The sequence below is a fragment of the Chryseobacterium sp. Y16C genome (assembly GCF_022488405.1).
GTDB lineage: Bacteria > Bacteroidota > Bacteroidia > Flavobacteriales > Weeksellaceae > Chryseobacterium > Chryseobacterium geocarposphaerae.
This window is the reverse complement of record NZ_CP092711.1, coordinates 4324277-4439619: the sequence shown is the minus strand read 5'-3', so window position 1 is coordinate 4439619 and position 115343 is coordinate 4324277. Positions and strand designations below refer to the sequence as shown.

Sequence of the window (115343 nt, the reverse complement as noted above, 5' to 3'; positions counted from 1 at the left end):
ACTTTTATGCTGTATATAATGTTCTATGAGAAGCGGCATTTTCAAAAGCTGATATAGTTCGGTTGTAGAAACCAAATAAAGGGATAACAACAATATGGAAATCAGCTTTTTCACTGTATCAAAATTATGAAATATTTCATTAAGAATAATTTTAAATAAGCCAAATCATTGTTTTCCATTATTATATTTTCTTATCTAATACCCTCCTTTCTAATTAGCAAATTAATACAGTCTCTGACGATTTATTTCATACCTCTAAAGTCAATGAATAAGAATTGCGTTTGAAAAACGTTAGCAATTCTCAAATATATGGGATACTCCAAGTCTATTACTACCCAAGAATTTTTACAATATGGTCTTCAGAATCTATTCTTTCACCCCTAACTTTTACAGTTTCACCGGTTTATTGTATTGTTAGTTTCAATATTTTACTTTCTTTGTAAAAATGATTAAGAACGAGAGAAAAATATATTTTTACAGTGCCTTTCTGATCACACTAATGGTCAATTCTGCAAAGTTGATGGCCCTAAACAGTGATGGGATTATCGCCCGTTACTGGCAGTTCAATATTGGGGAATATGGCTACCAGTTTTTGTATAATATGGCATTCTGCCTTTTGTTACTATATCTTAACCTGTCCCAGGGTAAGTTTCTGAGTATTTTTAGAGAAAATAAACAATATTGGAGACTCTATACATTCAATATCTTGGTGTTGGTGGCAGCTATTATACTGGGAAGTATGGTCCATTCTTTACTTTTTGGAACTCCCCAACTTACGGGAGGAAGAATCAGAGGATATTTTGCCCGGTTTTTGCTCAGCAGTATCATGATTGCTGTCGTTATCCGACTTATTCTTTTGATGCGTGAAAGTAGAAATAAGGACCTTATCAACGAGCAGCTCAATTCCGCTTATCTAAAAGCACAACTGCAATTGCTTCAGGAGCAGCTTAACCCGCATTTTCTATTTAATACATTGAGCAGCCTTTCTGCTATAGTAAGGGAAAATCCAAATCTGGCCCAAAACTATATTCTCCATCTTTCCAAAATCTTCAGATATACGCTGGCTCGTTCAGGTAACAATATGGTAAGTCTCGAAAAAGAGCTTGAGCACCTGAAATCTTATATCCAACTGGTAAAAATGAGGCTGGAAAATGCTTTTCAGATTCATATCAATATCAGCGAAGATTGTATAAACAAACAAATTCTTCATTTATCACTGCAACCTTTGGTGGAAAATGCTGTTAAACACAACAAAGCTACCCTTTCAAATCCTTTAACTGTAGAGATTTATGAAGAAGACAAATGGCTTATTATCCGAAATAATCTCCAGCCCTCCATCAGTGAGGCAGAAGGCACCGGGCTTGGTCTTACCAACCTGAATGAGAGATACAAACTTCAATTCCATAAAGAAATAGAGATTTTCCAGACGAAAGAATATTTCATCGTAAAGCTTCCCTTATTATGAAAAAAAATTTACATATCGTCATTATCGAAGATGAAGCTGCAACCGCAAGAAATCTTGAGTATATTCTGAAAGAAATCAGCCCGGAAATCCAAATTGTGAAGACGTTACCAAGTATAGCAGAAGCAATGGATTGGTTTACATTGAACGATAGTGATTATGATCTGATATTTTCGGATATCAGACTTTCTGACGGATTATCATTTGAAATCTTTAAACAGATCAATATAGGAAAGCCCGTTATTTTTGTTACGGCATATAATGATTATGCGATCGAGGCATTCCGTAACAACGGTATTGATTATGTTTTAAAGCCTTTTGACACAGAAGAAATACAGCGGACTTTACTTAAATATAATACTCTTATTGCTGATAATTCAAAAAATGGACAGGACAAAACGGAATCTCTGCTACATGAACTACAGTATACAACAAAGCAATATAAAAAATCCTTCCTTATTCATTACTGCGGCAGGCTTATTCCTGTTGACGCGGCTAAAATCAATTGGTTCCATACCGCAAATGAAATAGTATACGCACATATGGCCGATGGCAGACAATATGTAGTGGAATTCACCCTGGAACAGCTGGAACATGAGCTCGATCCTACTCTCTTTTTCAGGGCTAACCGCCAATTCATTATCAACAAGAATGCTGTAGATACTGTAGAATATTTCTTTAATGGCAGACTGCTGGTCAAAATACATTCGCTACCTCAGGAACAGATCCTTGTCAGTAAAGCAAAAGCAATGCATTTCAGAAAGTGGCTGGATCAGTGATGACTTCACCCCTAGATTTAGACGGTTCACCTTTTTTTATATTAAAGTAAACATTGGGTATTGCTACATTTGTTTCATTAAAAATTAAAATTTTCCAAGATGCTTTTAAAACAAAAACTTTTACCAATTCTTATAACAGCATTTCTATGTATGACATTTACAAATGTATTGGCACAGACAAAAAAATTAAAGGATACTACTCCTGAACAGCGTGCAAAGATGCAAACGGAATGGATGACAAGTAAATTAGCATTAAATACAAAGCAGGTTGAGCAGGTCTCTGCGCTTAACCTTCAGTATGCCCAAAAGAATGATCCGATTCTGCAAAGTAATGAAGGTAAACTCGCTAAATTCAAAAAACTGAAAGCTTTACAGAAAGAAAAGTCCAATGCCCTGAGCCAAATTCTGGATGCAGGACAATACAAAAAATATGAGGAAATTAAAGATCAGATGGTTCAACATATTAAAGACAAAAGAAAATGAAAAAGCTATTCTATCCATGGGTAATGATTTTGTTCATTACCACTTCTGCATGCTCTCAAAGCACTAACGACACTGACGAAACTACTCCTATTCAGCCAAATCTGGTCAACAATCTTCAGGGACCTATACAAAAACCGGCATCAGGATATGGGGCAGATGGCAACTATGAAGTAGCTGAAATTGATTTTAATAATCCACAATATGCAGGAACACAGGTTTCTATTTTCTATCCTAAAGGAATTACTTCTCCCAGACCTACTATATTCTTTTCACATCCGTTTGGCGGTGAAGACAAGGATTATAATATAGAGCTGTATAACTTTATTGCCAAGAAAGGTTATGTGGTAGTATTTGTGCCTTATCGCACCATTGATATCAGTGTTGATCACCGTTACCAAACCCTTTGGGAAGGCTTCGTAAAAGCTGCCACAGATTATCCTAATATTATTGATACTCAGAAAGTAGGATTTATGGGACATTCTTTCGGCGGTGGGGCAACTATTGATCTTGCCTATAAAGCATTTACGGAAAAAGGTTGGGGACAAAACGGACGTTTTCTTTTCACCATGGCTCCATGGTATTCTTTTAACTGGAACAGTACATTAACCACCCAACAGCAATTACAGAGCTTCCCTTCTAATACCAAAATGATTACGCAAGTCTATGACGAGGATGATGTCAACGATCACAGAATGGCAATCGATATCTTTAAAAACATCAATATTTCTAATGCTGAAAAAGATTTCGTTTATATTAAATCCTCCACTGTTAACGGATACAATTATGTAACAGACCACGCAATGCCAAGTTCCCGAAAAGTATTTGATGCATTGGACTATTATGGTGTGTACCGGCTTTTGGACGCTATGATGGATTACAGCTTTAATGGTAATGCCATTGCCAAAAATGTGGCTTTAGGTAATGGTTCTACAGCTCAGGTTACCATGCCTTCTTATAACGGACAATCGATGACTCCGCTTGAAGTTACAGATAATCCCACACCAAAATATCCACAAGGAAAATATCAGTTTCAATGCGGAGACAGCACTAATCCTCGAATTTCTTACTGCAACTAATATGAAAAACAGTCTTTCTTGAATAAAAACACATTAAAATAATAAATAAAAAGACTTTCCCACTATGTGGAAGGTCTTTTTAATGATGAAAAACTATTTACTTTAGCGGATCGAAAAATATGATCAATTAATAGTATATTGTATTCAAAAACAATTAACAATGTCTGTCAAACATCAGGTCGAAAATCAAACAAAAAAATTCAAAAAATTCTTCGGTCTTTTAGGTCCCGGACTGACAACGGGAGCTGCTGATGATGATCCTTCAGGCATTGCTACCTATTCTCAGACAGGAGCTCAGTTTGGCTATGGTCAATTATGGACAGCCCTCTATATGCTTCCGTTTATGACTGCCGTGCAGGAAGCCTGTGCAAGAATAGGAATGGTTACCGGTAAAGGACTTACCGGAGTTATTAAAGAGCATTACAGTAAAAAAATCCTATACAGTTCGGTAGGATTGGTTGTCATTGCCAATACGATCAATATCGGAGCTGATATTGGGGCCATGGCAGCTGCCGCACAATTAATTATTCCTGCTGATATTGTTATACTAATGCTGTTTTTTACAGTTAGTATACTTACATTAGAGGTCTTCACCAGTTATCGGGTATATTCAAAAGTTCTTAAATGGCTGGCATTATCACTTCTTGCCTACCCACTTACAGCTTTTATTATTGATCAGCCGTGGAAAGAAATACTAAAAGCATCTATTGTTCCTCATTTTGAATTTTCTTTCAATTTTCTTTTTATAATCACCGGAGTATTTGGGACAACGATTACACCTTATATGTTCTTTTGGCAGGCTTCCCAGGAAGTAGAAGAAGAAAATGAGAGAGGTCTGATTCAAGATGGAAAGCCCAACATCGGATGGCGCCATATTCATGCAATGAGAAAAGATAATAGTATAGGAATGGTCATCTCTGAATTTACAACATGGTGTATTATATTAGTCGGAGGAACGGTTCTGCATAGCGCTCATATAACAGATATTAATACTGCGGCTGATGCAGCAAAAGCTTTAGAACCCCTGGTGCAATCATTTCCAAATTCGGGGTTGATCTCAAAAATCATATTTGCTACAGGAATCATTGGGTTGGGATTACTTGCCGTACCCGTTCTTTCAGGATCGGCATCATATGCGGTTTCCGAAGCTCTCAACTGGAATGCTAGTTTAAACCTGAAATTTGCAAGAGCAAAAGGATTTTATATGGTTATTATTATCTCTACACTTATTGGTCTGTGCATGAATTTTATTGGGATTAATCCTGTGAAGGCTCTTGTTTACACAGCTGTTCTCAATGGCGTAGCTGCTGTGCCTCTCTTGTTTCTTATCATCAGAATATCTGCAAGTGAAAGTATTATGGGAGAATTCAAAAGCAGGTGGCTTTCAAAAAGTTTATTATGGGTAACTTTTATATTTATGGCTACAGCGTCAATTGCAATGTTTTTTACAATCTAAAATAAATCCGAAAATAATACAGACTGTGTCGTATATGTTAATATTGCCGCTTTCAGGATTATCAAAAAACAAAACATCTGCAATATTACTCTAATGAATATTTGGAACTTTTGTAAGAATATTTTAAAATTACATTAATGTTTAAGTACGTATCTTCCTTTTGCCTTTCCTGTGAGAATCTCATCTAGTTTGTCAGGCAATTCCTCTAATCCGATTTCTGTAATAATATTTTCTAAATTTGAAAGTTTCCATTCATTAGACAATTTTCCCCAAATTAAGTTTCTTACTGATAAAGATGCTTCAACAGAATCAATTCCTGCCAAATGAACCCCTCTTAAAATAAATGGAAATATAGACGTATTCACTTCTGTAGATCCTGTCATTCCACAACAAGTAACAATACCTCCATACTGAGTAGATTTTACCATCCCCGAAAGAATCGCTCCGCCAACGGTATCAATTCCTGCAACAAATGTAGGTTTAGCAAGTGGTTTGCTATCATACATTTCAATGAAATCATTTCTGTTGATCACTTCTTTCGCTCCTAAAGAGTTGATTAAATACTCATTTTCTTTTTTTCCCGAAACTGCAAGTACGTCAAACCCTATTTTCGCCAAGATAGACACCGCAATACTTCCAACTCCTCCAGTAGCTCCGCTCACAACAACTTTTCCATTTTCTGAATTAACAGTGCTCGACTGCAATATTTGACAAACGGATAATCCTGCTGTCAAACCTGCTGTTCCATAACTCATTGCCTCTTTCTCTGTTAGTTCGGCAGGTAAATGAACTGCCCATTTTTCGGGAATACTGATATATTCACCAAATCCACCCCAGGTGTTCATCCCTAAATCAAAACCTGTAACCAAAACCTTACTTCCAATTGGAAATTTTTTTGAATTAGATTCAGCAACAGTTCCCACAGCATCAATACCCGGAATATGCGGAAACTTACGAGTTACTCCTTTATTACCTGAAGCTGACAATGCGTCTTTAAAGTTAATCGATGAATAACTCACTTTTATCAAAAGGTCATTTTTAGGAAGCTCTGACAAGTTTTTTTCCTTAATTTCTTTTGTAAACCCAATTGTACTTTCATTTATAACTAATGCTTTAAACGTATTATCCATTACTTTTTTGAGTAAATTTATTTAACTTTACATTGTAAAACAAGTACTTACATTCAATTCAGCTACTGAAACAAAGTACAGTTTTACTGACTATCAGAAGAAAAAATGTATGGAATTGCAAAAAATTGAAATAGACGAAATCGGAGAAACAGAAAATAAATGTCCATCCGATGTATTTTTACAAATAATAAAAGGTAAATGCAAAACAACCTTAATTGTTCTCATAAAAAAAGGCAGAAACAGGTTCGGAGAATTAAAGCGAACTCTTCCCACAATCAGTGAAAGAATGCTGGCTCGGCAATTAGAAGAATTAGTAAAAGACGGAATTCTTACACGAAAATCATTTGGAGAGGTTCCTCCAAGAGTGGAATATTATTTAACCGATTATGGCGAAACCATTTATCCAATTATCAAAGAGATGAGGAAATGGGGATATAAACACATAGAGGGATCAATCAATCTTTAAATTGATGTGGATTACATATTATTATATTTAAAGCATGATCTAATTCAAATAAGACAAGCTCTTAGACTCCTTATTTTCAGTGAGAGAAATTCCCCAAAAATAAATCCTCAATATAGCATTTGTATATTTATCCCTTTGAGCTTTATTAATACTCTTCCTTCCTAATCGCTTTATATGAGTTCGTAGATCAAGGAACTTCCGCTCAATATGATTGGTCTCTCTTCGTTTTGTGCTGTGAAGATGCTTAGGAATTAATTTAGGATAGATATTCAAACGATCACTATATATCTTTTTTGGATTTGCATAAAGTAAAGTATCTATAATACATTGTAGCGTCTTGGTCGTTCTTCTCCCAAGTTTATAGTCAATTACTTTCTTTGTCTCTCTACAATACGCTGCAACTACCCACCGCTCATTGGTTTTACTTTGAGTGTATGTTTTTAATTCATCAATTTCGATTGTAATATTCTGAGGGATTGGTGGCTTAACAACTTTAGAAGCGATTTTTAAAATCTTTTTTAGTACAGTCGTCTTACTGACATTAAGTAATCTGCTAATACCTCTAATACCAACTCCTTCTTTTATCAGCTGTTGAATATTATGATTAGTACTTTTCTATTATGCACGATAAGAATATTTCCCAATGAACTTCTTTTTGCATTTTTTGCACTGATAGCGCTGCTTATTTTGTGATGTTATTCCTGCCTTGATACAGTAGCTGTAATTACAGTGAATACATCGATTTCGCCGTTTATTCATAATGATTTAAAGTAAATTAGTAACTCCACATCTGAACCATCAGCTTTTGGACTTATGCATTCCGGAGTCGCTATTTTGCTTTTTAGTCGGCAAAAATAAAAAACGATGAACTATAGTACATCGTTTTTTTTATTATATCTTTATATGGTATTGATAATCAATGAAGTTAATTAAAAACTCCACATCTGTACCATTACCCTTTTTTAAACAAGATTAAGATTGTTTGTTTTTACTGGTGCAAATATATGTCTTTTTTTGTCTCTCACAAATATTAAGTAGCTTAAATGAACCTAATAAATTGTATTTATCTTAATATCAGAGAGAAAAAAAATAAAAAAAAATCCTCCTATCTAAATCAACTAATAAAAATTGGTCATTGTCTAATAATTTGCCACAACTTTAATCTCATCTTTTTTCACTTTAAAAGAAGAAATTAAACCTTGATTACTAAGATTATTTACAAACTCATTATTGTAATCATTTAAAGGTATTGTTGGCCTTTTTCTACTAATAGCAATTTCAGAATATGGATAAGGTAAGATTTTAACCAAATTGCTAATGTCCTCTACAGATAGCTTTTCAAATTGAATATTAAATAATTTTATTCTATTTTCTATTGAAGTTGCGTTTCTAAATACTCCTTCTAAAACTTGATACTCCAAAGGAATGTAGGCAGAGTTTGAAAGTATAGTACAAACAATTATAGAAATATCTTTATTATTGATAATCACATCAGAATCAATCTTCTTAATTATTTCAATTTTAGTTTGATGTGTTATTTTACTCAAATCACCTAACAACAAGATAATATCTTTTTCGTCCAAAGAATATTTTTCAAAATCTTCTATTAATTTGCCTTGATGATTTGCTATAAGATCAATATGATGATCTGGAAATTTTTCCTTGAATAAGTTATAATTTGTTTCTGAAAGCAACAGAATTTTCTCAACAAGATATTTTACCTTTTCAGCGCTCATATTTTCAAAACCAAGCTCAGCTCTAGTGTAGATACTGTTTTCTAGCAATTTTTTATAATTCTCATCTGATAATTCATTGCATAACAATATTTTTCCTCTAAACTCAGCATAATCAAAATCTCCTTCCTTATCCATTTTCTCTTTCGACAGTTCGATATAGTTTTCTTCATTATTCAGAAAGTCTATCAACGGTTTTTCTATAGAGGAATCACAGTCAATGTAGTAATCTATAACATTATTCCAATTAGAAATAACTTTATTAGTTTTAATAAGCATTGTTTTAATTTCCAATTCTTCAATATCTGATAAGTCTGAAATTTTAAAGTCATACTTATACATTACTTCCAATTTTAAATTTTTGTTTAAAAAAGTATCATTTGAAAGTAAAACAAATGACTCTTCGGGTTCTTCTGTATTATCTTCCAATTTCAGAAAAACTTTTTTAACATAACTATTTATGTCACCTTTTAAATAACTAATAAGATCTTCACAATTTGAATTAAGGATTGAATTGTAATGAGCTTTTCTCAAATCATTCACTTCTATTTCAGAACTATATTCAAGAATCATAGCTTCAATATTTTCGGCATTTATCTGATAGTTATCATTTTTATAAACGTAATCGAATAACTTTTTGGTATCTTCTGTAGCAGGGTTTAAATCCGAGAATTTTACATTCAGTTTTTTGAACAACGAAGAGATTTTATCAAAATAATCATTCTCACCAGTATTTTTTATCATCGATAAGAAATATGGTTTTTCCTCAATCAAATCTTTTAGCAAATCATTATTTTGGAATTTCACCATATCTTCGACAGGAACAAACTTTATCAAAAGTTCCAAATAATAGTTTTCTTTTTCTTCTGTATAATTGCTTTCATTGTATAGATAATCAATTAAGCCAGTCCAAGATTTACAAATAGATTGCATAAAAATCTCTATTGGGATATTTTCTCTATGAATATAAGAATCAATGAACTCAATAGAATTTCCCTTTCCATTACTTAAGACATTTATGATACTGTCAAACAATGTTTTATATTTACTATAATTGTTACCGAGAAAATTTAATAAATCAAAATTCAATATATTATCTCTTCTGAAATATTTTTCAGGTATTTTACCTAGTAAAGTTTCAATATTTGTCAATTTATAATCAAATGCTAGCAGTTCCCCACTCTTTACTTTCTTCTCGAAGAGGAAATCATCCCTTGTCAAACTTACCTCGTGGAACAAAGAAATGTAATCATTATAATTCTCATTCAGATAACCATTGATTAGCAAATTACGCATTAAAGGGCTATCAGAAAAATCATTCAAATAAGCAGTGATATCAATGTGTTCAAAAATTTGTTTTACATCCCAAGATTTAACTTCCTGTTTTCCGTTTTTAAGTTTTTCAATCTCAGATTTAAGATTATGAATTCTATCATTGGTCTTGTCTAAAATCAACTGTTCTCTTTCAGAATAAGTAAAGTCAGGATTGACTTCCTTCCCAATATCTGCAAAAGAGAAACTAGTGTTATTTGCGCCTAATCTATATTCACTACCATAATTATGTCTATAGAAATAATAATTTATTTTGTCTTTTTCAATTAACAATTCAAAATTATCGTCTTCTATCAGTTGGAAAAACTTTTTATCTCCATCCAGGTTTAGTGATGTTGCGTCCGGAATTTTTTCTTGAATTGCATTAATATAAATTGCCCGTAATTCTTTTACAGAGCTAATAAATTCGTCTTCAATATCTTCTATACTTGTCTCTTTTTTATCAATTTCCTTATCAATTTCCTCTACTATGCCAGTAATATATTGATTTTTGTTATTTATAAATTGGTAAAGCATTCCTTCTCTTCTATGCAACTTCATAAAATCATTAGGAAAAAGATTTTTGTAAGTAATAATTGCAAAAAGTTCCTCAGGTTTGGTTACAAATTCAGAGTTAAGAGCGTCACGGTACAGAACAAACTCGTGAAAAATATTAATAAGCAAACGCATATCTATATCATCAATAAAAGTGATGACATCACTAATAAATTCTTTGGATAAAACCGTTTGTAGTTTCGCTTCCTTAATGAGTTTTGATAACTGCTCGTCAGCATTAGAAGGATTGATAAATGGTATTATTGGAATAATATAGTCAAAGAACTTCACCCTTTCGTTTTTATCCTTAAACATATCATCCTTAATGGCATAGAAAAAGTTTATTTTTTCGTTCGCTCTCTTATCTTGTATAGATTTCGAATTATTAAGTAAAATATTTATTTCTCTAAGCTTTGTGAAGATATCGGTATTTTCAAATCTATCTAAATCTTCAATTACAATTACATTATATTCTGTTCTTTCGAAAAAATAAAGAATCTCTTCAAGATGTTCGTTGAAAACAGACTTGTCAATATTATCTCCTAGCTCAACTTCACCTTGTATATTTAGTTTATTGATTTTAGAATTACTGAACAACCTTACTACGGTTTTAGAAAACATTCCGATTCCAAAAAAGAATATGATAAATACTAACCACGCTATTAAATCAATATTTTTCAATCCCCAAATCCAATTACTTGGATTGATTTTATTGATATAGTCAAACTTGAAAAGAAGGAAAATGCTGGAAATCCACATAACTAATCCAATCGCAATCGACCAATTTTGCCAGTTGCGTTATTAATAATACGTTTAAATCTAGAATCAGGAATTTCAGTTGGCTTTACGTGATAAAATATCTGTTGTAAAATACTTACCTCAAGTAACCTTTCTAAATCTTCAGCCTCATTAGAATCATTGAATGACGCCAACGAAATATTCAGATATTTATAATCAGGATTTAAATGCTGAAATGTTTTAATAATAGTGCTTTTACCGGAACCATATGCACCTGTGATAGCAATATTGGTGATGTTTGGTTCATCAATCGCATTTTTAATTGCGGTAAGATAAGGCTGAACTCTTGCAACTTCTTTCTCATCCGTTAAGATTTTGGGGGCTAAAGAACTTATACTCTTTCTGACAAGAGTTTCTGGTTCTTTTTGTAATCCGATTTTTTGAAGTAAAGATTTCAGCATTAAGTAAACTTTTTATCTGAAACTCAAAAAATACTCCTTCACCAATATATAGAACTAATTGTCAGAAAGTGATACTAATTAAACATTCATTAGTAGGTCATTTTGACCGATTTTTAAATAATCTTAATTTTGGCAAAAATTTAATAATCATCTCCAAAGTTTAACCACCGCTCTCCCCTGCATTTTCCCGTTATAAATTCTATCAATATATTCGGGTATTTCTTCAAGACTTATTATTTTTGCCAAATCCTTTAGCTGTTGAGGTTTCCAATGTGTTCCCAAATTTTCCCATACAGGAATTCTTTTTTCCAAGGGAATTTCCACACTGTCAATTCCGATGAGTTGAATTCCTTTAAGAATAAAAGGAAAAACGGTTGTATTAAGTTCTCCGCCGCCTACCATTCCGCAGGTTGTCACCACGCCTTCATAATGGAGACTTTTGATTAAAGTTGCCAAAATATTGCCTCCCACTGTATCGATAGCCGCCGAAAAACGGGGTTTAAGCAACGCCTTACCGCTATTATCTTCAAAATCCTGTCTTGAAATGATCTCAGCTGCACCCAATGATTTCAAAAAAGGAATTGCTTCTTCTTTTGAGCTGATTGCAGCCACCTGAAATCCTAATTTTGCTAAAATTGCAACCGCCACCGAACCGACTCCTCCGGTAGATCCACTAACTGCAACAGTCCCTTTTTCAGGCGTGATTCCATTGCGGAGTAATGCCTGTACTGAAAGACCTGCGGTAAAACCAGCAGTACCATAAATCATCGCTTCTTTAGCTGTAAGACCTTCCGGTAGTTTAATAATCCAGCTTTCAGGGACAACAATGTACTGCCCAAATCCTCCGTTGGTATTCATTCCCAGATCAAAACCTGTTACCAACACCTGATCTCCACTTTTCCAGAGTGACGAAGAGGAGACTTCAACCGATCCCGCTGCATCAATTCCCGGAGTGTGGGGATAGTTTCTTGTCACCCCTTTGTTTCCTTTGGCAGATAATGCATCTTTGTAATTCAGAGAACTGTATTCGACTCTTATCAATACTTTCCCATCAGGAATATCCTCAATTTGCTTTTCTACAATTGTTGAGCTGTACGTGCCATCTTCCTGCTCTGCAGTTTCTAACGCCTGATATGTTTTTGCCATAATAATTATTTTATATAAAGTTAGTAAATAGCAGAAGATTCTTTACCTTGAAACTTCAACTGACGGAAGCGACTGTTTTCACTTAGTAATTCGATATCATAACCGCTTTTTTCATTAAGATAAATTTTAATTTCTGCGTTTACAAGATTTCCGGACATCAGATGCCCCGCAAATTTTCTATCATCCGAAATAAAATGAAAATGAAACGGAGAAAGATCAACGTTACTTAATAATGATGGCGTAAAATAACCCACCATTGTTCCTTTCATATTTTTTGCCTTGTACTGAGGCCTCACTTTCATTAATGTTGCAAGCTCAGTCGTATCTTCCGGAGAAACAGGATCTGCACCTCCTACAGTGATCTCTGACCAAGTTCCCTCAATTTTGATCGCATATGGTAGATTTTGAGTGGTTAATAACGACTGAACTTTATCTTGTAATTCCTCAAAACTTCCTGTAAAAGATAAGGTTTTCACATCATCTGCATTAAAAAATGTGAGTGAAGTAAATGGAGATTTAAGATTTTCTGAGGCTACTTCTACTTTTCCGGAGGGTGGAATCCTGTAAATAATTCCATCCAGGGCAACAAGTTCTCCGTTGAGATGATTAAATGTTCCCAGCCCGAAATCTCCGTGTGCTTTTAATTCTTTCACCGTATGAGCGCCTTCGTAAATTCCTCTGCGCATAGCATCAATCATCGAATAATGCCAGATTCGATCATCCTTAGATTTTTTCTTGATTTTATCAGGATGCTGTTGTGCATTAGCAGAAAAGGAAAAGAACAAAGCCAAAAGAGACAAATTAAAAATTGTTTTTTTCATAATATTTAGGAATGATGTTATCTAAAATGTTTGATAAAACCTATTTCTTTTCATAATAATTATCCTTTCCCTCAATCCAGTCTTTTCTTGCCGGGCTGAAAAAATCGATGTCAATCGTATCGTCCTCCAACGCCGTAAAACTATGAGGAACATTCAGTGGAATGATGATTCCGTCTCCGGCTTTTACGATATATTCTTTATCCAGAATTTTCACTTTTACACTCCCTTTTGTAATCAGAGAATACTGTTCGTTCGAGTGCTGATGGGTTGGAACCACCGCTCCTTTTTTATACGTAAAATATCCGATAGTTCCCTGTTCACCGGAAATCATTCCTCTCGTAAGAAGTTCGTTAACAGGTTTTGTTGGTAATTTTTTTAAGGTAAATGTCTGAACATTTTGTGCAGAAACTGATACTGCAAAAAATAAGCTTAAGTAAAATAATATAGTTTTCATTTTATTGATTTTTAATTAAAATTGTTCTTGCTGAATCTGATGCAATTATCAATCCTCCCGCAAGCATAATAATATCTTTTATGACCAACCTTCCTGCTCCCGACAGATAGGGAAATCCGTGTTCGGAACCTCCCAAATCAGGCACATAGGCTTCAGGAGTAGTAACCAGAAAGGAAAGTGTAACCAGAGACATCCCGAAAGTGAGTAAACCGCCCAGCAAACCTATTTTTGGAAACCAGATTCCCAGCAGTGTCAGTAAACCGATGGCAACAATTGCTGTTCCCAATCCGTAAGCAAAAGTGTAAGTTCCGTTTTCAGTATTCCATTTAATATTGTCAGGGACAACTTCACCTTCTTTATTTTTATGTAAATTGTATTCACCTGGATGATTGTAAAGAAAGTTCATCACCGGACTGTTTGCCACAAAAGGAACAATACCGTCAGCTTCGTATTGGAAAGCTTTCAAACCTCCAATCCAGGCCATTACCACAAAAATCGAGATCCTTAAAAAGTTGATAAAATACTTTTGGCTGTCAGCGATTATTTGAATGATGTTTTTCATTTCATTAATTTTAAATCTTAATTTTAAAGACTTTAAAAGGCTTTTTAAACTGCGCCGCCCCATCGTGAAACCAAGGCATCAGCTGAATCTGAGAATTGGAAATGTATAAATATCCATCGTCAGAAATACTGTAGCTGTCGGGCCAGATCAGCTTTTCATCGTCTTTTATAATCGTCTGCATTTTCAGATCCGGAGTAATTTTCACGATTGAATTTTTCTCCAAATCTCCCAAATACAGGTTTCCTTTTTTATCGAAAATCATCCCGTCTGTGGTGATGAATTTCCCCAAATCTTCTACGCTTTTGTTTAAAACAGTTTCATCGGTTTTAAAATCTCTCAACAAATCGGTTTTAATTCTGTACAAACGGTTATCTGTAAGCGGTTTGTAGTATAGATATTGCTTATCCGGAGTGAGCGCAATACCGTCAGAATTCACTTTCAGCAAAGAACCGTCGCCTTTTTTAAGTTCTGTTCCCAAAGGTGAAAAATGATAGTTCGGGTCAGATTTCACGGATGGAGAATTGGCTAAAACCAATCTTGAATCTCCTGTATGAATATTCAAAATCACGATTCCTCCTGTATTTGAATTGCTTAAATACGCAAAACCATTTTCATTATCCACGCGGATATCATTGATGTAGACATCTTCGCTCACCACATTTTCAGGAAATCTGTAGATTTTCTCAATTTTGTTGTTGGCTAAATTAATTTTGACCACTTTACTGCTGTGTTGATACACTTTTCCCAATCCGATTCCGGCAGCATCTACTACCCAAAGAAATCCTTTGTCATCGGTAACTACAGACTGTACAGTTACGAATTTATTCTGTCCGTCTTCGCCTTTTTTGAAACTGTTCCATTCCGCATCAGGATACGGAGCCGGTTTCCCATCTTTCACCTCAACCACGGAATAAGAATGGGTGTCCAGCCAATAAGGATAATTCACAAAAACCCGGTTATCTTTTGCAACGGCAACACCCGTTAACTGATACGTGCTGTCTGAGAAAACCTCTTCTAACTGTGCATTTTCTTCGGTCGAAACTTCGCTATTTGGCACTTGTTTCGGCTGTTTGGAAGACTCCTTGCAGGCTGCCAATGAAACCAATGCCATTGCCAGTACTGCTATATTTTTTAAGTTCATTTTGATAATTTTAAATGATAGATTTTACAAAGTCACCACGATTTTACCAACTGTTCTGCCCGTTTCCTGTTCCAGATGTGCTTCTCTCATTTGTTCGAAAGGAAATATTTTTGAAACGTGAGGTTTTACAGCACCGCTTTCCAATAAAGAAGCAATCTGTTTCATATCTTCACCGCTGGACTGTACTAGAATGAAATAGCCTTTTACGCCTTTGGATTCTGCTTTTGATGTCACCTGCTCATTCAAACCTGTCGGAATACTGATGATGGAACCGCCTTCTTTCGTCACTTCAAGAGAATGGTCGATATTGTCTCCGCCAATGGTATCCAACACAAAATCAAAAGTTCTGCCTGCTGATTTCCAGTCGAAACCGTGATAATCAATATGTGAATCTGCGCCTAAACTCAGGACAAAATCTTTGTTTTTTGCGGAAGAAGTTCCCGTCACTTTCGCCCCCAAATGTTTAGCAATTTGTACCGCAATATGTCCCACCCCACCCGAAGCAGCGTGAACCAAAACATTTTGCCCTTCCTGAATATTCGCATGGTGAACCAAAGCCTGATACGCCGTAAGCGCAACCAAAGTGGAAGCTGCAGCGTCTTCAAAAGAGATGTTTTTAGGTTTTAAAGCCAGTTGATTGGCCGGAGCTGCTACATATTCGGCATAAGCTTTTCCGTGTCCGGGGAAGTTGACCATTCCGAAAACCTCATCGCCCACTTTAAAAGCTGAACTTTTAGTTTCTTCAACAATTCCGGAAATATCCCAACCCAAAATGAGTGGATTTTCTGTTTTGATTCTTCCGTAAACTCCTTTTCCGGCACGGCTTTTCACATCTACCGGATTAATACTGATGGCTTTTATTTTTATTAATACTTCGCCTTCGTTTATGGTTGGTTTTGCCAATTCTACGTATTCTAAATTTTCTACGCTTCCGGCTTCTTTTAATACAATTGATTTCATAATGTTGGTATTTTTTAATGTTATTTATTTGAATTACTTTAATTTAAATCTTGAACTGAATTTAATTTCTTAATGGTTTCGCATTGATTTTCAGCTTGTAAATCACGACCGGAAATTTCACTTTGCTTTTTCCGTTCTGAAATGCTGCCAAACGGTTCAACTGACCTGTCGGAATCACAGATAACCATTGTCATCAATCCATAAAGCGTCTGCCCAAAGCAATTTTTTGTCTTTAATAACCAGGCTTTCTTTTCCGTCCGGTGATATTTTGATGATTTCACTTGTATTGACGTCGCTCACATAGATATTTCCGTCTGCATCGATGGCTGTGCCTCCTGTTGATTGGGTTTCATAGAATAATTCTACTTTTGAAGCCAAATCTTTTTCGGATATATTTTCATCATTCAGGTATTGCGTTTCCACTCTCCAAAGCGGACCGCTTGCTGGCTGGAAATACAGCCATTTTCCATCGGGAGAAATCTCCAATTGGTCTGCGTGGATTCTCACTTCATTTCCTTTTTCATCTTTCATAATTTTTCCTTCTGCTTTTATGGGTAAATTATCGGTGGTTGAAGGTTGATTTTCCAAAACCCTTCTACCTTTTCCTGTTGTTTTATCCAAAATAATTAAAGCCGGTTCGCCTGCATCCGTCAGATAAATTGTGTTTCCTAAAATTCTTAAATCATCAATAAAAGTTGATGGTTTTGCCATTCCAGAAAGTGGAATGATCTGTTGAACGGTATTGGTTTTAATATCAATCGAAACCAATTTTAATGCATTTCCTGATAATGGATTTTGACCCATTGAAGGTGTTCCCGTGTCTACAATATAAAGCAAACCGTCCGGTCCTATTCTCAGTGAATTGGTTCTTACGAATTTCTCATTCACATCGGCTCCCGATTGCCAATTGTTCCAGTCTTCATTTGGATAAGGAATGATTTTCCCGTTTTTCAGAACTTCTCCGATTCTCATTCCTTTATCTCCTTCGATTCTTGGAAAATTAACAAAGATTCTTCCGTCCGAACTTGTGGTAACGCCGTTCCAGACAATATCTGATGTTGCTGCTTTTTCTAATTGTGCGTTCGCAATTCCGAAGAAAAGAAATAAGGTAAGAAGATTGAATTTAGTTTTCATTTTAGTTTGATTTTCAATGATTTTGATAAGTCAAAGGTAGAAGCATTACGGCTGAATAAATAGTCCATTTTGGGGAAAGAATAGCACAGATTTACAGAAAATGAAAAACCCTCCGCGATGGGAGGATTTAATTCTAAACCGTATAAAAAGCTTTCGGAACAAAGCGGTAACCTTTTCCATTTTTTTCAATAAAACCCAAACCGGGAAAAGGCAAATGGTCTCCAAAAAAAAGTTGTTTTGTCGATGATAATTTTTCGAGAACTTCTTTACGGGTTTTTACAGCCAGTTCAAAATCAGAATCAATTTGATTTCCCCATTCCGGATGTTCAATCAACATAATATGCTGAAAAGTATCTGCAATGTGCACCAATTCTTCTCCTTCCGATGAGATGGTAATTACAGTATGACCCGGTGTGTGTCCTGGAGCGTGTTCCAATTTAAGAAAGCCAAAAATATCAGCTTCATCTAAATAAAAATTAAGTTTTGTTCCGATGGGCTTGAAATGGTCTCTCGCAAACTGAATTTCAAAATCTGAAAACTGATTTTTTGTACCTTTTGAAAAATCAGGTTCATCAGACATCCAAAAGTTATATTCTGTTTCTGAAATATAATAATCGGCATTCACAAAAACCAATTTTCCGTCTTTATCAACAACACCTCCAATATGATCAGGATGAGCGTGTGTAAAGAAAATATCCGTGATATCCTGAGGGCTGATTCCTAAATTCTTAAGGTTTTCAATTAATTTTCCGGTGGAAGGAGATAACAGTACACCGCTTCCTGTATCGATAAGAATGTTTCTTTCTTCATTCATTACTAGAAGAATATTCCCTGCCAATTCTAATTTGTCTTCAAGAAGCCTATTTTTATCTAAAAAATTTTTGAGCTTCTCTTTCTCAATATTAGGTGCAAACATCGGCTGAATGTTTTCAATCTCGATAACTCCATCTGTAATTACAGCCAAATGAAGTTGTCCTAATTGGAATTTGAAATATCCTGAATTTTTAATGTTGTTGATTGTATTCATTTTTTTATAAATTTGTTGACACAAAATTAAAGCAAGTAACTATCCAAAAGATATTACTATCCTTTTAGATAGCACTATCTTTTAAGTAAGCAATGGATTATTATGGCTAGAGTAACTGACGGTACTGAACAAAAAACCTGTATGGAGATAATGCTTCCCATACAGGATGCATTGGAAATTCTAAAAGGAAAATGGAAATTGCCGATTATCGTTTCGTTATCTTTTGGAAGTAAAAGATTCAGAGAACTTGCAAGAGAAATTCCCAAAATAACCGATAGGGTTTTATCAAAAGAGTTAAAAGAATTGGAAACCAATCATTTAATTACAAGAACAGTTCACGAAACTTTTCCGCCAACGGTAGAATACGAAATTACTGACCACGGTTTGTCTTTGGAAAAAGTGATAATGTCTTTGAAGGATTGGGGATTAGTGCATAGAAAAAAAGTCACAGAAAAGTAGTTTTACTTGTCTGTGACTTTTATTTTTGATTAATTTTAACGACCTTAAATTCTCAAATTAAGATTGATTCTCGATACATTTTTCCTTCACTTTGTTGCGAAAAAACACTCGACTTGACGAATCCTACAAAGTATTCAATAAATTACTTAATTCATCTGCGATTTCCTAAATTCCAAAGGTTTCATTCCCGTTTGTTTTTTGAACAATCTTGTGAAATAAGAAGCATTTTCAAAGCCTAATTCGTAAGCAATTTCAGCGACTCCTTTTTCACCCAACCTCAACAGGTTTTTTGCTTCGGAAATTATAAAAATATGAATCAGCTCCATTGCGGTTTTTCCTGTTTCCTGCTTTAATAAATCACTTAAATATCTTGGCGACACAAAAAGCTGGTCGGCTAAAAAAGCAACATTCGGAAGTCCGTTTTTCTCCAATAAACCTTCGTTGATGTATTTTCTCAACGCATCATTGAATTTTGAAGCCGTCTTTCCGGTTACCTGTGCCCGGTCGATAAACTGTCGTTTGTAATATCGCTGTGCATATTTTAAAATCGATGAAATATGACTTAAAATAATATCACGGCTGTATTCATCAGGATTATTAAAATATTCGCTCTGAATTTTCGAGTGAAGTTCCAAAATAATCTGTTCTTCTTTTGGAGAAAGATGCAAAGCTTCCGTCACTTCATAATCAAAGAAACTGTATTTTTCAATTTCCTTGAAAAGTTCGTGACCATTCAGATAATCTTCGTGAATCATCAGCATATAGCCTTTTTCTTCAAACTCAAGATTTTTCATCTCGATAATCTGTCTTGGTTTCGCAAAAAACAGACAGCCGTTGTCGTGGTCATACGGTGTGCGGCTGTACATAAAAATCCCTGATTTTATTTTTTTGAAAGCTATCACATAACAATCTGTGGTAAACTCTCTGTTTCCCAATTTACACTCCGACTGACAGCCAATCATACTGAAAAGTGGATGTTCCGGAGCGTCCCAATGATTTCCCAAATGTAATTCGGTGAGGGTTTTGTAATGTTGCATCGGTTTAATTTTATCTAAGTTAAATTAATTTTACCGAAACTAAAAACAGAAATTATACTATCCTAAAAAAAGGTTGATGTATCCTGCCGTAAGCTCCGGATATTGATGCTGAGGACCGTGTCCCGCATCATTTAAAATAATATGCTGCATTGCAGGTGCATTTCTCAACAGCGGAAACCAGTTTTCTGTCGCAAAGCTGATGTCGTGGTCCCCGGAAATAACCAAAACGGGAGACTTCAGGGTTTTATAGCCTTCTCTGAAGTTCAGTTTATCTTCTTTCATTGTTCCGGAACCCGCAATATATCTCTGGAAAACCTCCATCGTAGAAGGAATTAACGAACGCTCTAATCTCTGCCCGATCCTGTCGTGAGATTCTTGAGCTGCCTGTCTGCTTTTTTCGGAAGCCGGCTCAAAGAACAGATAATATTCATCTTCCAGATCGTTAATCGGTTTTAAAGCGTGGTCAAAAAACACCTGCTCAATTGGGATTGCATTTTCTCCCGGAGGATTGGTTCCGATTAAAACAGTTTTTAATACTCTTTCCTGATTCTGAAAAGTAACAGCCTGCGCCACCAATCCGCCATAAGACCAGCCCAACACATTAAACTTATCGATTCCCAAATGGTCTGCCAAAGCCGGAACCGTACTCGCCACTTCTACAATATTCAAAGGCAATTCACCTTCTGAACTTCCAATTCCCGGATAATCAAAAAGAATGACTGTATTTTTTTCTGCCAAAGAATCTAAAAACAATGGGTCCCAAGTATCCATAATGCCTCTGAATCTGTTCACAAAGAACAACGGAGCGCCGGTTCCGAATTGTCTGTAAGCAATTTTATTGTTGTTAATTTCTGCGAATTTTGTTTCTGCGTTTAAGGCTGTCGTTTTCATAAGTATTAAGATTTTGTCTGTTATTTAATGATTCAAAGTTGAGAATATTTGGTTGAAATTAATTTCACAAATCAGCGGAACATTAGCACGAAAAAACGTTATTATTTATCCCGCCGATTTGGATTTAAATTTAATTAATGACCGTGAGCCGCGATACTCACTTCTTTCCAGTTTTGAATATCATTTAATCTTTTCGTGTAAACCTCATTCACAACGTGATAAGCAATTTTACCAAACAATAATCTTTGCGGAGGGTTTTGGTTGTCGATAAGGTTTAAAACAGGTTCTACTGTTGCTTCCGGTTTTCCCCAAGTGTCAGGATTATCGCCCGTTTCTGCAAATGCTTCACGCACCGGATTATAATCTGCAATATCCGAAGAAGTCTGAACTGCTGAAGCTCCTGCCCAATCGGTTGCAAATCCGTTAGGTTCAATTAAAGTCGTTTTGATTCCCAAATGCGCTGTTTCAGAACCAATGGTTTCGATTAAACCTTCCACCGCAAATTTTGAAGCATTATACAATCCCAGAAGCGGTAAAGTCGTTAATCCCAAAAAGCTGGAAATCTGAATAATATGTCCGCTTTTTTGCTTTCTCATTATCGGTAAAACGGCTTGTGCTACCCAAAGCGAACCGAAAAAGTTGGTTTCCATCTGTTCTCTAGCCTGCTCTTCCGTTGTTTCTTCCGTCGTTCCGAATAAACCGAAACCTGCATTATTGATCAAAACATCAATTCTTCCGAAATGTTTTTCTACTTGTTCCGTTACTTCAAAAACTTCTGAACGGTTGTTGACATCCAATTTTAAAGGAAGAATATTGTCGCCGTATTTATCTTTCAAATCCTGCAATGCAGCAATATTTCTTGCTGTTGCCGCTACTTTATCTCCTCTTTCCAAAAGTGCTTCAGCCCATAATTTTCCGAATCCTTTTGATGCTCCTGTGATAAAAACTATTTTACTCATTGTTTTAATTTTTTAGTGTTATTGAATGAAGCAAAGTTATCATCAAACCCATCCGAATAGGTAGCCCATTTTAGCTGAAAAATAGCACAGAAATACGTTTTGGAAAAAATTTCTCAATAAAAAAAGCCTTCCGAAAATACATCCGGAAGGCTTCCACTTAAAACTAAATACTTATTATTAAAACACTTCTTAAATAGCCTGTGCCAAAGGAAAATCAATAGAGACCTGAGTGTTGGCAAATACATAGTTGGTAAAGCTTCTTAACGCCACCAAAGCCGTCAGTTCGATCAAAGCTTTCTCGTCATATCCGGCGTTGAAGAAATTTTCTAAAGCTCCGTTTCCTGCATTGCCTTTATTATTAGCGATAGACTGCGCCAACTTAATCACAGCGTCTAATTTTTCCTCCGAAAAACTTCCTTTTCTGATTTCCAGCGTATCTTCTTCTGTAAAGCCTCTCATTTTCGCTAAAGTCGTGTGCGCTGCCAAACAGTAATCACATTCGTTAACTTGTGAAACGATTAGATTGATAGCTTCTCTTTCTTTTGCGGTAAATGATGAATCGTGAGCCAGAGAAGCTTCAGTTTCCAACATCGATTTTAAAGCGGATGATGAATAACCAATGGTTGCATACAAATTGGGAATTTTACCCATTTTTTTCTCTACAGATTCTAAAATGCTCTGTGCACCAAAACTTAGCTGCTCTTTTTCAGGTACTGAAATTGTTTTCATTTTTTTATGATTTAAAATTGTTTCATTCTGTTGATGCAAAGTTAAATCGGCTTAAAGCCTAAAATGTAGCTCATTTCAGCGGAAGAATAGCACAGAAATACGGAGAGGACTAGATACTTCTCTTTCGGTACGAAGTAGGTGATTTCCCTTTATACTTTTTAAAGATCCTGTTCAAATGGCTAGGGTCGGTAAAGCCAAATTCAAATGCTATTTCGCTGATGCGCATATCAGTTAGCATTAAACGGCTTTCAATGAGCTTCAACTTATAAAGCATAATGTATTGCTGCAAGCTTTCTCCGGTGTGTTTCTTAAAATATTCGCCCATATATTTTGGAGAAAGATGAAACTGTTCTGCTAATTGGTAGACTTTTAACTTCTCTGGCTCGAAAATATGTTGATGCAGATAATTGATGATGGGCATTACACCGGAAATTTTACCGTTGAACACTTCTTTTTCCTGCAAAGTAAGATTACGGGCAGCATAGGTAATAATGGTATTGATTAATTGTTGAATGACCTGCTCCTGATGTGGCGCCTGACTTTCCTTTTCCCGAATTAAAGCTTCGACAGCCGCACGGATAAACGGCTTGTCGGTAACGGTTTTTAGAATGCAACCCGGAAGATGATTGTGGCTGTTAAAAATATATTCCAGCTCACGGATGTTTTGGCTGTTTTGGGTTTTAAGATAATCGTTATTAAATCTGATAAAGAAAAACTGGCTCAACGATTGAACCTCGAAACTATGCAGATCCTCTGGAAAAATCAGGAATAATTTGTTGGGCGCATAAGGAAGTTGATGCTCATTGATGATTTGGACGCCCGTTCCTTCCATCACAAAAACCATCTCAAAAAAAGTGTTTTTTCGGGCTTTGGCGGTGTAATCCTGCGTTTCGAACCATTCTAATTCATAGGCACTGTATAAATTCTGCACTTCCATACCTGCAATTTTACAAAAAAATCCAGTAAAAAACCTTGTTTCCTTCCTAGTATTTAATTGAACTTTGTAAAAAACTTTATTATGAATGATATTGCTTATTTGATGCTGCGTCTGGTGGCGGGCATCAGTTTTTTCGGGCACGGCTTGGTACGGTTACCAAAATTGAATGCTTTTAGTCAATGGATGACTGGCAATTTTTCAAAATCAATGTTGCCACAAAATTTGGTTACACCTTTTAGCTACGCCTTGCCGGTGGCAGAATTCACCATCGGTATATTACTAATCTTGGGCGTCTTTTCTCCTAAAGTAATTATTGCAGGTTGGGTTGTAATGCTCCTATTAATGTTCGGCACTTGCCTTATAGAGAATTGGGAAGCTTTGCCGTCGCAAATGATACACGCCATCATCCTTATTGCGCTGTACCAATTCATCGCTGCAAACAGCATTTCATTAGACCAATTATTTAAAAAATAAAGATATGATTGACAGAAGAAAGTTTATCAAACAAGGCAGTTTGCTTACCACAGCAGGATTGGTAGCGACCGCCGTTCCATTTTCTGGAATGGCACAAAGCGGAAAAAATATGCAGGCAAAGCCAAAAGAAACCAAATCAAAGTGGCTGGATGGTTCCCGCTTGGTGGTTTCTGTTTCTATGCAGTTTGAAGCGGGCGGACAACCCGAAAATGCAGAGAGTCCTTTCCCTCAAAATATGGAAAAAGGCTATAAAGATTTGCCGGCTACAACTTGGTATGAGTACGGATATAAAGAAGGTATTCCTCGGATGTTGGATAACTGGGATAAATTGGGAGTAAAAATTACCTCACATATGGTGGGTAGTGCGGTGCTAAAAAATCCGGCATTAGCAAAAGAGATTGTAGATCGTGGTCACGAAGCCGCTGCACACGGAATGAACTGGGCAACACAATATACGATGTCATACAACGACGAGAAAAAATTTATCAAAGACGGTGTGGATGCCATCAAAAAAATTACAGGTTTTGATGCAATTGGTTATAATGCCAATTGGCTACGAAGAGGCGAAAACACCTTGAAGATTTTGCAGGAATTGGGATTCTTGTACCACATAGATGATTTAAGTAGGGATGAGCCTTTTGTTCAAACGGTCAACGGAAAAGCTTTTGTGACGGTTCCTTACACATTGCGTTGCAACGATATTCAACTGATTGACGGCAAAAATTTCTCCGCAGACCAATTTGTACATCAGGTTAAAATGGAATTTGATCAACTGTATGAAGAAGCCGCAAATCGCAGAAGACAAATGTCAATCAGCTTTCATGACCGCATTGGCGGCACTCCGCAAATGGTACAGGCAGCGAAAGAATTATTTACCTATATCCAAAAGCATGAAGGGGTAAGCTTTAAAAGAAAAGATGAAATTGCAAGAATGGCTTTGGAAGACAAAACGACCATAAGGGAGTAAACATTACAACCCTCAGTAGTCCACAAAATCAGAGAAATGTATAAGACATTCCGAAAAATCGAAAAGTAGATTCTATTAGCTTGTCGGAACTTTGTATTAGAAATTTTTGTTTCGTCGATCTTCCATACTGGTTTAGCAACATTATCATGAATAAAATACTTTGTATCTCTGTCTAAGCCTGTAAAAAAGAAATCTTTTGTTTTGCCGTTGTCTTTAAGTTTTGAAATAAAATAGTTTTTACTTACCGGCTTTCCTGTCTGCTTAACTGCCGAAGTAGTACCTCCCGAATTAAAATTAATAATAGAATCCTGAATGGATATAACATCATTATCTTTCACATAGAGGTCTTCGTACAAAGTCGCAATAGGTGATCTGACATGATGATATTTTACATGGACTTGCTGTGCAAGTCCATGTAAAAAAAACATTACGAAAAAAATCGTAAAAGCCATTTTTTTTAAATTCATAACTATTCAGCCGTAACAGTATAGCCTGCCTACGATAAATTCCATTTGACAATAGTTTGAAATACTTGACAAGATGAAAGCGTTGGAGCATCAGTTACGAACCATTGAGAGCCTGTCCAGTTCCCTTCACTATCATAAAAATTAACGTTGACTCCGCAAAGCTGAAAAGAAGTTTTAGTTTTTTCAATTTTTTCAACTTGTTTCTCTGAAATTTTTAAGTCAGCTGTTTTGGCACTTACTAACCCAGCTACTCCGAAGGCAGCTAATAAAATTGCTTTTTTCATAATTATTTATTTTTTTGATCGATCAAAAGTATTGATGAAAAAGGCTTGAAAATTTATATTTTAATATTTTGAATTTATATAATTTTAAGATTTCTAGATATGGTTGAGTTCATGTAACATTTAAAGTTCAATTTTATCTGCGTTGTTTTAGTACTGGAGATAAGATAGATTTAGGATTATAGTTGCTATTAGAAAACCTATTGATAGGCTTTTAAGTAATTGTGGTATTACTATGACATTGAACCTTGTATCACTTATCTTAAAATATGTTTGTTCTTTTTTTCCTTATTATTAAACATTGATATAATAAATTCTCAAAAACAACACTAAAAAGTGAAGTGTTAAAAAATTTTTATAACTAATATAATTTTTCGTAAATTTCTTGCTATAAAAGATAAATATTCATTATAAACTTTGCTTTTTTGCAATATTTGATGAACATGAATTCATTATCAATAGATAATATAAAACACAAATGAAAAGTATCATTATTAACTTATTATGTCTTTTAGTATTTGTTTCTTGTGAGAAGACCAAGAATCTTAATGCTAATGAGATAAAGCTCACCCAAGAAATCAATTTAGACCAAGGAACTGCGGAAAAAATTAAAGGATTGTCAATGGGTGTTTTTGAAGTGGCAAAAGGGAATAAAGACAGGGAGATTCTTTTTGAGTATTTTCGAAATCTCAAAAATTACTCAAAAAATTTACCGGCGGCAATAATAATTAGGGCAAAAGCTGAAAATGCAGATCTAATTGTCAAAAAATTCGCACGGGAACTGAAAGATAAGAAATTGATTGTTTACAAATCCGCAGAAAATTACGGTAATGAAGATGATATAATTACTATTCTCCAATCTAATAATAAGTTGGAACCATTGCTCTTTGAAGCAACAAATGGCGTAAACTATGATATTGACACCCAAATGATAATCAATAAATTAAAAGATTGGGATTCCAAATACGGGATTGAGCTGGAGGCAGTCGGCCCTGATTTTGTTTCTGGGAAGTTTAAAAATAAACCCGCAAACATTCCGAAATTTGCAAAAGAAGTCTATGATTTTTGTCCCGACATCGTAGACCAAGGTGTTGGAAGTATAGAGGAATTGGAGAAATCACTTGCAGATTCTAATGAATTTTTCCTTTGGTGGGACTAGTGTGTATCATTTCAAAGCAACAATTAAAAGAATCCTCATATTTTATTCAAATCCGCAATTTTTAGTGTCGATAAGTATTATCTATTTTGAAATTAAGATTTAAAGTTCTAATTCTTTCCCTATAAATTCTCAAGTAATAAACAAAATGAAAAAAATTCATTACCTAATTTTCAGCTTTTTTGCACTTGGATGCAATTCAAAATTAGAAAACAGTAATTCCATCGCCGTAAAACCTACTATAAATATAAAAAAAAGAAAATCCAACGGGACAGAAATCGTTAATAAACTGGAAAAACTCAATTTCTTTAATCTGACAGAAAAGTCTGACCTTAATGATGAAAAAGAGGAATTAGCCCGAGCTTATAATGAGAATAATTTTTTTGAAGGTGCACTCCGAGGAGAGACACTGGAATTTCTGGATAACCGTTTTTATTTTATTGATAGTGAAGAACTCTTTAAAGTTGGAGGCTTGATAAATTACTTGAAAACTGTAAAACCTGTCTTTGAGAAACTGGGCTTGAAATTAAATTATTCCAATGAAAAAAGCTTTCAAAATGAAAAGCATTGGAGACATACAATAGAATTGAACAGCAGAGAATATATTGCTTTTGACAATAATTTTAGTAAGCAGGATTGGAACATTGCTTACGTCATGTTTATCGAGATGTTGAACGAAGAATTAGAAATACAGAATAGTGAAGAAAGATTTTACCCTATATCATCCCAAAATGATGGAAGAATGGTATTGCTCACCAAAAAGCAATTCGAGTTCATAAAAGAAAATTATCCCAATGACAAGGAGCACCCTAAAGAATTGGCAGTTTGGAAAAAAGAAAATAATCTTTATTGATAAATCTCAGCTTAACACACATTTTAATTGTAAAAAAACTATGAATTTAATTTAAACTAATAATTACATGATCAAGTCTGCATTTACATTACTAATACTATTTGTATTAAATATATCTTGTACTAATTCAAATAATAATGATATGAAATTTTTGAAGAATTTATTCGGAAAAAACGAAAAGTCTGAGCCTGTAATAACGCCAAATGCTTATAGTTTAAGACTTGAAAAAACAGCGGAAATGCTTGATGAAAATTTATTTTGGAAGATTGTAGATTCATCCGTTAAAAATTCATCGAATCAAAATGAACAAGAAAAATATCTGGTTTCGGAGATATCAAAACTTACTCCAAAACAAATGGTAGGTTTCAGATTAAGAACCGATAAACTTCTTTATGATACCTATACCTCGGAAATGTGGTGTGCAGCTTACATTATGAACGATGGATGTTCCGATGATGGTTTTGAGTACTTTAGGAATTGGGTAATTTCACGTGGTAGAGACGTCTATTACAAAGCAAAAGAAAATCCGGACACTTTGATTTCCCAAAAAGATCATGGTGATGAAGGTATGTTCGAATTTGAACTTTTCTGGTATGTAGCTCTTAAAGCGTTTAAGAATACAACAGGCAAAGAACTGTACGATTATATAGACGAAAATAATTTCCGGACAAAGGAAGGAAATTATCCTCAATTTGAGTTCAATTGGCAAGAAGGAAATCTGGAAAGCAGGAAAAAACTATGCCCGAATCTATACGCTGAATTTGAAAATAGATAACATGAAGGGATTATCATTTAAATTAATATACACAATTATTTTAAGCTTTTGCTTTTTCATTTTAAAATCTCAAACAAAAGAAAATACTATGAAACAAGATTGGATACTGTTTACCAGAGATTTTGATTTTTCAGAATCCTTTAAGTCTGAGTTATCGATCCAGCTTGAAGAGAAATTATACAAGTTAAATAATTTGGATAAAAATCTGAAAAATCCAATCAAGCTTATAATCGGAATGGAAGATTTAAATCAAAGTATATCAGACGGATATATTTATATTCCTGCACATGTCTACATTCATGATGCTGATAAAATATATCCGATTACAATTTGCTGGAAATCCTCAGATTTCAATGATTTGAAAGCGATTCAAAAAAGTAATCTTGAGGGTAAAAAAGTAGACTTCGAATGGTGTAAAGATTTTCCCTTCGATGAGTTAAAAAAAACACTAAGCCAAGAAAAAAAATATGAAAAAATAAACAATCTGAGTTACATCATTATCCCTAAGTATTATCCTGATTTAGTTATCAATTTTAATATTAAAAGACCATTATTTCAAAACGAAAAAGAAATCATTGAAAATATCTTTAAGAAAAATAAGAATGTTTACGTTTCTAACCTTATTGATGATTCAATCATGCTCGATTTTCAAGTTGATTCAATGAATTTTAAAGAAGAGGATTTTTATAAAGATATGGAATATCTCAAAACTTCAATCAAAGAGATATCAGAACAAGAGTTCTCGAATCAGATAGAAAACGTTGAAATAAGATAGTTATTTACATACAATAATATTATGGCTCTGTGGATACTTCTAATCGAAATTGGTCAGAAAGCCGGCCTATAAAAATTCAATTTTTGTCTTCCAAGATTTCAATACAAATCAACACTCCTTCCGTATAACTATATCCATATCCGAACCCATAGCTTCCACCCCCACTTACTTTTTCTGTATCAGATAAAAGCCGAGGTGAACTCGAAATACCTTGTGAACTATATTGATAATTGTAGCGACCTGATGTAATTGGAGAAATTGAGATAATTCTGACATTTTTAGAAGACCACTTTTCCACTTCGCTGTTTATATCATTAGACAATCGCTCTCCATCAATTTCCGAATCTGACCAACCAACAACTTTTTCTGATACGATTCTTTTTGTGATTGGCTTTTCAGCTCCTAACCAATTTCGTTTTGTTTCTCCGGTGGGAATATTTTCACTGACATTTTGCAGAATAGGCTTAAAATATGCTGGAATAAAAATGGTCTTTATCATTAGTTTTTTTAAATTATAGTTACTAACATAAAAATACGTAATAATGATTAAAAATCAAAGAAGTAAAGCTCTTTACCTTCATAAAAAAAGTCCCCAACTCATCCGGGGACTAAAAACTAATAACCATGAAAACTCAATTATAGATGAGATTCAATACAAATATATATATATCTTGTTTTATAACGGAAAATATTTAAGAAAATTTAAGATTAATATTACGGATCATGTTTTCGCGCCGAAAATATGCATTATAAAACTACTTATTCTTTCAATGCATTTTCAACTTCCTCTATAAGCTCTTGCTTATCAGGTAAAATTGTTACATATTTTGAAGCAAATACATTATTTTCAAATCCTCCTAAGATATACTCTGCTGTGATATCGTCTTTTTCAGCGCACAGAATTATTCCTATTGGTGGATTATCATTATCATCGTTAATTTCTGTTTTGTAATAGTTTAAGTATGTATTTAATTGACCTCCGTCAGCAATGTTAAGTTTAGTTGTTTTAAGCTCGATGAGGATATACGATCGTAGAATCTTGTTGTAAAACACCATATCGACGTAATAATGGTTATTATTGATAGTTATTCTTTGCTGGGAACCGACAAACATAAATCCACGCCCTAATTCCAACAAAAAATCTTCGATATGCCTGATTAGTTTTGCTTCCAAATCTTTTTCTAAAATTGGCTTATTCTCAGGAATTCCAAGAAATTCAAAAACATAAGGATTTTTTAAAATATCACCCGCATTTGCTATTTCCTGTCCTTTTCGAGCTAATTCTAGAACTTTTTCTTTATTCTTAGACCCTTGTGAAAGCAAAAGTCTTTCATATAAGGAACTATCAATTTGTCTTTTCAATTCCCGAATAGACCAGTTTGAATTTACGGTTTCTTTCTCATAGAAACTTCGTTTTGCTTTATCTTCTATAATTAAAAGCTCACAAATATGCGTCCAGGTTAAGTGTCCAGTCAGCGACTGGACATCCGGATATTCGGTATAAAGCTTTCTCATATTAAAAAGGTTGGAACGAGAAAATCCTTTTCCAATTTCCTTTGTAAGAAGTTTTGATAAATTCAAAATTATCTGCCTTGATGACTGATTATCTAAATTATTCTTCTGTTCTGTATCGACAATCTCTTTACCGATTCTCCAATAAGTAAAAATCAATTCCTGATTGACACGTTGAGATAAACTTTTTCTTGACGATAAGATTATAGATTTAATATTTTCAACTAAATCCCTATCAATAACCGTTAATTTATCTTTATCACTCATACTACAAAAATAGCAAAATATTAAAACCTTCTAAATATAAAATTGTACTCCACAGAAATCCAGGAGGATAATTTTTTTATTTTATTTAGCATTGAGTTTACTTTCTTTAAAGTACATTAAAACAAAAGTTCTTCCTTTCTGGGGACTAAAACTTATAGCAATGGATTGTTAAATTACCTTTATTTATAAGAAAACTTCCTATTCACAATAAATCTAAGCAAATAATACAAATCCTCAATGGTTTGATTTGTAAATATCAAGTTAGAATTCTAAATCCTTTGTCTATGTTTTCACATCGAAATATTGTTACATCTTCTTTTTTTTCACCACCTCCTAAATACTTGACTATTTCAGATGACGGTGTTAAGATCCCATATCCTAATTTATCAATTTTATCAAAATCTTCTGAGTCCATTGGTATTTGAATTATCATTCCAATCATATTTCCGCTTCGGTTAATAACCGGGCTACCACTGTTTCCGCCTTTTACTTTGGCATTTAAAATAAAATATTCAATACCGTCAAGATACGAGATTTCCTTCCCAATTATTTGTCCGTTTGAAAATTTATAGCTGTTATTTATAGATGATATTTCGTATAGCTGAAAAGCATCGAAACCAGGTATCGGAGGATAACCAATTGTTAAAACCTGTTCAAGTATTTCTGGAGCCACTGCATTAAAATGTTTCGTATCATAGAACACAAAATTGTCGACAAGAATAATTGCAATATCAATATTCTTATCATTAGGAAAAATAACTTCTCTCACGGTTGCCAATTCACCCTTGCTATTTGTCAATGTAATTAATTTAGCATTGTCCACAACGTGTCTTGCTGTAATTACAGTGTGCTTATTTCCCAATAAAAATCCGGTTCCTATATCTGGTTCATCATCATTGGAAACTATTACAATTGGTCTTACCGCACCTGCGAAACTTTCGGCAATAGAAACAAATCCATTCGTTAAAAAGCTATATGTTCCATACTGAGCTACGGCAGCGTCATAACTCGGGGCAATTAATACTTCATTTGATATAGGGAGGTTACCATTAGGAAGGATTCCACCGGACATTAGAATTCCTTCGTTTTTCAAAATATTAATTATCTTGGTAAACTTATGTAAATCTAAGGTATTCAAATACTGTGGCTGAGAAACAAAATCATCAATTGATTTTGGTATTTGTTTTTCAACTAACGATTGATCCGATGTATCAATCGAGAAAAATTCTAAAATTTCGTTTGTTAAGTCTGGCATTAGTTTTTGGTTTTATAAAATATTTTTTTTTATCGAACAAAACGATTATTACGGCTGTAATTGAGAGATTAGTAGGATATAAGTTTTTAATATAATCATACTGCTCAGCTAAATATATTTACGGATACTACAATTTACTTTCCTTATAGGTTCTGATGTTTCTTATTTTGCTATTAAAGCTGATTCCAATTCCATAAATGTCAGGATTATCAATTCTAAACTTTGCGGCATATTCTTTAGCCAAAATTTGGTCTAAAGCTTCTTGAGAATCATCAGAATTTTCTGAAAATTTAAATTCCATTATATATATTTTACGACTAAATCGTATAACTGCATCTATCCTTCCAATATTTGTTGATTCCTCCGGAACAATATCAAATCCAAGTAGTTTCAAAATCAAAAAGACATTTGCATGATAATAACCTTCTGTTTGTTTAACAATCTCGTAAGAAACGTTTGCAAAAATGGATTTAAGGTCATTAATGAAATCAACTATATTGTGTTTTATTAAATGATACCTCAGCTTTTGATATAGTAAAACATTTTCATCCTCTAGATCATAAATTTCAATGACATATTCAAAAGCTGATAAGATTTTTTCTATATACATCGTAAGGCTGGAAATAATCCAATCGGTATCTTGGCCATGATAAAGGCTATCTACAAGATGTCTGTTTCGATTGATGTCATCTATAAAACCTTGCAAATAATAAAGTAAATTCTGCGGAGTAGCAAATCTGTGGGGTATCAATTGTTTGAAATTGAGTTGTTCCTCAATATTGTAATGAATATTATTCAGAAAATTAAGAATTTCATCTCCCTTTGGAAGCCTATAAATACCCAATTCTCTCTGTTCGTATACTGCCCTGTAAAAATCAGTGAACTCAAAAATATTATACGTGAAAAAATCATGTAGGTACTGCTCTACCCTTTCAATTTTTGTCATTGGCTTAGTTTTTTATTTTCTGATTTTAAGAATCTTCATCGTTTACGGTAAAGTAGTTTAAAACTATTGTAATGTTTTTCTTATATAACAAATCTAATGTAACTAAGTTCAAAATTCGAATTAATTCTTATCGATTCAACAGGTGCATTGAGATACTTGGATATAACTGTCTTTAATCCATTTTCATTATAACCATCAATATAATACTTCGAGATTTCTTCTGTAATGTCATTGCCATTAAAGATTATTGAGTCGATTACCTGTACTGTTCTATCTACAAAACCATCATTTATAGTCTTTTGGCTACACTTAATTTCAATATTTGTTGTTTGCATATCTGGCATAAATAATATGGGGTAATCCTGCTGAATTAAAATATCATTTATGAAATCGAATGATCGAATGAATGCCGGATTATCTCTTAATTTAAAAATTTCTTCTCTATAATTTCCTTTAAAATTATTAAATCTAAATTCTCCTTTGCTGTCATAATACATTTCAAATAGAATTCCATTCAACATATGATTCTCTGATTGTGATTGAAAACCTAGTAGTGACCTATTAAGATTTTCAAAAAAATTCATAGCTGAATTTGATCCACCAATAGCGCATTGTAATAAATTCCTTCCTAGAACGAACATTTGATTCTTATCCAGTTGAGTCACTGGTATTGTTAGTAAATAATCAATTGCTGGATTTTGTTTATACCAATTGTATGACTTTAGTTCTTTGATTTTTACATAAAATTCAGAATCTTCATAATAATTTTCATCTTTCAGAACATTCGGATTATAAGGTAGACTTAAAATATTTAATTTTTCACTTTTGTAAAAGTAAAAATCGCCAATTAATGAAGTATGTTCCCAAGTTGTTTGCTTTCCTCCTGATAATGCAAAGACTGTCTTTCTTACAGATTTAAATAGATCTTCGACAGCTATCCTTTCGGTCGAGAGATGCTTTATTAGAGAGCCCGTATAAATACTATTATTTTCGTATCCAACATCTAAAGCGCCTTCATTGGGAGATGTTGAAAATGCTATTAATGATCCTTTAGGAGCTATTATTGGACTAAATCCAAGTGCAGTTCCGCGACCGAATGATCTTCTGCAAGCATCTAATATCACTATGTTCAATTTAGTAGGGTTTTGCCTATATATATCAAATAAGTCATTTAAGGTAATACAATTTTGCCTTGCCATGTACTTATTTTCAGGAGGAATTTGCGAATCAATACTCGCCAAAAAATTCTCTCCATCTACTTCGAATCCGTGACCTGCAAAATAGAAAATGGATGCATCAAAATCTTTTAGTAAGTCGCTATACTCTTGTAAAATATCAACTATTTTTTTTTGATCGATATTCAAAAATAATTTTACCTCATAATTGTAAGCTCTAAATATTTCAGCAATTTGAATTGCGTCATTTTCTCCATTAGTTAATTCACTTCCTTTAAAGTAGTTGTTATTTCCAATTATAATTGCTAAAGTTTTCATATATCTGAGTCGGTTTTGTATGTTTTTAAATATTCGTCTATAAAATGGTGACAGTTATAATTTTGCAAGCTGTTCTATTTTTCTAAAAGGATAATACTTATTCAGATAACTTGTATTTTCCTAGAATCGTCAATGTTCTAGTAATGTATGAGTTTCAAATCTAAGAATCCTCCAATCTAAAGATATTTCTTTGTTTATATTCAATTTTTCTACCTTATCAATAATTGCTTTGCGATGGGCAACACCACACATAAACACTGCCTTTTTAAATTGGTTGGTTTTACAATATGAATAAATATTTTCAAGCATTTCATCTTCGTACAAATCAATAGAATTGATTGCATCTTTGTTTAATGCGGTATCACTTAAAATAACGTTTTCTAATTTGCGCATATCTTCCTGAAGCTGTATACTTAAATCGCTATTAAGGAACTGAAAACCGTGCTTTGCCGATAATGTATTAAAGTTTATAATTTTTCTTTGCAGCCCTATATCCTGAGATGCAATATCATATTTTTTATTAAATGCATCTGGCATTTCACTGTCCAGTACAGGAACATATTTAAAGACTGATCTGTATCGATACTTTTGAAGTGCTTCGATCTCAAGCTTATTATGGAAAACTCCAAATTCGGAAAATAAATGTTCATAATAATTCGAATAAGTATCTTTCAAAGCTTCTAAAAAAATAACATCAGGATGAATTTGTTCAATTATTTCACAAAGTTCATTTGCATTGCATTGTCCATTTTGTTTATGTGTAGTACTTATGAAAGTAATTTCATACATATCATTTAGGGTATTAGTATTGTGAATATTATTCTAAATAATAAAAAGCTTCGAATAGGTCGAAGCATTAAGGCATGAAAGTTTCCAATTACATCAACCTATAATAAGTTCCATTACAGAAATTATGGGAAATGTTTTACTAATTGATTTAGCTTTAGATGTGTCGACTATGTCTTTTTGTAATGCCTCAATTTCCGCAGTACTCTTATCTCCGATTAAGTTTCGATATATGTTTAAATGTAATATAATTCTCATAGCTTACAGTTTTTTTACGAATTCTTTAAAATTACAAAATTTTAATCTTAAAATAATCCTTACAGTATTAGAAAACCACTTTTAAAATGAAAGGTTTAAAACTCATAAGTGAGGACAATGAATTTTATTATTTTGTTTGTAAATTTCTGTTCTGAAAATTTATCCCAGTTTGGAAGTTATATTTAATCATTAAAATAACAGATAAAATGAAAAACTTAACCATCCTGCACGAAGCTAATGAATTTGTGAAAAATGGAGATTATGAAAACTTTTTAGCTTACTGCACCCCAGATACAAAATGGGTGTTTGTTGGCGAGCGTACCCTTAATGGAAAAGAAGAAGTTCGAGCCTATATGAAAGAGTTCTATTTGGAGCCGCCAATTTTCAGTGTCGAAACAGCTATTGAAGAAGACGATTTTGTAATGGTCACAGGCGAAATCCAGTTAAGAAACAATGAAGGAAAGTATGAACACTTTGATTACTGTGATATTTGGAGATTCGAAAATGGCAAGTTAGCAGAATTGAAAGCATTTGTTATCAAGAAAAATTCGTTATAATAGTGTTTTGGATTAAAACAATACTTTGAGCGCAATTCTTTGTTTCTTACGATGCGCTCATTGCACAAGCGGAATATTGATAGAAGTGAAGGAAACTGGTGGCGGGATAGAGCTTTCTTCATTAATTAAACTATGAAAACTCGAATTAATGAGAATCTACATAAATATATAAATTTAAAGTATTAAGGAAATATTGACATATCTTTGGTGAGTGGAAAATCATGAAGAAATAGAAAGAAGAATACTAGAAATCCTTACCGAAAAATTAAAAAAAAATGGCGGGAATAATGGTGTTGATTTTACAGCTTTGACCACATATTGAACCTAAACATACAGGACTGAAACGAGTTTCTTGCGCAAATTGCTAGAGAAAAAAAGTTTATAATCTTTCAAAGTTTGAATGGAAAGAGAATTACTTTACCAAAATAGTAGTCAATACTATTTTAGAATAAATCTCGCTGAGATCAAATATCCTCCTCCAATAACTAAGAACGGAAGTAGATCTTTTCTCAATAATCAAAAGGCGAAGATTCCAAATGCATCTCTATATATGAGGATAAGTGTAATAGTATCGAATATCCCATGAGAAAATATAACAATCCAAAGATTATCGTATTCCTTATATAAAATAGACCAATAAAGTCCTCCCAGTATCGCAGAAATAATACCAAAGACGTCTTGCTGTAAATGATAGAGACCAAAAAGCAAACTTGTTACAAGTACACTGAATAAAGGATCGTATCCTTTAAAAATTCTCTTTTCCAGCACATTTTGTATATAACCTCGAAATACGACTTCTTCGTAAAATCCGCCAATAATCAAAGCCGCGAATATTGTCATTAGCAATCTTGGCACACTACTTTTAATAAAATTGTATTCAATATAATCTGGAACCTGAAAAAAATATTTAATGGTAGGTATATAAAGAAATTGCATAAAAGCTACCCAAGCTATCGCAGTAACGGCTCCTAAGAAAACTGCTCTTAAATTTAATTTTTTTTTTATTAGCCCTATATCCCTAAAATTCTTCCCTTCCCTTCGAAGCATAAGGTAAATTGCTAACAGGCAAACAGCAGCATAAGAGTAAAAAGACAAAGGTACAAAGTGGGGAAATATCACAAGAAATATAATACATCCAATATACCCAATTGTTGAAATTATCTTTCTATCCATAAGGTGGTAAGTAAAAGGGCTTGTTAAACTTACAGATTATAAGCAGCTATCAATTTTACCCAATAAAGTTAAAAACTTAAACTTTATTACGTATTATTGTGATTAATTTTTTTCTTAGATTTACACAAAACACAATTATGAAAGCATTAAAAATCTACAGCATTATTTGTACATTGGCAGTTATTGTTTTATCTATAAGCCATTATACTACTTCTAAAAAATATCGCAAATCAGAAAAAGAAATAGTTAAGACCAAAAATGAATTGAAAGATACTGAACAAGTTCTTGAACAATGTTCCGACAGATACTACAAAGAAATGAACAAAAAATAAATGGCAAAGGAATTATCTTTTTACGAATTTACTCAGCTCCCAAAGGAAGAGCAATATCACTTGGCGTTCACTCAAGGTGAATTCGTAGATTCTTCGGTGAAGAATGAAGTTAAATTTGCGCTTTATATGATTCTTCTGACAATAAAATAGTAAGCTTAGCAAGTTTTATGAGTGCAATAACCTAATTGAGCTATTCTTTTATAAAAGACCTCCTAAGCTCTTCCAGATTATGTAGATCAAACACTTTAATTTTTCTATCCATTACAATTTTATTGGAGCTTATTACCTTATCGTGCCAGTAATCTTGCGGCAGATCATTTTCAAATTCCTGAACTACGATGTGAACAATCATATTAATAATTGTATTAATCGAATTAAATTCCTCGGTGTATTTTGGAAAATTATAAGTTTTGACAACATCGCCCATTAAAAGTGATTTTGAGTTGTCTCTTAGATTGTGTGCTAGAATATGATTACGATAATCTTTAAGGTTATAGTCTCTCTTGATTTCTTTGATGAAAGGCTTGAGGAATTTCTTAATTTTAATTACTCGAGTCTTATAGAGAGTTTCAACGTAGTTTATTGAAAAAAAAGTATCATACTCATCCAGAAAAGAACAAATATTTATTATGCAATACTCTTTGAGCTGTATACCATACAAGGTTTTAGTAGTAGCGAGTTTAAATTCTGGTTTTATTTTAAATTGCCTTAGTAAATCCTCATTCACATCTAGTGCAGATATAAGCTCTGTTTTCAAATTGATATTATCAGATTCCTCTATAAGGGTTCTGATAACTTCTGTCAATTTACTCATTTAGTAAAAAATTATAGAACGTAGCAATAGTTTTAAAACTGTAAAAATCCAATGCTGTTTATATCTTAATCCCGAATATTAATACCTTTTGCTTTTTCAAATTCTTTAAAGAATTTTTCTAATGAGTAACGTTCGTGCCTTAATATATTATAAATTGTGGACATTGGAATGTTATAACCCTCATCTAGCTTTAGCTTTGAAATTGTAGACGAAGTTATTCCACAAAGTTTTGCATATTGATTTTGTGTTATTACTTTACCGTCTTGATCACGATATTCACGTAAAAATTTATTCTCAATGAAATTGCACAAATGTTTATTTACAAGCGCATTTTCCTTATTTAAAACCTCCTTATCACGCATATTCATTATAATCTTTATCAAATAAAAAGATTAAAATGAAAAATACTGTTCGCTAAAGCGAACAATTTAATAATTTTTGTTATATTTGTAAAGTAAATAATTATAGAGATAAATTCGTACTATAATCAGAAAGCATATTTTACTTTAATTGTAACAACTAATATAATAGGAAATGGATTAAACGCCAACAAATTCAAAGAATTCATGAAGTTTTAATTCTTTAGCTTCACAAATCTTCTGAATGGTTATTAAGCTAATTTGATAAGTGTGATCTTCGCGAATACGACGAACAGTTTTTTCGTCAAGATTGTGTTCGGTTGCAAACTTACTATTGTTGTCTAAAGGAATAACCCAGTTATCCCTAATGTATTCAACTATCTTTCGGTTTGCCTCATTCATACTAACAAAATAAGGCTTTAAAAGGAAAATTAATTCGGATTGAAATCCGAATATTTAATTATTTTAGTATATTTGTAAAAAGATTACATTCAATGATGTAATTTTGCGATACTTCGAAAAATATTAGAAGCTATTCGCTTAGAATCTCGTATCAGAAAACTGGTAATTTAATGCTCACGAGAGGATAAGTAGAAGGCTCACGACCTAGGCGTGGGCTCTCTTATCTGTGAGCAAGGTATACCAGTACCCCTGATACAGTAAGTAGAGTTCCACGCCGTTTTTATTCTAATGTTGTCCGCCTACTCCACTTTCTAAGCTGCTTTTACTATAAAGATTAGGCAGGTTACAATGGCAGCGCATCCATTGGAGCTTTATAGCTCACACTAAGAGTAAATTTCATTCATATTAAATTTAGACCTGTAGAGGCGGAAGTTTTCTTCACTGGTAAGGCTTCCTCCAATACGGTCATAAAAAACAAAAACTCATACAACAGCTATTGAAAACCAAGAGAATAGATTTGGAAAGCAGATTCTGGTCTGGCAGTCATACAAATTCAGGGATAAAACTTATTAAGAACTTTTTCCAATTCAACGACCTTGTGGCCGCCAAAGAACTATTGAACCAAATTATGATTTATTCGGGCAAAAAGAAGTCTGTAATACCGGAAGATTCCTCGACTATTTTCCACTTTCATCAGGCTTTACGGTCTTTAGTGCGTGCGTGTTTTCTCCTATGGCAGAAAGAAAAAAGATGGAAAGTCAATGAACCGGGGGAGAATTATTCGCCATTAGCACAGGGTTCACTTTCAGATGGTGAATTTATAAACCCAATACTGGTATTTCAAAAGGCTTTTGGAGAATACTCCATCAAAGATTTCGAGTACTACATTTCGGTGGCTGTCTATTTTTCGTTGGGTACCTATTCTCACACCGCTGAAAGTAAAATCTTTGTTCCATACCTGCATTTATGCAAAATGCTTGATGCATCATACCTCATCTTAGAAAGAGGAATCCAAAAGAAAAAATAACCATTAATCAAATAAGCAAAGAATGAATAACACTACTTAAGAATCCCCTAAAACATAATAAAAAAGCCCTTTCCGCAAAGTTGACGCTGGTTGGAAAGAGCAAAGTCTAATAAATTAAACTATATCAAAAGTATGAAAAAAAACTTTTGCAGGCTAGGCTGTATTCAACTTTCAGCCACTTTAACCCTGCTAGTCTCGGGAATGGCAATAGGACAAGTAAGAACCATCTCGGGAACGGTCACACAAAATGGGCAGCCAGTCAGTAATGTCTCGGTATTTCAGGAAGGCAGTACAGAAGTTACAATTACTAATTCTTCCGGGAAATATCAGATCCAAGTTGCCGGAAACAATCCCGTTCTTATTTTCAAACATCCAGATTATGCAGAACAACGGCTAGACATCGGAACAATATCCACTGCCAATATTGCTTTAAGCAATAGGGAAAGGCAAATTGAAGAAGTTGTGCTTAACGCAGGTTATTACAAAGTAAAAGAAAAAGAAAGTACGGGAAATATCGCGAAGGTTACAGCAAAAGAAATTGCAAACCAGCCTGTCACTAATGTTCTTTCTTCTATACAGGGGCGGGTTTCCGGAGTGAATATCACGCAAAGTACGGGAGTTCCCGGTGCTGGCTTTGATATTCAGATTCGTGGCAAAAACAGTCTGAGAAGTGCTGGAAACGAACCTTTATATATCATCGATGGTGTTCCATACGGAGGGCGTGTCAATGCACAAAACTCTGCCGCCATCCTTCCTTCCGGCAATATTAGCCCTCTAAACTCCATTAACCCCAACGATATCGAAAGCATTGAAATCCTTAAAGATGCTGATGCGACAGCCATCTACGGTACACGTGGTGCGAATGGCGTTGTTCTCGTCACGACTAAACGCGGCACAAAAGGACGGTTAGAAGTTTCCCTGAATACCAACTATGGACTAAGTAAGGTGGCAAACCATATGGAAATGATGAATACCGAGCAGTATATTTCAATGAGAAGGCAGGCTTATGCGAATTCTGGAATCGCTACCTATCCTTCCAATGCCTACGATATCAATGGAAAATGGGATCAATCGCGATATACAGATTGGCAAAAAGTCTTAATAGGCAATTGGGCAGAGTTACAGTCAACTATGATTTCGTTAAGTGGCGGAGGAGCCAACAGTAGCTTTTTAATTAGCGGAGGGCATACTGAGCAAACCACAGTTTTTCCGGGCAATTTTCGCTATAAGGTAAATACTTTGATGTCAAGCTACAATTATAAATCTCCTAATAAAAAGTTGACCCTCTCATTTACAAACAATTTCAGCACTTCTGATAATAATGTAATTAACACGGATCTCACCAACCGATCCCTGTTTTTAAGCCCCAATGCACCTGCTCTTTATAAGCCAGATGGAACATTAAATTGGGAAGATGGGACATTCGCCAATCCAATTGCTTCGCTGGAAGGCGTGTATAACAATACGATGAAACAGTTTAATCAAAGCCTTAATGTGGACTATTTAATAGGGCTTGGCTTAAATTTCAAAATAAATGGTGGTATGAACTTTCAGGACTTTGAAGAATTTGCCGTCAAACCAAACACAATGTACAACCCGGCTTCAACGTCAGGTTCCAGTCCACAATATTCAACTTCCTCAAAGGGTCTTAATAAAATATTCTCATTCATAGTAGAACCGCAATTATCGTGGAACAAAAAAATCAACAGACATGAACTGCAGGTCTTGGTAGGAAGTTCATTGCAAACGACAAGGAATCAGCAATCAGGCATAACAGGGACAGGATTTTCAAGCAACGCTTTACTGTACAATATTGCAGCGGCAACAACAAAGACATTCAGAGACGAAATCGATATTGATTATCGCTATGTTTCTCTATATGGAAGAGTAAATTATCAATTTGCAAACCGATATATACTTAATCTAACCGCAAGGCGGGACGGTTCCAGCCGCTTTGGTTCAGCTAACAGATTTGCAAACTTTGGAGCACTTGGCGCAGCATGGTTGTTCTCAGAAGAGAGCTTTTTAAAAAACAGCAGATGGCTCAGTACAGGAAAATTAAGAGGAAGCTTCGGTCTGACCGGAAGCGATGCTATCGGTGACTACCAGTTTCTTGATACATATACCTTATCAACAAGTTCCTACAATGATGTCGTAGGATTTTATCCATCAAGGCTTTACAATCCTTATTTCAGCTGGGAAAAAACAAAAAAACTGGAGGTTGCGATTCAGCTCGGCTTCTTGAAAGATAGGCTGATGCTCCAATCCGCATATTACCAAAACCGTTCATCCAATCAGTTGGTTGGAATCCCATTACCCGCTACAACAGGTTTTTCATCGGTGCAATCCAACCTGGATGCAACCGTTGAGAATACCGGATGGGAAGTAGAGCTGTCAGCACATCCTATCAGAGGTAATAAATGGAATTGGAGCTCTTCCTTCAATATCACGATTCCCAAAAGCAAACTGTTATCTTTTCCAGGACTGGAGGGTTCATCATACGCTAATACGTATGTAATAGGCTACCCCACTTCTATCGTCAAGCTATACCAATATGAAGGTATTGACCCCAGCACTGGATCATATCTCTTTAAAGACTACAATGGGGATGGCAAAATAAGCAGTCCCGATGACAATAAAGCCATTGAAAATATCGGAACGAAATTCTTTGGCGGATGGCAGAATGAAATTAGCTACAAAAACTTGAGCCTGTCATTCCTATTCCAGTTCGTAAAACAGACCAACTACAACTACATAAGTACTATGCCCTACCCCGGCAATATGAACAATCAGCCAGCTGCGTTTACAAATGTATGGTCTCAAAACAATCAAGGCGGTTTTATTATGCCTTACTCAGCCGGAACCAATGCACAGATTAATGCGCTTACAGCGAACTACATCGCAAGTACAGCAGCGATCGGCGATGCATCATTTATAAGGCTAAAAAATATCCAGTTAAACTACAAAATACCTGTTAGGTCTTCATGGATAAAGCAGGCTTTAGTATATGTTCAGGGACAAAATCTGGCGACATGGACGAACTATTTCGGTCTCGATCCCGAGTTTACGTCAACCGGATATCTTCCCCCTTTGAAAACTTATTCTTTAGGATGTCAAATAACTTTTTAAAATTATGAGAAATAAATATAACATACTTTTTCTTTTTGGGATCACAGCATTTAACTTTATCTCCTGCGACAATTTGATAGAGCCCGACCAGCCGACAAACCAAATTAGCAGTACAGATGTATATAGTAACGTCGGCAATGCCGATGCTGTATTAAGTAATTTATACGCGGAATTACAGTATAATTCCGTATTGTCTGGCGGGACAAGAGGCTTGGGAGCACTCTTGGGAAGTTACGCTGACGATCTCGATAATTATATGGCGGCGTCTCAAACGGCTTACCTGGACATATATAATACTCAGGTATTACCAACCAATACGGTTCTAAAAACATTGTGGACAAATGCATACAAAGAAATCTACATCTGTAACAGTATCATCGAAGGAGTATCAAAATCATCCTCTATAAAAGATGAGGATAAAAATAGAATTATCGGAGAGGCGGTTCTAATAAGATCAATAATTCATCTTCGGCTTACCCAGATCTTTGGGGACATCCCATATGTTACTTCTAGCGACTATACGATCAATCAAAGCATTGGAAAATCTGCTTCTGGACAGGTATTGATGAATATAATAAATGATCTTGAAACCGTAAAAGATTACCTTAAAAATGATTACCGAAATGCTGAAAGGATTTATCCCAATCGTTATATCGCTGTCATGCTGCTTTGTCAGTCTAATATGTTATTGGAACAATGGGAAAAAGCAAGAATGTATGCAGAGGAAATTATTGCCAGCCCTTTATATCAATTAAATACAGATCTCAATCTGACTTTTAAAAAAGATGGTAAGCATATCATGTGGCAATTGAAGCCGCTAAAAGCAGGTGATGCCACGGAAGAGGCAAAATTGTACTTAATTTCAAGTGTGCCGCAGAACTATGCATTATCTAACAACCTTGTAAGTACATTCACATCCACGGACCTGCGGAAATCGTTATGGATTAAAACAATAACCTCAGGGTCAAATACGTATTATGGTAGCATAAAATATAAAAATTCATCTTCAAATACAAACGAATATTCAATCGTATTCAGAATTGAAGAGGTGTATTGTATGATGGCTGAAATTTTGGCACGGCAAAATAACGTGAGCGATGCGCTTACTTATATTAACAAAATACGAAACAGAGCAGGTTTGGCCAACATAAGCAATACAATTTCAAAAGACCAATTGTTAAATGAAATATTAGCAGAAAAAAGAAGGGAATTTTTTACTGATGGTGGACTGAGATTTTTTGACCTAAAACGATTCGACAGATTGGGTGATCTTTCTCCCAATAAACCCAATTGGCAAAATTTCAGAAGCTTGTGGCCAATCCCACAGTCTGAACTCATCCTGAACCCAAATCTGAACCCGCAAAATCCTGGCTATTAATGAAAGTTTTGCTGAAAATATATTCGGGAATGGTGATGCTAATCTGCGTACAAATCCTGGGACAAAAGTCAATAGACCTTCCCAAGAGATTTAGGAATACTGTGTATGATGTAAAATTCCTGAAGATATCACATAATGATAGATGGATTTGTTTTCAGAAGTCATACGATTCAAATAGTGATACCCTTGTAGTTGTCGACCGTCAAAAACCTAATAAGGAATTTTATCAAAAATCTGATGTTATTCCTCTATATACAACCTTTACGCCCAATGGATACCTGTTCTTGCGAGGACAAAAATCGTCTGAGCTGTTAAAACTTCCCTCTACTGCTAAAGTATCGTGGAACAATGTTAAAGATGCAGTTTACGACAGTGTTTTTAATGTTATCCTGCTGATACAAGATGATGATCTCCTAATTGCTGATCAGGAAGGAAAAACCATTAATATGGTAAAAAATGTAAGGTCTATTCTTACCTCAAAACAGCGGAAGTTTGCAGTTGTTTCAGAAGGAACCAAAGAATCTTTATATATGATTTCAGGAAAAGACATCTTTAAGATATACGAAGGGGAAGAAAAGATAAAGTTTGTACTTGACTCAAACCTGGAGAACACAATCATCCTGACAGAAAATAGCGCAAAAAAGAAAAACCAGATTGTTAGCCTAAGCAATACAGGTCAGGAATTACCAAAGCCATTTAGTGTCAGCCAGGAGGTTGACCTAAATATCAGATCAGCTAAAGTTTTCCCCGTTACTCAACACCAGTATTTCGTGACATTGACCGTGAACAAGAAACGAAATGATAAAAACGCTCCGGACATATGGTATTCTAATGACAGTAAGCTGGAAACAAAGTTCTATGATGATACTGTTGAGTGCAGTTATCTGTGGAGAACTGATTCAAATACAGGAGAGCTGCTCGGCTACGGTGATGAAGATAAAGCCGCTTACTTTGGTAATCCCGACTATTATTTTAAATACAATCCTTATAAAGGTCAGGACTATTCGACGAACGTTTTGACCTATGAAGCTGAATTGGTTGGAATTTCAACGAAAAAGCCTGCTCTTACAATAAAAAGCAATATTATTATTGCCTCAAAAACCGGAGAATTTATAATAACATTAGAAAATCAATACTGGAAATTATACAATCTTTCTGAACTATCACAAAAGCAACTGCCGGTGGAATATACGCGCTATCATAAATATGGCTTTCCACGATGCTATTTTGCAGATAATGGGGAAAAAATTTTGTTCGAATCCAAAGGATTATTATATGAATATGATATAAAAAAGGGTATCACGAAGAAGGTGCCACTGATTGATGGTTACGAAACTCAAATATTGAACGGTGAACGTTCCACTTTTATTAAGGAATTTTCAACTAATACATACGATGCTTCAAAACCAGTTATTATTCGGTTATATAATCGTGAGGAAAACCGATCTGCGCTCGCACTATACAATGGAAAGTCCGTTCATATTGTTTTAAAGCCCACGGCTGAAAATATTAGCACTATTAATCTTGCCAGTGGCTCACAAGCAGTAACCTATACCAAAAATACAATGAAGGACGTTCCCACGATCTTTTACAACAATAGAAAAGAGCAAGAACTTTATATAACAAATAAGCATGACCTGTCAGCTTTACAGAATCTGAGATCGAAGACAGTACAATATTACGGTCCTGACGGAGAAAAGCTATATGGTATTCTTATCTATCCGCTGGATTACCATCAAGGGGTAAAGTACCCGATGCTCGTTAGTATCTATGAAAAACAAAGGTACTTTGAAAATAAGTATCTTAAAGATGGCTTTGAAGGGCCTTCCGATGGCATCAATATCAGAAATCTTATCCAAAAAGGCTATTTTGTGTATTTGCCGGACATTAGTCTTGGAAATAGAGGGACCGGTGAAGCGGCTTTGGCTTGTGTTCATAGCAGCCTTGATACGATAAAAGATATAAGTGAAATTGATTTTCGGAAAGTCGGCCTGATCGGATTCTCCCATGGAGGCTACGAGACCAACTATATTGCAACACAATCCGACCGCTTTGCCGCATATATTTCCGGAGCCGGAAACAGCGATTTGGTACGGTCTTACTTTTCATATAATTATCAATTTAATGGCCCGTTTTACTGGCAGTTCGAAAACGGTCAATATGAAATGCCCAAACCCTTTTTTTCAGACAAAGAGCTGTACATTAAAAATAGTCCGGTCTACAATGCCGATTCTGTAAGAGCTCCAATCCTTTTATGGACTGGTTCTAATGATCAGAATATTGATTGGCAACAGACTATAGAATATTTTCTCAGTCTAAAAAGAAGTGGTAGAACTGCATTTGCTATCGTTTATCCTAATGAAGGACACGGGCTTGCCAACACAAAAAATTTGCTGGATATAGCCGTTAGGATTGAAGACTGGTTTGATTTTTATCTGAAGGGAGACAACAGTGTTGACTGGATAGAAAAAGGATTATCAAAGAAGGATGCTGATTAGCATCCTTCAATTTTGATGTTAATTAATTTTGTGGAATCTCAAACAGATTGTTTGGGCAGCTGGTACCGCTAAGATCACGTAAATTCTCTGTACCCATTCCCACATTTGCCGTACAAATGACACTACCAGTATCACTGCATGAAATGTGGGTATTCTGGCATTCCTCCAGTTCACCTGGTCTGAATACATAACCGTCTTTTACAGCTTTGTGAGCATTTTTGTTCACATTGGTGGCAAAGGCGCTTCCTGCGCCAAAAATTACAACTACTGCCGGTAAGATGAATTTTCTAAGTGTTTTCATAATACAATTATTGTTTGTTATGCCTACTCTGATCGGGTTTTCGGCTTTCCCCATGTTTAAAATTACGGGCTAAAGTTTGCGCAATACGATAGCTGGTAATCTGTTTTCCTGCCAATACAAAAAGATACTGGTCAGTAACAAGCAGCTGAGACATCTTTTTACTTCCGCGGCGTTGTACATAAAAGCTGCCCCAATATTTTGAAGATTCGGTATCATAGACATCTACAATATCATTTTTATTCCATAGGTCCCTGGATTCATAGCGCCCCATTGTTCCTGATTGAATAAACAGCAGCCCTCTATGAGCAAAAGAATTAGGGTTTAGGACGACAGGTGGTGCTGACATCTTTTTCCTTCCGTCTTTTAACTGCACTACTCTGATTTTAGAAATGCTTACGGTATCTATGGTTTTGATCTTATCAATGTTTTCAAGATTCCTGCTGGTACCTAATGCCTGATTTCGGTAACTGTAAACATACCAGATCTTACCACCATATTCATCGTAATGTAGCTTACCATCCACATCAAAAATACCATCCACCTGTTTTTCAAGTATATTTGGATAGAGCTTCACTTTCTCTTTCGATTTAAGATTAAGGCTTCCCAAGATAAGCCCTCCTGTAGTATTGCTTTGGGTTCTTAACACAAAACTATCAGGTCCAATGGCGGCAAGTTGATCAAAATAAACATCTTGAAAACTTATCTGATTAATTTTACCACTGAAATCATTTGGTTCTGATCGATAAATCGCCGGAACAATTCCATCGTACATATACAGATACTTATCAGTCACTAAAGATCTTACTGCATGAAAAGTGTGAAGCTGATCTGGAACTAAACGTATAGTATCAACTTTTGCTAAATCCCTGTCAATAGCCAGAAGGACAAAAGGCGAAGTGGGATTACCCAAATAAATTCTACCATTTGTTGCGCCAGCAAAATAATACGAATTATATTTCAGGTCATAAGATTTTTCCTCTATGATAGGATGTTGTGGGAACCTTCGGATGAAGTTGTTTTTTTCTTTTATGATATGTTCTGATGAATAAAAAAGATAGGTTACAATCGAAGAAAATATCGCAATAATACAAAGTATTGATAAACTAGGTCCAACCAAAACATTCTGTCTATATTTTGCAATAATCAGTATTGCCAGAATCGCAGCCATAACACAAACAATATTGAAGATCAAATGTTCTGTCCAGCCCATTTTCTCCAATATACCGCCACACGAACAGGGTACAAAATCACTATAATGAAGAATAAGGTAAATATATACAGTAAATGAAGACATTATACCTAAAGAAGCATAAAGACCAATCGTCCTTAATTTCGGTATCACCAGTAGCAAAACGATAACCACTTCAGATATAATGGTAGCGTACGAAATAAAACCCGCATAAGCACTAAGCAAGGGAGATTGGGCAATCTGAACCTGGAAATTTTCAAAATCCCTCATTTTACTGACGCCTGCATAGCAAAATAAAAATATAAAAAAATAAGCAACAACTGCCGGAAAATAGTTAATTAGCTTTTTCATAGTATATCAAATTAGCGGATGGTTTCTATACGATGTAACAAAATCCTGAAGTGGTTTTAGTTTCCTATTATAAAAGACTATTGTTGTGGACTCATTCTCCAATTGTCGCGATCTTTTGGCGGGTCTTTTTCCTTAAATTCGCGCGCCGTCAAACTGTCACCCTTCTTCAGTAAAGAATTTTGTTCAAATGCAGCTTCATTGTTTTCTGTTAATGTTTCATTTTCCCGACAAGAATTTAATGCTAATAAGGTAGCTCCTGTCAAAATAATTGTTAAAAGTTGTTTCATGATCTAGGATTAAATAGTGAATAATCCCGGCCGGTTTTTTTTTAGAATTCTGCCAACGAATTTAGAGAAGCACGCATCATCGAGAAAGCGAGCATGGACCCAATTTATAAATTGTACCGGGTACAATTTATAAATCGTACCCCCCCTTATCATTTTACAAAATACTAAAAATCAACAATTTACAACGCTTTTAAACATTATTTTAGCCTGCACTTAATTTTCACTTGTAAATTATATTTCTCTCAAAAAGAGAACATGAACAACGAGAACTCTCGTGGGCAATAATCTCAAAAATTGAAAGGAAAAAATTAGAAGATTTAACGATTTAGCATTAAATGCAGGACGAGAAAATGTCAATATTAGATGACGCAAATAGTCAGATAGCGGATATTATCTTTTTTATTGTAAAAAATACATTTTTACAGTCGATATTCTTGCAATTAAGCAAACACTTGTTTAAATTTATACTCAAATTATAAGAAACTATTAATTAACCTTGAACTCAGTAAAAAGTTGGGATGAAACTGGTAAATGAATTCTAATGCATTTATTAAAACATTTCAATTACATATCTAATTTCTTATATTAGAATTCTAAACATCGTAGATAATTTGAAAAAAATTTTATTTTTATTAACTTTTACCTGTAAAATATTATGTGGTCAGGATTTTTCTGATTACAGGATTCAGTACGATAATTATGAAGAAAATGACGTGCGAGCATTTACCTTTATAAACCAATACATAAAAAAAGCAAAGGAAGAGAAAAACTATACCGAATTAGCACAGGCTTACAAAGATGCTACAAGCTTTTCGCCTGACAAGAAATTACAATATGCTGACAGTATGATCTGGGCTGCTAGTAGAACAAGAAGCAAGGATTTAATTGGAAGCTCCTATCTAACTAAGGGTACTATTTACTATTTTAATTTAAAAAAATTCAAATTTGCTCTGAACGAATATCTAAAAGCTTGGAACTACTTAGAACATACTAACGACGAGTATCTTTATTATAAAAATCTATATCACATTGGCGTTGTTAAAAGTTACCTCGGCCACTATGAAGAAGCAGTAAAAGTATTTGAAAAATGCCGGGCACATTATGGTGCAGAAAAAGCAATCGCTAATCTTCCCAATCTATCTTATAACAATAAGAAAGGTTTTTTAAACAGCCTTCAACAAAATGCTTCATGCCTTGTAGAGCTGAACCGTTTGGAAGAAGCTCGTTTATTAATTAACGAGGGCTTAAAAAAGACTGCTGGCGACATAGATTTTTACATTGAAAGAAGTTACTTTTATAAGTTACAGGGAATCATTGACTTTAAAAACAAAAACTACAATAGAGCAATTTCAAACTTTAATAATGCCCTCGCAGGTGTAGAAAAGAAAAATGATTTCACTAACATTTCCGCTGTCTATTTCTATAAAGGAAAAAGTCTTCTGCATAAAAACAAACTCAATGAAGCTATACAATATTTTAAAAAAGTTGATTCCATCTTTAAAAAACATGAGTTCATCTTACCTGAAGTAAGAGAAAGTTATGAGATATTGATCAATTTTTCTAAAAATACAAATAATGATAAAAAGGAGCTCTACTATACTAAACAGTTACTTAAAGTAGACCACATTCTTTCGACTGACTTCAAATATCTGTCTGAAAAAATCCATAAAGAATACGATACTAAAGATCTGCTGCAAGCAAAAAGAAGATTGGAAATTTCTAGTACCAACGGATATAGTATAGCATTTGTATTATTTTTCTTCCTGCTCGTTCTTTTCCTTATATTGTTTTTCAGATGGCAAAATGAAAAAAGAATCCAAGAAAAATATAACGAACTGTTGGCAAAAATGAAATCCGATGCTGAGCAAAAGCCAGCTGAAAAAGTAGATTTTAAGTTAAAAAACTCAAAACTAAATGAAGAAAAAGCCAATGAACTTTTATCTAAGCTAACAGCGCTTGAACGAGAGAATTTCTTTCTTGAAAAAAGTATGACACTTAATAAACTTTCAATAAAATTAAAAACAAATACAACCTATCTATCTGAAATTATAAATGACTACAAAGGTTGCAATTTTAACACCTATTTAAATCAGCTTAGAATAAGCTATATAACGCAAAAATTGTATGAAGATAAATTATGGCGTAAATATTCTACTAATGCGTTAAGTGCTGAAGCAGGATTCACCAACAAATCAAAATTTTCAAAGGCCTTCTACAACAGAAACGGGCTATCACCAATTGAATTCATAAGAAAAAGAAATAAGGAATTAGGTGATGGTGTGTAAATACTTTCATTTTTATTTCCTACACCTGCTTTCGACTCCAGCTCTGAGCTTTTATCCACTTCTAATTAATACCCATTGCACGTATTTACCGCAGTAAGCTGGCATTATTTCTCCTTTCGATATATAGATCACGGTACTAATGGTTCCATCAACCTCCCATTCACCACTTACAGTACATTTTTTACCTGTTGCTAAAGAAACTTTCAAATTTTAGTTATTGTTTTTTAATTCGACTAACACGATATCGAGAATCGGGATCACGAATTTAGAGAAGCAATGCTTTTCTTAATAATGCCAGGTGGTACGATTTATAAATTGTACCGGGTACAATTTATAAATCATCCATTACACCACCCAACACAACATACTGATTATCATCATCTTTTAAAACAAAGATCATCTTAAGTAAATATTCAATTAACTAATACCTACATCTATAATGGAAGTTGCTAAATAGCCGTAAAAGGCCATCTAAAAAGTTCAATTGGTCACTATTAGTCCGAATTTTACGTGTTAATAAAAAATATGCATATGAATCGACAAGTTTTTAGAAAAAGAATTGATCAATTATGGAACAGTTTAATGACGTCAATAGACCAGATTAACAGAAGTGACTTAGATATTATCTTTCGAGCTGAGGAAATTCTTATGGAGACGGATAAATCTATTACAAGTTTGAAAACATTGTTACAACAATACTCTTTTTCAGACTGGAGCGACGAAATCTATTTCTTTAAAAATACCAAACCACAGTTTGTAGCAATCTACATTTATTACTCTAAAGTTCTATCAATAGAAGCCTCAAAACCATATGCCGATCCGCAGGCATTAAGGTCATATTACGAAAGTGAACGAGCTGCTTTATTATATTTTTATAATGAGCAAAAAGAATTTATCAGCTATTATCGAAGAAGATCAACGTTTCTTGATAAAAAGTATTTCGTACGTTTCAAATTTGACTTTAAATTAAAACTCAGTCCAGAATTATATAATTACGATAAGGAGTTCTGCACATCACACGACCATATCGTTGCACAAATTATTGCAAATGACCTCTTAGATCAATATCTAATGGACAAGGTGAGTACAAAAGATAAAAACGACAGATCACCCATAAGTCAAGTCAGGAAACTAGAATGGACAGCTCCTAAAGTTGCCTTGATTGAATTGCTATATGCGCTTTATCAAACGAAGTGTTTTAACGGCGGTCAGTCAGATCTTGCGGAAATCTTTAGGTGGGCAGAGAGTTCATTGAACATTAACTTAGGTAATTACCATAAGACTTTAAGTGAAATTCGGTTACGAAAAGGGGAAAGAACTAAATTTATATCTTTACTAGACAAGAATTTGAAACATTTTCTTAATGATCTGGATATTTAATGGTGAAAAATCTTTAAAATTTTCCTCATACTGTGAAAAATAGCATAACAAAAGCTTAAAGCAGATCAATTATTAAGCCTATAGAGCTATTTCCGATTTTCCCTTATAACAAAAGCCTGTCCTACAACTGGCTACAAAGAAATCTTTCGGTAGTAACGAAAAACTACCGAAAGATTTCTTTTCTGATTTGCAAATTTTGTCAAGTGATTAAAATTTGAACTATGGAAATATCTATTGTAACCAAAGAAGACCTTAAGCAGTTAAAAAAAGAACTGTTGGACGAGATTAAACACCTGCTGGAAAATAGCACGCCAATACAAAAACAATGGCTTCGCAGCTCTGAGGTAAGAAAATTACTGAATATATCGTCCGGTACCTTACAAACTCTACGGATTAATGGTACTTTAACATATAGCAAGATCGGGGGCTCTCTGTTTTACAGCTACAAAGACATTCAAAAACTACTCGAACAGGTTACCAGCCATTAATATCCATTAATAATTAGCAGCAAAATGAAACAAGCTAAAAAAATCTTCCGGTTGTTTGACAATGTAGTATCTGATGCACAAATGCTTCCTTCTCACATCAGTATGTACGTTTCACTTATTCAGTTATGGTCTGTTCACAACTTTAAAAATCCCTTTCGAATTCATCGCGAAGAAGTAATGAAGTTAAGCAGAATAAAATCACTCGCAACTTACCACAGATGTATAAAGCAATTAGATTCTGTCAGACTGATCAATTATTTGCCAAGCTATGATCCGTATAAAGGAAGCCTTATTGAAATTATTGAGGACAGAGAAGAGGCATCCCTGCAGATAAATAAATCTTCAGAAAAGCAATTTCATTTCGCCATACCTGAATTATTTATGGTTGAATTATATTTTCAGGAAAGGGATTTTTCTTCATCAGAAGCAAATGAATTTTATTCATACTACCAACTACGGCAATGGAAATTGTCAAATAATAAGCCTATGACCAGTTGGCAGGCCGCGGCTAGAAACTGGATTCAAAACACTAACAATGAAAAGAAAAAAACCAAAAACTATCTTAACTCAAATTCTCACCATCAATGAAAAACATAGATCCTCAAACACCGCTGTGGAAGCTCACTGTTGAAGAATATCTGGAAATCATAAAAAATTTCTGTTCTGAAACTACATATGAATACGGACTGAAGGGATTGGCAAAGATCCTTGGATGTTCAATTTCAAAAGCTTCTGAAATAAAGTCTTCCGGAATATTGGATGAAGCCATAATACAAAGGGGTAATATTATCATTATCGATAAGAAAAAAGCAATAGAACTCTTCGGTGGAAAGTAACGTGTACTATCTGGAACTTATACAAAAGTTTTGGTCTTTTAACCAAAAAGCACGGCTTAATACTACGGCTGTTGCAATGTATCTATATCTTTTGAAATTGGCAAACGATAACGGAGGATACGAGTTTAGCATCACGGACTCGACGGTTGCAGACGCATTGTCCCTTACCCGCAAAACGGTCAAGCCGACTAAGGAAAAGCTGCGGGCTTTGGGGCTTCTACAATTTGAAAATAAAAGAGGACATCCCTGTTCTTACAGATTATTGCTGGATTATGCCATACCTGTGTCAGAAAGTGTGATTATTGAAAACACCACTAGCAACAGTAAACCCATTGAGGCGATGGTTGATCATAATGTGATTAGGTTATCAGATAACGACATCGGTGACATTGCCGCACAAAACATCGAAGAGCCGTTGGTATATTTCAGTTCCGCAAGTTATCCTTCCTGGGAGGAATTTCTTCAATATGCGCGAACACTCGAAGCTTACAATGCTATCCTGGATTCCGAGATCAGGAATAAATACTGTTCGTGGGTAGAAAACGATTGGAAAAATGCAGCTGGCAGGCCAATTACCAACTGGCGCTCTTCTCTGAAAAGCACTTTACCGTTTATGAAGACACAAGTGGCTAATACTACTCCTCTATCTATGGAGTCTATTTCTAAAATTAAACGTCCAAAAACATCATAAAAAACGATTCTGAAAGACTATTATGGCAATTCCGGAAAAAGACCTAAAGCTTATACGTAAAAAATTCGAGGAAAAGCCCGAGAAAAATCCAGAAAGGATACGCCTTGGAAATCATTTCGTAGACGATTTTATCTTTGAAGATCAGGAAGCAGCAGATATTCCGATCAACGCCCTACGGGTGATCTTTAATATTATTTCGATTATCAGCAATGAGCAGTTTCGACCTGAAGACAGACCCAAACAGCTTTCCCTTTTTGACGAAGAATTCGAAACCGATCATAATATTTTTGCAGCAATGAAAATCAGGAACAGTAAAATTTCCCCCAGTGGTTCAACAAAACAGGTTATTGATGCCTATGAATTTTTGGCAAAATTCAAAATGGGCTGGTACCGATCAGTAAATTCTAATGGAAGGGAGATTAAAACCTTTGGCGGGTTAATCTCTTCACCCAGTTACGATACAAGAGGATATACTTCATTTTTAATAAGCAGTTATTGGCTGAAAAAGCTGATAGTAATTCCCGAATACAATTATGTGCTTTATAACTTGGTCTATAACATCCGGAACAATAAGCATATTATCTTTGCAATTTGGCTTTCTAAAATCAACGATAATGGAACGGTTTTAAAACTGTCGACCTTCAATAACAAATTCGGATTAAACTATAAGAATGCTAACGATTTTTGCTTTAAATTTTTGAAACCTGCCAGAGAAAACCTTAACAGGTATAATAATCTGTCATTCAACTATCATTATAAAGGCGATTCTATTTTCATCCAGCCTTTCTATATCAAAGGGACCATTGACATATCGTCAGATTCTGTAAAGGGATCAGAACTGATCAGTACGGTAGGTTATCAAAATAAAAAAATCACAAGAAGACTTCATTATTTCAAAAAAAGGTATGGCTTAAAACAAGAAGAGATGCTGCGTTTTTCTTACCAGTACAGAACAATTTCTCAAACCCGTGAGCTGATAGAAAAAGCTTTTGCGACATTTATCAAAAAAAACAGATTGAACGGAATAAGTTCTACTCAGTTCCAGGGAACTGACTTTCTAAGAAAGATTCAGGAAATTATCATTGAATTGTATCGTGAAACAAAAATGGGAGAACTTCTGCCGAATGGCTATCCTGTAATTTTATGAATTCGGAATTGCACTCATTCCATTTTCGGAATTGCACTCATCCCCTTTTCGGATTTGTACTCGCTGAAGTTAAAGAATTATTAAAACGGCGTTCTTTTCTCCGGAGATTTCGGAATTGCACTCATCCCCTATTTTACAAAAATTAAAAAATTGTGGATAAATATTAGATTTGTGGATATAGTACAAAAAAGATGAAAATGAAAAAATACAATTCGGATTTGTACTCATTTGAAAAAAGCTCAGATTTCGGAATTGCACTCATCTCTCTTTCGGAATTGCACTCATTCTCCTTTCGGAATTGTACTCATCCGGAAAACCACTGCAATTGCTTACAGTAGCTAAATACAAGAAATTATTAAAAGTAAACTAAAAAGTAATTAAAAGTCTTTTTTTTATTTAAAAGGAAATTGAGGAAAATAATTGCTCTAAAAGAAAAAAAATGAACTGCGAAGAAATCAAACAAAAGATCGACATTCGAACGGTTTTAGAAATGTTCGGCCGCTTTCCAGTAAAAGAAAATAAAAGGTCTGCATTTTATTTTGCACTGGACCGCGAAGAAAAAACACCCAGCCTTTCTGTTGATTTCATCAAGAATAAGGCATTTGACTTTGGTACCGGAAAAAGTTATGATGTGATTTCCATTGTTCAGCAAATTAAAAAATGTTCTGTATCAGAAGCCTTGAAATATCTTTCCAGCTCTGATTTTTCTTACCTCAATTCGATTCATCAGGAAAAAAAAGGAGAGATCCAGTTAAAGGACAATTATAAAATCTTAGAGATTAAAGAAATTATTCACCCTGCCTTAATCCGCTATTTGAAATCAAGAAAGGTTCTTGAACAAAAACATATGGTTCACGAAATTCATTACGAACGTCAGGGTAAAACATATTTCGGAATAGGATTTCTAAACGATTCGGGTGATTTTGAATTCCGCAATGCCTATTCTAAAATTTGTTTGGGAAGTAAAGACGTTTCCTGGATTAAAGTCCGAAATAATTCAAAAAATGAAGTCGCCGTATTTGAAGGCTTTTTCGATTATCTAACCTTTCGGAATCTTAGTAATGAAGATCATCCTGATTGTGATTGTTTGATTTTAAATTCTACAGCAATGCTTTTTAAAGCTAAAGAAAAGTTGAAAGACTACGATAAAATCATTCTGTTTCTTGATAATGATGCTAACGGAAAATCCGTAAGATCAATCATTGAAAAGGAATACAAAAATGTGGAAGATAGCTCTTTAATGTATGCAGATTATAAAGATTTAAACCAATGGTTTTGCGTACAAAAACAAGTACCTTAACATTATATTTTGATTGTCATTACGGTTTCCCGTATTTACATTACTTCATTTTAAATGATCAATTACTGTAATAAAAAAACCTGCTTTAGGCAGGTTCTCTTTGGTCTACTATTTCTTTGATTCTTCAACAGAAACTTTTCTGAAATCCTTGAACAGCTTACTCAGTTCCAAAGCAGATTTTCTGGCTCTGGTTCCAGCTGCTTTGTTTCCTTTTTCAGATTGTTGTTCAGCTTCTTTGCTAAAAGCCTCAAATTCAGCATTGATTTTTTCAATAAGTTCTTTCATAAAAGGTCGTATTTTTTTTTACGGCTGCAAATATAATTGTTTATTAGCTTTTGTGAAGTCCCTTTCCGTGTTATATCAAAAATGGCTGATATTTCTCAATGTTTTTTATCTTTATGACAACCATACTAAAATATCGATTCTTATTTAACTGCTATGAAACTACCTGCTGAACTAGAAGACGAATATGTAAAAGAAGTGATTTACAATCGTTCTTTATCAGACCTGCCTGGTGAAGATTGGAAAGAGGTGGATGGCTTTGCTAATTATGCTATTTCAAACTATGGCAGGTTGAAGAGTTTAGAGAGATGGACTTACTTACCTCATAAGACAAAAGGTAAAAAAGAACGGGAAATGATTATGAAGCTTATATTTGTAAAGCAGTCTAACAGGTATCTTCATAAAGATTTTTATCAGGTGCACTGCACTTTGTCTTCCGATGGAAAAAAATACCGTAAGTCAGTTGCACGGCTGGTCTACTACCATTTTGTTGAGAAATTTAACTATGAAGACCGCAATATCATTATAGGATTTAAAGATGATAATAATCTGCATCTGCATTCTGCCAATCTGGAAAAAATATCATCAAGCGAGAGACGTTACAGGACATTTAACGCTAACAGGACGAGAAATCGAAAAGTGATCTATTCGCAGCCTGTCTCACAGTATGATGTTAATGGTAATTTCATCACTGATTTTGAAGATATGTACAGTGCTGAAAAAGCAGTTGGTGTTGGCCGTGAAAGTATAATGGATGCAGTTAATGGTATCTTTCTGACCGCAGGTGGATTCCGGTGGTTTATAAGCAGCCGTTCCATTACAGAAAAAGACTTTGAAGTTAAACCAAAGTCAAAAACCAATCATAAGCTCCTTAACGAAACCGTATGGAAAAATCTGGGACAACCCCTAATTGATAAGAATAATCCGCCACCCTGTATGAATTTGTCGCCTGAAGATCTTCCCGGAGAAAAATGGAAGACCATACCTGGCTTTCGAAATCGGTTTGTTATTTCTAATAAAGGGCGGGTAAAGCGATTAAGCGGCTGGACGACAGAGGGAAGAAAAGTATTTCTGAGTGAACAGGTGCTTTCCCTTTACGTTGATTTCAAAAAAGGAAAACCTTACGCATTGCGTTGTATTCTAAGGCACAACCGGAAAAATTACAATAAATCTATTACCAAATTATTATTCTGTTGTTTCATCAGTCCATTTGATATTGACGATAATAAATTTGCTGTTATCAATACAAATGTACCTTTCTGGAACTTCGATTTGTCAAAACTTAATTTAGTTTATCAAGGTTCCTTTCCAAATAAAAGATAGAATCTATCGACTTGTTATATCTCGATAAATTTAAAAACATTTCAGAATGCCGTTGTTTTGAATGGTCTTCTTTTAGTTTTCATTGATAAGAGCGTCCTTGAACTGATTTCAACTGAAGTCAGGCTTTTTACTATTGCAAATGTAGGACAGCATCATTCACTCAAAAAAATCTTTTTGGGTTTCTAGAAAAATTCTTTCCTCTTCGTTCCAACAATTCTCCCAGACACTCCTTAAATCCTTCGGACAAAAAGATTTCAAGCTCGGTTCGAAAACAGTTTGTTTTAGATGAAACGAACCGGGTTTTGTATGCCTGATACTTTCCTATGATCATCGGCAAAGAAAAAGCCGCAACCTCAGTTGTACGAATCAATTCAAACAAAGACGCTCTTTGACATCAACGAAAAAAAAGAAAAACAGCAAAAAATAATGCTTTTCCAAATTGGGAAAAGTAAATAAAAGAAAAAAGCCCAGTGTCCTCGATACCCAATCAATTCACTTGGCATTTTAAACATTAATAAAATTACAAACAAAAAAAATTAACATTTAAAACGAAACATTATGAACACAATCGTAGGTAGACTAACAAAAAACGCAGAAATCAACATCTTAAAAAATGACAAGCAGGTTGTCAACTTTCCTGTAGCAATCAACGACCGCTACAAAACGAAAGACGGCGAAATCAAGGAACAGACCACTTTTTATAATTGTTCCTATTGGATTAACCCCAAGATTGCTGAATATCTAACTAAAGGTACTCTAGTCGAACTTGTTGGAAGACCCAGTTCGAGTGCTTGGGTGAACAAAGACGGAGAAATCAAATCGGGATTGAACTTTCATACCTCAAGAATTAAACTTCACGGAGGAGGAAAAAAAGATAATACAAAAGAACAGCCGAGTTCCGAAACACCAAAAGGTAATCCTTTTACCGAAGAGGAAACAGACGACTTACCATTTTAAAATGTAATTCAGCTATGGATGCGCAATTTAATTTTCAGGTGAAGCAGACAAAGGATAACAAGGATTGGGACGATATAACAGTCTATTATCAGACTTACTGCGACAGGTCAACAGCTATAAGATACGCAAGAAAACTATCCAAGATTTTTAAGTCCGAAATCCGATTGACACAAGGTACAGACCCTTTTAAAACGAGTGGTACATACATTAACGAAAATAATTAACAATAAAAAAATGAAAATATCTCTTAAACCAACAGAATTCTTATTAATCGGTGCATTTCACAATGGTGATTTGTGTGACTTCGCAATTATTCATACCACTGAGGAATGGAAAGCCACAGCAAAAAAAAGAATGCAGGCTGCAAAATGCTTTATAGATGATGATACTTTTAAATGGCTGAACTATGATGACGAAAGTATAGAATTTTTCAGCTATTCTGATAAAATACCCGAAATTAAGGAATGGCTGACGGACAAGAATATGGTTTTCGTGGAAACCGATTTGGAAGAAATCAAAAGCCTGCCCCAAAACGATGTCAGAATCTCCTGCAAACAAATGCAGGTATTTAGTAATGGCGATGCAGTTTACAGTTGTTTTGAGAGCTATGCGGATGATGAATTCTGGACACATCAATTTTCATTAGAAGAACTTACTCAATCACTTTTATAACACGAACAGCAATTTGAACATTCATTATTTCTTCCGTATTGCCCAATTCGGGTGATGCGGAGTTAATGGATGTTTTATCTAAAAATCGAAAATAAATGAAAATATCTCAAATACCAACAAAACATATAATGGTCAAAGCAATGACCAACAGCGAGTGGGATTCTTGCGACTTTGCAATTCTTACGATTACACAGGAATGGAATAAAGAACAGCAGGAGCGGATAGAGCGCATTAAACCATTTTCAGATGATTTCTCCCTTCTTTCTATGATATATTCAGAGCAATCCATCACTTTTTATAAAGATGATAACGAGTTTTGCCCCGATTCAGCCGAATTACTTGATGGAATGGATTGGTCATATATAGAAATTGACGAGGAAACGATTGAAAAATTATCCGTACCTGAAAATAGGCTCATTTCGCATGCAGTCCAATTTGTGAAGAACGGTTATGGCTATTATCAGGTGTATGGCAAACATACCGGCGAAGAATTTTGGACTTCCGAAATACCACTTTTTGAACTCGTAAAATAAATCACTAAACAAAATAGATATGCAGACTAATTTTTTTAGACAGTTAGCCAAATTAAATCTGGTGGGCGATTTAAAGTTAATTTTCCGACAAGTAGAAGGTAGTGGTTTTGTACTGACCGTACTGCTCAACAACGAACGATGTGGTGACAAAGCGAAAAATCTAATTCTGCCTTTCAACCTGAACGGTACGGCAGAAGAACTTGACAACGGTTTTTTTGAAAAAATCGCAACACCATTACAGACCGCCTCAGGTTTAATGGTCAATATGGAAGCCTTTATGAAAAGCCTTGAAGAAGCCCAAAAGAAATCAGCAATGGAAAAGGAGAAGGCAGATAAGGATAAAAAAGAAAAGGAAGCTAAAGAAAAAAAATACAAAGATGCTTTTCAGAAAGCAGAAGAATTGGAAAAAGAAGGCAAATATAAAGAAGCGTGGTCGGCTCTTCCAAAAGTTTCTGCCTATCCCGAATTCGCCGAAATAATAAACAAAAAACAGGATGAATACGCAAGTCATTTTGCACCAAGTCTTTTTAGTGCAAACACCAATGAGAATGTCCAATCTTCAAATCCATAATGTATGTTACTAGCAACACTATTAGAAAGAATCTTCATATTGAAAGATAATGGGCTGGAAGTTAAATTGACCGACCCAAACCCGAAATGGAGTGTAGAAGCGGTTATGAATTTCTATGCCAATACCTACCCTATCTTAACAACTTCCAAAGTGTCCGAACCGTATATAAAAGGTGATAAAATCCAGTACCGTTTTGAAAGTGTAATGGGTACTAAGGGCTAATTCAACAAGCCCCTCGAAAGAGGGATTTTCTAAAAATAATTTATAAGAAGATGAATAATGCAACAAAAAGTGATATCGGGAACAATTCAACTGCCCGAAGAAAAAAAACAAAAGCAACTGCACCGACAGCTAAAGGATTACACAGAATGGATGAATCAGCCAAAGGACAGTTCGGAGGTTCGCAAGGACAGGCGAAAATCCGTTCCAATCTCGCAACTTCCGATGCTTTTCTGAAAGTCTGCTTTAAGCCCAGACTAAATGTGAACGAATCATTAGTAAAACAGAGCAAACGTAAGGCTGCCAAGACAGAAAGGGATTTTTATAAGTCCCTTTCTCAATTAGCAGAACATTATGGTATTGAGCCAATGCCTATACAAGATTTTAATTACCCCTACAATATTAGCCTCTCCCTATGGGACATTGAAAAGCAATTAAGAAACAAGACCGAAAACTGTGACGATATTCGCCTGATTCAGAAAGGAGATAAAACCTATTTTGTCCTTAGGGAACGATGCAACACAGGAGCAAGTTTATTTTATATTCCTGTTGTACCGCTTTATCTGATGCTAAAAGATAAGACACGAAGAAAAACAGCCTGTCTGCTTTTATCGGTTTGCACTTATTTATATAGGATTGCGGATGTTCCCTATTATAGAATGGAAGGCTCTTACCTAGATTGGCATTATGAAATTCTCGGAGAATGGATAGCTATGGACGAGGAAATAGATGAAAGCCACACCTATAAAAAAGAATTGCAAAGAGCTGAAATTGTAGGTGATAAAATGGGGCAGAAAATAGCAAACATCAATAACCTTCTCTTTTTTGAGCAACGCCTTAAAGCTTTCAGACCAAAGAACAATTTTGATAAAGAATGCTTTGAATTGGCAGATAGAACTTTTAAACTTTATTGCGAATACCCAAACGAAAGTTTGTATAGAAATGCCCACTACAACAATGCATTCAAATCAGAAGAGGATGATGATGACTATTACTATGAACAAACAGCGATTACGATGGATAAATATATCTCGTTTTTTGCCGAAAGCAATGGATTGATATATGAAACCCTTATCGAAAGCGTAAATAACGACTTCAATGAATATGCAGACACACAGGAACCGACAATTTATAAAACTTTTGACGGGAGCAGCATAACAAACAAAAATCTCGATTTTGAAAATCGGTTTTTTAAGATTTTAAACAGATTGTGCACATTGCTTAATTAATATTTAAACAAAACAATAATGAAAGATACATTGAATACCGCCGAAGAAACAGACATCACCGATAGTTTCGGGACATTGTACCATCCTAAATCGGCTTTGGTCTTTTATGAGACAGAGGGAAATAACGCTCAAAGTTACGTTGAAAACTTTGATATTGATAGCAATGGCAATATGATTAATGCCCATCCACTAACAATAAGGGAAGCACAGCGATTGTCTGCAACACTCGACATCCAAACCAAGAAAAATAAAGATTTTTTGAAATCAAATGGTATTATCTCCACAAATGTTCTCTTTATTGATGCATCTGAGAATGGAAAAGTTATTTGGTACACCAAATCACAGAAACGGCAATTGTACTTTACAGAAAGGCTATCTATTCCGAATGGGCAGGCACATACACCTCCTCTACTATGGTGCGCCAATAAACGTGGAATAAGAATATTTGCGCTCGCTACTAATAAACGTCCTACAGCGGAAACTCAGCTTTTGTATGCGCCCTTTCTTAATGTTTATGAAAGTGGAAATGTCTGTATGGGAAGTGTGGACATCAATATTAAAAATTCTGCATCACTCGAAGAATTTATAAAAGAATGGGAGAATTATTTTTTTAATTCCTATTTCAGCCATTTGGTCAACAATCACAATCCGATAAAAGGCAATTGTGTGAATCTGTGGAAAAATCAAATTCTAAACAAAGAAGCTTTTCCAATAGATGTTTTACTTAACTCAAATCTAACTTTAAAAAATCTTCTCTGATGATACATACTGAAAAGCTAAAAGTTCACTTTACTGATGATAGCTTTATCCACCCAACGAATCCTATTTCAATAAACCTTATCGGAGCAGGAGGAACAGGTTCGAAGGTTTTGACCGCCTTGATGGAAATGAACCATTCTTTGATCGCATTAGGACACGCAGGTTTGCACGTAAGACTTTGGGATGATGATATTGTGACCGAAGCCAATCAGGGCAGGCAACGTTTCGCCGAATGCGAGGTCGGTCTGCCGAAGGCGGTTGTATTGATTAATCGGGCAAATAGGTGGATGGGAACGAATTGGAAAGCCGAAGTCAGGAAGTTTGAAAGGGATTCATCAGGAAAGGTCTGTAAAAATATGCAGTCAGCCATATATTTGTCCTGTGTCGATAATGTCAAATCGCGCTTTGAAATTGCGGATATTATCGACGAGGTGGTAGTCGGTAGATGGTTAAGCAGAAACCAACCTAAATATTGGGTTGATTTTGGGAATAACAAACATTCAGGGCAGGTCTTGCTTTCAACTGTGGGGGAAATTCGGCAACCCAAGTCAGAAAAATACGAAACGGTTGCAAGTCTTCCTTATATAACAGAAGAGTTCGGAGAATTACTCTTACAATCCGAAACAGATGATGATACACCAAGTTGCAGTTTAGCCGAAGCATTGGAAAAACAGGACTTATATATCAATTCAACCCTTGCACAAATGGGCTGTTCTCTCTTGTTTAGCCTATTTCGTGACGGTCTTACTGAAAACAGGGGATTTTTCCTTAATCTCAAAAATTTTCATTCCCAACCTATAAAATGCTAACAGTCGCCCGATGAAAATCGGGCGGCAAAAATGCAATTCCTCCCTTCGGTCGGAAACGCATTTTTGCAGTTTAAGCGGATGCAATCCCATTTCTAAAACAAATCCTTGCTTTCTTTCCTGTTGTTTTGAAAAAAGATTGCGCAGTTATTAGGATGATGATTTACTGTTTTGTAAATCATCAATCTTTTGCATCAATTCCTTATAATGAATTTTCGAATGACAGTCTGCACAAACTGAAATTAAATCTTCCAGCTTTTCATTAAATATGTTCTCATAAGTTAAATGATGCGCGTGAAATGCAGGTTTACATTTACATTGAGTGCAAATATATCCGTCTCTTTTGAAAACCAGTTCTCTTTTCGCCTTCCATTCCGGGGATTCAAGATATTTATGATATTGTCCCCTTGGAGAACTCAAATAATTGGAATACGATACACTTTCATATATAAGTTTTTTTTCTAAATCTATCCTTACTTTCCGTTCTTCAAAACATTCCAAATCAAATTCTCCCCTAATGTCAATGTCCGGAGTGTATTTAACCGGAAAATTTCTTTTAGTTCCTCCACAGTTTTTACATTGTTCGTACAATCTAAAATTTGGGAAAAATTTAGCATCATTAACGACAATTTTATTGGGGTTTCTACAACAATCATCAGATAGTTTTATTTCTTCACATCCACAATTCCCGCATTTATAAATATCGTGGTATTCAGTTTCGTAATACTTTTCTACTTCTTCACTTTTACATCTCTTACAAATCATTTTGTTTTTTTTTAAAGGGGAAACAAACATTGAATGCAGTTTATCTGACCGTCGGTTCGTTTTCAGTATGCAAAAGTACAAATCCAGTTTCTGCACAGAAAAATCTTTTTGGGTTTCTAAAAAAATTCTCTGCACTACGCTTCGATAACTTTCCCAGATACTCCTGAATCCTATGGACAAAAAGATTTCGGAGCCTTCATTCCAATGCTTCCATTCCGGTTTTGTCTGAAACGGAATTTCTATCGTCAGAAAGCAATGAAAAACGACAAGCTGGTCAGATTAAAAGCATAGCGTTCATTGACATTCCCGAAAAATTAAAAATCAAAATTGAAAACCAGCAGTTGTCGAAAATGAATTATTAACAATTTAAAATTTCACATTATGAAAAAACCTGACATTTCAGCAAATGAGTTTTATAACCATTTTATAGGTACAGAAAACTATTACAGGTATCCTTTTGGGTTACTACTAACCGACGGTGTAAAAGCTGTCGCAGACGAAGAAAAATGCTATTGGTTCCTTGACGCCATCGCATCTTATCAGTTTGAAGAAAAATTTAAAAACCAGGAATTGCAGGTTTGGAAAATTGAAAGAATTGAAAATACCAAATTTAAACTTTCTGCAACCAACGGAAACAATAAGGTCTTAGTTAGTCAAGATATTGAGTTTTCAGATTTCTTCTTTAGCGAATTTACCATTTGGAAAGAAGGTGATGTGCTGCTTCTGCCAAGTGAGCATTAACCGTCAAACCTCACGATGTATAGGTCAATCGTGTTTTATAATCTTTAAATAACATATTAAATTATGGGAACATATTCAATTATCTATTTGAAAAAACCTGAAATGGCAAAAGAAGTTAATAATCTCCTGAAAGAAAAATATAACCTGACGTACGAATCATATAATGGAATTGAATACGGCATTTTCTTCACGCAGGAAATGTTTGATGAGGATTTGAGATTTATGAATGAAGATGAAGAAGGTAAACAAAACCTATCGCATTATCAACGCCCAATCTCCAAAGAAACCTACTATCTACTGTTATTTGGTATAGGCAATTGCTTTGGTGATATTGGAACATTTTGTGCTAAAATCTCCTGTATTGCCGAAGAAGAAATCAAGATAATTCAAGTGTTGCAGGAATTTTCAAAAACTCCTGAGTTTAAAAAGTATGTCGATATTAGAAAGTCAAAGAATCTTCGCCTATTATTGAATACCAAAATATAATTTAGGATTGTAAAGGAATTGGAAAATTATTTCCAATTCCTTTTTGTCTTTGACTATATTTTTCAAATTATTTTCCTGTTACCAGACAAAAATACGATTCCTCCCTTCGGTCGGAAGACAATATTTTAGAAAGTGAGTTTTGCAATTAATAACTCAAAAGTAATGATTGATCCGGCAAAATTTCAGGTGTATATTTAATTCCCGGATCATCTTTTTCAGCTGTTAAAAGGTTGTGCATTCCATCAAGAGCATTTTGTGATATTGTAAAACCTTCAATATCGTAATCCTTATCAACAATAGGCTTAAAGTATTTTGCAAAACTTTTCCCCGCTATCCCATAGCTTTCCATACTATAAACTACCTGCGTTTTTTTATTGTTGAGTTGAACTTCTGCTGCAATATTTCTTAAGTTAGCACTGTTTACCTCAACTCCATTCTTTAATTTCTTAAATAAATAATGGATGGAATATCCTATACCTACCAGCACCTCCTTGTTATTATAATTAACTTTTTTTGTCTCCAAGTAGTAAACATTTAGGTTTGTTTCTTTTTTACCTAATGTTAAATTTCCAAAGCCAGGGATCTTCATTCCAGCATTCTTATTACCGTCGAAAATTTTAATGATGGTTTTAAGGCTCGTTAAGTCATTTCTTGTTATGTTAATGTCGTCAGGTAATTTTAAATGAGTGTATTTGGGAGATAGCGATTCATTACTATTTTCATAAATCATTTGTCCCCCTTTCTTAGCTTCCATATCTTTTACAAAAGCACTCAAATTAAAATTATCCAATTGCTCCGTAGTGTACGAATTGTGGTCAGAAGGTTTTGCTGTCTTAATATCTTCCGAACTGCTACCGGCTTCCCCTTTAGCATAATCAACAGTTGCTGAAGCGGTACTATCTACCTGGGTAAAGACCGTGTCGGTTGCTCTACTTTCTGAAGTTGCCTCAGTCACTTCGCCTTTCTTACAATTAAATAGTACTAAAAATAATGTACACAGGGTAATAACCACTGCACCTCGGATAAGTAAATGTCTAGTTTTCATAGTAATAGGTTTTAGTTATAACTAAGGTAATAAAATATTTTATAATAGTATAAAAAAATGCATTTGTATATGAACCCTGTTTTTTGAAACGCTATACTTCTGAAATCGCTCTTTCAACATAATTAAAATTCACACTTCTATCGGAAACCTATTCTTGCGAAAGGAGCCACCCAATTTCAAAAACAAGTTCGCACGTTGCCGTGTTATCTTGAAAATGGTTGCATATACCTTCTAAAAATGTCAGATTTTCTTTTAAATAATTTGACAACTTTACTATGATTTGTGACATTTTTTCTTTGCAGATTGTGACATTTTTTCACTGGTAAGATTCTGGTATATCGTTTGAAAAATGATTGGTGTGTTCTTTAAATTTTATTGTTTAACCAAAAAAACGTTTGTTATGTCAATCGAAAAAAGAAACAATGGCAGTTTGCTCCCTGCAAATCCACGTACACTGTTCGATGACTTTTTCAGTCGCGAACTATTTAATTGGGGCAATAATAATTTTTCTTCCACACGGACGACTCTCCCATCAGTGAACATTATGGAGAATCCAGAAAATTTTATGGTGGAAGTCGCCGCACCGGGAATGGAAAAACAAGATTTCCAAATTAGCCTGGATGGTAATCTCCTTACTATTTCTTCTTCAAAAAAGGATCAGAAAGAAGAGAACAACAGCAATTATACTCGCAGAGAGTTTAGCTATCAATCTTTTAGCCGAAGTTTTGAGCTTCCCAAAGACGTAGTAGATGATGAACATATTGAAGCTAAATACGAAAGCGGTGTTCTAAAACTCACTATTCCAAAGAAAGAGGAAGCAAAAAAACAACCTCCTAAACTTATAGAAGTTCAATAATCACTTCAGTTTTTGCAGTTGGTTTTTTATAATGAAGCCAACTCATATAATTTTTGATTTTCAATTGAGAAATTTAATCTTTTAACATTAAGTAAAATTTTAATTATTGTCATTACTAAACTAAAATCAACGATTATGAAAAAATTAAGCTTATTCACTTTTTTTGCATTTTTATTTGCTGCGATCATTTATTCTTGTAACAGTGATAGTTTCAACAGTATAAGCGGGGATGATACAGCAAAAATCTCTAATGAGAATTCTAAAACTTTAGCCAGAACATCTGAAGAAACGGACGGCTTCTCATATATTAATTCCAAAGACCCGGCTTTCGATAATTTTTTAAGTTCACAAACCTATCAAAACCATAAAGACTATATTAATGGTCTTGGTCAGATGGATCTTAACTCCATATTATATAAGCAATATGAAGTTGATGGAAAAGTGTATGATTTCTTTGTGGTTTCGCTTTTGCGAAATGGTAAATTGGAAGGTAAGTTAGAAATTCTCGATCTTAAAGACACGCCGTTCCTTCCGAACAAAGATAAATATGCGCTGAATTATGCTGATTTATCATCCTATGATATGGATAGACAAACCGGCAGTATCAAACTTTACGATCTAAATTATGAAAACTTTATGCATACCAAAATGGATATTGATAAGGGGTACTATACTAATGTTGAAGGAGATGGGCTTTCTGATGAGCTGAGGGAAAAATATGCATACCTTGCAAATCCGGCTAAAAGTGCTAATTTAACTTCAAGACATTTATGTGACAGTAATGGCAATGGAAATATATCCTTTGGTGAATGCTATAGCTGTATTGTAAGAGCTATCAAGCAAAATTCTACATCTACAGCAATCTGTCATTCGTATGAAGCGATGGGGTTACCTTGGTGGGGATCTTGCGGCGCATCAGTAACCGTATCGTGTGCAATCATTTCGTCAATATCTTAAAATATATATATGATGCTTTTTGAAGATCCAACTTATTTAATTATTGCATTTGCAGTTTTTGCGGTATTAAACGTTGTTACAATCAGAGATATTCTTAAAAACAAAAATCTTTCAAAAAGACAAAGAAACAATTACATCTGGTTGCAGTTCGGTTTACCGATCATTGGTTCGATTATCTATTTTTTAGAAAAAAGTGATAAATCGCTTCACCTGAAAAAGTAGTTTCTGACCTTTAACTTACAATAAAGCTGCCTCTTAGAGGCAGCTTTATTATTATGCAGCATATTTTTCGATGAACACTCCATTTTATTTTATAACTTCCTTGTAAGTATATACATTGTATGGATATAGTTTCTTAGCCAGGATTTTGGCAACAATGCTGGTGATCAACAAAGGGATTAGCAAAAGATAACCTGATGGCACAATACTGGAAATAATGAATATCGCAGTAATAGGCGCATGAATAGCTGCGGAAAGCATCGCAGCGGCTCCGAACAATGCGAAGTTAATAACTATCAGGTGCGTACCTAAATAATGATTGCAAAACTGGGCAAAAAGAATTCCTAATAATGCGCCTGTTACGATGCTTGGAGCGAAAACGCCTCCGTCACCTCCTGCACCTAGTGTTAATGATGCCACTAAAGGCTTTACGAAAATAAGTAATATCAATGGAATGAAATGGCCTGGATTTACTGTGTTGTATAAGCTGTTTTCAAGAATTTTTCCAAGTCCGTGATAACTGTCCCCGTACAAAACCGGGAGAAAAAAGATAAATACTCCAACCGAGACAGCTCCCAGATTTACACGAATAAAATTATTACTGATCCCACCGAAAAATGTCTTCGCATAAATAACAATCTTCGTAAAATACAGTGCAAAAATACCTCCGATCAAACCCAGAATCACAGCAAACGGCATTGCCTGCCAACGCCACTCTTTTACTGCAAATGAAAATAAAGGATCGGAATCAAAATAATGAACAAAAACATAAGCAGCAAGCATAGAACTGATTCCACTAATCAGCAATGTTCTATTATATTTACGGGCAATAACTTCAAATGCAAATAAAAATCCGCCCAAGGCACTTCCAAATAATACTGTTACTCCGGCTATAATACCGGCACATATCAGTTCTGTCTTATATGCCCTTGCGGTATGAAAATGTTTGTAAGCCTGATTACCAAATGTTGCAGTAGCAACAACAGTAGATACTTCTACCCCCGTAGAACCTCCGAAAATTACCGTTAAAAATCCATTGATATAATGGGAAGGTATTTTGAAAAAAGGGAGATGATCCTTTCTCGTTTCAAGAGTCGTGTATATTTCCTTAATTCCTTTGTTTTTTCTATTCTGGAAAAAATATTTACGTAAAAAATAGATGGCTGTAATCCCTATACTAGGCAAAATGATAAATAATCTATTTTCCGTAGTCATGGTTTTTTCAAATAAATGTTCCTGCACATATCCTGTCAAATGTTTTAGGCTATAAGAAATCAGACAACAAAAAATGCTAACAATAATTGAAATCCCGCCTAATCTTACATAGCTTGCCCTTATGATTTTCTTTCTTTGGACTTTATTACCTTGCATAACTTCGTTTTTTTAGAGCGGAACAAAGGTAAGTCATATTTTATAGTTTACTATGCATCTATGAACTTTCGCAATTAGTAAAAATGTATAGAAAGATAATTTTTTAAAGATTAGAAACGATACAAAGTATGAAAGGCGAATCTTAAAAGAACTTGTATTCATAAAAAAAAATTATTTTTTTAACAAAATTCTAACTTACTTTTGCTTACACAAGAAAAGAATAATGATTTATACAATACCTACAAAAAAAGGGCTTGGAATCGAAATTTGCGGAACGCGTGATGATCTTGAATTTCTGTACGATATTGTTTCAAAATTTTGGAATAATCCAACTCTTTCGCAAGTTAAAGGATACGAAGACAAAAACAATCTGATTAGTAGTTTTTCGTACGAAATACGGAAAGCTTCGTATGGCAGCCGCTTAACCAGAAGTCATAGTCATTACACTTTTGAGCAAATTCCATATTGTGGTTTTCAAGTTTCCTGGGTCCATCTTTTGTTTTCTATTGCTGCATTAAAATACAATATGAAAATTACGGAAAGTAATAAAGCAGATATTGCCATGTTTCTTCATCTTGAATATTGGATTGAAAAGGCAATGAAAAGTTATGATACAGTTGGTGCTGCTAATCTTTTGCCATATCTGGATGACGCTATTAATGCCGGAAATGAATATCTCTATCTCTATATGAGACATATTAACTCTTCCTTTTTTGAACTGAAGGGAGGCAAAAATTCCTTTAGAAAATTGGACAAATTAATGCGGACTGCTGTCTATGCTACGGAAGAGTACAATGACTTGCTAAGTTTTCTTCAGTTTGAAGCAAAAAAACGTAACTGTAAAATTGAAGATCTCGAATTGAATGATGATGATAAGATATACGAAGTTCCATGGTAAGTATTAATATTCAACCCATCTTTATTCTAGGCAATCCAATTTCGTGTTCTTGCGGATAAGGCTGCCTGAAAGTCATACTGACATCTTCCCGCAAACTTCTTTCCATCTCTTTTGATTTGTTCTCATCCATTGAATACCGGGGATCGGCAATAAGGGGCATCTTGGCCATTCGGGTAATAGTCACAGTCGGAAAATGGTAATCCACTTCAACAGTCCCCTGCAGAAGATAAATGCCCCCCTCTTTAAAAGGAAACTTTTTCAGGCTGTCCGGAAAATGTGCGGTGTCAAAATATTGTCCTTCCGCATCTATCCAGGTTCCGAAATACATATCGTCTTTCTTGCCTGGATGGTTTTTCATTTTAATGGGAACGTGTTTTCTGGAAATCAAATAAGCCAGCATTCTAACTTGCTTCTTGTGATATTTTAAAAGATCTTTAACCAATACATCCCCTCTATGTTTCGTCTTTAGTAAATCAAAAATAGAATAGGAAACCGGAAATCCTAGTATCTCAATTTCATCGAAGGCATCTTCAAAAGGATTTCTATCTATTGTCGGTAGCTCATAATTTTTTTGAGGTTCATCAAATAATGATATTATCTTGGTTTTGTATTGATTCTTTGAAAGTAAGAACCTTGCCTCAATCAATAATTCGTGTTTTTGCTTTCCTGTAAATCTGAAAGCGCCGACAAAAATTAATATCTGCAGCGTTTCAATGCCGATATTAACTCTTTTGACAAAATCCTCTAAGGATTTGTAATCTCCATTCTCTTTTCTTTCCTCAGGAATAAATTGCTTGATAGATGCTTCCAGTTTCTCAATATGCATTAATCCTAAATAGACATCCGAGCCATAGACTGTCGTATGGAACTCACTAAGGTTAATGCAAGGGTTATGAATTGTAGCGCCTGACATCTTGGCTTCGTGAACATAGACCTCAGTGCGATAAAATCCTCCACCATTGTTAATAGCAGAAACCATAAACTCAATAGGATAATAAGCTTTCAGATATAAACTCTGATAACTTTCCACCGCATAGGAAGCTGAATGTGCCTTACAGAACGAATAACCGGCAAAAGATTCAATTTGTCGGTAAACTTCCTGAGAGAGCAGGTCAGGATGACCTTTTCTTTTACACGATTCAAAAAAATCATCTTTTAATTTCTGTAAGGCGGAAAGAGAACGTCCCTTTCCACTCATTGCCCTTCGGAGAACATCGCCATTAGCTGCTGATACTCCGCCAAAGTGCATCGCAACTTTTATAACGTCTTCCTGATAGACCATGATGCCGTAAGTTTCACCCAATTCTCTTTTAAACACCTCGTGGAAGTATTCGAACTGGCCGGGATGGTTATGGCGGAATATATACTCCCGCATCATTCCGCTCTGGGCAACACCTGGCCGAATGATGGAAGATGCAGCTACCAACACCTTATAATTGTTACATTTAAGTCTCCGTAGTAGACCTCTCATCGCCGGTGATTCAATATAGAAACAGCCAATGGTTTTTCCAATGCTTAAAAACTCATTGCATTTGACTTCATCTTTCGAGATTCTTGTATCTTCAATATCTACGTGAATTCCTCTTTTTTGCTTAATCAAATTTACCGTGTCCTTAATCGTTCCCAGTCCTCTCTGAGAAAGAATATCGAACTTTTCAAGTCCAATATCCTCAGCCGTGTGCATATCGAACTGCACGATTGGGAATTCCTTGGGTGGAAATTCCAAAGCTGAATAATTGGTAATTGGTTCCTCCGAAATTAAAATTCCGCAGCTATGCATACTTCTTTGATTGGGAAAGCCTATCAATAGCTGTTCATATTTATAAATCAGCTGAACCACTGAATTCTGGTCGTGTTGCTCTTTCGGTTTTTTAGAAAGCTGATCCAGTTCATCTTTTGGAAGCCCGAAAACTTTTCCCAGCTCCCTGAATCTTGATTTTCTTTTGAATTCGACATTGGTTCCGCAAAATGCCACGTAATCTTTTCCGTACTTATTGAAGATGTATTCAAGAATTGTATCTCGATTCTTCCAGCTCCAATCAATATCAAAATCCGGGGGACTCTTACGGTTTAAGTTTAGGAATCGTTCAAAGTACAGATCAAGTTCCAAAGGACATATGTCTGTAATTCCAAGACAATAAGCAATAATGCTGTTAGCGCCGCTACCTCTGCCAACGTGCATAAATCCCATCCGGTTACTGTACTGGATAATATCCCAAGTGATGAGGAAGTAGCCGCAAAAATTCAATTCATCAATAACTTTCAGCTCTTTTTCAACCCTTGCTTTCGCCAATTGACTATTATCAGGATATCTTTTACTTAAACCTTCATATGCTAACTGAGAAAGTAATTTAAAATCATTTTCCCTGCTGTCAGTAAAATACTTTTTATTTTTAGGTGTATTAAATTCAAAATCAAAGCTGCACTCATTAACGATATGTTTAGTATTTTCAATAATTTCAGGGTAGTGTCCGAATTGACTCAAAAGCTTTTTCTTATCAATAAAACATTCATCTTTTCTGCAATAATCTTTTTCAGTCAGTTTAATAAAAAGGGTATTGCCATCAATCGCCCGCAATACTTTATGAAGCTTATATTCTTCATCGGTTTTAAAGGTTACCGGATGAAGAATGACCATTTTATGTATTAAAGATTTGAGTTCAGGTTTTATCAATAGATTTAGCTCTTCCTGCCTGATCCCAATAAATTCGTGTTCCAATAGTTTTTCGGGAGTATTTTGTAAAGAGTAGATGACAAAACAATGTTCCAACGGAGGATTCATTTTCGGAATACTAATACCGTCACAGTTGTAATCCGTCAAAAGCCTGTTTATCTCTGCAATACCTTTAGGATTTTTAGCGAGACAGGTATAATACTGCTCATTTTCAACCCGTACATCAACCCCTACAATTGGTTTTATGTTATTATGCTGACAGAGCTTATAAAATTGGTAAATACCCGTTACAGTATTAATATCAGTCAATGCCAGAGCTTTTAACTTATAGTCAACAGCCAGTTGAACCAGATCTTCGACAGAAATAGTCCCATAACGCAAGCTATGATAAGTATGACAATTGAGAAACATAAGTTATTTTTAAGTTAAAAGACCTGAAGCACGTCCAACGCTTTTTGCTCCAAACCTATCTTTAATTTTATCCATTGTCTGGTATAATGAGATCAGCTCTTCCGTATCTTCGAAAAGGTTCATCTGATGGTTTCCGTGAACAAGCCCGGTAAATTTTACCCCAACAAGACGAATTCTCATCCTGCGGGTATATACTTTTCTGAACAGTTCTAAAGCATATCTGAGCAAAGTATGATCTGCTGAAGTATAAGGTACTTTACATTGTTTAGTCTCTGTATCAAAGTTCGCATATCGTATCCTTACAGAAACGGTAGAGGTCAGCCATTGTTCGTGTCTCAATTGATAACAGAGCTGCTCTACCATTCCGGAAAGAATACTTCTGATGTTTAGAACATCAATGGTATCTTCGGCAAAAGTTGTTTCCGTAGAAATAGATTTTCTTTCAGAATATTGAATGACAGGCGTGTTATCAATACCGTTGGCTTTCTTCCATAGCTCCGTTCCGTTCTTTCCGATCAGTTGCTGCAACACATCCACTGGCATTTTAGACAGGGTTTCTATTTTTCTTACCCCTAATCTTGACAGCAGTTCAAAAGTTACATTTCCGACCATCGGAATCTTTTTGACTGATAAAGGATTTAAAAAAGGCTGAATATATTCAGGCTTCACTTCAAATCTTCCGGTAGGTTTTGATTCACCGGTTCCAATTTTTGAAACGGTTTTATTGGTGGACAATGCAAAACTGATGGGTAATCCTGATTGCTTGGTCACGGCATTGGCAATTTCAGTTGTCCATTGATAACATCCGAAGAATTTGTCCATTCCGGAGAGATCCAGATAAAATTCATCTACACTAGCTTTCTCTAAGACAGGTACTTTTTCCTGAATAATTTCTGTTACCATATGCGACATATTGGAGTAATATTCCATATCTCCTTTTATGACCTGCGCTTCGGGACATAATCGCAGAGCCATTCTAATTGGCATTGCCGAACGTACCCCGAATTTTCTGGCTTCATAGGAACACGATGCCACTACTCCACGATCTCCACCTCCTATGATAACAGGCTGTTTCTCCAACACAGAGTGTCTCAGCCGCTCACAGGAAACAAAAAAAGTATCCAAATCCATATGTGCAATTGCTCGTTCCATTTGACAAAATTAGATACTAATTGTATCATTTTTTATATATTTGTAGATACAAATTGTATCAATGTCAATTTTTTCAGAAAACATCAGGTATTTAAGAGCTCAAAAAAAATTATCACAACAAGAAGTTGCAGATAATATTTTTTTGAGCAGAGTGCGTTATTCTAAATACGAAGACGGACGTTCCGAGGCTCCTTACGAGGTTTTAATCAGGATTTCGAAATATTTTAAGGTGAGCATTGACCTTTTACTTACGGTTGATATCAGAAAATATCCTTTGGAAGATGTAGTTAATCTTCCAGCGAATAAGGTATTGCTTCCAATAGTTGTAGATACGGAAGGTAATAATTTTATTGAGATTGTTCCGCAGAAGGCTTCTATGGGATATCTGAAAGGCTTTAGTGACCCTGAATACATTGAAAGCCTACAAAAAATATATTTTCCCTTCCTTAAGAGTGGGAAATACAGAGGATTTTTAGCTGATGGTGATTCAATGCCTCCATTTGCCGACCAGTCTATTCTCATTGGTGAGTATGTTGAAAAACTAGAAGATTTAAAAGCCAACAAGGAATATATTTTTGTGACGCAGGAAGGGATTACCTATAAGACTTTTTTGAAAAGAAATAAAAAGTACATTACCGTTTTAGCGGACAATTCATTTTATGAACCATATAATATTGCTTTGGACGAGATTGCTCAGGTATGGCGCTACGTGAGAGGAATTTTGCCGCAGGATTATAAACCGCACACCCTGCCTGATAAAGCGAATTTGAAAAATTTAGTGGACGAAGCTAAAAAGAGTATTAGCAAACTGGAAAATAGCTTATTGAGATTAAGCCAAGAATAAAAAAACTTCCCCGAAGGGAAGTAAAAACACAAATGATGAAAAAACTCTCTATTAAGAGAGGGCGACAAATATATAAATAAATTGAATTACAGATCATGACTCAGCTCAGCTTATTCGATTCCGAAGATCTATACGAGTTTCCAAAAGACCTTTTGGAATTCAGAGAATTTTTTCTGAGCAAGGAAGAAGCAGACCTTTTGAAAGATAAACTGCTCCATTCTACACGTTGGGAGCAACGCACACAAAAAATGTACGACAAAACAGTAATAACGCCTCGTCTCACTGCGTGGTATGGTGATACAAAGTCTTACGATTCGGCTGATAATAATACAACTGCAAGGAATGAATGGACTCCTGAATTATATGCTCTAAAAGAAAGAATTGAAAAAGAATTCGGTTATCAGTTCAATGGTGTTTTGCTCAACCTATATCGCGATAATAATGATTCAGTAGCCTGGCACAGGGATAAGGAGAACCGTTATGGGAAACGCCCTGTCATTGCATCCATTAGTCTCGGACAAACCAGAAACTTTGATTTCAGAAAAAAGGATCATCATCAAAGCAAGTACAGCTTGCCGCTTCCAAACGGTTCACTGCTCATTATGAAAGGAGATTTGCAGGAGCATTGGGAGCATAGAATTGCTAAGTCAACTATTCCTATGAAAGAGAGAATCAATTTGACATTTAGGTTAATTAAGGTTTTATAACAGTCAATTGCATACTTTAGTACAATTTTTTTGGAAAAACTAAATCTTGGTTCAGAAATAAGTTATCCTAACTACCAGTAATTAAACAAATTCGAGATATTGATATTAAAAAACAGGAAGACTGAATATTCCTGTTTTTCTATTGTTAATTAAAACTAATTTTTAATTATCGTTTGATTTACTAAGGTTTCGTTGTCTTTTGAAATATTTACTACATACATTCCTGTCGGAAAACCTTGTAGATCGAAAGAGTTTCCCGCTTTGGAAATTACAACGGCTCCCATACTGTTGGCAACAGTTATTTGATATTGTTCTTCTTGTTTCGAAATTACAGTTTTTCCCGAAACACAAGGTGGTTCAATATATTTCAATACAACATAGCTATCAGAAGTCTCTCCGTTTTTTGCAATAGAAAATGTTTCACAAGGTGCAGCCGGCGGTGGTGTTATAGTTACTGTTTGAGTAGATGTTCCACAACCATTTGTTGCTTCTACTTTTACCTCCATAGACCAATTATTATTACTTCCTCGTGCAAATCCTTCAAGTTGATTATTATAGGTATGGAGAAATACACCATATTGGGGACTTGATGACAATTTTGTCCAGGTTACCTGAGTAATGCCCTGCTCGCTACCGACAGGTGTTGCATTACTATTACTTAAATAGAAATGAGATTCGTTGTAGTAAGTGGGATCGTTAATCTGGGACACGCTAAACATAGGTTTTCCTATCCAAACCTCCTTAGTAACCGTATTGCTTGCTCCACCCCCAGCAAGATATGCTTGTAACTTCAGTAAACCATTCGCATTTGCTTTAGGAGTAAGTGAGATTTGAGGCTGGTTACTAGGACCAATTATATCAACGAGGTTAGCGCCATTTATTACCGACCATTGGATTGTTGGTGCAAAACCTGTTGTATAAGTTGTGTTATTATTTCCACACAATAGTGCGTCTCCGCCTATTTTTACTTTGCTACCACACAAAAAAGCGGTAGTTAACTTTTGATCTTTGGTGGCTTCTGAGAATTGATTGAGAATAAACTGTCTATTCCTTGGGCTAAAATAGGTATGGCTTGTATTTTCTCCATAGTAACTTCCTATCTCCTCCGCTACAAAGTTTGCAAAAGGGATATTACTGGCATCGTCAACTGGTGAAAAAGTTTTCTGATATTCATTTTCTGTAAGCGTTGTATTTCCAAAATTGTAATCCAAAGCGCTGGGTGTTGGAACAAAAGAAAAATCAGTTGCAGTAATATGATTGCCGAGAAATTCAGGTAATGAAGAAGTTGGAAATCTGTATTTCCCACCACCATATTTATCAATAGGCAGCACATTAGAGGGCTGATTTCTGCTTCCAGAAAGTAGTGTATGTTGAGCTGGGATTACCCATAAAATATCTTTTTTATATACTATCTTTCCATAATATAATTGCTTTGACTCATTAATGCTAGACATTGGTCGAGCAACAAAATCATAGTAATAGCGGGATTTTCCCGGAACAACAGAAAGTATTACCTGAGCAGGATCTAATGTTACGCCACCAATCAATGCCCCGATAAAATCTACAAACCAGCCTTTACTATTGTGATGCATTGTAACCAAATCCTGGAGGTTTTGATCGGTACCACATTCGCTTCCATTTGAAATAGCTACATTCCTAGTTTGCTGAGGATAACCTTTTGACTTTAAAGTTGCTTGCCAGGTGTTGTGGACAGAATTATCAATGCTATAGCTACTATTAATATAATTGATTAACATTTGCCTGGAAGCAGGAGTATCGGCGATTGTAAGAATGTCACTTACAGGAGCACCACCAGTGAATATAGGCGAAAAAACATAATTAAGACCAGCAACAATGGGCGAACGAAGAAAAGTTTTTGAAATATGTCTAAGCATATATTGTAGCCCTAAAGGTGTATTTGCGCCCAAATGGGGAGAATCGTGAGAAATGAATAATTTTGTATCGTGGTTTTCCCCGTTATCCTCCATATCCTTTAGCGCATATCGAGCAATAAGACCTCCCATACTTTGTCCTAAAACTACATTCTTCTCGCTTCCTATTTTATTCTGATTTACCCATCTGATTGCTTTTTTTAATAGTTCAGCATTATTTTGTATATAGTCAGTACCAATACCCCAATCTACATAGATGATATCGTAATTCCCTTCTAAATAGGATTTCAATGCAGAATTTTGCATACCTCCTCTATTCAAAAAATCATCAATATTATTATCTCCGCCTTCTTGTCTAGGTGCTGTTATATGACCTGTATCAAAGCCTTCTGCTACAAGGAAAGGCTTTGTGATTTGGGTTTGCCCATTACGAAGTTTAATATATAATGTAAGTTTTGGTTTATTTACAACCGTCGGGGGGAAAGGAATAAAATACTGATAATTTTCCAGTTGTACTTTCCAGTAATTGTTGGTGGACAAGTTAGCTGCAGCAGAAAAAGCCTGCCCATTGTCATTTATATCGACATATTTTTCCAAATCTCCAGTAACTGAAAATTTGTTTTTTGAGTATAGTATTTGCCCATTCGTTAAAGTAAGTTTATATGTCCAGGTATATTCACCAGTAGAGGGATAACTAACAGGCATTATCTGCCCCAATGTTACCGTTTGAAAGTTGGTGGTATCGGAAAATTTTACTTCGAGAGTTGAGATTTCACTAATGTAATTACTTAGAAACAGAGTAGGTGGAAAAACAACATTGAAATGTAGTTTGTTGTGACTGTTCGCAATTGGTGCCATTGCAAAAACTTTATTGATCTCATAAGGATCTTGCCAGACATTATTTACGTAAACATCTAAAATTTTATTTTGAGGTGTTAACGTTAGAGATCCTGTAGAAATATTATTCAATCTATCAGTAGGCAGATTCGGAGCCATATTCTGAAAAGCTAGTTGATTGCTTTCTGAAAATTGGTTATATTTGAAATAGGTTCCACCTATCGGCAGTAGATCAATTGTCTGGTCCTGAAACCACTCACTTTGAAAATCAGCGGGAGATTTAAGAGCACTGCCATTCGACGATATTTTACTCATTACTAATGACCCGTAAATGTCATTTATGATTTTAGATGTGGTAAATGAACTATCCGTAGGAGTTCCATTATATTTCTTAAGATCCGCAAACTCTATTCCTGCATCCAGTAGTAGACCTGTTTGTATTTTTGTCTTGTCCAAATCTGAAAAGGGCAATAAAAGTGTAGATTCCAGGACCGGATTGACGGGATCACTCGGCTGCGCTACAAGTTGTGGACTAACTTGGACTTGTCCAAGTAGAAGCTTTGACAGCAATAGGAATGCTGCCAAAATACTTAATTTTGTTTTCATAGGTTAGTGTTTATTTAGTTTTTAATCGAACTTTTTATCAAAGCGTCCTTCTGTTATAGTAACAATATTCCCATTGCTATCTTCGGCTTTGAATTCAAATGTTCCAGAAACAATTTGGTTTTGAAGATCGAGTCTCGTTATTTTTATTCTACCGGTGTTGTTTGAGTTTGATGAGTAACTAACCTTATCATTACTTGTATAGCTTGCATAGTTGTAACCATCGTCAGGTGTTTGATTAACAACTTCATATGTTTGGTTAATCTCTAAGTTGGGGATTGATACAATTAGGTCAATAGATTCAGTGTATCTCTCAGGATCTTTTCTTAAATCTAATTTTATTAAATAATAGTTATTATTCAACTTTTCACAATAGGTGCCGGGTTGGTTAATCTTTTTTGTGGTAGCTACCCAAACTTTGCCATTTATTAATGCCCCTGCGGTGTTTTTACCGGATTGCGTTGCTTCTGGCAATACATTTTGATCCTGCTCATCATCTTTGCAAGAAGAAAAAAGTCCTATTGATAATAGAGCTACAAAAAGTAGATTTTTCATAAGAATGTAATTTCGTGGTTATTAAGAGTTTGTAAATTAACCATTTTTTTTCTTTACTTACAAATTTCTTTGATACAGTCATAGCAATGGGATTCAACCAATTCTTATATTGGAGAGTTTCGCATTTTCTAAAGTCAAATACAGTACAAATTCTTATACTTCGTAATTGACACCAACTCCAACTTAAATTGCATTGACAGATATAAAAAGTTTATATGATTTATGAAACTCACCTTAATATTAATGGTAATCAATAACTATACACCATTTCCAACCTTTGGTAAGATGGATGTAAATTTTCTATTTAGCTGTGTAAAAAAGCTACACAGAATTTCCAACATTACGTCAATTGAATGCAAGCTTTCGACCAAGATGAGTAAAATAACTACACGCAATTTCTGAACGTGGGTAAAATAGATACAAGCTTTTGTACTTAGCAACATACGAAACTGCACACATTTTCCAACTATATGTAAAATGAATACAAACTTTCGATTTAGATGGGTAAAATAACTACACGCAATTTCTGAACGTGAGTAAAATGAATACAAACTTTCTATTTGGATGCGTAAAATAGCTACACGCAATTTCAAAACGTGGGTAAAATAGATACAAACTGAAAATCTATTATCTAAGTATTTTTTTCCTTTCAAAAGCAATACACGATAAAGATCACGCATCATCAACAGAATCAAACTTTTACAATTATTTTTCAGAACTCTTAAAACTACCCTCCTCTTTTTAGCAAGATGTGTCTTTGTATATACAAACTTTTCAAGTTTTACATCCAAAGACTCTCTTGCCTTTTTGCAAAAGGGAAAAAAACTTCGGAACTCGTTTTTTTTCTTTATTGAAATCATATACAAATTCCAATTTATTCTTTATTAATCTCCACGATTTCCAGATTAGACCAGAATGGTCTTATTTAGCCCAAGCCCTTTGAATACTATTGTTTTCACGATTTTGATGTCCCAACTTTGCAACAGAAATCATAATCAAAAAAGATGAAAACATATCTTTACTTTTTCTTTAGCTTATTGACCATATGGGTCTCGGGACAGGTCGGAATTAATACTGTATCACCAGAGACCACTTTGGACGTTACAGGGAAACCGGTTGATCCTAATCATTACGACGGGATTATTCCACCACGAATAACGGGAGATCAATTGTCCAGAAAATCATATTCAATTTCAAAAAGAGGAGCCGTCGTATTTGTGACTGTTCCTGCTACAAACTTATCCGGGCAGGTTATCAATGTTAGAACTACCGGATTGTATTACTTCGATGGTACGGCCTGGCAACCTGTATCAAAAGATGTTGATCCGATAGAATATTACATTTTATTGACTTTCGATTCTAACAGCACGGCAAGTCTTGCCGCAACCTCCACCTGGACGGAACCAAGAAATCAATGGGCCAACACAAACAATTACCTGACCTCTTCTAAAAATTACACCATAGGCTCAAAAAACTTTGGCGGGCTTGAAGGATTTGTGGTTTTCAGAAAAATCAACGGTATTGTTAATGTTCGTTTTCGTTTACATAGAACAGACAATTCTGCACCTGTTATAGGTAAGGCTCTTATTGACATCCAGGACATATTTAACGATATAGGTTATATTCCCAATCAAATTGTTCTCTTACACAACGAAAATTCAACCCAGTATTTTCCTGCATTGCTGGAAAATTACGCCATACAAATTCCTCAAAGCTCGCTGAACCAGATATCGACTTCTATTTACACTTACGGAGAAGTACAGGGGTATTCCAACTGGAGGGTTCCATATTTAAAGTAAGATTCTAAAAACCAAATGAAATTAAAACAATATAACACAATGAAAAACAATTTTCTCAAATTATTCTTTGTACTAATAGCCACCAGTGCTTTTTCACAAGTCGGTATTAATACTCAGACACCAAAAGCCACTTTTGAAGTGGTCGGAAAGCCTGATGATACAGGTCATTATGATGGTATTATTCCACCCCGTATTACAGGAGACCAAATCGCTGCAAAATCATTTTCTACTGCTCAGAAAGGGGCATTAATCTTTGTGACATCACCAGCTACTAATTTGGTGGGACAGGTGGCTCATATCGAAAAAACGGGCTTATATTGTTTCGACGGACAGCAATGGATTCCTGTTTTGCAAAGCGATCCTTTAGAAATCGTCGCACTCAGAGGCAACACTTCTTCGGTTGAGTTGGTAGTGAAAAACAGTTTGAAGCTTGATTTTGATCAAAAGGAAAATTATATCCTGGGAAAATCAAGAAGCCCCATTACAGGCGAATACAACTCTATTCTAGCTACCGATGCCAATATTACATCAGGAAAAGGTAACTCTGCCAGCGCTTATGCCATGTCCCAGGGAGAAGTTACCGGGAAATTGAACTATGGTGCGGGTGTATCAGCATTAAACGGAATTGCAAATGGCGTAATTTCAGGAAGCAGGAATATAGGGATAGGTGCCGGAGCCATGTCATACATCACTTCCGGAAATGATAATATATCGATCGGATATTTATCAGGAACCGGGAACCGGACAGGCTCCAATAATGTATTCATTGGCGCTGGAGCCGGAAGCCCCGCAACAGGAAACAGAAGTGTCAGCAATAAATTAGCTATACATTCCACCCCCGTTACAACAAGCTCTACCAGCTTTTGGGACAGTATTACCAATAATTATACGGACTACAAATTTGCGTTGATTTCGGGGGATTTTGCTGAAAGATGGCTGAATATCAATGGTAAGCTAAGCGTGACACCAACACAGATGCCTAACGCAGACGGTGATCCGACATATACAAAGAAAGTAGTTGCCAAAGCAGACGGTTCATTTGGATTCGCCACAGAAATGATTCCACCACCACCTTTGAGCGGAACCTATATCCTTAAAAGTGTGAATGGTATTCCGAGTTGGAGTCTCCCATGAAACAAGAAGACAATAGCAGTTCTGAGGTAATCTTTTTCAGGATCAAACAGGAAAGAAAGGAAAACTGGAAGAAAAAATGCAGGGAAAGAAATATCTCAATGACCAGCCTGATTATCGATTCTGTAGAAAACAGATTAATGGATGATGAACGAAAACAAATATTGACCTTCATCGAAAAGCAGGATAACATCTTTTTAAAGATCGAAACCAATATCAACCAGGTGGCTAAGCTGGTCAACGGACAAAAGTACATTTCGCAAGATCAGTTGGAACTATTTTCTAAACAACTTTTAGAGATACAGAAGCTGAAAGCGCAGCAAAATAAGATGTTTGAAAACATATACGCATTGCTTTCCAAATGATCGTCAAGCTAATGAAACCTGCCGGCTCCAATTTCCCCGGCGTGGACTACAATGATAAGAAGGTGGACAAGGGCAAAGGCGAACTGATGCTGATGAAAAACTTTCCATCATTGATCAATAAAGACAGTGACAAGCAACAGGTCAGGAACTATTTAAAGGCAATATCCAAAAGTACGAAAGTACAAAAACCGCAATTCCATGCTGTGATCTCAACTAAATTTCAGAATCATACCAAAGAAGAGCTCACAAAGATCAGTGAAGACTTTATGGATAAAATGGGTTACGGAGAACAGCCTTACATAGCAGTTTTTCACAATGATACAGAGAACAATCACATCCATATTGTTTCCACAAGGGTAGATAAACAAACCGGAAAAAAGATTGATGACCGTTACGAAAAGCTAAAGGCGCAAAAAGCTTTAGCCCAGGTGATGGAAAAACTATACGGAATCAATGAGAAAGAAAAATTAGATAAACTTTTAACTTACAAAATTGGCTCTTTTCAGCAGCTTAAAACTTTGCTTAACAGAAATGGCTATCAACTTATCGAAAACACAAATGATGAAAGATCCATTACCATTTCCAAAAACGGCATCGTACAACGAAGCTTCTCAGCTGACCAAATTGTTTTCAGCAATACAGTAAATGAGAAGCGGGTAAAGCAGATCAGAGCCATTTTTTCAAAGTACAAGGGGCTTTACTCCAACAAAGTATTCAGAGTGCATGACTATAGAAAGCTGGAAGCCATGCTTCCGGAGGAAAAGTACAAAGATCATTGGAAACCTGAAATCGAATTTGAAAGCGAACTACAGAAAAAGCTGAGGGATCTCTTTGGAATTGACATTGTGTTTCATCATAAAGATGATAAGAAGCCTTTCGGATACACTCTTATCGATCGTAAGACAGGCGCCGTTTATAAAGGCAGTGAGATTGTGAAAATGGGTGACCTATTCGAATTCACTTCAGCATCAATGGATAAAAGACTCTTTGAGCAGTTGAAAGATTACGGCATTCCCAATGCAGAAACCAAAAACATATTGCTGAAATATTTGAAAGCAATATATCCTGAAAATGAACTGAGCGATTATATGCTGTTTGAGAATAAAAAACTGAAAAACAAAGAAATATTCAATAGGGTCAGGAATGATGTAAAAGAATATCTCACAACCCAACGTCAAGATGATGTCAGCCTGATGAGATCGGAAGACGGAAAGTATTTCGCCATCCATTCCAAACTTCATTTTGTTGGAGAACTGCAATCTTTAATTGGCGAACAACAGTATCAGAAATTTCTTAATCCGGAATTCAAAACTGGAAAGCTGGCCGAAACCAATACCGAAAAGGAATTTAAGCAGGCCGTTAATGAAATGCTTTTTGAATGGAATAAGAGTTCCGGCGGAGCAAAAGACCCGATGGAGGATGAGTTGAAAAAACGGAAGAAAAAAAAGAGGTAAATCAAATATGATCGATTGAAAAATACCTATGAACATTAACCGGCAACAAAAAAGCAAAACCTATGATTATAACATTTGGCACACAAAAAGGAGGAACAGGCAAAACCACACTTGCGATTGCTTTTGCCAATTATATTTCGGGAATGTCTGAAAGAAAGGTTAAAGTGTTCGATTTTGATTTTCAGAAATCTTTTTACCACAAATGGCAAGAAGATGAAGAGTCAGAACTGCCAAAGCTTTATGATGTGGCCATTATCGATGAGGATAACGAACAGCCTTTTTCCGACTTTGAACATCTGATCGAAATGAAGGAAAGCGAAGACATCCACCTTTTTGACCTTGCTGGAACCTTAGATGCCCGTTATAGTGATCTATTGATCTACAGTGATTTTATTGTGATACCCTTTGAATATTCAAATGTCTCTGCAAAATCTACGCTGGTCTTTATCAACTTTCTGGGATTGCTGGAAAGCCAGGCAGAGCGAATATTCATCCGGTCCAAATACGATAAAGGTTATAAATACCAGAACCAGGAAGGTATGGACGCTGAGATCAGCAAATACGGAATACTGCTGAAAAATCCGGTATTCAAAAGAAACTGTCTTCAGACCATCGATACAAGAAGACTGACTTATGAACAGAAATATGCGGTTAAACATCCTTTCAATGAAATGATCGATTACATCAGCCAAACGCTTGAAATTAGCCTATAACAAATTACCAAACTAAAAACACTTTACCGACGATGATCAAAATATTTATTACCATTCTGGCAGTTTATCTGCTCTATTATGCAGGAAATATCCTTTATGACCTTTTCCTGAAAAAGGACACTGTCTTAAAAGACGAAGAAGGTGAAGAATTCGCCCTCGCAGCATTTGCTGAGGTAAATACGAATGAAATAATAGAGGTCAACATTGATGATGTGGAACAGCTCAGCACCCCAACTTCGTTCCACAAAAAAGAGCCTTTCCCTTCTACTGAAGAAGACACTGATGAAAACCGGCACCTTGATTACTACCGACAGAAATTTGAATCTGAGCAAGCTATCAATATGCTAGAAGATACGTATAACATCGATGAACATCCGACGACACAACACGATTCAACAGATCAAGAAGATAGTCAATACATTGAAAGCAGAGAGTTCTCAGAACTACCTTATCAAAATGATGAGATTCTCCAAGCTGAACAAAATAAAGAAGATGCTTCTCAAAGGCTGAAACAGCAATTTAACCAATTCCTCAATCTGGCTGAAACGCACGTCCAGGTACTTGCAGACCGTGACGGATTCAAGGTCTACCATTCAATGATCTAGAAAGGAAAACGACAATTTTCAATACACCAATGATCCGCTCTATTGAGCCGGATAGCACATTTCCTATGCCTTTTTCTAAGCAAAAACACAATTCAATATAAAATTTCAATATGATGAAAAACACGCACAAACGTTACCTGACAACAAAAAAATTATTCACCGCAGCATTGCTACTGCTAGCCGTTACACCAATGCTTGCACAAGGCGGTGCAACAGCCATTTCAAACGCAGCCAATGATATTAAAGACTATTGGGACCCGATAAAGCTGATCTTAAAAGCCGTCGGCGGATTGGTTGGTTTTATTGGCGGTCTGAGAGTGTATAATAAATGGACCAACGGCGACCAGGACGTCAACAAAGAAATCCTGGGTTATGGCGGTGCCATGATCTTCCTGATCGTTGTTCCTGAGTTTGTAACCTCCTTTTTTGCCTAAAATGGGATTCTACCTTTACAAGGGGCTTAAAAAGCCTCTTGTATTCTTCGGGCTTAAAGGCAAGTACATCATTTACGCCGTGGCAGTTATCGGCGCTGGCGTTGTTGCCGCCCTGGTACTATCCAAATTCGGATTGCTCGGCTCACTCCTAGGGCTTGCAGCAACAGCCGGAGGTGTTTACCTGATCTTCAAAAGACAGGACAAATACGGTCTGTATAACAAGACCAAACACTTCGATCACATCTTCATTTTCCCAAAAAGATTAAACAATAATAAAATTTTAAAGAATGGCAACAGCAAAAAAACAAGTATTTGACATTCCGTTCATCGGCTACGATTACGGAAAGGATTTCAATTGGGATTTTGACGTGCTTTTCGGGCAATACGGCAATCCCATTATCGGGATTAGAATAAAAAACGTAGTAGAACAATATTCTGCCGATCCGGACAATTACCTGGACTTCCATACGATTCTTAATCAGGTCGTGTCCATTATAGGCGAAGGACGGATTGTTCAAAAACTGGATATATTCACTAAAAAGAAATATTCCGCTGAACCATCCACTCAATTCCTCCAGCAGAAATACTCCGATCATTTTGAAGGCAGACTCTTCAAAACTATTGAGACCGTTTTGCTCTTTACTGATATAATCGAGGACAAACTAAAGAAGAAAAATAAACATTACGCATTTTCCGAAAAGAGCTATAAGGAGCTTCGTGATAAATCTCAGAAGGTATTTATGTTGTTAAAGCAGAATGACTGCGAGCCTGAATTTCTGTTTGAAAAAGATTTTGAATATTACATTTCCGGAGTTTTGTCTATGCAGTTTTCTGAGATTCCCACTTTTGACAATATCAAAAGTACCAACGCGTACTTACAGATTGGAAACCGCTACGTCAAAAACATCTCTTATGTTGATGTGGAAAATATTGACCTTCCTTCTGAAATAGAGTCCTACTCTATTCTAGGAGGCAATGGAGCTGCCGCGGAAACGGCCGTTGATAATTTCACGTTTATCAATGAGCTTGAAAGCTATGAAACCATAGTTTACAATCAAGTCATAACGATTCCAATCCAGGCCCAGCAGCAAAGGGAACTTGATAAGAAAAAGAAAAAACACGAAGGTGCAGCCAACAACTCGCCGTCCAATGCCATCATCGCAGAAGAGATCCAAACCTTGCTGCATAATATTGCCATTGATGGTCAGCTGGTGGTCAATGCTCATTTTTCCCTGATATTTTCAACAAACACTATGGAAGAGATGGAAGGAATCCAGTCCATGATTGAGAATAAGCTCTTCACAAAAGGTATTATCGTTTCAAAAAATGCCTACAACCAGATGGAGCTGTTTCGGGCAGCCATTCCGGGTAACGCCACAGAACTCAGGGAGTACGATCTTTTCATGACGACAAGCGAAGCGGCCTTGTGTTTTTTTTTTAAAGAAAGTTATCCCGTAAATGAAGAATCTAACTTCTACCTGAGATTTACAGATCGGCAGGGCGTTCCGTTAAAGGTTGATCCCGCTGATCTTCCAATGAAAACCGGGAGGATCAATAACCGAAACAAATTTGTTTTAGGACCATCCGGCTCCGGGAAGTCATTCCTGATGAACAATATTGTTGAGCAATACCTGACCTATAATTATGATGTGGTGATCGTAGATACCGGAGATTCTTATTCAGGAACCTGCAAATATAAAGGCGGTAGATATATTCAATACACCGAAGAAAAACCGATCACGATGAATCCCTTTATTATGGATAAAAAAGAATTTAATATCGAAAAAATAGAATTTCTTACCAATCTGATCTTCCTGATATGGCAAGGGCCGGATGCAACAGTGTCTTCTGCACAGAAATCCATCCTGGATAATGTGCTGATGTCCTATTATCATCAATATTTCAATTCAGGAACCGAATGGTATAACCATAAAACTTCAGAAGAGCTGATTCTTTATCTAAACAAGTACAATATTCACGAAGAAGATGTTTTTGCAGAATATGAGAGCGAGGTCCAGGAGCAACGAACGTATTATGATATTTTAGGAATTGCTTTCGATGCCAGCCCGGATGAAGTGAAAGAAGCAGGAAGAAAATTATTGAAATTCTATCATCCGGATAAGAATGCTAACAATCCTGATTATGACAGTGAACAATTCTACAAAGTTTACGAGGCTTACGAAACTTTGAATGATATGGAGCGAAGAAAGATCTACGACGACACACAACTCATCTTGATCAGATCTGCAGAAATTATTAAATATCCGGAGACACCAGACGATTGGAATGAATCGTTGAGAAAGTCAATCATCAAAAAGATTAAAGAACTTGAAGAAAAGTTGCCTGCCAAAGAGCTTTCGTTCAATGGATTCTACGATTACTGTGATAAATTCCTGCCGCTTTACCTCAATAACAAAAAGCACAACATTACGGAAAGAGAGTTCAACCTCAGGACGTTTTTGTTTGTATTGAGGGATTTTTATAAAGGCGGAAGATATGGAACGACCCTAAATGAATCCGCTGACAACACGCTTTTCAATGAATCATTTATTGTTTTCGAAATCGACAATGTGAAGGATAATCCAAAGCTGTTTCCCATTGTGACACTGATTATTATGGACACGTTTATTCAAAAGATGAGGCTTAGAAAAGACCGAAGAAAAGCCCTCATCATTGAAGAGGCCTGGAAAGCGATTGCTAGTAAACTGATGGGCGGATATATTCTGTACCTCTATAAAACTGTACGGAAATTTTGGGGTGAAGCCGTAGTTGTAACCCAGGAATTGGATGATATCATTGGAAATGCCGTAGTTAAGGATTCCATTATCAACAATTCCGACACCTTTATCCTGTTGGATCAGACCAAATTCAAAGACAATTTTGATCGCATCGCGTCGCTGTTATCTTTGAATAAAGTAGAGCAAAACAAAATTTTCACGATTAACAATCTCAACAACAAGATCGGGAGAAGCCGGTTCAAGGAATTCTATCTGAAGAGAGGTTCCAAAGGTGAAGTATATGGCAATGAAGTTTCGCTTGAACAATACCTGACTTACACTACGGAAAAGCCTGAGAAATCAGCCGTTGAATACTATGTGCAACAGTATGGCAATTATGATGAGGCTTTGGTAAAGATCGTTTCCGACCTAAAAGCTTTTGGCGACAGTCTTGAAAACCTGGTGTCTTTAGTGAATTTGTACCAGAATCCTTTGGATCATAAAGTTGTCTCTTACTACCAAAGGATGAAGAAAAAGCACATCGGAAAAAATATTTTCAAGATCATCTCACAGGAATTGGACGACCTTGATATCAGCTTTTCGGAATTGATAACTAATAAAGACTACCAATATGAAGAAGTTTAGCCTGCTATTTTTAGGGTTCTGTGGATTGCTATCCGCTCAGAATACCTACATCGATCCAACGGTAACCGCTGCAATGATTCTCTATTCAGAAAATCTGAAAGCCAAGCAGAATGAGGTTATTGATGAAACTTCGAAGTTGAAGGATGCGCAGACATGGGTGGGAACTCAGATGGTGGCGGCGAATGATATTCAGAATAAAATACTGAAGGGATTGAAAGAAGTATCAGGAACCTTACAGAACGGAATCCAGGTCAAAGAGATTTATTCTGAATTGAATAAATGCTATACGTATTCCTCGCAAGTGGTACAGTTAGCGTCGCAACATCCGCAGTATGCCATTTTCGGGGTAAAAGCTTCACAGAAAACCTATGAGCAAAGCCTGAAAATCGTAATGGATGTATCGGATATTTTGGCTTCGGGTGAGCTGAACCTTGCAACCGCCGGAGACCGTTACAAGATCCTGCATAACATTTCAGGGAATGTGAAAAACCTAAAGCTGTGGCTGTTGGCCATTAAGCTTCGACTGGAAAAAGCCAACAGGCTGGGATTCTGGAATTCCATTAATCCTTTTGCCGGATACATTAATACCGATAAGGCCATTGTGGATGATATTATGAACCGCTACAAACGGAATTTTTAAACTCAAAATGATGAAAAAGAACCTGATCTGTGCCCTGTTCCTTGCTGCAACTTATTGCCTATTGACATCATCAGGTGGTGGCTCTACGCCAGCGTGGCAAAAGGAAAATGTTTCTTTCCCGATGATGGATCTTGAGATTAATGCCACGATGAAGGAACATGACCGGCAGAAAGAGATGCGGCAAAAGCAAACGCTCAATGCGTCAGTAGAAACGGCTAACCAATCACAATGGAAAAACTTTAAGGAAAAAGTCACCAAAATCCAGGACAGGCTTCGTATCGTGTCATTTGCCATACAGGCGATTCCGGCAGGAGTAGCAGTGAGCAGGGAAATCACCAAGATAACGAATAACCAAACTGCGATCATTAATGAGATCAATACTGCGCCTTATTCCATCATTGCAGTTTTACCTTCACAGGTGCAGTTTGTAGATGACCTTCAAATGACCTTACGGTTATTGACAGGAATCGTTTTGTCCTATGGAGCTATCAACCAGATGGAACAATCGGAACGCAAAATCTTACTGGACTACGCTTTGGGCGAGGTCAAAACGCTGAGCAGAAATTCTACGCATATGCTTTTAAAAATAAAGGATATCAAAGCGAAGGTTTTACGGAACAAAAGAGCTTTCCAATACTATGTCAACAGGGACCGACAGGTCGTGCAGGATATCATGAACAACATCAAATCCTTCTAGCTATGAAAAAAATATTCACCTTCAGCATTGTTTTGTTTTCCGTTGCTGGAATTCAAAGCCAGCAGATCGTGATTAACGATAAGTTACTGTCACAGATCACGGTCAACCACGGGGTACGTTTAGCCAGTGAGCAGGCGTTCCTGGATTCTTACAAAAAGCAAAAAGAATTATACGAGGATATTAAAAACAAAACAGCACAGGTCATTGCGATACAGGAATACATCTATCTGCAGTTGAAAAATGTCAATTCTGCATTGACCCAGAGTAAAAAACTGATGTACCTCTACCAGTACTTAGGGAAAATTGTCAGCAATTCAAATAAGATGCTGGACCTGTCCGCAAAGCACCCGGAATATGCTGTACTGGTTTCAAAATACTATGTTGAAATAGGAAAACAGGTTGTAAAGCTACAGCAGGAAGTTGCACAGGATATTATGAATGAGGATAAGGATTTCCTGATGGATTCAATGGATCGCGAAATGCTGATTGAAAAAGTGTTTACACGCGTACGAAACATTCACGGCAACATTCTCTACATCATCCTAAGACTTGAAAACGCTAAGAAGATTCCTTATTTATACCAAGTGCCGGTTCTGAGGAATTACATCAATATTGACAGGGCGATCATCGGAGATATTATTACCAAATACAAATACATCTTCAATTAAAATTATGGAAACATTAATAAAAAAAATACAGCTATTACAACTTCTGTTAGTTACCGTTCTGATATTCGGACAAGTTAGTGTTAAGAGGCTGAACGATCCTTCCATCGTTGCCCAGCACAAGCGAATGACTTTTGAAAGCTGGGGAGACTGGCGTCCTTACCCCAAATATTTCCTCGGCATCCAGACCAATTTTGCTTATGCAACGGTTTGGGGAATATGGGCTCCCAAGATCAACAGGGATTATAAAGATGGTGAGGATATCCGTCCATTAAAACCTACCGGAGAACAAAATCTTCGATTCGCACAACTCAAATTCCAGGAAGAAGAAGCCAAGAAAATCAAGGCTGCATCCGACACCATCTACAAAAGAAGTGTTCAGGATCTGGCGCACTGGACTTCGGCCACAGTCGATGCAGATCCGCTTTGGCTGCTATACTACAAACGAATGCTTAAGCCAGTTACCGAATTTCCGGACAACCCGCAGAATTTTATTGAATGGCGGCTGAAAGACCAGCAAACCTATGAAACGTTCAATACAACCGGCACCTTAAAAAGATTACAAGAAGAACTGGATCTCATCAAGGAAAAATATTCATTGTCACGCTCGATGGACATGCCAAGGGGAAAACGCTTTATTATGTATCACGAAACACTGATCCGATGGCGGAAATTTATGCAGGAACTAAGGAAGTACAATAATAAAACAACCTTGCTTTTGGATTACAAAAATATACTGAACAACCATTTAACCACAGCATTGCCCAATCAATGGACCCCTGCTTCAGACAAAGGCATTGTTCAAAATGTAATGCAGCAGTACAAACACAAATATTAGAAATGAATAGAAAGCCAACATTAATTTTATGCCTTCTGGCTATATTACTGCCGATAATGGGTTTTTGCCAGACTGACGGCGATTACAGCAACCTGCTTCAATTTCTAAAGGGTGATGGTGCTTTTGAAAAATGGTTTATGGAGGTCTTTACCAAACTGGACACGAGTGTTCAGGATAATGCACAAGGCTCAGCACTGGTAGGAAGGGCGATCGGAGGATTGGGAGCATTGATGTACCTGGGTTATATGGGTTGGCAGATGGCTGCCGGAGACCGTGAGTGGGAAATCACACCAATGCTTAAACCAATCTTAATCGGGTTTACCCTGGTCTATTGGACAGGATTTGTCAATCTGATACAGGCGCCCTTTGAAGCAATCGCCGAACCCGGAATTGCTATTTTCAGCGATATAGAATCCGAGGTCAATGACCTGAGAGTACAGCGGTTCAAAAAACAACAACAATTATTGGATGCGGTCATTAAACTCAATGCCGAAGAAGATGCCAAACAGGAGGTCATTAACAATACCTCAAAAGATGCGGATGATTCGTGGTTTGATGTTAGTGAAGGGATTGATAAACTGTTACAGCCTATCAAGGAATGGCAGATCAGGATGGAATTTCAAATGCAGAAACTAGTCGCCGAAGTGATCGAGTTTGTCTGCCTTTCCATCCTTAGAATTTGTGTCTATCTCATCTTTTTCATTCAAAAGATCTGGGCATATATCTTAATTATCCTGGGGCCTATTGCTGTCGGAATGGCACTGGTGCCGGGATTCGAAAACTCTCTGTACAGCTGGGTATCCAAATTCATCAATATTAATCTCTACACATTTGTAGCCTACACAATTATCAATATTGGTCAGCAGCTTATTGCTTCAGGGTATACGATGGAAATAGAGCGCTACGATACCTTATTGACCAATGGAACAATAGCCAACCTGGATGCATTGATGGTTTATGTAAGTAATTCAGGGATGATCTATAACCAGCTCTTTACCTGTGTCGCCTACATCGTGACAGGAATTGGGGTATTGATGACCCCAACAATAGCAGACAGTATTGTTTCAGCTGGCGGAGCAGGTGCCATGACGAAAATGAAAAATGCAGCCGGAAAGGTGGCGAGCACTGCCAAAACTGCTGTACTGGCGGTAAAAACAGGAGGCATATCTGCTGTAAAATCTGCAGCAGCGGGTTCTGCATCCGGAAGGGTGGAAAAGGCAATGAAAAATGGAAAATAAAATCAACTATTAATTATTAATTATCAATTATAAAATACAGATGCTTATCAAAAATATAGAACACAGAATCAAGATCAATAAGATCGTTTCGTTGTCAGCCATTGCCTTTGCTGTATTTGTAGTCATTGCGGGGTTTTTCTTTTCCTATCAAATGATTAAGGATTCCCGAAAATCCATTTATGTTCTGGATAACGGGGTTCCGGTTTTAGTCAAACAAACTGATGTCCTTCTGAACAGGCCTGTTGAATACAAAGCACAGATCGAATTATTCCATCGGCTGTTCTTTACATTGGCTCCAGACGATGCCTACATCAAGGAGAATATTCAAAAGTCTCTTTATCTCATTGATGACAGCGGGAAAAAGGAATATACCAATCTTCGTGAAAAAGGCTTTTACAACCAGATTGTGGCTTCAAGCTCGATGGTGAGCATCCATACTGATTCTATCAATCTCAATATGGAGCAGAACAAATTTCAATTCTTCGGAAAGCAGATGATCACCAGGAAATCATCGGTCATTACCAGGAAGCTGATCACGGAAGGGTTTTTTGAGGACATCATCCGAAGTCCCAATAATCCGCACGGCGTACTGCTGAAAAACTGGCGTATCATCGACAATGAAGAAATCTCTAGCCAAACTAAAAACTCATACTAAAATGAATGCTTTTATAAAACAAACTGGGCAAAGATGGTTAGCCGGTGCAGTTAAAAATCCAAAGAGGTTCTATACGTATTCAATGATTTTTCTTTCGGTTTCTTTCATCGGTTCACTGATTCAGGGAATCTTCTTTCCTTCTGATACCAACTTTAAGATAAAGCCTCCTATTCTTTATTCCAACAAGGTTATCAGCCAGAATACTATTGCAGGCCAAAACAAAGAAATGGAAAAGATCGTTGGCGAACTCAAATTGCTGAAAGCAAAAAGAGATCGGAATGCCTTACAAAAAGAGGACAGCCTGAGAATAGAATTTCTGTATAACCAATACCAACAATTAAAAAATGGCCGTTAGCGCCGGAGGCAATTTATTTAAAATCGAACGCAATGAAGAAAATTAATTTTAAACAGAGAAAATACGTGCTACCGCTTTTGGCTTTGCCTTTCCTGCTTCTTTTTGCCTATGTAGGAGCGCAGTTTGCCAAAGAGGATAAACCCAAAGACAAGCCCAAAGAGCTTTCTCTTTCCTTAGGTGAAAGCAAAGATTCCATTCTGAACAAGAATGATGCTTACGACGCCTTTTTCAAAAAAGACGACAACCGGACAATGCTCGAAGGACTTGATAAGGAACAGGATAGCCTGTTAAGTTATGATGACCAATTATCGTTAGCACAAAAGAGAAAAATTGATTCCCTTAAAGCGGTGTCATCAAGGCAGAACCGATATCAGGCTAAAGGAACTCCCTCATCATATTATGATCCGAAGCAGCAAAATGAGGATAAGGACTACAAAAGATCTTCTGAAATTATCAGGATGCTGAATGATAAATCTTATGGCAAATCAGAAACCAGCCACTCAATTGAAAATTCTAAAGGGACAAACAGTGTCCAACCTGACCCTGTTAAATATCTGAAGCAGCAAATGCTCGTGATGGATTCCCTGGAAAAAGCCAGAGATCCGGAATATCAAAGCAAGTTGGCAGCGGAACAAAGGCTCAAAACCAATAAGGAAAAGATGGAAGAATTTCTTAATTCCACCTTCAATGTCAGCAAATCAGGAATTAACAGCGTGTTCAATGCTTTTTATAAAGAAAAGGAAAACAGCTTCATCAAGGCTGTTATTGACGAAAACAATAAAGGTTTTCTCGGCAGCAGGATCAGGTTCCGCTTATTGGAAGACATTTTTGTGGGCAACCGGAAAATCAGCCAAGGCTCCATACTTTATGGACAGATCTCCGGATTTTCGATGCAAAGAGTTGATCTTAAAATTGTATCGGTATTTACCAACGGTGAAATTTTTCCTGTCAATCTCTCCATCTACGATGTGGACGGAATGAAGGGTCTCTATGTACCGCAAAGCGTTTTCCGGGATATGATCCGGGAAATGGGAAGCAACTCGGTTCAGGGAACCCAAATGGATGTGGGCGGGCAAGGATTCTTTACAAGCATCGGTTCCAAATTATTCACTTCCACCTCTAAATCAATCGCCAATCTAATCAAAACCAATAAAGCGAAACTAAAATACAACTCCTATGTATTCCTTATCGACGAAAAACAACTCAAAGATTCACAAAACCAGCAAAATAAATAATATAATGAGAACCTTATTGTATAGTCTATTAATATTGACAACGCAAATTGTAACAGCGCAAACTGCAACTACTGAACAGATTATTTCGGAACTGCCGGAAATAGAAATCACGGAGGGCATCAATCTTCATATGATCTCACCGGAGCCCATTCAGTATGTTGATCTATCTACCGATAAACTGACGGGCGATCTCCCGGCTAACAATATCGCCAGAATTAAAATTACCGACAACACTATCTCCGAAAAGGATAAAAAGAAACAAAACATTTCTTTTTTCAGCGGAGATACGGTGGGAATCATCACTGTTGTCGGGCAGTCATTCATTGCACAGTACAAAGCAGTATACAGAAACCAGGATAATCTGAACACGATAACCAATATCCACATTCAGCCAGAAGCGATGCAGCCCATCGAGTTCGATAAAATGACTTTCTCAAACGGTGAACTGAGGAAATTTGCAATGGATATTATTCAGAAAAAGGCTGAAAAAAATCCGGTCAGGAAAGAAAAAAATCTTAATCTCAGCATGCAGCTGAATAATGTCTACGTCGTTGGCGACTATATTTTTCTTGATATAACTTTTAAAAATAGCTCCAACCTGAGCTATGACCTGGAAGACCTTAAATTCTCCATTGAGGATAAAAAGATCCATAAAGCGACCAACAATCAAAGCATTGAAATGACACCTGTCTTCCGGCTAAACCTACAAAAGCACTTCAGGAAGAACCTCAGAAATGTTTATGTCTTTAAAAAGTTCACCTATCCGAACTCCAAGGTTATGGTGATACGCTTGATTGAGGAACAGCTCTCCGGAAGGACGATTGAAATGAAAGTTAACTACTCAGATATCCTCAAAGCTGACACTTTTTAAAGCTTTATTATGGAGGCATCTATTAATTTAGAACAAATGGTGAATGGATTTTTATATCTAATGATGGCGACTTCTGTAATTGTTTATGCCATACTGATGAATTCAATGGTTAAAGGTAACAAGGGGCGAGATGTCTTCCTTGATGCATTTAAACTAAAATACCAGGAACAGCAAAATCAGTTAAGGAACCTTGATCAAGAGTACAGATATCTAAGAAAATTTTATGAATCATTTGAGAAATTTAGCGAAGAAGCCAGCCGATTTTATATTGTTGAGAAGACGGAAAAGCGAGCACAAGAGCTAGTTGATCAGTTAAATCGGTTGGATGAGAGCCTTATAGAGATGCAGAAAAAACATGAAAACATGTTTAAAAAACAACAGAAACTGCATCGTGATTTACTTACGGAACACAAATTACTAAACGAATACTTTAATAATTATTCCTAATGCAAGAACAACAACATCAGATCAAGATCTACGGATTTCTGCAAAAGGCAGTCTATGCTGTCGTTGCATTGGATTGTGCTTCGCTTTTTTACATGAATGCTAATGTCCCGGCGATCTCAAATCTATTGAAGAACTTCTCAAAAATGAGTTTTATCTATCCGCCAGTGAATGCTAAAATAGCCACTTTTATTCTGATCGGGCTTGTTGCCATCGGGACCAGGGCAAAGAAAAAGAAAGATCTCAATATCGCCACGGAAATTGTCGTTCCAATGGTAATAGGATTAATGATGATGTTAGCTTCATTGATTTGGCAGGAAGAAGCGGGGAATACAAAACTTCCAAAAGTATTTCCCGGACTCAACCTATTCCAAGTCATCTATGCGGTTCTTTCTTTTATAGGAGCAGTTATCCTTCAGATGGGAGCTGACAGCATTTCAAAGCTGATGCAGCAAAAAATGGGTAAAGACCGATGGAATGTTGAAGAGGAATCTTTTGATCAAAATAAGGAGGTGGTTAACAATGGTACAAGTATCAATATCCCATATCTGTTCCGGTACAACGGAAAAAACAATAAAGGCTGGATCAACATTAATCCATTTAGAGGGACTATGGTTATTGGAACACCGGGCAGCGGAAAGTCATTTGGAGTGATCAATCCTGCGATTCGTCAGATGATCGCTAAAGGCTTCTGTTTATGCATTTATGATTTCAAATTCCCTGATCTGGCGCAGATTGCCTACTACCATTACCTATTAAAAAAGAGTAAAGAATCAGATTATAATTATAGTTTCCATGTCATTAATCTAAATGAGGTCGAACGATCAAAAAGAGTTAATCCTTTTCATAAAAAGTATATCCAGACTTTGGCAGAAGCACAGGAAATGGCGGAATCAATGGTGTCCTCGCTTCAAAAAGGAGGAAGCAGTTCCGGCGGAGGCTCGGATGCGTTTTTTACGCAGTCCGCAATCAACTTCTTGTCGTCCTGCATTTACTTTTTCGCAACGCTTGAAAATGGAAAATATTCTGACCTACCACATATTCTTTCCTTTATGAACAGAAGCTATCAGGAAATTTTTGACACATTGTTTACCAATGAAGAAATTGGCTCATTGCTTTCACCCTTCAAAACGGCTTACGACAACAAAGCTTTTGATCAGCTGGAAGGGCAGATTGGAACTTTAAAGATCTTCCTTTCAAGGTTGGCTACCAAAGAAAGTTTTTGGGTTTTTTCCGGCGATGAAGTTGAATTGAAAATTACCGACAGAGAAAATCCGTCCATTCTTATTTTAGCTTCTGATCCCGGAACACAGGATATCAATTCTGCTTTATATTCTTCAATTCTGAATAGAACGCTGCGCCTGATCAATTCGAAGCATAATCTCCCGGGAGGAATTATTGCAGATGAGTTCCCAACCATTTATATCCATAAAATCGATAATGTGGTTGCAACGGCTCGGAGCAACAGGGTTGCCGTGTTACTTGGTCTACAGGAAATTCCACAGCTAAGACAGTTTTATAAAAAGGAGGTGGCGGATACCATTTCTGCCATTGTCGGAAATATAATTTCAGGTTCCGCCAGAGATAAAAACACACTGGATTGGCTGGAAAAACTATTCGGAAAGATCAAACAGAAATCGTATTCCCAGTCCATATCACAACAGGGAACGACGACCAGCATCAATGAGAAGATGGATAACATGATACCTGCAGGAAAGATTGCAGCGTTGAAGACCGGTGAAATGGTAGGGATGATTGCACAGGGTGAAGAAAACGATACAGATGAATATAAAACATCTGCGATTCACGGAAAAATTAATCTGGATATAAAGGCCATTAAAAAAGAGGAACATAATTACGTTGCAATGCCGGTCTATTATTCATTTCTGGATAAAAAAGGTAAGAACCGTAAAGAGGAAATACTGATGTCCAATTTCAGGAGGATCAATCGGGAAGTCGAACTTATTGTCAATGAACATATAAAAACAGCATCATGAAATCAATAGCTAGAAATTTTTTAACAGGATTGATTTTTTCTTTTCATCTGTCCATGTTCGGTCAATTCAATACACTTACACCTCTATTGCCAAAGAAAACTGACAATGCAACAACTGACAGGTACAGGCGAGAGATCGGTGAATCAAAGCAAAAAAGCGGTAAAAAAATCTGGAAGGATATTTTTCACAGTAATAGCAGGTCAGAACTGAAAAAAGAACTGGATTTCCTGAAAGCTATCATCAAAGAAAATTCAGAAGTAAATCGCAATAAATGGAATATGCAAAAAATAAAAGATTCACTGATTTTACAACTTCAAAGTCAAACTGTTAATAATGAACAAGAAACGTCTTTATCAATCACAAGAAAGGCTTTTGAAAATGGCTCTGAAGAATTAGCATTCTCCAAAATAGCGATGCCATTGAGCCGGGGAATTTCAGTGACCTCACCCTATGGAGCCAGAGTACATCCAATATTTAGAACATCCAGGATGCATAATGGCATTGACTTAAAAGCCCATTACGAGAATGTATATGCCGTAATGGACGGAACGGTTACTGAAACGGGCTGGGACAATAAAGGAGGAGGTAACTTTATTAAAGTAAAGCATTACGAACGTTTTGAAACGGCTTACCTACATCTTTCAGAAATCTACTACAAAGCAGGAGAATTGGTGAAAGCCGGATACATCATCGCAAAAAGCGGTAATTCCGGAAACTCTACCGGAGCGCACCTTCACTTTTCCGTCAAGGACAATGGAAAGTACATAAACCCTGTGCATTTTCTCAATGACCTAATCAAAGCTGAACAGTTGCTTGCTGCATCTTATCAGAACTAAAAATACAGTCAACAATAAAAATATCATATTATGCAACATCACAATCTACCGACTGAAGACCTCAAAACCTACGGCATCATTGACGAAGACCTGACATTTTCAAAAAAATTAAGTGCTGATGATATCCAGAAGTTTATGAGTGGTTATACGATAGTCGCTGACAACAATAAGAATCGTGCTACTTTTCAGCTCACCGACAATAATACCCAATTGAAGGTGATCTTTCTTGAAAGGGACAAAAGTCTCTCGGAAATTCTCAGAACCAGCAAAGAAAAAGTTCAATACACAGACATCAAAGAATTAACAAAATCACCGGACAAATGGAATATAGAAAAGAAGGCTTTCATTTTCGACAAAGAACATGGGAAAATAGTGGAATTCGATTTTATTAAAAATGCCACCTCACTCACAGCCATTATTGCGGATAAAAAGGATATGCAAGAGCTAAACCGCTATAAAATTGAACTGCAAAAGCTTAAAAACTTCCTCTACGACAAAATTGACCAATACCCTCAGATCGCTAAAGAAATCTCAAATGATATCGATATCGTTTCCAGAGAAATCGGTTCCGTAAACAACATATCTGGTGATGAGAAGCAAATGGCTAAAAGTGGTAATTCTAAAATTGAGCTTAATGTCAACGATAAAGATCTATACGAAGATGCCAATCAAATGATCGAGGATGAGGAACAACAGCAAGAAGAAAAACGGAAGTTTAAAAGATAGACCTAACATAACCTTCTGCTTTCTATATCAAGTCATAAAATATAAATATTGCAATGGATTTATTTGAAGATTACGACCTGCTGCCCGAAGAGTTAAAAGCAGTCTGTGGCCATTGGCAGGAAAAAGCCGCCCACTTAGGACTCGATTATAATGATTGCAAAGCTTTTCAGGAAGAATGCGAGGCTATCGGTTATACCTTTGATTATGGCCTGGATGCGGAGCCGTTTGATTTGCGGCCTCTGAATATTGAAAAACAGGACTTTTATACTAATCAAGATCAAACGCCTGCAGCAATTACAAATGCCCTAAACTGGTACGATAAATACATTACTCCCCTAACACGTGCCTATAAGGATTTTGTAAAAGAAATGGAAAATACGTCTCCTGAAATATTTTTCCGTGATGGTGAGAGGAAATTTTCTCATCGCGAGAAAAAATTTATTCAGATTCATTCTCAAAAGAATAGAGAAACTGATAACGAAGCAGATAAACAAAAATTCCTTTCAGATGTATGGGCAAAAGAGTTGAGCAATAAGACTGAACTGAGTAGTGGTTTGACCTATACGCAAATTGATGAAAAACAGGCTCATCATTACCGTACTTATGAAGCCGAGGTCAAAAAGTCAGGAATGGATTCTGTCGCACGTCCGTATGAGACAAACTGGGATGAAAATATGATTTCGGCGTCAGATCTTCCGGACGGCTGGATGTGGAATGATTATGATGATGGAAGTGGCTCCCTTAGGAGTCCAGATGGTCATAGCTATTACAGCTATGACCTTCAAACCCAGGAATATCGATCACCTTATGGCAATAACGAATGGATAAGTATGAAGGATTTTTATGATGTTCCAAAAAGTTTGGACGAATTTAAAAGCGATGCCGAAAAGGACTTAAGGGAATCAGCAGCTCAAAATAATCTCTCTCCAAAACTTTCCGAAGAGGAAAAAAGAAACCTACTTAATTATAGGATATTAAAAAAAGAGAACGAATTCATACTGGACAACTTAGAGATTACCGCAGACCAAAGAAAAGCTTATGCAGAACAAGAGGAATTCGGAACAACAGATGGAGATTATACCCTTACAGAACACCAACTGGACAAAATCCCGGATGTCATCGATGGTCATATGATGTCAAAAAATGACAAATATGAATTGGCATATGGAGTATTGGAAAGAACACAGTATGGCGTTTCGTATGAATTATTAAAAAGCGGTAAAATCCTTAATATTTATATGGACGAAAATACTTTTTCAAAGCACAGAATATTAACAATGAATGATATAAAATTTAACAATCAAAATTCAAACATGATGGAAACACAAAAAGATTTCGACCAGGTACAGTACCTGAAGGACCAGATGAAATACCTCGGCTTCGGCGAAGGTGAACAACTTCACAAAGACCTTGAAAAAGGAATCAATGCTAAAGAACAGCAATTTGAAATTAAAACAGGTTCGGACAAAGGTCTACCTGGAAACCAGGTTGACTTTACATTGAAATTCAACAAAACCGAAAGAGGAGGTATTTTCCTCAATTCATATCAGGCTAAACTGACCAATGAGAACAATGAAGAGCGCTCTCACAATTTTCCGGTAAGCAGGGAAAGCAGCTTTACGGCAAAGGAAGCCATTAATTTATTGGAAGGACGAAGTGTTAAGATTGAATTTCTTAATCCTAAAACCGAACAGGTAGAGCCTGCCTTTGTCCAATTGGACTTCAATCAGCCCAAAACCGATAAAGGAAACTACCTGTTTCAGAACTTCTACAAAAAATATGGTGTAGATACCGATAAGATAGTCGACAAAGCTGGTCTTATTTTCGATAAGCCAGAATGGAAAGAAAATGCCATAAAATCCTTGGAGAAAGGGAATATAGTCAAAGTAAAATTTAAGCAGGAGGATTCTGTCATAGAAGGAAAGGCTATTCTTGACCCCCAGAATAGAAACCTTAAACTCTATGATAATGATATGAACCGGCTTAATACCAATAAGCCCTTGGAAGGTTTTGAACAGGATAATAAGCACGAAAAAAACAATGTGAAAGAGCAAAGTATTAAAAGATAATAATACCTGATCATTATCTGAAGGCGGCAAGTCTGATGATTTGCCGCTTTTTTTAAATCAAACAAGATGAAATTACAATTGACACTATTATCCGCTGCATTTTTATTAGGTTTAATTTCCTGTCATAAAGAAATAAAATCCGAAAAAGGAGGAATCGACATTATTTCGAACGTCTACTTTGATGCGTCTAAAGGACTGGATCAAATGCAGAGCTTTCATATCTCTAAAATGAGCTATTCGCAAGATCAGCTAATAGAAATAGTTCCTGACCGGTCATTCCCAGAAATCAATAAGCAGCTATTTCTGATCAAAGATTCTCTGTATTATCCATTGGATTCCGAAAGAAAGACTGCAATATTTTCAGAGATCGGGCTCAAGCAAAAACCGCTATTGGTATTTGATAAGAAAGCAGGTGCCGTATTTTCAAAAGAATGGATTCCGAATTACCGGAATCGAAGAAAACTGCCCGACACCGTTTTGTTTGGGAAACAATACAAACGCTTTGAGATCAATTCTCCCTGGAACTACTCTCGTTTTTATATTTACCCTACTGATACTATCCTACCCTATTCACTGTACCGGCATGCGGAAAAAGATTATCACGGAAGGCTTGAACGTATTGACTCATATAGTAAGAAGACCGATATTTTCGTAACCCTTCAACTCATTACGAGAAAAGACTGGGATCTGGAGGCCAAAGAACTATTTGAATTTAATCAATTTGTAAATAAAAGTAAGAATGATTGAGCCTATAACTAATGACATTTCTATTATTGAAGGAAATAAAAATGAACTGATCCTTTTTCCAAAAGATGAGGATGTAAAGTCATTCCAGAAATTGTTAGAAATTAACAGACAATCCAATAGCAGGACGCTTGTTTCGCTTAACACAGCTAGCAATACCAAGAAATTCCTGAACCGTTTTCAAAATTTCGATGGAAAGATCTTTCTCTGTTTTGAAGGTACCAGAACAGGTGACGCGCTAACGCTTAAAATCCTTCTGGAATATAAGGAAAAGAACATTAAAGATATTCGTAACGTCTATACAATTTCTCAAAATGGCAATAAAGATCTGACTGCATATCTTGAAAAGAAATTGCAACAACAAAATATAAATTCTAACTTAGTTGAAACAAAACTCTCAGAAGATGCCGAAACTAGAACTAAATCAAGCGGACTATCCGAAACTAAGCACTTGGAATCCGGAACATCTGGACAAAACATTGTCGGAATTGGTGATGAAATCCAATCCCAACAAAACAGAAATTACAGAGGCAGACAAAATGTGGGCAGCCCAAATGCTGGAAATGGACTTGCAGGCCCACAACGGCACGGTTTCAGATCCGGAGAATCAGAAAGGGGAACCGTTGACGCAACAGAATCGCAAGATGCTGAGCAAAAATATTCCGTGGGGCGAATCATATCCGGGAGAATTGCGCCCAATGCAGGAAGATACGATAGACGATTTTCCGAAATAAGCGGACCTTCTACAAAGGAGGTAGATTTAGAAACTATCATTTCAAAATATAAGGGTCAAAAGCTGACCAATGAACAAGTTGCAGAAGTAGTGTCCGCAACTTGTTTTATTTCTGAGAGTAGAGAAATCTTCATTAATGAAGGCATCACGATTACCGATGAATTAAAAGACATTTGTGGTCAATTTAAAAGCGGTGGTATAGCCAAGGAAGGTCGTGGGATACTTGACGAATATTATACTGACGGAAAAATTGTAGATGCTGTTAGAAACCTTATTAAAGATCAATTCAAAGGTCAGACTGTAATTTCCGTTTTGGAACCAAGTGTTGGCACTGGAAATTTTCTTTATGCAGCGGAAGAACTTCCATCGAATGTCAGGATTTCTGCTTTTGAGATCAACGAAACTACAGCAAAAATTGCTAAAATTCTACACCCCGAAACGTCTATTAATGTGCGTTCTTTTGAAACAGAATTTATCGATGAGAAAGGAAACAAAAAAGATTTCTATCAACATTATGACCTCATTATAGGTAATCCCCCGTATGGAGAGCATCGAGGTTTTTATAAAGGATTGGGTGAAGAACCGAAAATTTCTAAATACGAAGACTATTTCGTTAAACGTAGTCTGGATGTTTTGAAACATAATGGAATCTTAGCAATGGTTCTTCCTTCCGGCTGGCTGAACCGCCAGAATAATCTTAAAAATGCTGAACTTGTTAAAGCTTTCCGGTTACCGACCGGAGCCTTTGCAGGAACACAGGTTGGGACTGATATTATTATTCTTAGAAAAGACAGCCAGATAATCGCGCATAACATTTCTGACCATTTTGAAAGGAATCCCCAAAATATTCTGGGCGAAATCCGCGAAAGATCGAATCGTTTTGGAAGAATGGAACTCTACGTTCACGGAAACCTTGACGAAGCATTAAGTCAGTTACAAAGGCTTCAAGCAGTAAAGGAAACTGAACGGATAGGAAACCTTTTCGAAGATTTGTTGTATGACAACCTGGAACCAGAAAAGCAAGTAGACAATATAGCTTCAGCCGAAAAAAGTGATCCGGGAAAAACAACTGAAATTGCTTTTTTAGTGGTTCAGAATAAGATTGATGCAGCGCTTTCTAATCTTAATGATATAAAATTCAAATCACCTGCAATTTTAAAGGTGATTGAGAAATATAAAAAGCTACAAGGTCAATTATCCGAAAATCCAAAAAAATTTAATCAGGAACAGCTATCTGAAATTCTTGAAAAGGCTGATCGAATCATTCAGTCCCACCAAACAAAAAAAGATTCCGAGTATAGGATTCAGACTAAACCGGAAATAAAGAAAGGAGTATTAAAGTACTTGTTTTCCAAAAAAGATGAAATCGTTAATACTTCTCTTCAGAGCAATTCTGATATTTCGCCTGAGGAACTGGCAGCTTTTCAAGACACGAGTTATGAAGGAGTCTTAAATAAAAACGGTAAGCATCATCAATATGGCAATTTCATCGACGGAAAATGGGTTCACGACTTTTATTATGCCGAAGGAAACATTTATAAAAAACTAGAGCAATTAGAAATTGATTTTAAAGCTTCCTTTTCCGAAGGATATTCCGAAGCTCAATATTTAAAGCAGAAAGCTTTACTTGAATGTGTTCTTCCGAAACCTAAATCGATAGATGAAATATATATTAGCCCCAATCACGAATTTGTGCATCAGTTCGCATTGGGGCAGGTAGAAAAAGAAAGATATAACTATAATACCAAGCTCAGCGAAGTCGCTATTGTAGATTATAATCTGGCAGAAAAATTTAAAGATTTTGTTGGGACTTTATCAAGCGATGCGTTTCAGGGATCTTCGTCGTGGGAAGTCAGACAATTTGTTGATAACGATACGGTAACGGGCACTGACAAAGAAAGAAACGCACTCATAAGGGAAAGAAGAAAAGCCGCCGCTAATGACCTTTTTCAGAAATTCATCCGGGAAGAGTTATCGAATGAACTTCGGGAACGATTTGTCAAAGAGTTTAATAGGAATTACAACAATATCCACGTTCCTGACTATTCAAGATTTCCTCTCTTTTCAAAAATCCATAAAAATTTCAAAGGACAAGAATTAAGATTAACTGAGGTTCAAAAAGCGGGCATAGGAAGACTGACAACAAAAGGTGTCGGTCTACTGGCGCACGAAGTGGGATTTGGAAAAACATTATCCGGAATCCTTTCGATGCACGAAGCAATGGAACGTGGCAATTCTAAAAGACCCTTGATCATTGTACCGAACGATAGTATTCTTAAACAATGGGTGGAAACGATTTTTGAAACGATACCTGATGCCAAGGTCAATGTGCTTGGCAATCTGGGTAAGGATTATGATTTGTCAAAATTTGATAACAAAAATGGGGAGATTACAATCGTTACTTATGAAGGCTTTAACAATATCGGATTTTCAGAAAGTATCACCCTGGATCTTTCCTCTAAGTTTTCCTACATATCAGAAAGCGAATTACGAAGTGTAAATTCCATCAGCGAAAGAGATTTCCAAAAAGGAATGGAGAAAATCAAAGAAGTGGAGGGTAAAATGAAACGCGGAAAAATCTACGATTGGGAAGACTTTGCCTTTGACCATATCACCTTCGACGAAGTTCATAACGCTAATCATATTGTAGGTAAAGTTAGAATTGAGGATAGAAGATTTTCGTCTGACTTTAGAAGCCAGAATCAGCAAACTTCCAAATTAGGCATCAATACCTGGATGGCGGCGCAATATATTCAGGAGAAATACGACGGTAGGAATGTCACATTACTTTCCGCTACTCCATTCACTAACAAACCCCTTGAATATTATTCGATCCTTTCATTGATAGCCAATAAACGTCTGGAAGAATCAGGTTATTTCACTGTCAACACCTTCTTTGAAACGTTTATGGAGGCTGACAACGATATGGAGATCGATGCGAAAGGTGATGTGAAGTTCAAAACCAATGTTCGTAGGTTCAAAAATAATTCTTTGTTTCAGCAGCTTTTATCAGAATTTATCGACATAAAAGGTGAAGAAGATAATCCTGAACTCATCCGCCCTACTAAAATTAATAAAGAATATAAAATTGAGCAAAATGACCTGACCCAAGAACAGTATAGTCTTCTGACGGAAAATTTCGATGATAGGGAAAAAGGTGCTATTCTCACTCATATTCTCAATGCGAGGCTAATTGCTATTTCACCATACTTGTCGCCGTACTATAATGGGGAATTTCCTTCAGTAGAAGAATTTATTGAAAATTCGCCTAAGTTGAATGAAACAATGAATCTGATCCGGCAGAATAAGCATGACATTCCGGAAGCGGGACAAATCATCTATTCTGAGCTAGCTGTTGCTGAATTTCCAAGGATGAAAGAATACCTTATAACAAACATTGGTTACAAACCTGAAGAAATAGGCGTAATTACAGGCGCGACTAGTAAAAGTCAAAGAATATCGATACAAAATGATTTTAACATCGGAAAAATAAAAGTTATTATCGGTAGTGAAGCCATCCAAGAGGGAATGAATCTGCAGGAAAATACCACTGATCTTTATCTGTTATCACTGCCATACAACTTTACCACATTAAGGCAAGTTGAAGGACGTGCCTGGAGACAGGGTAACAGACACGAAAATGTGAGAGTTAACTTTATGCTTACCAATGACAGTATTGATGTATTTATGCTACAGAAATTGCAATCAAAACAGGCAAGGTACCTTGAAGCTATGAAGAAAGGTGCTGATGTCCTTGATATTTCTGATATCAGCACACAGGAGCTCAAAACCGCCATCATTACAAACCCTGAAACCAGGGCAAATATTGAAATCGAACTGATGAAAAAGAAAATTGAAAGTGAGAAAAATAAGTTTTTAGCGGATTCTGCATTTGTATTAAGAAAATATGAGGGATTTACTAAGGTTCAACAGGAGGTCGCAAGAGCGCAACAAAGTTATGACAGGATATTAGGTTATTCAAAAGAGGCGGGAGAAAATGCAGAGTACTGGACCGATCAGCTGCCAAACTATCAGAAAGCTATTGATGCTGCCAAAGCGCTAGCTACTGAGGTTATAGAAGAATTGGCTACGAAAGGGGTGAATGTTAATGAAATTGAAAAGCAAACAAAAGCTACTGAAACCATAATTGCAGAGCTGGATAAAAAATTAGAGGATCTTCCAGATATTAAAATACATTTACTAGTTCAGTACAAAAAAGAGAAAGAGGAAAGAATGAAAATCAATAAAGAAATTGATTTTATCAAGGAACGTGCGACCGAAAACAAAACTATATTTAAAGCTGTTCAAAAAGTAAATTCGCAGCAGTTCCAAAATGAAAAACTTTTGCAAAACCTCTCCCCTCCGCTGGGAAGAAAAAGGTAATTATAAATTGTAATAACAGGACATGATCTGTTACGAATAGTTGAAACTGCCAGTATTCAATCTGATTTTTCCATTGACCATTTGTGATAAGAACATAGATCACCTTCGTATGCTTCGTAAAGATCTAGTATAGTTCCACAAACTAAGCAACTTGCTGGTTTCTGCCGATACCCGCAGTGTAGGCAGCATTCTTCTGAAAAGACGTAGGTTGACATACCACATTCAGGACATTCATCATATGGATCATCTCCTCCCTCGGTTGCTGCCATATAAGCATAACCCATCAATTCTTCTTTAACGCATTCCTCAATGACATCTTCAAAATCAAATTCATTTTGACATTTTTTACAATTTAAAGTCATTTCCCTGGCTGGTTCATATTTCTGTTCTTGTATGGCATAAATGAGATCCGACGCACATGACGGACATCTAAGATGTTCAATTGCACCAGTAAGAGTGGGAAATGTCCAATCTATTTTAAAAAGAGATTCTACACTTTCTTTTTTTTCTTTTTCATAAATATCATCTGCTTCTAAAAAAACGCTCCAAGAATCAATACCAAAAAGTTCAATTGGTTCTTCCTCTAAATGGTTTTTGCAGAAATCATTTATTATTTTAAAAGACTTTGAAACAATTTCATTGATAACTGATGGCGGCTTTTCTGTGTAATAATGTTCGATAGTATTTCGAAGCACAACTATCTCGTTGAGAACCGACCAATCTACCCTCACACCCAATGTAGCAAATCTTTGTTGTATTTGTGAAACATCAACTGTTTTATCTCCTTTGCCTTTGAATAACACATCTCCTTCGGAATTTAAAACAGGTCTTATATCCTTTTTAATCAAAACCTCATCACTATCTTTAGGTGACATTCTGCTCAACTTCTCTTTAAATAAAAGAAGTATTCCGGCAAAGATATTTCTTAACGCAGATTGTGCTCGTCTAGGATCTTCATTTTTATAATCTTCAAGGCCTATTTGGATTGCCTCGACGGCATTATTTAGAATTTTCATTACAGAAAAATTTAATTTTATAGTAATAGTTGCTAGAAGAACTAGACTCCCAAAGTCAGTATTTTGCTCACTTCCTTTAGCGCAATATTGACATCCTTTATCTGCGATTTGCTTAAATAAAATTGAAACTCCATTCGCTCAATAAAAGCATGCATATATTTAATGTCCTTAATTTTTTCACTATTTTCTTCAATAAATTCCAAGATATATTTCTTAACAAGCTGCAAATTGCTTTCGCTTGCTAATGCCAAATTAAGAAGAACCTCAGCAACTGCGGACGCAAGTCGATTCAATTCATCATTTTCCTCTGCTATTCTACCTATTTTATAAAGCTGCATTAATTGCGGCAAAAACAGAGGGTCGGTTATTTCAACAAGAGAAGATATTTCAAAAATGTAGTCAAAATCATCACTACCACTATTTGCAATTAAAAAATCCAGATAAAATCTAGTTCCTTGGGAATCTCCAGCCTTGGTAAGAAAATGAGAAGCAGTGAACTTTTGATAATCATTTTCATTTTTATTAAGCATGATTTCTCGGAGCAGAATAATGATACTTTCCCGCATTGTCTCGTACTCAAACAAAATTTGTATTAATTTCCACCTAAAAGGTTCCGCTTTTACTCTATACAGAAGATTTGAAAGCATTATAGTATCTTTTATTGTTGTTTGATAGACTTCCAAGACTTGACTTCTATAATAATCAGGTCTTTCCGGATTTGCCAATTCGTTATCAATAAACCGGTAGGCTTCTTGAAGTTTATTATTTAACGCATAAATAGCATTGTTAACCCAAGCAATATCATAATCAATGCCTACCTGCAAATTGGAAACTATTCTCTTTTGTATATTTTCTGCACCGACTTGCTTTTCAATAACAGCGAAATCCAAAGAGTTCCGGGAATTGTTCGCAGGATCATCAAATGTAGTAAAATCAAGAATCTTTTCAGTTTCGACGGAAATATCAAATTTCTCTATGTAAAACCAAAGCGTTTGTGCAAGTAAATCAAATTTAATCTTGTTCCTATCAATCTCATTAACTTTTACTGCATTTTTTATGTTGGTGGTAGATATTCTTTCCGTAACCCATATTTGTAATTTATCTTTTTGCTCGGGAGTAATTTGAATAAAATCCTCTTGACTTAATTTTTCTTTTAGGGTTCTAAACAAATAATCTTTCAGCATTTCTATGTCCTCGGTATATTTTGAAAAATTATCAAGAGTGAGCTGTCTTCTTTGCCGCAGAAATAAAGATAATAAATCAAACGAAGCATCTCCCATTTCTGCTTTTTCAGTAAAGTCATATTTTTTGTAATTATAAAGAGTACTCCAATCAAGCTCATCGATATTATTTCTTTCAAAAAAGCTGATAATTTCTTTTCTTACATTTTCTGGCTCAAAGTATAAAGAGAGATTCTGTCGATCATAAGCCAATTTCAGTTCTTTGTAATCAATCTCTTCTATATTGTCAAGGAGGTCAGAGGTTTCTTTAATTTGCTTCTCCAAATATTGTATATTGTTCTGCTCCGCTTCACTACTATAGAACTTTACACTTTTGTAAAAATCGTAAAGTTCCTTATTATTCAAATGGTGCGAAGTATAGTCATTTATGAGACTATCAGTCACATCTTTATCAAGTAATCTTACATACAATTGAGATTTCTGATAATTTAATAATCTAGTGTTACCATACAATTCTTTGTAAGCTTTAAGTTTAGTGCCAGTCTTCTCAAAAAACTCTACAATTGCACTCGTCGCCTTCAAATCGTTTGTTTGTGCGTAATTTATATAGATATCAAACATCAAATTATACAACTCCGGACATTCTATATAAACATTAGCACAATCCGCAACAATTTTATTTAAAAGACGATAGTGATAATCATAAAAATACCATGATTTTGCGGAGTTGTCCCTCAATAAACTAAGTAATTTTTTCAGACTATCTATTGAAAGATCAGCATCAATCAACTTAACAAGTTCACTGTATTCATCCATTAACATCGTCTCTTCTCTATCAGCATCTTTGTCGGGGATGCTGATACCTTCGATGAAATAATCTATGTAAACATTCTCAAGTTTTGTTGCTCGAATCATTTTGTAAATAGACGCCCTGATATATTGATTTTTCCGAGCTGCAAAAAGAGACATCAGATACTCCAAAACTTCGGCACTACCAAGTCCAAGGCATGTCAACGTGTTTACTGCAGCATTAATAGTATGTGGATTATCTTCATTTTCAGAAATGAAGGCACGCAGAACATTTTCTGTAACTCTTTTTTGCTCGCTATTGAGCTTCTGATGTTTGAGAAGATCCATAGCATTCAATCTGGCCTGGATAGAGTTTTTCATATCCGACAGCTCTTCCAGTAAGAATTTGCTGGCATTGTCTGCATTGGGAAATCTTGAAAGCTCTTGTCGTGTAAACTTATTCGAATCAATCCAAACATCGAGCTTTTTATAGTGTTCAAATATATTCTTGAATATCTTGAACCTCGTTCTGGAATCCACTTTATCAGGTTCTATTTTTATCAAAATTTCAGGCTCAACATCCAGTATCCAATTAATAAGGATATCTCTTCGTTGGTTGTCAATAATGCTCATTAGAAAAAACAGCGTATTTACCCAGCTAGGTCTAATACGTTTTTTATTAAAAGAGATACTTTCCTTTATCTGCTCAACATTCATTTCTTCCAACACGCTTGCAGCCAGAAATTCCTGGATATTATTATGTTCAAAACCCCAATATGAAGGATTTTTCTCGTCATTCTTGAAAGCAGTAGAAAAACGTAATAATTCGATATCATCAGGATTTGGCAATACTTTCTGAAGGTCATCTGAAGATATATGGTTTGTGCCCATGTATTCCATAGTCAAAG

Annotated in this window: 111 protein-coding genes and 2 pseudogenes (2 of these 113 running past the window's edge); 71 read left to right on the top strand and 42 right to left on the bottom strand. The window is 35.7% G+C overall.

The features are described 5' to 3' along the window. On the bottom strand, positions 1-114 hold the 5' end (the start) of the coding sequence (locus tag MKS83_RS20190; RefSeq protein WP_240581061.1) for a hypothetical protein. Its footprint begins 273 nt before the window's first position; only the first 114 of its 387 coding nucleotides appear in the window; it begins with the start codon at positions 112-114; its stop codon lies off the left edge, out of view. A 331-nt stretch (positions 115-445) separates the two neighbouring features. On the opposite strand from MKS83_RS20190, the gene MKS83_RS20185 reads away from it, so the two are divergent. The 5 genes from MKS83_RS20185 (at position 446) to MKS83_RS20165 (ending at position 5256) form a co-directional block, all read left to right on the top strand. Then, positions 446-1465: a sensor histidine kinase gene (locus MKS83_RS20185; RefSeq protein WP_240581060.1), complete on the top strand. Its 1020-nt coding sequence runs from the start codon at positions 446-448 to the stop codon at positions 1463-1465. Further along, positions 1462-2241, top strand: coding sequence for a LytR/AlgR family response regulator transcription factor (locus MKS83_RS20180; RefSeq protein ID WP_240581059.1), 780 nt, complete (start codon positions 1462-1464; stop codon positions 2239-2241). The genes MKS83_RS20185 and MKS83_RS20180 overlap by 4 nt, the downstream gene beginning before the upstream one ends. 99 nt (positions 2242-2340) lie before the next feature. Then, on the top strand, positions 2341-2724 hold the full coding sequence (locus tag MKS83_RS20175) for a hypothetical protein (RefSeq protein ID WP_240581058.1): 384 nt from the start codon (positions 2341-2343) through the stop codon (positions 2722-2724). Next, positions 2721-3800 carry an alpha/beta hydrolase gene (locus MKS83_RS20170; protein ID WP_240581057.1) on the top strand — a complete coding sequence of 360 codons (1080 nt, stop codon included), beginning with the start codon at positions 2721-2723 and terminating at the stop codon, positions 3798-3800. Before MKS83_RS20175 ends, MKS83_RS20170 begins: the two co-directional genes overlap by 4 nt. Before the next feature lie 160 nt (positions 3801-3960). After that, positions 3961-5256 (top strand): NRAMP family divalent metal transporter, encoded by a 1296-nt coding sequence (locus tag MKS83_RS20165; protein WP_240581056.1) that lies wholly within the window; start codon positions 3961-3963, stop codon positions 5254-5256. 134 nt (positions 5257-5390) lie between these two features. On the opposite strand, the gene MKS83_RS20160 is transcribed toward MKS83_RS20165, so the two are convergent. Then, complete coding sequence (locus MKS83_RS20160; protein ID WP_240581055.1) at positions 5391-6386, bottom strand: YhdH/YhfP family quinone oxidoreductase; 996 nt, start codon at positions 6384-6386, stop codon at positions 5391-5393. 109 nt (positions 6387-6495) lie between these two features. Between MKS83_RS20160 and MKS83_RS20155 the strand changes: the two genes are divergently transcribed. Continuing rightward, complete coding sequence (locus MKS83_RS20155) at positions 6496-6852, top strand: winged helix-turn-helix transcriptional regulator (protein WP_002978578.1); 357 nt, start codon at positions 6496-6498, stop codon at positions 6850-6852. 39 nt (positions 6853-6891) lie between these two features. Here MKS83_RS20155 and MKS83_RS22365 read toward each other — a convergent pair. The 10 genes and pseudogenes from MKS83_RS22365 to MKS83_RS20105 form a co-directional block, all read right to left on the bottom strand. Continuing rightward, positions 6892-7452: pseudogene (locus MKS83_RS22365) on the bottom strand (IS1 family transposase); the annotation flags it as partial. A 539-nt stretch (positions 7453-7991) separates the two neighbouring features. After that, positions 7992-11650, bottom strand: a pseudogene (locus tag MKS83_RS20150) (hypothetical protein). Between the two features lie 147 nt (positions 11651-11797). Beyond that, complete coding sequence (locus tag MKS83_RS20140; protein ID WP_240581052.1) at positions 11798-12796, bottom strand: YhdH/YhfP family quinone oxidoreductase; 999 nt, start codon at positions 12794-12796, stop codon at positions 11798-11800. A gap of 20 nt (positions 12797-12816) precedes the next feature. After that, a complete protein-coding gene (locus MKS83_RS20135; RefSeq protein ID WP_240581051.1) occupies positions 12817-13617 on the bottom strand; it encodes an acetolactate decarboxylase in 801 nt (266 codons plus the stop codon). Between the two features lie 40 nt (positions 13618-13657). Continuing rightward, a complete protein-coding gene (locus tag MKS83_RS20130; protein ID WP_240581050.1) occupies positions 13658-14071 on the bottom strand; it encodes a cupin domain-containing protein in 414 nt (137 codons plus the stop codon). A 1-nt stretch (position 14072) separates the two neighbouring features. Then, positions 14073-14633 (bottom strand): reactive chlorine resistance membrane protein RclC, encoded by a 561-nt coding sequence (gene rclC / locus MKS83_RS20125; RefSeq protein ID WP_240581049.1) that lies wholly within the window; start codon positions 14631-14633, stop codon positions 14073-14075. Between the two features lie 10 nt (positions 14634-14643). Further along, the gene (locus MKS83_RS20120) at positions 14644-15774 is read right to left on the bottom strand and encodes an L-dopachrome tautomerase-related protein (protein WP_240581048.1); all 1131 of its coding nucleotides are present in this window, start codon (positions 15772-15774) and stop codon (positions 14644-14646) included. A gap of 24 nt (positions 15775-15798) precedes the next feature. Next, entirely contained in the window at positions 15799-16734 is a 936-nt protein-coding gene (locus tag MKS83_RS20115) for an NADP-dependent oxidoreductase (RefSeq protein ID WP_240581047.1), read from the bottom strand. Positions 16735-16908: 174 nt separating this feature from the next. After that, positions 16909-17868 (bottom strand): SMP-30/gluconolactonase/LRE family protein, encoded by a 960-nt coding sequence (locus MKS83_RS20110; protein WP_240581046.1) that lies wholly within the window; start codon positions 17866-17868, stop codon positions 16909-16911. Between the two features lie 133 nt (positions 17869-18001). Further along, on the bottom strand, positions 18002-18895 hold the full coding sequence (locus MKS83_RS20105; protein WP_240581045.1) for an MBL fold metallo-hydrolase: 894 nt from the start codon (positions 18893-18895) through the stop codon (positions 18002-18004). A 102-nt stretch (positions 18896-18997) separates the two neighbouring features. Here MKS83_RS20105 and MKS83_RS20100 point away from each other — a divergent pair, with 102 nt between their 5' ends. Then, positions 18998-19354 carry a winged helix-turn-helix transcriptional regulator gene (locus tag MKS83_RS20100; protein WP_047096331.1) on the top strand — a complete coding sequence of 119 codons (357 nt, stop codon included), beginning with the start codon at positions 18998-19000 and terminating at the stop codon, positions 19352-19354. A gap of 146 nt (positions 19355-19500) precedes the next feature. Here MKS83_RS20100 and MKS83_RS20095 read toward each other — a convergent pair whose 3' ends face one another. The 5 genes from MKS83_RS20095 to MKS83_RS20075 all read right to left on the bottom strand — a co-directional run bounded on the left by MKS83_RS20095 (position 19501) and on the right by MKS83_RS20075 (position 23907). Beyond that, positions 19501-20391 (bottom strand): helix-turn-helix domain-containing protein, encoded by an 891-nt coding sequence (locus MKS83_RS20095; protein WP_240581044.1) that lies wholly within the window; start codon positions 20389-20391, stop codon positions 19501-19503. A gap of 57 nt (positions 20392-20448) precedes the next feature. Next, complete coding sequence (locus MKS83_RS20090) at positions 20449-21282, bottom strand: alpha/beta fold hydrolase (protein WP_240581043.1); 834 nt, start codon at positions 21280-21282, stop codon at positions 20449-20451. 134 nt (positions 21283-21416) lie between these two features. Further along, positions 21417-22241 carry an SDR family NAD(P)-dependent oxidoreductase gene (locus MKS83_RS20085; RefSeq protein ID WP_240581042.1) on the bottom strand — a complete coding sequence of 275 codons (825 nt, stop codon included), beginning with the start codon at positions 22239-22241 and terminating at the stop codon, positions 21417-21419. A gap of 189 nt (positions 22242-22430) precedes the next feature. Continuing rightward, positions 22431-22970, bottom strand: coding sequence for a carboxymuconolactone decarboxylase family protein (locus MKS83_RS20080; RefSeq protein WP_240581041.1), 540 nt, complete (start codon positions 22968-22970; stop codon positions 22431-22433). 109 nt (positions 22971-23079) lie between these two features. Beyond that, entirely contained in the window at positions 23080-23907 is an 828-nt protein-coding gene (locus MKS83_RS20075; RefSeq protein ID WP_240581040.1) for an AraC family transcriptional regulator, read from the bottom strand. An 81-nt stretch (positions 23908-23988) separates the two neighbouring features. On the opposite strand from MKS83_RS20075, the gene MKS83_RS20070 reads away from it, so the two are divergent. Continuing rightward, positions 23989-24381: a DoxX family protein gene (locus MKS83_RS20070; RefSeq protein WP_047096326.1), complete on the top strand. Its 393-nt coding sequence runs from the start codon at positions 23989-23991 to the stop codon at positions 24379-24381. Positions 24382-24385: 4 nt separating this feature from the next. Continuing rightward, positions 24386-25348 (top strand): polysaccharide deacetylase family protein, encoded by a 963-nt coding sequence (locus MKS83_RS20065; protein WP_240581039.1) that lies wholly within the window; start codon positions 24386-24388, stop codon positions 25346-25348. Here MKS83_RS20065 and MKS83_RS20060 read toward each other — a convergent pair. Both MKS83_RS20060 and MKS83_RS20055 read right to left on the bottom strand, forming a co-directional pair. Then, positions 25258-25800 (bottom strand): hypothetical protein, encoded by a 543-nt coding sequence (locus MKS83_RS20060; protein WP_240581038.1) that lies wholly within the window; start codon positions 25798-25800, stop codon positions 25258-25260. The genes MKS83_RS20065 and MKS83_RS20060 overlap by 91 nt on opposite strands. 44 nt (positions 25801-25844) lie before the next feature. Beyond that, entirely contained in the window at positions 25845-26099 is a 255-nt protein-coding gene (locus MKS83_RS20055; protein ID WP_240581037.1) for a hypothetical protein, read from the bottom strand. Between the two features lie 475 nt (positions 26100-26574). On the opposite strand from MKS83_RS20055, the gene MKS83_RS20050 reads away from it, so the two are divergent. The 4 genes from MKS83_RS20050 (at position 26575) to MKS83_RS20035 (ending at position 29655) form a co-directional block, all read left to right on the top strand. Further along, on the top strand, positions 26575-27255 hold the full coding sequence (locus MKS83_RS20050; protein WP_002978366.1) for a DUF4253 domain-containing protein: 681 nt from the start codon (positions 26575-26577) through the stop codon (positions 27253-27255). A gap of 145 nt (positions 27256-27400) precedes the next feature. After that, complete coding sequence (locus MKS83_RS20045; protein ID WP_002978364.1) at positions 27401-28105, top strand: hypothetical protein; 705 nt, start codon at positions 27401-27403, stop codon at positions 28103-28105. Between the two features lie 142 nt (positions 28106-28247). Further along, positions 28248-28880, top strand: a complete 633-nt coding sequence (locus MKS83_RS20040; RefSeq protein ID WP_041461441.1) for a DUF4240 domain-containing protein — start codon at positions 28248-28250, stop codon at positions 28878-28880. 1 nt (position 28881) lies between these two features. Next, entirely contained in the window at positions 28882-29655 is a 774-nt protein-coding gene (locus MKS83_RS20035) for a hypothetical protein (RefSeq protein WP_041461440.1), read from the top strand. Positions 29656-29731: 76 nt separating this feature from the next. Here the strand turns inward: MKS83_RS20035 and MKS83_RS20030 are convergent, their stop codons facing one another. The 6 genes from MKS83_RS20030 to MKS83_RS20005 form a co-directional block, all read right to left on the bottom strand. Beyond that, the gene (locus MKS83_RS20030) at positions 29732-30154 is read right to left on the bottom strand and encodes a hypothetical protein (RefSeq protein ID WP_002978358.1); all 423 of its coding nucleotides are present in this window, start codon (positions 30152-30154) and stop codon (positions 29732-29734) included. Between the two features lie 260 nt (positions 30155-30414). Next, on the bottom strand, positions 30415-31434 hold the full coding sequence (locus tag MKS83_RS20025) for a YhcG family protein (RefSeq protein ID WP_240581036.1): 1020 nt from the start codon (positions 31432-31434) through the stop codon (positions 30415-30417). 256 nt (positions 31435-31690) lie between these two features. Further along, positions 31691-32689 (bottom strand): serine protease, encoded by a 999-nt coding sequence (locus MKS83_RS20020; RefSeq protein ID WP_185286807.1) that lies wholly within the window; start codon positions 32687-32689, stop codon positions 31691-31693. A 127-nt stretch (positions 32690-32816) separates the two neighbouring features. Beyond that, a complete protein-coding gene (locus tag MKS83_RS20015) occupies positions 32817-33635 on the bottom strand; it encodes a PD-(D/E)XK nuclease domain-containing protein (protein ID WP_185286806.1) in 819 nt (272 codons plus the stop codon). A gap of 80 nt (positions 33636-33715) precedes the next feature. Next, entirely contained in the window at positions 33716-35128 is a 1413-nt protein-coding gene (locus MKS83_RS20010; protein ID WP_185286805.1) for a caspase domain-containing protein, read from the bottom strand. 129 nt (positions 35129-35257) lie between these two features. After that, positions 35258-35917, bottom strand: a complete 660-nt coding sequence (locus tag MKS83_RS20005; protein WP_240581035.1) for a hypothetical protein — start codon at positions 35915-35917, stop codon at positions 35258-35260. 461 nt (positions 35918-36378) lie between these two features. Between MKS83_RS20005 and MKS83_RS20000 the strand changes: the two genes are divergently transcribed. Next, a complete protein-coding gene (locus MKS83_RS20000; protein ID WP_185286803.1) occupies positions 36379-36729 on the top strand; it encodes a nuclear transport factor 2 family protein in 351 nt (116 codons plus the stop codon). 516 nt (positions 36730-37245) lie between these two features. Here the strand turns inward: MKS83_RS20000 and MKS83_RS19995 are convergent. After that, complete coding sequence (locus MKS83_RS19995) at positions 37246-37902, bottom strand: CPBP family intramembrane glutamic endopeptidase (RefSeq protein WP_185286802.1); 657 nt, start codon at positions 37900-37902, stop codon at positions 37246-37248. Positions 37903-38039: 137 nt separating this feature from the next. On the opposite strand from MKS83_RS19995, the gene MKS83_RS19990 reads away from it, so the two are divergent. Next, a complete protein-coding gene (locus MKS83_RS19990; protein ID WP_185286801.1) occupies positions 38040-38234 on the top strand; it encodes a hypothetical protein in 195 nt (64 codons plus the stop codon). After that, positions 38235-38384, top strand: a complete 150-nt coding sequence (locus MKS83_RS19985) for a hypothetical protein (protein WP_240581034.1) — start codon at positions 38235-38237, stop codon at positions 38382-38384. It begins immediately after the preceding gene. A gap of 40 nt (positions 38385-38424) precedes the next feature. Here the strand turns inward: MKS83_RS19985 and MKS83_RS19980 are convergent, their stop codons facing one another. From MKS83_RS19980 to MKS83_RS19970, 3 genes are all read right to left on the bottom strand, one after another. Next, positions 38425-39039 carry a hypothetical protein gene (locus MKS83_RS19980; protein WP_240581033.1) on the bottom strand — a complete coding sequence of 205 codons (615 nt, stop codon included), beginning with the start codon at positions 39037-39039 and terminating at the stop codon, positions 38425-38427. 74 nt (positions 39040-39113) lie between these two features. Beyond that, on the bottom strand, positions 39114-39416 hold the full coding sequence (locus MKS83_RS19975) for a helix-turn-helix domain-containing protein (RefSeq protein ID WP_185286799.1): 303 nt from the start codon (positions 39414-39416) through the stop codon (positions 39114-39116). Between the two features lie 171 nt (positions 39417-39587). Continuing rightward, complete coding sequence (locus MKS83_RS19970) at positions 39588-39809, bottom strand: hypothetical protein (RefSeq protein WP_185286798.1); 222 nt, start codon at positions 39807-39809, stop codon at positions 39588-39590. Between the two features lie 496 nt (positions 39810-40305). Here MKS83_RS19970 and MKS83_RS19965 point away from each other — a divergent pair, with 496 nt between their 5' ends. The 4 genes from MKS83_RS19965 to MKS83_RS19950 all read left to right on the top strand — a co-directional run bounded on the left by MKS83_RS19965 (position 40306) and on the right by MKS83_RS19950 (position 47841). Continuing rightward, positions 40306-40836, top strand: coding sequence for a hypothetical protein (locus tag MKS83_RS19965; protein WP_240581032.1), 531 nt, complete (start codon positions 40306-40308; stop codon positions 40834-40836). Positions 40837-40968: 132 nt separating this feature from the next. Further along, the gene (locus MKS83_RS19960; RefSeq protein ID WP_002978345.1) at positions 40969-43965 is read left to right on the top strand and encodes a SusC/RagA family TonB-linked outer membrane protein; all 2997 of its coding nucleotides are present in this window, start codon (positions 40969-40971) and stop codon (positions 43963-43965) included. 4 nt (positions 43966-43969) lie between these two features. Further along, positions 43970-45343: a RagB/SusD family nutrient uptake outer membrane protein gene (locus tag MKS83_RS19955; protein ID WP_002978343.1), complete on the top strand. Its 1374-nt coding sequence runs from the start codon at positions 43970-43972 to the stop codon at positions 45341-45343. Next, positions 45343-47841: an alpha/beta hydrolase family protein gene (locus MKS83_RS19950; protein WP_240581031.1), complete on the top strand. Its 2499-nt coding sequence runs from the start codon at positions 45343-45345 to the stop codon at positions 47839-47841. The genes MKS83_RS19955 and MKS83_RS19950 overlap by 1 nt, the downstream gene beginning before the upstream one ends. Before the next feature lie 22 nt (positions 47842-47863). Here MKS83_RS19950 and MKS83_RS19945 read toward each other — a convergent pair whose 3' ends face one another. The 3 genes from MKS83_RS19945 to MKS83_RS19935 form a co-directional block, all read right to left on the bottom strand. Next, entirely contained in the window at positions 47864-48142 is a 279-nt protein-coding gene (locus MKS83_RS19945) for a DUF6520 family protein (protein WP_002978340.1), read from the bottom strand. 7 nt (positions 48143-48149) lie between these two features. Next, positions 48150-49682 carry a DoxX family protein gene (locus MKS83_RS19940; RefSeq protein ID WP_002978338.1) on the bottom strand — a complete coding sequence of 511 codons (1533 nt, stop codon included), beginning with the start codon at positions 49680-49682 and terminating at the stop codon, positions 48150-48152. Between the two features lie 77 nt (positions 49683-49759). Then, positions 49760-49969 (bottom strand): hypothetical protein, encoded by a 210-nt coding sequence (locus MKS83_RS19935; RefSeq protein WP_002978336.1) that lies wholly within the window; start codon positions 49967-49969, stop codon positions 49760-49762. A 611-nt stretch (positions 49970-50580) separates the two neighbouring features. Between MKS83_RS19935 and MKS83_RS19930 the strand changes: the two genes are divergently transcribed. From MKS83_RS19930 to MKS83_RS19895, 8 genes are all read left to right on the top strand, one after another. Continuing rightward, entirely contained in the window at positions 50581-52254 is a 1674-nt protein-coding gene (locus MKS83_RS19930) for a helix-turn-helix domain-containing protein (protein WP_052769178.1), read from the top strand. Positions 52255-52785: 531 nt separating this feature from the next. After that, a complete protein-coding gene (locus MKS83_RS19925) occupies positions 52786-53634 on the top strand; it encodes an RteC domain-containing protein (RefSeq protein ID WP_047096359.1) in 849 nt (282 codons plus the stop codon). 221 nt (positions 53635-53855) lie between these two features. Beyond that, positions 53856-54122, top strand: coding sequence for a helix-turn-helix domain-containing protein (locus MKS83_RS19920; protein ID WP_240581030.1), 267 nt, complete (start codon positions 53856-53858; stop codon positions 54120-54122). A gap of 24 nt (positions 54123-54146) precedes the next feature. Further along, complete coding sequence (locus MKS83_RS19915; protein WP_240581029.1) at positions 54147-54710, top strand: hypothetical protein; 564 nt, start codon at positions 54147-54149, stop codon at positions 54708-54710. Next, a complete protein-coding gene (locus MKS83_RS19910) occupies positions 54707-54958 on the top strand; it encodes a DUF3853 family protein (protein WP_002978160.1) in 252 nt (83 codons plus the stop codon). Before MKS83_RS19915 ends, MKS83_RS19910 begins: the two co-directional genes overlap by 4 nt. A gap of 208 nt (positions 54959-55166) precedes the next feature. Then, positions 55167-55649: a hypothetical protein gene (locus MKS83_RS19905; protein WP_240581028.1), complete on the top strand. Its 483-nt coding sequence runs from the start codon at positions 55167-55169 to the stop codon at positions 55647-55649. Positions 55650-55671: 22 nt separating this feature from the next. Continuing rightward, positions 55672-56796: a hypothetical protein gene (locus tag MKS83_RS19900; protein WP_240581027.1), complete on the top strand. Its 1125-nt coding sequence runs from the start codon at positions 55672-55674 to the stop codon at positions 56794-56796. A gap of 439 nt (positions 56797-57235) precedes the next feature. After that, on the top strand, positions 57236-58096 hold the full coding sequence (locus MKS83_RS19895; protein WP_240581026.1) for a toprim domain-containing protein: 861 nt from the start codon (positions 57236-57238) through the stop codon (positions 58094-58096). Positions 58097-58204: 108 nt separating this feature from the next. On the opposite strand, the gene MKS83_RS19890 is transcribed toward MKS83_RS19895, so the two are convergent. Further along, positions 58205-58381, bottom strand: coding sequence for a histone H1 (locus tag MKS83_RS19890; protein WP_240581025.1), 177 nt, complete (start codon positions 58379-58381; stop codon positions 58205-58207). 153 nt (positions 58382-58534) lie between these two features. Here MKS83_RS19890 and MKS83_RS19885 point away from each other — a divergent pair, with 153 nt between their 5' ends. The 10 genes from MKS83_RS19885 (at position 58535) to MKS83_RS19840 (ending at position 65450) form a co-directional block, all read left to right on the top strand. Beyond that, complete coding sequence (locus MKS83_RS19885) at positions 58535-59701, top strand: NUMOD4 domain-containing protein (RefSeq protein WP_240581024.1); 1167 nt, start codon at positions 58535-58537, stop codon at positions 59699-59701. Between the two features lie 558 nt (positions 59702-60259). Further along, a complete protein-coding gene (locus MKS83_RS19880) occupies positions 60260-60658 on the top strand; it encodes a single-stranded DNA-binding protein (RefSeq protein ID WP_240581023.1) in 399 nt (132 codons plus the stop codon). Between the two features lie 14 nt (positions 60659-60672). After that, positions 60673-60882 (top strand): addiction module toxin RelE, encoded by a 210-nt coding sequence (locus tag MKS83_RS19875; RefSeq protein ID WP_240581022.1) that lies wholly within the window; start codon positions 60673-60675, stop codon positions 60880-60882. 10 nt (positions 60883-60892) lie between these two features. After that, a complete protein-coding gene (locus MKS83_RS19870; RefSeq protein ID WP_240581021.1) occupies positions 60893-61330 on the top strand; it encodes a hypothetical protein in 438 nt (145 codons plus the stop codon). Between the two features lie 128 nt (positions 61331-61458). Further along, positions 61459-61863, top strand: a complete 405-nt coding sequence (locus MKS83_RS19865) for a hypothetical protein (RefSeq protein ID WP_240581020.1) — start codon at positions 61459-61461, stop codon at positions 61861-61863. A 19-nt stretch (positions 61864-61882) separates the two neighbouring features. Continuing rightward, on the top strand, positions 61883-62434 hold the full coding sequence (locus MKS83_RS19860; RefSeq protein WP_240581019.1) for a PRTRC system protein E: 552 nt from the start codon (positions 61883-61885) through the stop codon (positions 62432-62434). Positions 62435-62437: 3 nt separating this feature from the next. Continuing rightward, entirely contained in the window at positions 62438-62656 is a 219-nt protein-coding gene (locus tag MKS83_RS19855) for a PRTRC system protein C (protein ID WP_240581018.1), read from the top strand. Between the two features lie 50 nt (positions 62657-62706). Continuing rightward, positions 62707-63882: a hypothetical protein gene (locus tag MKS83_RS19850; RefSeq protein WP_240581017.1), complete on the top strand. Its 1176-nt coding sequence runs from the start codon at positions 62707-62709 to the stop codon at positions 63880-63882. Between the two features lie 18 nt (positions 63883-63900). Further along, positions 63901-64641 carry a prokaryotic E2 ligase family D protein gene (locus MKS83_RS19845; protein ID WP_240581016.1) on the top strand — a complete coding sequence of 247 codons (741 nt, stop codon included), beginning with the start codon at positions 63901-63903 and terminating at the stop codon, positions 64639-64641. Between the two features lie 2 nt (positions 64642-64643). After that, on the top strand, positions 64644-65450 hold the full coding sequence (locus MKS83_RS19840; RefSeq protein WP_240583207.1) for a PRTRC system ThiF family protein: 807 nt from the start codon (positions 64644-64646) through the stop codon (positions 65448-65450). Positions 65451-65597: 147 nt separating this feature from the next. On the opposite strand, the gene MKS83_RS19835 is transcribed toward MKS83_RS19840, so the two are convergent. Next, on the bottom strand, positions 65598-66212 hold the full coding sequence (locus tag MKS83_RS19835; RefSeq protein ID WP_240581015.1) for a hypothetical protein: 615 nt from the start codon (positions 66210-66212) through the stop codon (positions 65598-65600). Positions 66213-66593: 381 nt separating this feature from the next. On the opposite strand from MKS83_RS19835, the gene MKS83_RS19830 reads away from it, so the two are divergent. Both MKS83_RS19830 and MKS83_RS19825 read left to right on the top strand, forming a co-directional pair. Further along, a complete protein-coding gene (locus tag MKS83_RS19830; protein WP_240581014.1) occupies positions 66594-66953 on the top strand; it encodes a DUF6876 family protein in 360 nt (119 codons plus the stop codon). A 63-nt stretch (positions 66954-67016) separates the two neighbouring features. Then, positions 67017-67439 (top strand): hypothetical protein, encoded by a 423-nt coding sequence (locus MKS83_RS19825; RefSeq protein WP_240581013.1) that lies wholly within the window; start codon positions 67017-67019, stop codon positions 67437-67439. A 145-nt stretch (positions 67440-67584) separates the two neighbouring features. Here MKS83_RS19825 and MKS83_RS19820 read toward each other — a convergent pair whose 3' ends face one another. Then, complete coding sequence (locus MKS83_RS19820) at positions 67585-68484, bottom strand: hypothetical protein (protein WP_240581012.1); 900 nt, start codon at positions 68482-68484, stop codon at positions 67585-67587. A 400-nt stretch (positions 68485-68884) separates the two neighbouring features. Here MKS83_RS19820 and MKS83_RS19815 point away from each other — a divergent pair, with 400 nt between their 5' ends. The 3 genes from MKS83_RS19815 to MKS83_RS19805 all read left to right on the top strand — a co-directional run bounded on the left by MKS83_RS19815 (position 68885) and on the right by MKS83_RS19805 (position 70519). Continuing rightward, entirely contained in the window at positions 68885-69340 is a 456-nt protein-coding gene (locus MKS83_RS19815; protein ID WP_240581011.1) for an Hsp20/alpha crystallin family protein, read from the top strand. A gap of 135 nt (positions 69341-69475) precedes the next feature. Beyond that, entirely contained in the window at positions 69476-70297 is an 822-nt protein-coding gene (locus MKS83_RS19810; RefSeq protein WP_240581010.1) for a hypothetical protein, read from the top strand. A 9-nt stretch (positions 70298-70306) separates the two neighbouring features. Beyond that, positions 70307-70519: a hypothetical protein gene (locus tag MKS83_RS19805; RefSeq protein WP_240581009.1), complete on the top strand. Its 213-nt coding sequence runs from the start codon at positions 70307-70309 to the stop codon at positions 70517-70519. A gap of 84 nt (positions 70520-70603) precedes the next feature. Here MKS83_RS19805 and MKS83_RS19800 read toward each other — a convergent pair whose 3' ends face one another. Then, positions 70604-71887 carry a chloride channel protein gene (locus tag MKS83_RS19800; protein ID WP_240581008.1) on the bottom strand — a complete coding sequence of 428 codons (1284 nt, stop codon included), beginning with the start codon at positions 71885-71887 and terminating at the stop codon, positions 70604-70606. 223 nt (positions 71888-72110) lie between these two features. Here MKS83_RS19800 and MKS83_RS19795 point away from each other — a divergent pair, with 223 nt between their 5' ends. Then, positions 72111-72785: a DUF6904 family protein gene (locus tag MKS83_RS19795; RefSeq protein ID WP_240581007.1), complete on the top strand. Its 675-nt coding sequence runs from the start codon at positions 72111-72113 to the stop codon at positions 72783-72785. A gap of 10 nt (positions 72786-72795) precedes the next feature. On the opposite strand, the gene MKS83_RS19790 is transcribed toward MKS83_RS19795, so the two are convergent. Both MKS83_RS19790 and dinB read right to left on the bottom strand, forming a co-directional pair. Next, positions 72796-75870 carry a DNA polymerase III subunit alpha gene (locus tag MKS83_RS19790; RefSeq protein ID WP_240581006.1) on the bottom strand — a complete coding sequence of 1025 codons (3075 nt, stop codon included), beginning with the start codon at positions 75868-75870 and terminating at the stop codon, positions 72796-72798. Positions 75871-75879: 9 nt separating this feature from the next. Further along, entirely contained in the window at positions 75880-77022 is a 1143-nt protein-coding gene (dinB, locus tag MKS83_RS19785; RefSeq protein ID WP_240581005.1) for a DNA polymerase IV, read from the bottom strand. Between the two features lie 61 nt (positions 77023-77083). Here dinB and MKS83_RS19780 point away from each other — a divergent pair, with 61 nt between their 5' ends. Then, complete coding sequence (locus MKS83_RS19780) at positions 77084-77866, top strand: XRE family transcriptional regulator (RefSeq protein WP_240581004.1); 783 nt, start codon at positions 77084-77086, stop codon at positions 77864-77866. Between the two features lie 95 nt (positions 77867-77961). Further along, positions 77962-78573, top strand: coding sequence for an alpha-ketoglutarate-dependent dioxygenase AlkB family protein (locus MKS83_RS19775; RefSeq protein ID WP_240581003.1), 612 nt, complete (start codon positions 77962-77964; stop codon positions 78571-78573). A 155-nt stretch (positions 78574-78728) separates the two neighbouring features. Here MKS83_RS19775 and MKS83_RS19770 read toward each other — a convergent pair whose 3' ends face one another. Next, positions 78729-81908: a T9SS type A sorting domain-containing protein gene (locus MKS83_RS19770; protein ID WP_240581002.1), complete on the bottom strand. Its 3180-nt coding sequence runs from the start codon at positions 81906-81908 to the stop codon at positions 78729-78731. A gap of 21 nt (positions 81909-81929) precedes the next feature. Beyond that, positions 81930-82460 carry a DUF6252 family protein gene (locus tag MKS83_RS19765; RefSeq protein ID WP_002978121.1) on the bottom strand — a complete coding sequence of 177 codons (531 nt, stop codon included), beginning with the start codon at positions 82458-82460 and terminating at the stop codon, positions 81930-81932. A 1004-nt stretch (positions 82461-83464) separates the two neighbouring features. Between MKS83_RS19765 and MKS83_RS19760 the strand changes: the two genes are divergently transcribed. The 25 genes from MKS83_RS19760 (at position 83465) to MKS83_RS19640 (ending at position 111449) form a co-directional block, all read left to right on the top strand. After that, on the top strand, positions 83465-84259 hold the full coding sequence (locus MKS83_RS19760; RefSeq protein ID WP_240581001.1) for a hypothetical protein: 795 nt from the start codon (positions 83465-83467) through the stop codon (positions 84257-84259). 39 nt (positions 84260-84298) lie between these two features. Continuing rightward, positions 84299-85393 (top strand): hypothetical protein, encoded by a 1095-nt coding sequence (locus tag MKS83_RS19755; protein ID WP_240581000.1) that lies wholly within the window; start codon positions 84299-84301, stop codon positions 85391-85393. After that, a complete protein-coding gene (mobC, locus tag MKS83_RS19750; RefSeq protein ID WP_240580999.1) occupies positions 85390-85755 on the top strand; it encodes a plasmid mobilization relaxosome protein MobC in 366 nt (121 codons plus the stop codon). Before MKS83_RS19755 ends, mobC begins: the two co-directional genes overlap by 4 nt. Before the next feature lie 11 nt (positions 85756-85766). Then, entirely contained in the window at positions 85767-87209 is a 1443-nt protein-coding gene (locus MKS83_RS19745) for a relaxase/mobilization nuclease domain-containing protein (RefSeq protein WP_317224473.1), read from the top strand. 62 nt (positions 87210-87271) lie between these two features. Further along, complete coding sequence (locus MKS83_RS19740) at positions 87272-87922, top strand: ParA family protein (RefSeq protein ID WP_047096288.1); 651 nt, start codon at positions 87272-87274, stop codon at positions 87920-87922. 32 nt (positions 87923-87954) lie between these two features. Further along, the gene (locus MKS83_RS19735; protein ID WP_240580997.1) at positions 87955-88527 is read left to right on the top strand and encodes a hypothetical protein; all 573 of its coding nucleotides are present in this window, start codon (positions 87955-87957) and stop codon (positions 88525-88527) included. A gap of 110 nt (positions 88528-88637) precedes the next feature. After that, a complete protein-coding gene (locus MKS83_RS19730; protein WP_002978105.1) occupies positions 88638-88961 on the top strand; it encodes a DUF4134 domain-containing protein in 324 nt (107 codons plus the stop codon). A 1-nt stretch (position 88962) separates the two neighbouring features. After that, the gene (locus tag MKS83_RS19725; protein ID WP_240580995.1) at positions 88963-89277 is read left to right on the top strand and encodes a DUF4133 domain-containing protein; all 315 of its coding nucleotides are present in this window, start codon (positions 88963-88965) and stop codon (positions 89275-89277) included. Beyond that, positions 89249-92323 (top strand): TraG family conjugative transposon ATPase, encoded by a 3075-nt coding sequence (locus MKS83_RS19720; protein ID WP_240580994.1) that lies wholly within the window; start codon positions 89249-89251, stop codon positions 92321-92323. The genes MKS83_RS19725 and MKS83_RS19720 overlap by 29 nt, the downstream gene beginning before the upstream one ends. Beyond that, positions 92310-92963, top strand: coding sequence for a hypothetical protein (locus MKS83_RS19715; protein ID WP_240580993.1), 654 nt, complete (start codon positions 92310-92312; stop codon positions 92961-92963). The genes MKS83_RS19720 and MKS83_RS19715 overlap by 14 nt, the downstream gene beginning before the upstream one ends. A 7-nt stretch (positions 92964-92970) precedes the next feature. After that, entirely contained in the window at positions 92971-93660 is a 690-nt protein-coding gene (locus MKS83_RS19710) for a hypothetical protein (protein ID WP_240580992.1), read from the top strand. A gap of 2 nt (positions 93661-93662) precedes the next feature. Further along, positions 93663-94328 carry a hypothetical protein gene (locus MKS83_RS19705; RefSeq protein ID WP_240580991.1) on the top strand — a complete coding sequence of 222 codons (666 nt, stop codon included), beginning with the start codon at positions 93663-93665 and terminating at the stop codon, positions 94326-94328. A 124-nt stretch (positions 94329-94452) separates the two neighbouring features. Next, a complete protein-coding gene (locus tag MKS83_RS19700) occupies positions 94453-95163 on the top strand; it encodes a hypothetical protein (RefSeq protein ID WP_240580990.1) in 711 nt (236 codons plus the stop codon). Positions 95164-95165: 2 nt separating this feature from the next. Further along, positions 95166-96401: a hypothetical protein gene (locus MKS83_RS19695; protein WP_240580989.1), complete on the top strand. Its 1236-nt coding sequence runs from the start codon at positions 95166-95168 to the stop codon at positions 96399-96401. 40 nt (positions 96402-96441) lie between these two features. Next, positions 96442-97056: a conjugative transposon protein TraK gene (gene traK / locus MKS83_RS19690; RefSeq protein WP_240580988.1), complete on the top strand. Its 615-nt coding sequence runs from the start codon at positions 96442-96444 to the stop codon at positions 97054-97056. Position 97057: 1 nt separating this feature from the next. Continuing rightward, positions 97058-97411 carry a hypothetical protein gene (locus MKS83_RS19685; RefSeq protein ID WP_240580987.1) on the top strand — a complete coding sequence of 118 codons (354 nt, stop codon included), beginning with the start codon at positions 97058-97060 and terminating at the stop codon, positions 97409-97411. 32 nt (positions 97412-97443) lie between these two features. Next, complete coding sequence (traM, locus tag MKS83_RS19680; RefSeq protein WP_240580986.1) at positions 97444-98646, top strand: conjugative transposon protein TraM; 1203 nt, start codon at positions 97444-97446, stop codon at positions 98644-98646. Positions 98647-98650: 4 nt separating this feature from the next. Further along, complete coding sequence (traN, locus tag MKS83_RS19675; RefSeq protein ID WP_240580985.1) at positions 98651-99517, top strand: conjugative transposon protein TraN; 867 nt, start codon at positions 98651-98653, stop codon at positions 99515-99517. A 9-nt stretch (positions 99518-99526) separates the two neighbouring features. After that, the gene (locus tag MKS83_RS19670) at positions 99527-99964 is read left to right on the top strand and encodes a hypothetical protein (RefSeq protein ID WP_240580984.1); all 438 of its coding nucleotides are present in this window, start codon (positions 99527-99529) and stop codon (positions 99962-99964) included. Then, a complete protein-coding gene (locus MKS83_RS19665; protein WP_240580983.1) occupies positions 99964-101958 on the top strand; it encodes a type IV secretion system DNA-binding domain-containing protein in 1995 nt (664 codons plus the stop codon). Before MKS83_RS19670 ends, MKS83_RS19665 begins: the two co-directional genes overlap by 1 nt. Continuing rightward, entirely contained in the window at positions 101955-102794 is an 840-nt protein-coding gene (locus tag MKS83_RS19660) for a M23 family metallopeptidase (protein ID WP_240580982.1), read from the top strand. Before MKS83_RS19665 ends, MKS83_RS19660 begins: the two co-directional genes overlap by 4 nt. A 30-nt stretch (positions 102795-102824) precedes the next feature. After that, a complete protein-coding gene (locus tag MKS83_RS19655) occupies positions 102825-103520 on the top strand; it encodes a hypothetical protein (RefSeq protein WP_240580981.1) in 696 nt (231 codons plus the stop codon). 53 nt (positions 103521-103573) lie between these two features. After that, positions 103574-105589, top strand: a complete 2016-nt coding sequence (locus MKS83_RS19650; RefSeq protein ID WP_240580980.1) for a hypothetical protein — start codon at positions 103574-103576, stop codon at positions 105587-105589. 66 nt (positions 105590-105655) lie between these two features. Then, positions 105656-106336 (top strand): hypothetical protein, encoded by a 681-nt coding sequence (locus tag MKS83_RS19645; RefSeq protein WP_240580979.1) that lies wholly within the window; start codon positions 105656-105658, stop codon positions 106334-106336. Next, complete coding sequence (locus MKS83_RS19640; protein ID WP_240580978.1) at positions 106329-111449, top strand: Eco57I restriction-modification methylase domain-containing protein; 5121 nt, start codon at positions 106329-106331, stop codon at positions 111447-111449. The genes MKS83_RS19645 and MKS83_RS19640 overlap by 8 nt, the downstream gene beginning before the upstream one ends. A 56-nt stretch (positions 111450-111505) precedes the next feature. Here the strand turns inward: MKS83_RS19640 and MKS83_RS19635 are convergent, their stop codons facing one another. Together MKS83_RS19635 and MKS83_RS19630 are read right to left on the bottom strand one after the other, a co-directional pair. Further along, positions 111506-112465: a hypothetical protein gene (locus tag MKS83_RS19635; RefSeq protein ID WP_240580977.1), complete on the bottom strand. Its 960-nt coding sequence runs from the start codon at positions 112463-112465 to the stop codon at positions 111506-111508. Between the two features lie 41 nt (positions 112466-112506). Further along, positions 112507-115343 carry the 3' portion of an NACHT domain-containing protein gene (locus MKS83_RS19630; protein WP_240580976.1) on the bottom strand. The gene runs 1417 nt beyond the window's last position, so only the last 2837 of its 4254 coding nucleotides appear in the window; its start codon lies beyond the right edge, outside the window — the gene reads right to left on this strand; it ends in the stop codon at positions 112507-112509.

What these genes read in the sequence shown, in the direction of transcription:
- MKS83_RS20185 (WP_240581060.1), top strand. Translation starts at nt 446, where the DNA reads ATGATTAAGAACGAGAGAAAAATATATTTTTACAGTGCCTTTCTGATC.
- MKS83_RS20180 (WP_240581059.1), top strand. Translation starts at nt 1,462, where the DNA reads ATGAAAAAAAATTTACATATCGTCATTATCGAAGATGAAGCTGCAACC.
- MKS83_RS20175 (WP_240581058.1), top strand. Translation starts at nt 2,341, where the DNA reads ATGCTTTTAAAACAAAAACTTTTACCAATTCTTATAACAGCATTTCTA.
- MKS83_RS20170 (WP_240581057.1), top strand. Translation starts at nt 2,721, where the DNA reads ATGAAAAAGCTATTCTATCCATGGGTAATGATTTTGTTCATTACCACT.
- MKS83_RS20165 (WP_240581056.1), top strand. Translation starts at nt 3,961, where the DNA reads ATGTCTGTCAAACATCAGGTCGAAAATCAAACAAAAAAATTCAAAAAA.
- MKS83_RS20160 (WP_240581055.1), bottom strand. Translation starts at nt 6,386, where the DNA reads ATGGATAATACGTTTAAAGCATTAGTTATAAATGAAAGTACAATTGGG.
- MKS83_RS20155 (WP_002978578.1), top strand. Translation starts at nt 6,496, where the DNA reads ATGGAATTGCAAAAAATTGAAATAGACGAAATCGGAGAAACAGAAAAT.
- MKS83_RS20140 (WP_240581052.1), bottom strand. Translation starts at nt 12,796, where the DNA reads ATGGCAAAAACATATCAGGCGTTAGAAACTGCAGAGCAGGAAGATGGC.
- MKS83_RS20135 (WP_240581051.1), bottom strand. Translation starts at nt 13,617, where the DNA reads ATGAAAAAAACAATTTTTAATTTGTCTCTTTTGGCTTTGTTCTTTTCC.
- MKS83_RS20130 (WP_240581050.1), bottom strand. Translation starts at nt 14,071, where the DNA reads ATGAAAACTATATTATTTTACTTAAGCTTATTTTTTGCAGTATCAGTT.
- rclC (WP_240581049.1), bottom strand. Translation starts at nt 14,633, where the DNA reads ATGAAAAACATCATTCAAATAATCGCTGACAGCCAAAAGTATTTTATC.
- MKS83_RS20120 (WP_240581048.1), bottom strand. Translation starts at nt 15,774, where the DNA reads ATGAACTTAAAAAATATAGCAGTACTGGCAATGGCATTGGTTTCATTG.
- MKS83_RS20115 (WP_240581047.1), bottom strand. Translation starts at nt 16,734, where the DNA reads ATGAAATCAATTGTATTAAAAGAAGCCGGAAGCGTAGAAAATTTAGAA.
- MKS83_RS20110 (WP_240581046.1), bottom strand. Translation starts at nt 17,868, where the DNA reads ATGAAAACTAAATTCAATCTTCTTACCTTATTTCTTTTCTTCGGAATT.
- MKS83_RS20105 (WP_240581045.1), bottom strand. Translation starts at nt 18,895, where the DNA reads ATGAATACAATCAACAACATTAAAAATTCAGGATATTTCAAATTCCAA.
- MKS83_RS20100 (WP_047096331.1), top strand. Translation starts at nt 18,998, where the DNA reads ATGGCTAGAGTAACTGACGGTACTGAACAAAAAACCTGTATGGAGATA.
- MKS83_RS20095 (WP_240581044.1), bottom strand. Translation starts at nt 20,391, where the DNA reads ATGCAACATTACAAAACCCTCACCGAATTACATTTGGGAAATCATTGG.
- MKS83_RS20090 (WP_240581043.1), bottom strand. Translation starts at nt 21,282, where the DNA reads ATGAAAACGACAGCCTTAAACGCAGAAACAAAATTCGCAGAAATTAAC.
- MKS83_RS20085 (WP_240581042.1), bottom strand. Translation starts at nt 22,241, where the DNA reads ATGAGTAAAATAGTTTTTATCACAGGAGCATCAAAAGGATTCGGAAAA.
- MKS83_RS20080 (WP_240581041.1), bottom strand. Translation starts at nt 22,970, where the DNA reads ATGAAAACAATTTCAGTACCTGAAAAAGAGCAGCTAAGTTTTGGTGCA.
- MKS83_RS20075 (WP_240581040.1), bottom strand. Translation starts at nt 23,907, where the DNA reads ATGGAAGTGCAGAATTTATACAGTGCCTATGAATTAGAATGGTTCGAA.
- MKS83_RS20070 (WP_047096326.1), top strand. Translation starts at nt 23,989, where the DNA reads ATGAATGATATTGCTTATTTGATGCTGCGTCTGGTGGCGGGCATCAGT.
- MKS83_RS20065 (WP_240581039.1), top strand. Translation starts at nt 24,386, where the DNA reads ATGATTGACAGAAGAAAGTTTATCAAACAAGGCAGTTTGCTTACCACA.
- MKS83_RS20060 (WP_240581038.1), bottom strand. Translation starts at nt 25,800, where the DNA reads ATGGCTTTTACGATTTTTTTCGTAATGTTTTTTTTACATGGACTTGCA.
- MKS83_RS20055 (WP_240581037.1), bottom strand. Translation starts at nt 26,099, where the DNA reads ATGAAAAAAGCAATTTTATTAGCTGCCTTCGGAGTAGCTGGGTTAGTA.
- MKS83_RS20050 (WP_002978366.1), top strand. Translation starts at nt 26,575, where the DNA reads ATGAAAAGTATCATTATTAACTTATTATGTCTTTTAGTATTTGTTTCT.
- MKS83_RS20045 (WP_002978364.1), top strand. Translation starts at nt 27,401, where the DNA reads ATGAAAAAAATTCATTACCTAATTTTCAGCTTTTTTGCACTTGGATGC.
- MKS83_RS20040 (WP_041461441.1), top strand. Translation starts at nt 28,248, where the DNA reads ATGAAATTTTTGAAGAATTTATTCGGAAAAAACGAAAAGTCTGAGCCT.
- MKS83_RS20035 (WP_041461440.1), top strand. Translation starts at nt 28,882, where the DNA reads ATGAAGGGATTATCATTTAAATTAATATACACAATTATTTTAAGCTTT.
- MKS83_RS20030 (WP_002978358.1), bottom strand. Translation starts at nt 30,154, where the DNA reads ATGATAAAGACCATTTTTATTCCAGCATATTTTAAGCCTATTCTGCAA.
- MKS83_RS20025 (WP_240581036.1), bottom strand. Translation starts at nt 31,434, where the DNA reads ATGAGTGATAAAGATAAATTAACGGTTATTGATAGGGATTTAGTTGAA.
- MKS83_RS20020 (WP_185286807.1), bottom strand. Translation starts at nt 32,689, where the DNA reads ATGCCAGACTTAACAAACGAAATTTTAGAATTTTTCTCGATTGATACA.
- MKS83_RS20015 (WP_185286806.1), bottom strand. Translation starts at nt 33,635, where the DNA reads ATGACAAAAATTGAAAGGGTAGAGCAGTACCTACATGATTTTTTCACG.
- MKS83_RS20010 (WP_185286805.1), bottom strand. Translation starts at nt 35,128, where the DNA reads ATGAAAACTTTAGCAATTATAATTGGAAATAACAACTACTTTAAAGGA.
- MKS83_RS20005 (WP_240581035.1), bottom strand. Translation starts at nt 35,917, where the DNA reads ATGTATGAAATTACTTTCATAAGTACTACACATAAACAAAATGGACAA.
- MKS83_RS20000 (WP_185286803.1), top strand. Translation starts at nt 36,379, where the DNA reads ATGAAAAACTTAACCATCCTGCACGAAGCTAATGAATTTGTGAAAAAT.
- MKS83_RS19995 (WP_185286802.1), bottom strand. Translation starts at nt 37,902, where the DNA reads ATGGATAGAAAGATAATTTCAACAATTGGGTATATTGGATGTATTATA.
- MKS83_RS19990 (WP_185286801.1), top strand. Translation starts at nt 38,040, where the DNA reads ATGAAAGCATTAAAAATCTACAGCATTATTTGTACATTGGCAGTTATT.
- MKS83_RS19985 (WP_240581034.1), top strand. Translation starts at nt 38,235, where the DNA reads ATGGCAAAGGAATTATCTTTTTACGAATTTACTCAGCTCCCAAAGGAA.
- MKS83_RS19975 (WP_185286799.1), bottom strand. Translation starts at nt 39,416, where the DNA reads ATGAATATGCGTGATAAGGAGGTTTTAAATAAGGAAAATGCGCTTGTA.
- MKS83_RS19970 (WP_185286798.1), bottom strand. Translation starts at nt 39,809, where the DNA reads ATGAATGAGGCAAACCGAAAGATAGTTGAATACATTAGGGATAACTGG.
- MKS83_RS19960 (WP_002978345.1), top strand. Translation starts at nt 40,969, where the DNA reads ATGAAAAAAAACTTTTGCAGGCTAGGCTGTATTCAACTTTCAGCCACT.
- MKS83_RS19955 (WP_002978343.1), top strand. Translation starts at nt 43,970, where the DNA reads ATGAGAAATAAATATAACATACTTTTTCTTTTTGGGATCACAGCATTT.
- MKS83_RS19950 (WP_240581031.1), top strand. Translation starts at nt 45,343, where the DNA reads ATGAAAGTTTTGCTGAAAATATATTCGGGAATGGTGATGCTAATCTGC.
- MKS83_RS19945 (WP_002978340.1), bottom strand. Translation starts at nt 48,142, where the DNA reads ATGAAAACACTTAGAAAATTCATCTTACCGGCAGTAGTTGTAATTTTT.
- MKS83_RS19940 (WP_002978338.1), bottom strand. Translation starts at nt 49,682, where the DNA reads ATGAAAAAGCTAATTAACTATTTTCCGGCAGTTGTTGCTTATTTTTTT.
- MKS83_RS19935 (WP_002978336.1), bottom strand. Translation starts at nt 49,969, where the DNA reads ATGAAACAACTTTTAACAATTATTTTGACAGGAGCTACCTTATTAGCA.
- MKS83_RS19925 (WP_047096359.1), top strand. Translation starts at nt 52,786, where the DNA reads ATGAATCGACAAGTTTTTAGAAAAAGAATTGATCAATTATGGAACAGT.
- MKS83_RS19920 (WP_240581030.1), top strand. Translation starts at nt 53,856, where the DNA reads ATGGAAATATCTATTGTAACCAAAGAAGACCTTAAGCAGTTAAAAAAA.
- MKS83_RS19915 (WP_240581029.1), top strand. Translation starts at nt 54,147, where the DNA reads ATGAAACAAGCTAAAAAAATCTTCCGGTTGTTTGACAATGTAGTATCT.
- MKS83_RS19910 (WP_002978160.1), top strand. Translation starts at nt 54,707, where the DNA reads ATGAAAAACATAGATCCTCAAACACCGCTGTGGAAGCTCACTGTTGAA.
- MKS83_RS19900 (WP_240581027.1), top strand. Translation starts at nt 55,672, where the DNA reads ATGGCAATTCCGGAAAAAGACCTAAAGCTTATACGTAAAAAATTCGAG.
- MKS83_RS19895 (WP_240581026.1), top strand. Translation starts at nt 57,236, where the DNA reads ATGAACTGCGAAGAAATCAAACAAAAGATCGACATTCGAACGGTTTTA.
- MKS83_RS19890 (WP_240581025.1), bottom strand. Translation starts at nt 58,381, where the DNA reads ATGAAAGAACTTATTGAAAAAATCAATGCTGAATTTGAGGCTTTTAGC.
- MKS83_RS19885 (WP_240581024.1), top strand. Translation starts at nt 58,535, where the DNA reads ATGAAACTACCTGCTGAACTAGAAGACGAATATGTAAAAGAAGTGATT.
- MKS83_RS19880 (WP_240581023.1), top strand. Translation starts at nt 60,260, where the DNA reads ATGAACACAATCGTAGGTAGACTAACAAAAAACGCAGAAATCAACATC.
- MKS83_RS19875 (WP_240581022.1), top strand. Translation starts at nt 60,673, where the DNA reads ATGGATGCGCAATTTAATTTTCAGGTGAAGCAGACAAAGGATAACAAG.
- MKS83_RS19870 (WP_240581021.1), top strand. Translation starts at nt 60,893, where the DNA reads ATGAAAATATCTCTTAAACCAACAGAATTCTTATTAATCGGTGCATTT.
- MKS83_RS19865 (WP_240581020.1), top strand. Translation starts at nt 61,459, where the DNA reads ATGGTCAAAGCAATGACCAACAGCGAGTGGGATTCTTGCGACTTTGCA.
- MKS83_RS19860 (WP_240581019.1), top strand. Translation starts at nt 61,883, where the DNA reads ATGCAGACTAATTTTTTTAGACAGTTAGCCAAATTAAATCTGGTGGGC.
- MKS83_RS19855 (WP_240581018.1), top strand. Translation starts at nt 62,438, where the DNA reads ATGTTACTAGCAACACTATTAGAAAGAATCTTCATATTGAAAGATAAT.
- MKS83_RS19850 (WP_240581017.1), top strand. Translation starts at nt 62,707, where the DNA reads ATGAATAATGCAACAAAAAGTGATATCGGGAACAATTCAACTGCCCGA.
- MKS83_RS19845 (WP_240581016.1), top strand. Translation starts at nt 63,901, where the DNA reads ATGAAAGATACATTGAATACCGCCGAAGAAACAGACATCACCGATAGT.
- MKS83_RS19835 (WP_240581015.1), bottom strand. Translation starts at nt 66,212, where the DNA reads ATGATTTGTAAGAGATGTAAAAGTGAAGAAGTAGAAAAGTATTACGAA.
- MKS83_RS19830 (WP_240581014.1), top strand. Translation starts at nt 66,594, where the DNA reads ATGAAAAAACCTGACATTTCAGCAAATGAGTTTTATAACCATTTTATA.
- MKS83_RS19825 (WP_240581013.1), top strand. Translation starts at nt 67,017, where the DNA reads ATGGGAACATATTCAATTATCTATTTGAAAAAACCTGAAATGGCAAAA.
- MKS83_RS19820 (WP_240581012.1), bottom strand. Translation starts at nt 68,484, where the DNA reads ATGAAAACTAGACATTTACTTATCCGAGGTGCAGTGGTTATTACCCTG.
- MKS83_RS19815 (WP_240581011.1), top strand. Translation starts at nt 68,885, where the DNA reads ATGTCAATCGAAAAAAGAAACAATGGCAGTTTGCTCCCTGCAAATCCA.
- MKS83_RS19810 (WP_240581010.1), top strand. Translation starts at nt 69,476, where the DNA reads ATGAAAAAATTAAGCTTATTCACTTTTTTTGCATTTTTATTTGCTGCG.
- MKS83_RS19805 (WP_240581009.1), top strand. Translation starts at nt 70,307, where the DNA reads ATGATGCTTTTTGAAGATCCAACTTATTTAATTATTGCATTTGCAGTT.
- MKS83_RS19800 (WP_240581008.1), bottom strand. Translation starts at nt 71,887, where the DNA reads ATGCAAGGTAATAAAGTCCAAAGAAAGAAAATCATAAGGGCAAGCTAT.
- MKS83_RS19795 (WP_240581007.1), top strand. Translation starts at nt 72,111, where the DNA reads ATGATTTATACAATACCTACAAAAAAAGGGCTTGGAATCGAAATTTGC.
- MKS83_RS19790 (WP_240581006.1), bottom strand. Translation starts at nt 75,870, where the DNA reads ATGTTTCTCAATTGTCATACTTATCATAGCTTGCGTTATGGGACTATT.
- dinB (WP_240581005.1), bottom strand. Translation starts at nt 77,022, where the DNA reads ATGGAACGAGCAATTGCACATATGGATTTGGATACTTTTTTTGTTTCC.
- MKS83_RS19780 (WP_240581004.1), top strand. Translation starts at nt 77,084, where the DNA reads ATGTCAATTTTTTCAGAAAACATCAGGTATTTAAGAGCTCAAAAAAAA.
- MKS83_RS19775 (WP_240581003.1), top strand. Translation starts at nt 77,962, where the DNA reads ATGACTCAGCTCAGCTTATTCGATTCCGAAGATCTATACGAGTTTCCA.
- MKS83_RS19770 (WP_240581002.1), bottom strand. Translation starts at nt 81,908, where the DNA reads ATGAAAACAAAATTAAGTATTTTGGCAGCATTCCTATTGCTGTCAAAG.
- MKS83_RS19765 (WP_002978121.1), bottom strand. Translation starts at nt 82,460, where the DNA reads ATGAAAAATCTACTTTTTGTAGCTCTATTATCAATAGGACTTTTTTCT.
- MKS83_RS19760 (WP_240581001.1), top strand. Translation starts at nt 83,465, where the DNA reads ATGAAAACATATCTTTACTTTTTCTTTAGCTTATTGACCATATGGGTC.
- MKS83_RS19755 (WP_240581000.1), top strand. Translation starts at nt 84,299, where the DNA reads ATGAAAAACAATTTTCTCAAATTATTCTTTGTACTAATAGCCACCAGT.
- mobC (WP_240580999.1), top strand. Translation starts at nt 85,390, where the DNA reads ATGAAACAAGAAGACAATAGCAGTTCTGAGGTAATCTTTTTCAGGATC.
- MKS83_RS19745 (WP_317224473.1), top strand. Translation starts at nt 85,767, where the DNA reads ATGAAACCTGCCGGCTCCAATTTCCCCGGCGTGGACTACAATGATAAG.
- MKS83_RS19740 (WP_047096288.1), top strand. Translation starts at nt 87,272, where the DNA reads ATGATTATAACATTTGGCACACAAAAAGGAGGAACAGGCAAAACCACA.
- MKS83_RS19735 (WP_240580997.1), top strand. Translation starts at nt 87,955, where the DNA reads ATGATCAAAATATTTATTACCATTCTGGCAGTTTATCTGCTCTATTAT.
- MKS83_RS19730 (WP_002978105.1), top strand. Translation starts at nt 88,638, where the DNA reads ATGATGAAAAACACGCACAAACGTTACCTGACAACAAAAAAATTATTC.
- MKS83_RS19725 (WP_240580995.1), top strand. Translation starts at nt 88,963, where the DNA reads ATGGGATTCTACCTTTACAAGGGGCTTAAAAAGCCTCTTGTATTCTTC.
- MKS83_RS19720 (WP_240580994.1), top strand. Translation starts at nt 89,249, where the DNA reads ATGGCAACAGCAAAAAAACAAGTATTTGACATTCCGTTCATCGGCTAC.
- MKS83_RS19715 (WP_240580993.1), top strand. Translation starts at nt 92,310, where the DNA reads ATGAAGAAGTTTAGCCTGCTATTTTTAGGGTTCTGTGGATTGCTATCC.
- MKS83_RS19710 (WP_240580992.1), top strand. Translation starts at nt 92,971, where the DNA reads ATGATGAAAAAGAACCTGATCTGTGCCCTGTTCCTTGCTGCAACTTAT.
- MKS83_RS19705 (WP_240580991.1), top strand. Translation starts at nt 93,663, where the DNA reads ATGAAAAAAATATTCACCTTCAGCATTGTTTTGTTTTCCGTTGCTGGA.
- MKS83_RS19700 (WP_240580990.1), top strand. Translation starts at nt 94,453, where the DNA reads ATGACTTTTGAAAGCTGGGGAGACTGGCGTCCTTACCCCAAATATTTC.
- MKS83_RS19695 (WP_240580989.1), top strand. Translation starts at nt 95,166, where the DNA reads ATGAATAGAAAGCCAACATTAATTTTATGCCTTCTGGCTATATTACTG.
- traK (WP_240580988.1), top strand. Translation starts at nt 96,442, where the DNA reads ATGCTTATCAAAAATATAGAACACAGAATCAAGATCAATAAGATCGTT.
- MKS83_RS19685 (WP_240580987.1), top strand. Translation starts at nt 97,058, where the DNA reads ATGAATGCTTTTATAAAACAAACTGGGCAAAGATGGTTAGCCGGTGCA.
- traM (WP_240580986.1), top strand. Translation starts at nt 97,444, where the DNA reads ATGAAGAAAATTAATTTTAAACAGAGAAAATACGTGCTACCGCTTTTG.
- traN (WP_240580985.1), top strand. Translation starts at nt 98,651, where the DNA reads ATGAGAACCTTATTGTATAGTCTATTAATATTGACAACGCAAATTGTA.
- MKS83_RS19670 (WP_240580984.1), top strand. Translation starts at nt 99,527, where the DNA reads ATGGAGGCATCTATTAATTTAGAACAAATGGTGAATGGATTTTTATAT.
- MKS83_RS19665 (WP_240580983.1), top strand. Translation starts at nt 99,964, where the DNA reads ATGCAAGAACAACAACATCAGATCAAGATCTACGGATTTCTGCAAAAG.
- MKS83_RS19660 (WP_240580982.1), top strand. Translation starts at nt 101,955, where the DNA reads ATGAAATCAATAGCTAGAAATTTTTTAACAGGATTGATTTTTTCTTTT.
- MKS83_RS19655 (WP_240580981.1), top strand. Translation starts at nt 102,825, where the DNA reads ATGCAACATCACAATCTACCGACTGAAGACCTCAAAACCTACGGCATC.
- MKS83_RS19650 (WP_240580980.1), top strand. Translation starts at nt 103,574, where the DNA reads ATGGATTTATTTGAAGATTACGACCTGCTGCCCGAAGAGTTAAAAGCA.
- MKS83_RS19645 (WP_240580979.1), top strand. Translation starts at nt 105,656, where the DNA reads ATGAAATTACAATTGACACTATTATCCGCTGCATTTTTATTAGGTTTA.
- MKS83_RS19640 (WP_240580978.1), top strand. Translation starts at nt 106,329, where the DNA reads ATGATTGAGCCTATAACTAATGACATTTCTATTATTGAAGGAAATAAA.
- MKS83_RS19635 (WP_240580977.1), bottom strand. Translation starts at nt 112,465, where the DNA reads ATGAAAATTCTAAATAATGCCGTCGAGGCAATCCAAATAGGCCTTGAA.